This is a genomic window from Lacrimispora sp. YZC11, from assembly GCF_057543815.1.
Genome location: NZ_BAAJYQ010000006.1, coordinates 1,095,758 through 1,211,100, shown reverse-complemented (window position 1 = coordinate 1,211,100; position 115,343 = coordinate 1,095,758). Strand labels below are relative to the sequence as shown.

At 45.7% G+C, this 115,343-nt stretch carries 102 protein-coding genes and 1 riboswitch (2 of these 103 running past the window's edge); of the genes, 85 read left to right on the top strand and 17 right to left on the bottom strand.

Going from position 1 to position 115,343, the window contains the following annotated elements; all coding sequences use genetic code 11:
• A protein-coding gene (gene cooS / locus AC27IJ_RS11850; RefSeq protein WP_487148981.1) for an anaerobic carbon-monoxide dehydrogenase catalytic subunit crosses the window boundary here: on the top strand, positions 1 to 1,158 show its 3' portion. 756 nt of this gene lie to the left of the window's left edge; only the last 1,158 of its 1,914 coding nucleotides appear in the window; the start codon falls outside the window, past its left edge; it ends in the stop codon at positions 1,156 to 1,158.
• Between the two features lie 138 nt (positions 1,159 to 1,296).
• On the opposite strand, the gene AC27IJ_RS11845 is transcribed toward cooS, so the two are convergent.
• Genes AC27IJ_RS11845 through AC27IJ_RS11835 form a run of 3 tightly spaced genes read right to left on the bottom strand, consistent with a single transcriptional unit; the run spans position 1,297 to position 3,609 of the window.
• Positions 1,297 to 2,166, bottom strand: coding sequence for a hypothetical protein (locus AC27IJ_RS11845; protein WP_487148979.1), 870 nt, complete (start codon positions 2,164 to 2,166; stop codon positions 1,297 to 1,299).
• Positions 2,154 to 2,909: an ATP-binding cassette domain-containing protein gene (locus AC27IJ_RS11840; protein WP_312442506.1), complete on the bottom strand. Its 756-nt coding sequence runs from the start codon at positions 2,907 to 2,909 to the stop codon at positions 2,154 to 2,156. The genes AC27IJ_RS11845 and AC27IJ_RS11840 overlap by 13 nt, the downstream gene beginning before the upstream one ends.
• Positions 2,899 to 3,609 (bottom strand): GTP-binding protein, encoded by a 711-nt coding sequence (locus tag AC27IJ_RS11835; RefSeq protein WP_312500583.1) that lies wholly within the window; start codon positions 3,607 to 3,609, stop codon positions 2,899 to 2,901. The genes AC27IJ_RS11840 and AC27IJ_RS11835 overlap by 11 nt, the downstream gene beginning before the upstream one ends.
• Before the next feature lie 74 nt (positions 3,610 to 3,683).
• Here AC27IJ_RS11835 and AC27IJ_RS11830 point away from each other — a divergent pair, with 74 nt between their 5' ends.
• The 23 genes from AC27IJ_RS11830 (at position 3,684) to fsa (ending at position 30,496) form a co-directional block, all read left to right on the top strand.
• Positions 3,684 to 4,370: a Crp/Fnr family transcriptional regulator gene (locus AC27IJ_RS11830; protein ID WP_312442509.1), complete on the top strand. Its 687-nt coding sequence runs from the start codon at positions 3,684 to 3,686 to the stop codon at positions 4,368 to 4,370.
• Positions 4,371 to 4,421: 51 nt separating this feature from the next.
• Complete coding sequence (locus AC27IJ_RS11825; RefSeq protein ID WP_312442511.1) at positions 4,422 to 5,183, top strand: nitrogenase iron protein NifH; 762 nt, start codon at positions 4,422 to 4,424, stop codon at positions 5,181 to 5,183.
• Entirely contained in the window at positions 5,173 to 6,432 is a 1,260-nt protein-coding gene (locus tag AC27IJ_RS11820) for a nitrogenase component 1 (protein WP_487148976.1), read from the top strand. Before AC27IJ_RS11825 ends, AC27IJ_RS11820 begins: the two co-directional genes overlap by 11 nt.
• Entirely contained in the window at positions 6,432 to 7,583 is a 1,152-nt protein-coding gene (locus AC27IJ_RS11815) for a nitrogenase component 1 (RefSeq protein WP_487148974.1), read from the top strand. Before AC27IJ_RS11820 ends, AC27IJ_RS11815 begins: the two co-directional genes overlap by 1 nt.
• Before the next feature lie 59 nt (positions 7,584 to 7,642).
• A complete protein-coding gene (locus tag AC27IJ_RS11810) occupies positions 7,643 to 8,836 on the top strand; it encodes an ABC transporter substrate-binding protein (RefSeq protein ID WP_487148972.1) in 1,194 nt (397 codons plus the stop codon).
• 2 nt (positions 8,837 to 8,838) lie between these two features.
• Positions 8,839 to 9,855, top strand: a complete 1,017-nt coding sequence (locus tag AC27IJ_RS11805; protein WP_312500592.1) for a FecCD family ABC transporter permease — start codon at positions 8,839 to 8,841, stop codon at positions 9,853 to 9,855.
• A complete protein-coding gene (locus AC27IJ_RS11800; RefSeq protein ID WP_487148970.1) occupies positions 9,846 to 10,640 on the top strand; it encodes an ABC transporter ATP-binding protein in 795 nt (264 codons plus the stop codon). Before AC27IJ_RS11805 ends, AC27IJ_RS11800 begins: the two co-directional genes overlap by 10 nt.
• Positions 10,641 to 10,813: 173 nt before the next feature.
• The gene (locus AC27IJ_RS11795; RefSeq protein WP_487148968.1) at positions 10,814 to 12,640 is read left to right on the top strand and encodes a sensor histidine kinase; all 1,827 of its coding nucleotides are present in this window, start codon (positions 10,814 to 10,816) and stop codon (positions 12,638 to 12,640) included.
• A complete protein-coding gene (locus AC27IJ_RS11790) occupies positions 12,630 to 14,174 on the top strand; it encodes a response regulator transcription factor (RefSeq protein ID WP_487148966.1) in 1,545 nt (514 codons plus the stop codon). Before AC27IJ_RS11795 ends, AC27IJ_RS11790 begins: the two co-directional genes overlap by 11 nt.
• 3 nt (positions 14,175 to 14,177) lie before the next feature.
• Entirely contained in the window at positions 14,178 to 15,434 is a 1,257-nt protein-coding gene (locus AC27IJ_RS11785; protein WP_312442523.1) for an ABC transporter substrate-binding protein, read from the top strand.
• 247 nt (positions 15,435 to 15,681) lie between these two features.
• Positions 15,682 to 17,103 carry an extracellular solute-binding protein gene (locus AC27IJ_RS11780; RefSeq protein ID WP_312442525.1) on the top strand — a complete coding sequence of 474 codons (1,422 nt, stop codon included), beginning with the start codon at positions 15,682 to 15,684 and terminating at the stop codon, positions 17,101 to 17,103.
• Positions 17,104 to 17,226: 123 nt separating this feature from the next.
• Positions 17,227 to 18,105 (top strand): carbohydrate ABC transporter permease, encoded by an 879-nt coding sequence (locus AC27IJ_RS11775; protein ID WP_312442527.1) that lies wholly within the window; start codon positions 17,227 to 17,229, stop codon positions 18,103 to 18,105.
• A gap of 12 nt (positions 18,106 to 18,117) precedes the next feature.
• On the top strand, positions 18,118 to 18,939 hold the full coding sequence (locus tag AC27IJ_RS11770) for a carbohydrate ABC transporter permease (protein WP_312442529.1): 822 nt from the start codon (positions 18,118 to 18,120) through the stop codon (positions 18,937 to 18,939).
• Positions 18,940 to 18,959: 20 nt separating this feature from the next.
• Positions 18,960 to 22,100, top strand: coding sequence for an alpha-mannosidase (locus AC27IJ_RS11765; protein WP_487148962.1), 3,141 nt, complete (start codon positions 18,960 to 18,962; stop codon positions 22,098 to 22,100).
• A 212-nt stretch (positions 22,101 to 22,312) separates the two neighbouring features.
• On the top strand, positions 22,313 to 23,008 hold the full coding sequence (locus AC27IJ_RS11760) for a FadR/GntR family transcriptional regulator (RefSeq protein ID WP_312442532.1): 696 nt from the start codon (positions 22,313 to 22,315) through the stop codon (positions 23,006 to 23,008).
• Positions 23,009 to 23,449: 441 nt separating this feature from the next.
• Complete coding sequence (locus AC27IJ_RS11755; protein ID WP_487148960.1) at positions 23,450 to 24,439, top strand: substrate-binding domain-containing protein; 990 nt, start codon at positions 23,450 to 23,452, stop codon at positions 24,437 to 24,439.
• A gap of 52 nt (positions 24,440 to 24,491) precedes the next feature.
• On the top strand, positions 24,492 to 26,000 hold the full coding sequence (locus AC27IJ_RS11750; RefSeq protein ID WP_312442537.1) for a sugar ABC transporter ATP-binding protein: 1,509 nt from the start codon (positions 24,492 to 24,494) through the stop codon (positions 25,998 to 26,000).
• Positions 25,994 to 27,001: an ABC transporter permease gene (locus AC27IJ_RS11745; RefSeq protein WP_312442539.1), complete on the top strand. Its 1,008-nt coding sequence runs from the start codon at positions 25,994 to 25,996 to the stop codon at positions 26,999 to 27,001. Before AC27IJ_RS11750 ends, AC27IJ_RS11745 begins: the two co-directional genes overlap by 7 nt.
• Positions 27,002 to 27,035: 34 nt before the next feature.
• Positions 27,036 to 27,848 carry a transketolase gene (locus AC27IJ_RS11740; RefSeq protein WP_334308355.1) on the top strand — a complete coding sequence of 271 codons (813 nt, stop codon included), beginning with the start codon at positions 27,036 to 27,038 and terminating at the stop codon, positions 27,846 to 27,848.
• Between the two features lie 4 nt (positions 27,849 to 27,852).
• Positions 27,853 to 28,788: a transketolase family protein gene (locus AC27IJ_RS11735; protein ID WP_312442541.1), complete on the top strand. Its 936-nt coding sequence runs from the start codon at positions 27,853 to 27,855 to the stop codon at positions 28,786 to 28,788.
• Positions 28,785 to 29,423, top strand: a complete 639-nt coding sequence (locus AC27IJ_RS11730; protein ID WP_312442542.1) for an RpiB/LacA/LacB family sugar-phosphate isomerase — start codon at positions 28,785 to 28,787, stop codon at positions 29,421 to 29,423. The genes AC27IJ_RS11735 and AC27IJ_RS11730 overlap by 4 nt, the downstream gene beginning before the upstream one ends.
• Before the next feature lie 10 nt (positions 29,424 to 29,433).
• On the top strand, positions 29,434 to 29,808 hold the full coding sequence (locus tag AC27IJ_RS11725; RefSeq protein WP_487148956.1) for a VOC family protein: 375 nt from the start codon (positions 29,434 to 29,436) through the stop codon (positions 29,806 to 29,808).
• 34 nt (positions 29,809 to 29,842) lie between these two features.
• A complete protein-coding gene (gene fsa, locus AC27IJ_RS11720) occupies positions 29,843 to 30,496 on the top strand; it encodes a fructose-6-phosphate aldolase (RefSeq protein WP_312442546.1) in 654 nt (217 codons plus the stop codon).
• 105 nt (positions 30,497 to 30,601) lie between these two features.
• On the opposite strand, the gene AC27IJ_RS11715 is transcribed toward fsa, so the two are convergent.
• On the bottom strand, positions 30,602 to 31,069 hold the full coding sequence (locus tag AC27IJ_RS11715) for an AraC family transcriptional regulator (RefSeq protein WP_487148953.1): 468 nt from the start codon (positions 31,067 to 31,069) through the stop codon (positions 30,602 to 30,604).
• 346 nt (positions 31,070 to 31,415) lie between these two features.
• Between AC27IJ_RS11715 and AC27IJ_RS11710 the strand changes: the two genes are divergently transcribed.
• The 17 genes from AC27IJ_RS11710 to AC27IJ_RS11630 all read left to right on the top strand — a co-directional run bounded on the left by AC27IJ_RS11710 (position 31,416) and on the right by AC27IJ_RS11630 (position 51,666).
• The gene (locus tag AC27IJ_RS11710) at positions 31,416 to 32,003 is read left to right on the top strand and encodes a MarR family winged helix-turn-helix transcriptional regulator (RefSeq protein ID WP_487148951.1); all 588 of its coding nucleotides are present in this window, start codon (positions 31,416 to 31,418) and stop codon (positions 32,001 to 32,003) included.
• Between the two features lie 135 nt (positions 32,004 to 32,138).
• A complete protein-coding gene (locus tag AC27IJ_RS11705) occupies positions 32,139 to 32,567 on the top strand; it encodes a hypothetical protein (RefSeq protein WP_312500606.1) in 429 nt (142 codons plus the stop codon).
• Positions 32,568 to 32,605: 38 nt separating this feature from the next.
• Positions 32,606 to 34,774, top strand: coding sequence for a protein translocase subunit SecD (gene secD, locus AC27IJ_RS11700; RefSeq protein ID WP_487148949.1), 2,169 nt, complete (start codon positions 32,606 to 32,608; stop codon positions 34,772 to 34,774).
• A 242-nt stretch (positions 34,775 to 35,016) separates the two neighbouring features.
• Positions 35,017 to 36,645, top strand: a complete 1,629-nt coding sequence (locus AC27IJ_RS11695; protein WP_312442556.1) for an ABC transporter substrate-binding protein — start codon at positions 35,017 to 35,019, stop codon at positions 36,643 to 36,645.
• A gap of 69 nt (positions 36,646 to 36,714) precedes the next feature.
• Complete coding sequence (locus tag AC27IJ_RS11690; protein ID WP_487148946.1) at positions 36,715 to 37,647, top strand: ABC transporter permease; 933 nt, start codon at positions 36,715 to 36,717, stop codon at positions 37,645 to 37,647.
• Positions 37,647 to 38,558 (top strand): ABC transporter permease, encoded by a 912-nt coding sequence (locus tag AC27IJ_RS11685; RefSeq protein WP_313257798.1) that lies wholly within the window; start codon positions 37,647 to 37,649, stop codon positions 38,556 to 38,558. The genes AC27IJ_RS11690 and AC27IJ_RS11685 overlap by 1 nt, the downstream gene beginning before the upstream one ends.
• Before the next feature lie 13 nt (positions 38,559 to 38,571).
• On the top strand, positions 38,572 to 39,561 hold the full coding sequence (locus AC27IJ_RS11680; protein ID WP_487148943.1) for an ABC transporter ATP-binding protein: 990 nt from the start codon (positions 38,572 to 38,574) through the stop codon (positions 39,559 to 39,561).
• Entirely contained in the window at positions 39,561 to 40,556 is a 996-nt protein-coding gene (locus AC27IJ_RS11675; RefSeq protein ID WP_487148941.1) for an ABC transporter ATP-binding protein, read from the top strand. Before AC27IJ_RS11680 ends, AC27IJ_RS11675 begins: the two co-directional genes overlap by 1 nt.
• Before the next feature lie 26 nt (positions 40,557 to 40,582).
• Positions 40,583 to 41,653, top strand: a complete 1,071-nt coding sequence (locus tag AC27IJ_RS11670; RefSeq protein ID WP_487148939.1) for a dipeptide epimerase — start codon at positions 40,583 to 40,585, stop codon at positions 41,651 to 41,653.
• Between the two features lie 64 nt (positions 41,654 to 41,717).
• The gene (locus AC27IJ_RS11665; protein ID WP_312442566.1) at positions 41,718 to 43,103 is read left to right on the top strand and encodes a transglutaminase-like domain-containing protein; all 1,386 of its coding nucleotides are present in this window, start codon (positions 41,718 to 41,720) and stop codon (positions 43,101 to 43,103) included.
• Positions 43,096 to 44,499, top strand: a complete 1,404-nt coding sequence (locus tag AC27IJ_RS11660; protein WP_487148937.1) for a serine hydrolase domain-containing protein — start codon at positions 43,096 to 43,098, stop codon at positions 44,497 to 44,499. The genes AC27IJ_RS11665 and AC27IJ_RS11660 overlap by 8 nt, the downstream gene beginning before the upstream one ends.
• A 280-nt stretch (positions 44,500 to 44,779) precedes the next feature.
• Positions 44,780 to 45,292 (top strand): ferritin, encoded by a 513-nt coding sequence (locus tag AC27IJ_RS11655; RefSeq protein ID WP_312442570.1) that lies wholly within the window; start codon positions 44,780 to 44,782, stop codon positions 45,290 to 45,292.
• A gap of 150 nt (positions 45,293 to 45,442) precedes the next feature.
• A complete protein-coding gene (locus AC27IJ_RS11650) occupies positions 45,443 to 46,372 on the top strand; it encodes a helix-turn-helix domain-containing protein (protein ID WP_312442571.1) in 930 nt (309 codons plus the stop codon).
• A gap of 147 nt (positions 46,373 to 46,519) precedes the next feature.
• On the top strand, positions 46,520 to 47,827 hold the full coding sequence (locus tag AC27IJ_RS11645; RefSeq protein WP_312442573.1) for an ABC transporter substrate-binding protein: 1,308 nt from the start codon (positions 46,520 to 46,522) through the stop codon (positions 47,825 to 47,827).
• A gap of 26 nt (positions 47,828 to 47,853) precedes the next feature.
• Positions 47,854 to 48,747: a carbohydrate ABC transporter permease gene (locus AC27IJ_RS11640; protein ID WP_312442575.1), complete on the top strand. Its 894-nt coding sequence runs from the start codon at positions 47,854 to 47,856 to the stop codon at positions 48,745 to 48,747.
• Entirely contained in the window at positions 48,740 to 49,546 is an 807-nt protein-coding gene (locus AC27IJ_RS11635) for a carbohydrate ABC transporter permease (protein WP_312442577.1), read from the top strand. Before AC27IJ_RS11640 ends, AC27IJ_RS11635 begins: the two co-directional genes overlap by 8 nt.
• Before the next feature lie 83 nt (positions 49,547 to 49,629).
• The gene (locus tag AC27IJ_RS11630; protein ID WP_487148932.1) at positions 49,630 to 51,666 is read left to right on the top strand and encodes a beta-galactosidase; all 2,037 of its coding nucleotides are present in this window, start codon (positions 49,630 to 49,632) and stop codon (positions 51,664 to 51,666) included.
• 128 nt (positions 51,667 to 51,794) lie between these two features.
• Here the strand turns inward: AC27IJ_RS11630 and AC27IJ_RS11625 are convergent, their stop codons facing one another.
• From AC27IJ_RS11625 to xdh, 3 genes are all read right to left on the bottom strand, one after another.
• Positions 51,795 to 53,000 carry an FprA family A-type flavoprotein gene (locus tag AC27IJ_RS11625; RefSeq protein WP_312442582.1) on the bottom strand — a complete coding sequence of 402 codons (1,206 nt, stop codon included), beginning with the start codon at positions 52,998 to 53,000 and terminating at the stop codon, positions 51,795 to 51,797.
• 101 nt (positions 53,001 to 53,101) lie between these two features.
• On the bottom strand, positions 53,102 to 54,133 hold the full coding sequence (locus AC27IJ_RS11620; protein ID WP_312442584.1) for an XdhC family protein: 1,032 nt from the start codon (positions 54,131 to 54,133) through the stop codon (positions 53,102 to 53,104).
• 87 nt (positions 54,134 to 54,220) lie between these two features.
• On the bottom strand, positions 54,221 to 56,839 hold the full coding sequence (xdh, locus tag AC27IJ_RS11615; RefSeq protein WP_312442586.1) for a selenium-dependent xanthine dehydrogenase: 2,619 nt from the start codon (positions 56,837 to 56,839) through the stop codon (positions 54,221 to 54,223).
• A 466-nt stretch (positions 56,840 to 57,305) separates the two neighbouring features.
• Here xdh and AC27IJ_RS11610 point away from each other — a divergent pair, with 466 nt between their 5' ends.
• The 4 genes from AC27IJ_RS11610 to AC27IJ_RS11595 all read left to right on the top strand — a co-directional run bounded on the left by AC27IJ_RS11610 (position 57,306) and on the right by AC27IJ_RS11595 (position 60,760).
• Positions 57,306 to 57,773, top strand: coding sequence for a 2-thiouracil desulfurase family protein (locus tag AC27IJ_RS11610; protein ID WP_312442588.1), 468 nt, complete (start codon positions 57,306 to 57,308; stop codon positions 57,771 to 57,773).
• 48 nt (positions 57,774 to 57,821) lie between these two features.
• Entirely contained in the window at positions 57,822 to 58,403 is a 582-nt protein-coding gene (locus tag AC27IJ_RS11605) for a hydrolase (RefSeq protein ID WP_312442589.1), read from the top strand.
• Between the two features lie 121 nt (positions 58,404 to 58,524).
• Entirely contained in the window at positions 58,525 to 59,844 is a 1,320-nt protein-coding gene (locus tag AC27IJ_RS11600) for an aspartate kinase (protein ID WP_312442591.1), read from the top strand.
• A 178-nt stretch (positions 59,845 to 60,022) separates the two neighbouring features.
• Positions 60,023 to 60,760 (top strand): MurR/RpiR family transcriptional regulator, encoded by a 738-nt coding sequence (locus AC27IJ_RS11595; protein WP_312442593.1) that lies wholly within the window; start codon positions 60,023 to 60,025, stop codon positions 60,758 to 60,760.
• A gap of 59 nt (positions 60,761 to 60,819) precedes the next feature.
• On the opposite strand, the gene AC27IJ_RS11590 is transcribed toward AC27IJ_RS11595, so the two are convergent.
• From AC27IJ_RS11590 to AC27IJ_RS11565, 6 genes are all read right to left on the bottom strand, one after another.
• Positions 60,820 to 62,439, bottom strand: coding sequence for a glycoside hydrolase family 13 protein (locus AC27IJ_RS11590; protein WP_487148927.1), 1,620 nt, complete (start codon positions 62,437 to 62,439; stop codon positions 60,820 to 60,822).
• Positions 62,440 to 62,455: 16 nt separating this feature from the next.
• Positions 62,456 to 63,286 (bottom strand): carbohydrate ABC transporter permease, encoded by an 831-nt coding sequence (locus AC27IJ_RS11585; protein WP_312500615.1) that lies wholly within the window; start codon positions 63,284 to 63,286, stop codon positions 62,456 to 62,458.
• Positions 63,286 to 64,164, bottom strand: a complete 879-nt coding sequence (locus tag AC27IJ_RS11580; RefSeq protein ID WP_331655657.1) for a carbohydrate ABC transporter permease — start codon at positions 64,162 to 64,164, stop codon at positions 63,286 to 63,288. Before AC27IJ_RS11580 ends, AC27IJ_RS11585 begins: the two co-directional genes overlap by 1 nt.
• A gap of 24 nt (positions 64,165 to 64,188) precedes the next feature.
• Positions 64,189 to 65,466, bottom strand: coding sequence for an ABC transporter substrate-binding protein (locus tag AC27IJ_RS11575; RefSeq protein WP_312442599.1), 1,278 nt, complete (start codon positions 65,464 to 65,466; stop codon positions 64,189 to 64,191).
• A gap of 107 nt (positions 65,467 to 65,573) precedes the next feature.
• On the bottom strand, positions 65,574 to 67,109 hold the full coding sequence (locus tag AC27IJ_RS11570) for a response regulator (protein WP_312500617.1): 1,536 nt from the start codon (positions 67,107 to 67,109) through the stop codon (positions 65,574 to 65,576).
• A gap of 1 nt (position 67,110) precedes the next feature.
• Entirely contained in the window at positions 67,111 to 68,928 is a 1,818-nt protein-coding gene (locus AC27IJ_RS11565) for a sensor histidine kinase (protein WP_312500618.1), read from the bottom strand.
• Between the two features lie 210 nt (positions 68,929 to 69,138).
• Here AC27IJ_RS11565 and AC27IJ_RS11560 point away from each other — a divergent pair, with 210 nt between their 5' ends.
• The 4 genes from AC27IJ_RS11560 (at position 69,139) to AC27IJ_RS11545 (ending at position 75,005) form a co-directional block, all read left to right on the top strand.
• Positions 69,139 to 70,053, top strand: coding sequence for a helix-turn-helix transcriptional regulator (locus AC27IJ_RS11560; protein ID WP_312500619.1), 915 nt, complete (start codon positions 69,139 to 69,141; stop codon positions 70,051 to 70,053).
• A gap of 86 nt (positions 70,054 to 70,139) precedes the next feature.
• Positions 70,140 to 71,804: a glycoside hydrolase family 13 protein gene (locus tag AC27IJ_RS11555; RefSeq protein ID WP_487148920.1), complete on the top strand. Its 1,665-nt coding sequence runs from the start codon at positions 70,140 to 70,142 to the stop codon at positions 71,802 to 71,804.
• Positions 71,805 to 72,053: 249 nt separating this feature from the next.
• The gene (locus tag AC27IJ_RS11550; protein WP_312442610.1) at positions 72,054 to 73,661 is read left to right on the top strand and encodes a PTS transporter subunit EIIC; all 1,608 of its coding nucleotides are present in this window, start codon (positions 72,054 to 72,056) and stop codon (positions 73,659 to 73,661) included.
• Positions 73,662 to 73,673: 12 nt separating this feature from the next.
• Positions 73,674 to 75,005, top strand: a complete 1,332-nt coding sequence (locus tag AC27IJ_RS11545; protein ID WP_312442612.1) for a 6-phospho-alpha-glucosidase — start codon at positions 73,674 to 73,676, stop codon at positions 75,003 to 75,005.
• Between the two features lie 121 nt (positions 75,006 to 75,126).
• Here the strand turns inward: AC27IJ_RS11545 and AC27IJ_RS11540 are convergent, their stop codons facing one another.
• Positions 75,127 to 75,714 (bottom strand): LysE family transporter, encoded by a 588-nt coding sequence (locus AC27IJ_RS11540; protein ID WP_312442613.1) that lies wholly within the window; start codon positions 75,712 to 75,714, stop codon positions 75,127 to 75,129.
• A gap of 119 nt (positions 75,715 to 75,833) precedes the next feature.
• Between AC27IJ_RS11540 and AC27IJ_RS11535 the strand changes: the two genes are divergently transcribed.
• From AC27IJ_RS11535 to AC27IJ_RS11410, 26 genes are all read left to right on the top strand, one after another.
• The gene (locus tag AC27IJ_RS11535; protein WP_487148917.1) at positions 75,834 to 76,388 is read left to right on the top strand and encodes a helix-turn-helix domain-containing protein; all 555 of its coding nucleotides are present in this window, start codon (positions 75,834 to 75,836) and stop codon (positions 76,386 to 76,388) included.
• Between the two features lie 95 nt (positions 76,389 to 76,483).
• The gene (locus AC27IJ_RS11530) at positions 76,484 to 77,599 is read left to right on the top strand and encodes an aldo/keto reductase (protein WP_487148915.1); all 1,116 of its coding nucleotides are present in this window, start codon (positions 76,484 to 76,486) and stop codon (positions 77,597 to 77,599) included.
• 32 nt (positions 77,600 to 77,631) lie between these two features.
• Positions 77,632 to 79,146, top strand: a complete 1,515-nt coding sequence (pap, locus tag AC27IJ_RS11525) for a polyphosphate:AMP phosphotransferase (protein WP_487148913.1) — start codon at positions 77,632 to 77,634, stop codon at positions 79,144 to 79,146.
• 252 nt (positions 79,147 to 79,398) lie between these two features.
• Entirely contained in the window at positions 79,399 to 80,655 is a 1,257-nt protein-coding gene (locus AC27IJ_RS11520) for a BaiN/RdsA family NAD(P)/FAD-dependent oxidoreductase (RefSeq protein ID WP_313154699.1), read from the top strand.
• Complete coding sequence (gene cmk, locus AC27IJ_RS11515) at positions 80,652 to 81,347, top strand: (d)CMP kinase (protein ID WP_312442621.1); 696 nt, start codon at positions 80,652 to 80,654, stop codon at positions 81,345 to 81,347. Before AC27IJ_RS11520 ends, cmk begins: the two co-directional genes overlap by 4 nt.
• On the top strand, positions 81,338 to 82,189 hold the full coding sequence (gene ispH / locus AC27IJ_RS11510) for a 4-hydroxy-3-methylbut-2-enyl diphosphate reductase (RefSeq protein WP_312442622.1): 852 nt from the start codon (positions 81,338 to 81,340) through the stop codon (positions 82,187 to 82,189). Before cmk ends, ispH begins: the two co-directional genes overlap by 10 nt.
• Entirely contained in the window at positions 82,170 to 83,270 is a 1,101-nt protein-coding gene (rpsA, locus tag AC27IJ_RS11505; RefSeq protein WP_312442624.1) for a 30S ribosomal protein S1, read from the top strand. Before ispH ends, rpsA begins: the two co-directional genes overlap by 20 nt.
• 92 nt (positions 83,271 to 83,362) lie before the next feature.
• A complete protein-coding gene (locus tag AC27IJ_RS11500) occupies positions 83,363 to 85,423 on the top strand; it encodes a M13 family metallopeptidase (RefSeq protein WP_487148909.1) in 2,061 nt (686 codons plus the stop codon).
• 251 nt (positions 85,424 to 85,674) lie between these two features.
• Positions 85,675 to 85,890, top strand: coding sequence for a FeoA family protein (locus AC27IJ_RS11495; RefSeq protein WP_024291471.1), 216 nt, complete (start codon positions 85,675 to 85,677; stop codon positions 85,888 to 85,890).
• Positions 85,891 to 85,905: 15 nt separating this feature from the next.
• Complete coding sequence (locus AC27IJ_RS11490) at positions 85,906 to 86,124, top strand: FeoA family protein (RefSeq protein ID WP_100305769.1); 219 nt, start codon at positions 85,906 to 85,908, stop codon at positions 86,122 to 86,124.
• 74 nt (positions 86,125 to 86,198) lie between these two features.
• Complete coding sequence (gene feoB, locus AC27IJ_RS11485; protein ID WP_312500630.1) at positions 86,199 to 88,382, top strand: ferrous iron transport protein B; 2,184 nt, start codon at positions 86,199 to 86,201, stop codon at positions 88,380 to 88,382.
• A 62-nt stretch (positions 88,383 to 88,444) separates the two neighbouring features.
• Complete coding sequence (locus AC27IJ_RS11480; RefSeq protein ID WP_054740533.1) at positions 88,445 to 88,582, top strand: FeoB-associated Cys-rich membrane protein; 138 nt, start codon at positions 88,445 to 88,447, stop codon at positions 88,580 to 88,582.
• A 99-nt stretch (positions 88,583 to 88,681) separates the two neighbouring features.
• Positions 88,682 to 89,137 (top strand): transcriptional repressor, encoded by a 456-nt coding sequence (locus tag AC27IJ_RS11475; RefSeq protein WP_312442910.1) that lies wholly within the window; start codon positions 88,682 to 88,684, stop codon positions 89,135 to 89,137.
• 35 nt (positions 89,138 to 89,172) lie between these two features.
• Positions 89,173 to 89,796 carry an HD-GYP domain-containing protein gene (locus tag AC27IJ_RS11470; RefSeq protein ID WP_331655661.1) on the top strand — a complete coding sequence of 208 codons (624 nt, stop codon included), beginning with the start codon at positions 89,173 to 89,175 and terminating at the stop codon, positions 89,794 to 89,796.
• On the top strand, positions 89,793 to 89,921 hold the full coding sequence (locus AC27IJ_RS11465; RefSeq protein ID WP_312501066.1) for a hypothetical protein: 129 nt from the start codon (positions 89,793 to 89,795) through the stop codon (positions 89,919 to 89,921). The genes AC27IJ_RS11470 and AC27IJ_RS11465 overlap by 4 nt, the downstream gene beginning before the upstream one ends.
• A 44-nt stretch (positions 89,922 to 89,965) precedes the next feature.
• Positions 89,966 to 90,077, top strand: a riboswitch (TPP riboswitch).
• Between the two features lie 64 nt (positions 90,078 to 90,141).
• Positions 90,142 to 90,438, top strand: a complete 297-nt coding sequence (locus tag AC27IJ_RS11460; RefSeq protein WP_025231669.1) for a thiamine-binding protein — start codon at positions 90,142 to 90,144, stop codon at positions 90,436 to 90,438.
• Positions 90,407 to 91,168 carry an ABC transporter permease gene (locus AC27IJ_RS11455; RefSeq protein WP_487148904.1) on the top strand — a complete coding sequence of 254 codons (762 nt, stop codon included), beginning with the start codon at positions 90,407 to 90,409 and terminating at the stop codon, positions 91,166 to 91,168. The genes AC27IJ_RS11460 and AC27IJ_RS11455 overlap by 32 nt, the downstream gene beginning before the upstream one ends.
• Before the next feature lie 22 nt (positions 91,169 to 91,190).
• Positions 91,191 to 92,216, top strand: coding sequence for an ABC transporter substrate-binding protein (locus AC27IJ_RS11450; protein WP_312500632.1), 1,026 nt, complete (start codon positions 91,191 to 91,193; stop codon positions 92,214 to 92,216).
• Between the two features lie 42 nt (positions 92,217 to 92,258).
• On the top strand, positions 92,259 to 93,005 hold the full coding sequence (locus AC27IJ_RS11445) for an ABC transporter ATP-binding protein (protein WP_487148901.1): 747 nt from the start codon (positions 92,259 to 92,261) through the stop codon (positions 93,003 to 93,005).
• Between the two features lie 270 nt (positions 93,006 to 93,275).
• Complete coding sequence (locus tag AC27IJ_RS11440) at positions 93,276 to 94,130, top strand: MerR family transcriptional regulator (protein WP_312442640.1); 855 nt, start codon at positions 93,276 to 93,278, stop codon at positions 94,128 to 94,130.
• A gap of 107 nt (positions 94,131 to 94,237) precedes the next feature.
• A complete protein-coding gene (locus AC27IJ_RS11435) occupies positions 94,238 to 95,278 on the top strand; it encodes an NAD(P)H-dependent amine dehydrogenase family protein (protein ID WP_312442641.1) in 1,041 nt (346 codons plus the stop codon).
• A gap of 200 nt (positions 95,279 to 95,478) precedes the next feature.
• Entirely contained in the window at positions 95,479 to 95,676 is a 198-nt protein-coding gene (locus AC27IJ_RS11430) for a DUF4177 domain-containing protein (protein WP_312500633.1), read from the top strand.
• Positions 95,677 to 95,941: 265 nt separating this feature from the next.
• The gene (locus AC27IJ_RS11425) at positions 95,942 to 96,826 is read left to right on the top strand and encodes a DMT family transporter (RefSeq protein WP_312442643.1); all 885 of its coding nucleotides are present in this window, start codon (positions 95,942 to 95,944) and stop codon (positions 96,824 to 96,826) included.
• Between the two features lie 84 nt (positions 96,827 to 96,910).
• Positions 96,911 to 98,320: a L,D-transpeptidase family protein gene (locus tag AC27IJ_RS11420; RefSeq protein WP_312500636.1), complete on the top strand. Its 1,410-nt coding sequence runs from the start codon at positions 96,911 to 96,913 to the stop codon at positions 98,318 to 98,320.
• Between the two features lie 406 nt (positions 98,321 to 98,726).
• Positions 98,727 to 100,052, top strand: a complete 1,326-nt coding sequence (locus AC27IJ_RS11415; protein WP_312500637.1) for a 6-phospho-alpha-glucosidase — start codon at positions 98,727 to 98,729, stop codon at positions 100,050 to 100,052.
• A 114-nt stretch (positions 100,053 to 100,166) separates the two neighbouring features.
• Positions 100,167 to 101,690, top strand: coding sequence for a PTS transporter subunit EIIC (locus AC27IJ_RS11410; protein ID WP_330695070.1), 1,524 nt, complete (start codon positions 100,167 to 100,169; stop codon positions 101,688 to 101,690).
• 63 nt (positions 101,691 to 101,753) lie between these two features.
• On the opposite strand, the gene AC27IJ_RS11405 is transcribed toward AC27IJ_RS11410, so the two are convergent.
• Together AC27IJ_RS11405 and AC27IJ_RS11400 are read right to left on the bottom strand one after the other, a co-directional pair.
• On the bottom strand, positions 101,754 to 102,539 hold the full coding sequence (locus AC27IJ_RS11405; RefSeq protein WP_312442648.1) for a MurR/RpiR family transcriptional regulator: 786 nt from the start codon (positions 102,537 to 102,539) through the stop codon (positions 101,754 to 101,756).
• On the bottom strand, positions 102,523 to 103,347 hold the full coding sequence (locus tag AC27IJ_RS11400) for a MurR/RpiR family transcriptional regulator (protein WP_487148896.1): 825 nt from the start codon (positions 103,345 to 103,347) through the stop codon (positions 102,523 to 102,525). The genes AC27IJ_RS11405 and AC27IJ_RS11400 overlap by 17 nt, the downstream gene beginning before the upstream one ends.
• Positions 103,348 to 103,541: 194 nt before the next feature.
• Between AC27IJ_RS11400 and AC27IJ_RS11395 the strand changes: the two genes are divergently transcribed.
• The 4 genes from AC27IJ_RS11395 to AC27IJ_RS11380 are packed head-to-tail and all read left to right on the top strand — an operon-like array spanning position 103,542 to position 107,389.
• Positions 103,542 to 104,282, top strand: a complete 741-nt coding sequence (locus tag AC27IJ_RS11395; RefSeq protein ID WP_312442652.1) for a nucleoside phosphorylase — start codon at positions 103,542 to 103,544, stop codon at positions 104,280 to 104,282.
• 28 nt (positions 104,283 to 104,310) lie between these two features.
• The gene (locus AC27IJ_RS11390; RefSeq protein WP_312442654.1) at positions 104,311 to 104,913 is read left to right on the top strand and encodes an ECF transporter S component; all 603 of its coding nucleotides are present in this window, start codon (positions 104,311 to 104,313) and stop codon (positions 104,911 to 104,913) included.
• Positions 104,914 to 104,933: 20 nt separating this feature from the next.
• Positions 104,934 to 105,707, top strand: coding sequence for an energy-coupling factor transporter transmembrane component T family protein (locus tag AC27IJ_RS11385; protein WP_487148892.1), 774 nt, complete (start codon positions 104,934 to 104,936; stop codon positions 105,705 to 105,707).
• Positions 105,698 to 107,389, top strand: a complete 1,692-nt coding sequence (locus AC27IJ_RS11380; RefSeq protein WP_312442658.1) for an ABC transporter ATP-binding protein — start codon at positions 105,698 to 105,700, stop codon at positions 107,387 to 107,389. The genes AC27IJ_RS11385 and AC27IJ_RS11380 overlap by 10 nt, the downstream gene beginning before the upstream one ends.
• A 100-nt stretch (positions 107,390 to 107,489) precedes the next feature.
• Here the strand turns inward: AC27IJ_RS11380 and AC27IJ_RS11375 are convergent, their stop codons facing one another.
• On the bottom strand, positions 107,490 to 107,999 hold the full coding sequence (locus tag AC27IJ_RS11375; protein ID WP_312500639.1) for a hypothetical protein: 510 nt from the start codon (positions 107,997 to 107,999) through the stop codon (positions 107,490 to 107,492).
• Between the two features lie 273 nt (positions 108,000 to 108,272).
• Here AC27IJ_RS11375 and AC27IJ_RS11370 point away from each other — a divergent pair, with 273 nt between their 5' ends.
• The 6 genes from AC27IJ_RS11370 to AC27IJ_RS11345 all read left to right on the top strand — a co-directional run.
• Complete coding sequence (locus AC27IJ_RS11370) at positions 108,273 to 109,967, top strand: L,D-transpeptidase family protein (protein ID WP_312442662.1); 1,695 nt, start codon at positions 108,273 to 108,275, stop codon at positions 109,965 to 109,967.
• 152 nt (positions 109,968 to 110,119) lie between these two features.
• Positions 110,120 to 110,395 (top strand): GNAT family acetyltransferase, encoded by a 276-nt coding sequence (locus AC27IJ_RS11365; RefSeq protein WP_312500640.1) that lies wholly within the window; start codon positions 110,120 to 110,122, stop codon positions 110,393 to 110,395.
• Positions 110,396 to 110,513: 118 nt separating this feature from the next.
• On the top strand, positions 110,514 to 112,187 hold the full coding sequence (locus tag AC27IJ_RS11360; protein WP_312442664.1) for a glutamine--tRNA ligase/YqeY domain fusion protein: 1,674 nt from the start codon (positions 110,514 to 110,516) through the stop codon (positions 112,185 to 112,187).
• 112 nt (positions 112,188 to 112,299) lie between these two features.
• On the top strand, positions 112,300 to 113,748 hold the full coding sequence (pdxR, locus tag AC27IJ_RS11355; RefSeq protein WP_312442667.1) for a MocR-like pyridoxine biosynthesis transcription factor PdxR: 1,449 nt from the start codon (positions 112,300 to 112,302) through the stop codon (positions 113,746 to 113,748).
• Positions 113,741 to 114,610 (top strand): MORN repeat-containing protein, encoded by an 870-nt coding sequence (locus AC27IJ_RS11350; protein ID WP_312442669.1) that lies wholly within the window; start codon positions 113,741 to 113,743, stop codon positions 114,608 to 114,610. The genes pdxR and AC27IJ_RS11350 overlap by 8 nt, the downstream gene beginning before the upstream one ends.
• Before the next feature lie 18 nt (positions 114,611 to 114,628).
• On the top strand, positions 114,629 to 115,343 hold the 5' portion of the coding sequence (locus AC27IJ_RS11345) for an AraC family transcriptional regulator (RefSeq protein ID WP_312442672.1). It continues 239 nt past the right edge of the window; the window shows 715 of its 954 coding nt (coding positions 1–715); its start codon is at positions 114,629 to 114,631; its stop codon lies off the right edge, out of view.

Here is a 115,343-nt window from a genome sequence, read left to right as displayed (position 1 = left end):
GGAATTATGGATCCCGACTACGTAAATATTGCATTTAATGGACATCAGCCCTGGATTGGCGTCGCTGCTTTACAGAAGGCAAGGATGCAGAAGTATCAGGATATGGCCAGGCAGGCCGGTGCAAAGGGAATCCACATCGTAGGCTCCATTGAGACCGGACAGGAATTACTGCAAAGATTTGAAATGGATGATGTGTTCGTTGGACTTATGGGAAACTGGTTATCCATTGAACCGTTTTTAGCAACAGGAACGGTGGATGCATTTGTAATGGAAGAAAACTGCTCTCCGCCGGCCATTGATCAATATGCAGAAAAATATCAGGTTGCGCTTGTAAGCGTCAGCACGATTATCGGTGTTCCCGGCACAGAACATAAGATGCCATATTATCCGGGCAAGGCAGAGGAGATGGCGGAAACGTGCATAAACGTTGCCATTGAGAACTTTAAGAAAAGGCATGGCCAGATCAAGCCAATGGTACCAAAATACAAGCAAAAAGCCATTGCCGGATTTTCCACTGAAGCAGTGTTAAAAGCAATCGGAAATGATTTAGATAATCTGGTGGATGTAATCGCAAAAGGCCAGTTAAAAGGAATTGTTGCCCTGGCTAACTGTTCCACATTGAGAAATGGACCTCAGGATTGGAATACGGTGAATTTGACAAAAGAACTGATTAAAAAAGATATCCTTGTTGTGGCAGGGGGCTGCGGAAATCATGGATTAGAGGTTGCGGGAATGTGCAATTTGGACGCCGTCGATCAGGCTGGGGAAGGACTGCAGGGAGTGTGCAGGGCTTTGGGAATCCCCCCTGTGTTAAGCTTTGGAACCTGTACGGATACAGGAAGGATTTCCATGCTTGTAACGGCCCTGGCAGACCATCTGGATGCGGACATCTCTGACTTACCTATCGCAGTGACAGCACCAGAGTGGATGGAACAGAAGGCCACCATTGATGGCTTGTTTGCCATTGCATATGGAGCCTATACCCATCTTTCTCCCACTCCCTTCATCACCGGCGCACCAAAACTTGTAAAGCTGCTCACAGAAGATGTAGAGGGACTGACCGGAGGCAAAGTGGCTTTAGGAGATGATCCGGTACAGGTAGCCAATGATATTGAGGAACATATCATGAAAAAAAGGCGGAAAATGGGCTTAAATTAGATTCCAGGCGGGAAATGAAATGCCCCCGGAAGATGAAATGACAAGTTTCAAAGACTTTGCAGATAAAGGGCTTCGGGGATTTTACCGAAGCCTTTTTTTATATAAATATCGGACAGACGGAAAGTTAACGCAAACCTTTCAGGTGATTTTAGAGAAGTCAGGATAAACAAAGCGAAATTGATATTCAGCCACCATGTTAACATCTTTTGTCTGCTGAAAACAGGGCTGTATTTCCCCATATTCAGCAAAGTAATTACAAAAGTCTGCCGTAAACAGTTTTGATAAAATCCATCCGGCAAGATCCGGTGGCAGAGTGTTCTTTACAGCGATGAAAGAAGGAACAGTTAAGGCTCCCTCTTTTGGATACCGGAGTGAAAGAAGTGTTTCATCTGCCCGGAAAGCAAAGATGGAGGGAGTAATTGCCGCAGGGAGGATCCCTTTTTGGACGCTTTGGAGAGATTGAACCGGCATATCCAGGATCGTGGCATTTTCCATGAAAAGATCGGTAAATTCTTTGCCGTACAGCCAGGTAAGCTGTTTAAAGACACCCCGCCCGGCTGAATTAGCCTTTCCTCCAAAAACCTTGGGATACACTGCCAGTTCTCTAAGGGTTTCAGGCAAAGGCTGACCGGCTAATAACTGTCTGTTAAATACCATGATAAGCGGGATTACTAAAAAAGGAAGAAGACGCTTGTCCTGACAGAGATTGCTGTTACGGATCTCTTTTTTTAATGGAAGTAAGTCCTGTATTTCCAGAAGGTCTTCCTTAAACAAACCATAAATTTCCGGATCTTCAAACACCTCTAAATCGGTGGAGACTATGATATCCGGTGTGATCCCGGTGTTTTTCACCTCTTCTGACAGTTTTTTCGGATATCCCAGACCAAAATATTCTGTTTTCAGCAGGATATCCTGTTCTTTCAGAAGCGATGTTACTTTTTCTATATGTTTCTTTTCATACCGGTGCAGGACACAGATATTATTCCAGTACATACTTATTTCACGCATAATTCGCCGACCCTCATCTTTCTTTGCATTTCTACAATATATTGCTGGTATGCATGCAGACGTTCCCAGGTTTCCTGTTCCTTTTCATTGCTTTCGATTACCGATTGTATTCCGCCGTTTTTCATACAGATCCGGCAGTCACTCATTAATGCTGTGTGTGGGTCGTGTGTGGCGATCAGTACCAGTTTCTGCTTTTTCAGCAGCAGATGTAAAGACTTTTCTTTATGGATACCGGCATTTTCCACTTCGTCAATCAAAACAATTGGACTTTCACACAGAATGGCTACATCTGCGATCATCAGGGCGCGGCTTTGGCCGCCGCTTAAAAGATTTAAGCTGTCACTTCCATGCAGATGTTCCGGAGTAATGGTATTGGCCTGGTCAATGACTTCCGGAAGAACCGTTTGCCAGTCCCGCTGCCGGCAGGTACAGTGCATGCGGATAAATTCCTCTACTGTCACATCCAATACGAAACGCATATTCTGGCTGAGATGGGCAATCAGCTGCCTGGAGGTGTGAAAGCGGGCTTGTCTTTCCGGTATGTTTCCGTCGATCCATATATGCCGCCCGGAGACCGTGTCGCCGCAGGCCAGTTGTTCTAAATCCTGAATCAGCCGGCTTTTCCCTGAACCGGTATGGCCTACAACTGCGAACAGTTGTCCGGGCTTCATGGTAAGGGGAGCAGGAGATTCTGGCTGTCCGTTTTTATTGCGGCCTGGGATAATTGTCAATTCATGAAACATAGGGCACCTCCTTAAAGTCCATCTTTTCCACAATTCCCTGCTGATACATGGAGCCGATCCGCTTTTCTCCCACACAGTAAGAGCAGACACCGGCAGGCATGGTGTGACGCAGGGTGTCATTGCTGTTCCATACTGTTTCGGGAAGGCTTTCTAAGTACTGGAAGAGAAGTCCGCTGCCGTAACCGGATAATCCGTCTACAGGAAAGATATGAGCGGTTGGATTTAAGGAACTTATATTATAGTGGATAATTTCTTTTTCTGCCTGTGAAACCATATCGATTTTGGTCATGAGAATGATATCAGCGGTTGTCAGCATCGGCCCCAGTTTTTTGGGGGAACGAAGACTGCTGGTACAATCTGTCACACAGATGCTGACCGTGTGGGCGGTGGCAGGTGAACAGCGGTTACAGAGTCCGGCAGTTTCGATAATCAAATATTCGGTTTTCTGCTGTTCATTCCATGCGATCATTTCCTCCAGGTTTGAAATCAGAAAATGATCCGGGCATATGTCACCGGATAAGCCCAGTATAAAAGGAACGTTCAAAGCCTGATAGGCAGCAGGATCATCGGAATGCAGACAGTCAATCTTGCAGACAGAGGAGCACTTGCCGGCAGACTGAATATGCCGGATCAGATTTGTGGCAGCAAGGGTCTTGCCGGTGGCTGCTCCCCCGCTAATGAGAATTATTTTACTTTTCATTTTTCCTGTCTCCTTGTATAATAATGGTGTTTCCACCGTATTATAGCAGACATAGGAAGAGGGAGGTGTCTCATGTGACACAACGGGAAAAAGACCTGGAATTTTTAAAAACCACAGAATTATTCCGGGGAATGAATGTAGGGGGTATGGAGTATGGAATGTGCAGCTTAAAAAAAGGCAGCTTGGTCGGCAACCGTTACCTGGGAGAGAAATCCATCGGTATTGTAGTAACCGGCGAGATTACCGTCTCTTCGGTCACTCAGGATGGAAAAGAATTAACCATGAAACGGATTTATCCGAAAGACTGTTTTGGGATCTGCACGATTTTTACTCATGCTGAGATGCCCAACACACTCCAGTGCATGTGCCCCACAACCGTACTGTACATAAAGAAAAGTGAACTTTTGAAGGTGTTTAAAAGGGATCCGGAGCTGATGCTTCATATCATGACGATTTTCAATAAAAAGATTCTGTTTCTGCAGAAGAAAATCGAAATGCTCAATACCACCTCTGCCAAAGCACGTCTGGCAGATTATTTAGTGAGTCATGCCAACAGCAATGGGGTGATTTTCCTGCGTACAGGTAAGACCGGCTTATGCTCAAGCCTGGGAATCAGCCGTGCGACATTGTATCGGGAACTGGACAACTTCCGGCTTTCTCAGGCAATCGAGTATACGGAACAGAAGATCGTGATCAGGGATGTATCTCATTTGAGACAGTTTTCCCGGTGTCATCTTGACTCCCAGGCAGCTTCATGTTAGTATGCAGGGGTTAGTCGACACTAACTAAAAGCGAGCTAAGGAGAGTCATATATGTTAAAGATTGCAGTATACGGGAAGGGAGGAATTGGCAAGAGCACAACTACCTCAAACCTGGCAGCAGCATTGTCTGACATGGGATATCGGGTGATGCAGATCGGTTGTGACCCAAAAGCAGATTCCACACAGAATCTGACATTGGGAAAACCGGTAAAGACAGTTTTGGATGCAATTAAGGAAAAGTCTGATCATGTGGAGCTTTCAGATATCGTATTTCCCGGTTACAACGGGGTGTTATGCGTGGAAGCCGGAGGCCCGACTCCTGGAATTGGCTGCGCGGGGCGCGGCATTATTACCGCTTTTGAGCGGTTGGAAGCATTAAATGCTTATGAGATATACAAGCCGGATATCATACTTTATGATGTTCTTGGTGATGTGGTATGCGGAGGCTTTGCCATGCCCATTCGGGGCGGCTATGCGGAACATGTATTTGTTGTTACTTCGGGTGAGAAGATGTCCCTTTATGCGGCAGCTAATATTGTCAGTGCTGTGGGACAGTTTTCCAAGCGGGGATATGCCCGGTATTCAGGAATCATTTTAAACTCAAGAAATATAGAAAAAGAACAGGAACTGGTATCTGAATTTGCAGAGGAAAGCGGCGGGAAGATCGTGCGGATTCTGCCCCGGGATGGAGTTGTACAGGAGGCAGAGCATCAGAAGAAAACAGTTGTGGAAGCATTTCCTGACAGTGCTATGGCAGGAGAATACCGTACATTAGCCAAATCGATTCTGGAGGTGTGTGGTCATGAAAACTGATTGCAGTACTCTTCATTATACATCGCCTGCCCACGGCGGGTGGGGGGTGGTCCGGCTGGCCATGCTGGTTCCGGAAAGTTACCAGCTGTTTGTTTGTCCCTTTGCCTGCGGAAGGCATGGGGCGCTTGGAGCCATCGGGCATGGCTTAAAAGACCGTCTCTCCTATTTATACATTGATGAAAGTGATATTGTATCGGGAGGATATGAGGATTTAATTCCGGAAGCGGTGGCAGAGCTCCTGGAAGCTCTGGAGAAAAGGCCTAAGGTTCTGATGATCTTTGTCAGCTGCCTGGATGACCTACTGGGAACAGACCATGAGTCCATACTGGCTGTTTTACAGGAACAGCATGAAGATGTACGGTTTACTTTCTGCCATATGAACCCGATCACCCTGGATACGGATAATCCTCCTCCGGTCAATATCCGCCGGAAGATGTACGGTCTCTTAGAACCGTCGGAAGGTAAGATGCGGCAGGTCAATCTCATAGGGAATCCGGTGCAGATCCGGCCGGAATCCGAATTGTTTGCGTTTTTGCAGGCGCTGGGAATCCAGCAGGTCAACCACATTGCACAGTTTGAAACCTTTGAAGCATACCAGCAGATGGCGGCTGCCCAATGGAACCTGGTGATAGCTCCGCCGGCAGTGAAACCGGCCATAGACATGAAAGACCGGCTGAATATTGACTTTGAGTTAGCCTATACTAACTATCGGGAAGAAGATATTCTGAATACCTATGAACGGCTGATGAAAAAGCTGGCGGACAAAGAGGAGGTCCGGTTTGATCTGGAGCCGTACCAAAGGAAAGCGAGGCAGGCTGTCAGGGAGGCCAGAGAGGCAGTCCGGGATAAACCGGTTTTTATCGATTACACGGCTGTGGTTTTTCCTTTTGCGGCAGCCAGGGCATTATGTGAGGCAGGATTCCATGTGGCAGGAATTTTTGCCCGGACAGTTGGGGAAGCAGAAAAGGAACATGCGGACTGGATCTATGAACATATGCCGGAAATTCAGATTTTGAATCCAATCGCCTATGATATTCCCACAACGATCGGAGCATTTCCGGAGGACAGCATTGCTATCGGCTTTGAAGCCGCATATGTTACCCGTGCCCGCCATGTGTATGGTCTGGTAAACAATGAAGGAAACTATGGATTTGACGGTTTAGTACGGCTGATGCAGGGAATCGTCCATGCGGTTCAAGTGGAAGAAGATTTAGAAACGCTTATAAAAAAATATGGGTTGGTGATATAATGCATAAACTTTCGATACAACTGCCTCCCTTTGCTCCTGATTATTCCGGTGTATGTTCTGCGCTGTTTGCGCTGGGCGGCCTGCTGGTGATACATGATGCTTCCGGCTGTACGGGAAATTATACTGGTTATGATGAACCAAGATGGTATGATTCCCGCAGTCTGGTGTACTGTTCAGGACTCAGGGAAATGGATGCGATTCTTGGCAATGATGAAAAATTTATACAAAAGATAGAAAACGCCGCAAATGATTTAAAGCCGAATTTTCTTTGCTTTCTGGGAAGTCCGGTTCCCATGGTCATTGGTACAGATTTAGAAGGGATCGCGGCAGAGCTGGAAGAACGTACCGGAATTCCTTCCATCGGACTGGCCACAACCGGTTTGCATTACTATGATAAAGGGATTTCGGATGCTTACATAGCTTTTGCGAAAAAGTTCTTTCCGTCACCGCAGGAGGTCAGTCCGTCTGGGGACAGCGTCAATATTCTGGGACTGACACCTCTTGATTTCTCCAACAACAGCAATGCAGTTGACTTGATCGGCGAGCTTGAGAAACGGGGCTTTACCATTCAGGCGGATTTTTCTATGGTATCTGATTTCCATAAGGTTTGTCAGGCACCGTCTGCCGGTGTAAACCTGGTAGTGTCAAAGAGCGGCCTGGGCCTGGCAGAATATATGAAAAAAAGGTATCAAATTCCTTACGTGGTGGGAGTGCCGGCCGGGGAGTCGGCGGCTGACCGTTTGGCGGTAATGCTGAAAGAAACAATGGAAGATAAACAGGAGAGGGTATTGGAAACGGCTGCAGAAGAAACGAGTCAGGTTTTGATGATCGGTGAAGAGGTTTTGATCCGGTCGCTGGCGTTTCATTTTCAAGAAGAGAGGGGAATAAGGGAAATCCAGCCGGCGGTTTTATTTGGCAGAACACAAGGGGTGTACCGGCAGGACAGCCTTGCGCTGAACAGTGAGAGTGATATCAGAAAACTGGTGAACAGTGGAAGATACCATACCATTATAGCTGATCCGCTGATCCGGCAGCTGATCCGGGAAAAAGAAAGTGTTCGATTCATCGAGCTGCCCCATGTGGCGGTTTCCAGCAAGGTATGCTGGGATCATGCGCCGCAGCTGATGGGAAAACGATGTGCTGTAATATAACTTATCAGATGCTGCAAAGCAACTTCTGATAAAAAGAGTAAGAAGGGAGAACTGAAAAGATGAAAAAGACAGTAACGCGTGTATTAAGCATGGCCCTGTGTCTGGCCGTATTATCAGGCTGTACGACCAAGACGGCTTCTACAGAGGCTCCGGCCGCAGCAGCCGGTACAGAAGCGGCATCAGCGGAAGACAAACCGGAGGCTGGGAAAGAGGAAGAAACCACTTCGGCAGCCGGCGAAACCAAGACGATCATTGACCAAGGCGGCAATGAGGTGGTGATTCCGGTTAATATTGAGCGTGTGGCGATTGCGTCCTTATGGCCGCTGCCATCGGTTTATGTATTGTATCAGGGTTCAGGCGCCAAACTGGTGGGCATGCATCCTGCTTCTAAAAGTGCGGCAGAATATTCTCTGTTGATGAAGGTGGCTCCGGAATTAAAGGATGTGGATACTTCCTTTATTCAGGGCGGCGAGGTCAATGTGGAAGAACTTATTAAGCTGAAGCCGGATGTGATCTTTTGCAACGCCAACAATGCAAAAGAAAGGGAAGTACTGTTAAAGACCGGTATACCGGTGGTTGGCTTCAGTACTTCCATTGCCGGGTTTAATACGGTGGAAACAGTAAACAAATGGGTCGAGCTGTTGGGGGAAGTATTTAATGAGCCGGATAAAGTCGCCGGTATTACTGATTACGGACGTGAAGTGGCCGCTGATATTGAAAAACGTTTAAAAGATGTAAAAGAGGAAGATAAACCGAAAGTGATGATTATCTATCATTATAAAGACGGGGTATTCCAGACCTCCGGCAACCAGTTCTTCGGCCAGTACTGGTGTGATGCCACCGGAGCTGTCAGCGTATCAAAAGATATTCCGGGGTCAGGCGTGGATCTGACCATGGAGCAGATCTATGAGTGGGATCCGGATATTATCTATGTAACAAACTTCAGTCCTTACCTGCCTCAGGATTTCTATGACAACAGCATTGAAGGATTTGACTGGAGTCCGGTTAAGGCCGTACGGGATCATAAAGTTTATAAATTCCCCCTGGGAATGTACCGCTGGTTCCCGCCGTCCTCTGACTCTTCCCTGTGCCTTTACTGGATGGCCCAGAAAAATCATCCGGAAGTTTTTACAGATTTTGATTTGAACCAGACAATTAAGGACTTCTATCTGAAATTTTATAATATGGAGCTTACAGATGAAGAGGTGGAGGGCATGTTCAATCCTCCCCGTGAAGCAGCAGATGGAGTATAAATATGTTGATGAAACGATATGGAGCCGGAACCAGGATCTTACTGATCCTGGCTCCGGTATTAACGGCCCTGATCTGTCTGGGCATCGGGCGCTATTCTTTTAACCTTGCTGACATCTGTAAACTGTTATATACCTATGCGGTTTCCGGAAAAGATGCCATTGAGCCCCAGGCATACAGTGTCGTATTCAATATCCGGCTGCCAAGAATCATTCTGGCAGTTCTTTGCGGAGCGGGGCTGGCTGTCTCGGGAGCGGCCTTTCAGCCCTTATTTTCCAATGCGCTGGCGACTCCCGATACCTTGGGGGTGGCACAGGGAGCATGTTTCGGTGCGGCAATGGCCCTTTTGTTTTCGGACAGCCTTTTATGGGTTCAGCTGGTGGCCCTGGTATTTGGCCTGATCGCCATTATGCTTACCTATTCCATCAGCAAGGTCAAAGGGCAGTCTTCCACATTTATGATCATTTTGGCAGGAATTGCGGTTTCCTCTCTTTTTACTTCGCTGGTATCGCTGGTTAAATATGTAGCTGACCCGGAGTCTCAGCTGCCGGCCATCACCTACTGGCTGTTAGGAAGTATGGCCGGAATCACCTACAAGAGTCTGGCTATCGGGGGTCCCTTGATCTGCGGAGGGATTCTGATGATCTATCTGCTGCGTTGGCGGCTGAATATCCTGTCAATGTCTGAGGATGAAGCAAGGTCCATGGGAATTGACTTAAAAAAGCTTCGTATTTTCATTATTCTGGCAGCAGCATTGATTACGGCCTCTTGTGCCTCCATGTGCGGACGGATTGAGTGGGTGGGGCTGTTAATTCCTCATGGGGTCCGGATGCTGTTTGGAAGCAATAACGAACGGGTCATTCCGGCCAGCATCAGCCTGGGTGCAGTATTTATGCTGGTTATGGATACGACTGCCAGAGCGGCAACGACTGCTGAAATCCCCTTATCAATCCTGACTGCAGTCATCGGAGCACCGGTATTTATTCTATTGCTGAGAAAGACAGGAGGAGGATGGCTGTGATTTTTGAAGTAAAGGAAGGATGTTTTGGATATAAGGCAGGGGAAGAAATTTTAAAAGAAATCACATTCCGGCTTCAAGATGGAGAGGTACTGGCAATCCTGGGGCCTAACGGTGTAGGAAAAACCACACTGCTTCGCAATATGATGGGATTGCTGAAATGGAAATCAGGCGGAAGCTATCTGGATGGAACATGTTTGGCAGAAATGTCTGTAAAAGATGTCTGGCAGACCATTGCCTATGTCCCCCAGGCAAAAGCATCCCTTTTTTCCTATACGGTGGAAGAGATGGTTTTACTGGGACGCAGTGCCCATATCGGAAATTTCAGCCGTCCGAAAAAGGCAGATGTAGAAATTGCCGATGAAGCGATCGGGAGCGTTGGAATTGATTATTTAAGAGGGAAGCTGGTGAGCCGGATCAGCGGCGGAGAGCTGCAGATGGTTTTAATTGCCCGGGCCTTGACTGCGAAACCCCGGATGCTGGTGCTGGATGAGCCGGAGAGCAATTTAGACTTTAGAAACCAGCTGATTATTCTGGATACGATCCGCCGTCTGGCGGATGAAAAGAACATATCCTGTATTTTTAATACCCACTATCCGGCACATGCATTGAAGATATCCGATAAGGCATTGATTTTAAACCGCAGCGGAAAAAGCATATTTGGTAAAGTGGATGAAGTGGTAACAAAAGAACATATGGAAGAGGCATTTGGAGTAAAGGTGCTTATCAATGAAATAGAAGAAGAAGGGCATCGCTTTAAATCCGTAACAGCTCTTGCGTTAACCTGACGCACGGAGGCGGGTAAGAAATGATCCTGAATGATAGGAAGAAGGCTTTGGCAATTATGCTGAGGCCTTCTTTTTGCGCCGGGCCGATTGAAAATATTATCCTTATTTATAAATTATGTTATAATACAAAACAAGAAGAAAATTGGAAGATTTTAACAAGGAGGGAACATGGCTTGATCAAATATTTGGTAAACAGATACAGAGGATGGGGAATTGCCAAAAAGACATTGATCATCCTGCTTTTTGTCTCAATCGTCCCTGTCATGGTAATTGAAATCATAACCTGCGTCATTGCGGCCAACACCATAAAAAAGCAGATGGATATTCTGGTGGAAAGCAACATGAAATTATCCCAGAAAGGGCTGGAAGATTTCTTTTCCGAATATGACAGCATCATCATGTCCATTTATACGGAAAATGAATATGCCTTAAAGCTGGAAAAGCTGAATGTATGGGATTCCAGGAATTATTATCTGTTAAAGAAGCAGCTGGAAGATGATCTGGAAAATATCTCATATCTTCATCCGGAGATATTAGGGATCGCGGTGGTGACACAGAAAAAGGAATGCATCCTGTATGATTCCATCACCAACAGCACCATGGACAGCTACTGCTTTCCGGAAAAGGATAAAAGCTGGCTGGAGGTGACCGATGAGACCTTTCATAACACCCAGACCGTTTATTCCCGTGTCATAAACCGGGAGGCGGCAAACGGTACAAAAAGAAATATCATCTATCTGGGACACCGGATCGCGGATATTAATAATTACAGGCAAGGTACGGTTGGAAGCATTCTGATCTGCCTTGACGAAACCAATATACGGCAAACCTATTCCCAGGAAAATGAAAATGAAATCAATGTATCCTTTCTTTGCGATTCCAATGGCAGCATCGTTTCCAGTACCAGGACGGATTTAATTGGGACAGGCATCTTTGAAGAATGGGATGACAGCAGAGAGGAACTGTTTACCCAGCCGGAATTGAAGATCCGGCAGGCGGTGGAAGCCCATCAGATCATGAATAGCGGATTTTACAGCATTTACACAAAGCCTGTGTTAAAAAACCTGTTTGTACTGGTCAGCCTCCGGGATAACAGAGAGCCTCTAAAGGATTTTAAATACATCTTTGAGGTGATCATTCTGCTTACGATATTGATCATCATTACCAGCATTCTTATTATGATCCAGTTTGCAGGTTCCTTACAGGTCTGTGTGGAAAAGATCACCTCTGCCATGGACAAAGCCTATAAGGGGGATTATACGGTGCAGATCGAGCATTCCTGGCAGGATGAGTTTGGAAAGATTGCAAAGCACTTCAATCACATGGTACAGAAAATCGACCAGTCCGGTAAGATAGAAAAGGAAGCCCTGCTCCGTGAGAAAAATGCGGAATTAAAGGCTTTGGAAGCACAGATCAACCCTCATTTTCTTTATAATACCCTGGATGCCATCAATTGGATCGCCATCGAAAACGAACAGTTCTTAATCAGCAGGATGCTTAAAAATCTTGGGTCGATCCTGCGTTACAGCGTACATAAAAGCAATGGTGTGGTAAGTGTGAGAAGTGAGATGGAATATTTAAAGCAGTATATTTTTCTCCAGCAGCAAAGGTTTTCCTTTTCCTTCCACTGTATTATGGATGTGGATGAGGAGGTCCTGGATTTAAAAATGCACAAGCTTCTCTTCCAGCCTCTCATTGAGAACGCCATCATCCACGGGTTTCCAGGCGATACCGGACAGGATATGCTTACGGTTTCCATCAGAAAAAAGGGGGATAAGCATCTGGTGGTTCAAGTGGAGGACAATGGAAAAGGCATGGATGAGGATCTGGTCAGGGAGCTGAATCACTATGATTATTCAAGCGGCGCCATTGAGGGGAGCATCGGGGTACGGAATGTGATTATGAGGATCAAATACTATTATGGAGAAGAAGGGCATTTCTTTATTGAATCAAATGACAGGGGAACCAAAATAACGGCGGAGATCTTATTTGAAGAATAGACAGGGGGAACGATACTTGGGCATGAGAGTGGTAATTGTGGAAGATGAACCAAACACCAGGAACGGGATCATTAAAATCATTGAAAAGTATACGTCACATGAAGTGGTAGCAGGAGAATGCGATGGAGAGGCAGGGTTTGAAAAAGTGTTATCTTTGCATCCGGATGTTGTTATAACGGATATCAACATGCCAAAGATGGATGGACTGGCCATGATCCACAAGATCAGGGAAGCAGGGATTATGACGGCGGCAGTTCTTCTGACTGGGTATTCGGAGTTTGAATATGCCCAGCGCGCCATACAGTTATCCGTAGCCGAATATTTGCTGAAACCTCTGGATGTGGAGGACATCATAGAGGTCCTTGGGACCGTGGAGAAAAAGTTATCAAAGAACAAGGTGGAGAAAGTTTCTGCGGAGCAGCTGCTGTTTTCCATCCTGACGGGAGACGGAAGCGATGAGGAAGTGGTTCAAAAACAATTTGCGGAAAAGATACGAAATCAAAAGGACAAAGTCATTTCCATGTTTCTGATCCAGTCAGAAAGTATTCTGGAGGATACGACGAACCAGATGACGGAAGTCCTTAAAGACAGCCTTGATGCAATCTGTCTGACAGGCTTTTTCATCTTTAAGCTTCCCTATGAAAAGCAGATCCTTGTCATGATTTCAGACGGCCAGAACGCCAGGTACTTAAAGACTATATTTAAAACCCAGATACTGAAGGAACTGAAGGAGAAGGGAGAATTTCTCATCAGCTACGGGGAGCTGGCAAATCTTTCCGGTCTTAAAGATACCTTAAAACAGATGCAGGAATATCTAACCTATACCTTTGTATTTCAGGACCAGTGCATCATTGACAGGGAGCTGGTTGGGAATCTGTCCTTTGAAAGGGTGGAATATCCGGAATACTTGGAGCGCGGAGTGAAAAGGGACATAAGAAATGGAAACAAGGAAGGAATCAGAAAAAACGCCAGGAAATTTGAGGAGACGGTCATTCAAAGCAGGGGAGAGCCTAAGGTGATTAAAAACCACACCGTCCGTTTTGTTATGGCTGCTTTAAATACCGCTAGGGATCTGATGAAAAACAAAGACATTGAAGCCCTCTACCAATACCTGTTAAACGATATGATGAAAACCGGAATCAGGGAGATATTTCTGAACAATTACTGGAAGGTGATTGATATGGTAGCAGATGACAGGGAAAAGGATGCCTTAACCGGCAATGGTATGATCTTAAATGTGATAGAATTCATAAGGCAGAATTATGATAAGGAAGTTTCACTTTCCGATGCAGCTGATTTGGTGGGGATCACACCGGAATATTTAAGCAAACTGTTTACCAGAGAAATGGGGATCAACTTTTGCACCTTTTTAGGGGAATTCCGTGTCAGCGTTGCAAAAAAACTTCTGGCAACGGGCAATTATAAGATCCATGAAGTAGCAGAAATGGTGGGGTATAAGGATACGAAGTATTTTAACAAGGTATTTCGTTCCATTATGGGAGTGTCGCCCTCAGACTATAGAAAGGTATTCTAAGATATGAACAGGACCGTACAAAAACTTCTGATCTGTTTATGGCTGCTGGTTTCCTTTTTATTAATTAGTGTGATCTTTAAATATTACAGGGAGACCAATGAGGTGGCAGCTGAGGAGGAGAAAAGGGACCAGCTTATGGTCATGGCTGTCTGCGAGGAGGATGAAAGCGGCGATTACTTAAAGAGGCTTGTGAATGAATATTCTAAACTGCCGGGGAACCCGGAGGTCAGGATCCAGTATGTCTCTCAGTCCGGCTTTCAAAAGCAGCTGTGCATAGATAAGGATCAGAATAACCTCCCTGATCTGATCATCTGTGAGAACGTCATGACGCCTGCCCTTGAGTCCATGGGAATTCTTAGGGATTTGACCGATTACATGACAGCAGAGAAAGCCTCCCTGTATTTAAAGAATGCATACAGCAGCACGGTGGTAAACGGCATCTGCTATTCAGTTCCCTTTACCAGCAACCCCTATGTGGTATTTTATAATGAGGATCATTTGAAGAAGCATGATGCCGCCATACCGGATACGATGGAAGAGCTTCTTAAGCTGTGCAGGGAAACCAGTACCCTTGGCACCTATAATTTCGGCTTTGCCATGAAGAATAAAGAGGATATCACCTCCAGTTTTCTGCAGATGATCTATTCTGCCGGAGGAACCCTGCGGAGCCTGGATACGGAAAACTGCATGAAGCTGTATGAAATGCTTGGCAATATGAGGGATGAGGGGATCATAGACCAGGATGTGATCAACTGGAATCAAAAGGAGCTGATGAAGGCGTTTTCCAAGGGATATGTAAAAATTGCCATTGCAGAGCTAAGCTCCATGTCCATATTGGAGAATTCGGACAGGAAGTGTAAGTATAAAATCGCAGAAATCCCATATATCCAGAAGCAGACTTATCTGCTGCAGGGAGACAACATTGGGATCACGGTAACGGCGGACATGGAAGAATCTATAAAACTGCTGGATTACCTTACATCCAGGGAGGTTATAAAAAGCTATTACGAAAATACTTACTGCCTTTCCGTAAGAACGGATGTAAAGGTAAATCCCGGACTGGTAAGAGGTCTTCCGGATGAATTCGTGGAACGGGAGAGAAACCAGAGTATCTTAAAAAATGCTTACACCACATGGTTTATCATATCAGACGGGATTGCAGGGAATCTAACGGATTTTTTCGGAGACAAGACCATGACACCGGAGGAGGTTTCAAAAAGGCTTCAGGGGGACATCAGGAACGCCATTTTGGAAAGGTAGACGGAAAGGTTAAAATTATACCCCTTTTCTAAAATTTTGGAATACTCTGTAAAACCGACTTATGCTATCATTTCCTTAACCACTATAAGAAACACATTTCACGAGTCTCTTATAGTTATCGCGGCAGTCACTGAATAAACATGCAAGCATATTTATCCGGCTCGTTGCTCGCGTAGATAAAAATACCTTACAGGTATACTTTTATTCCCGGTGAGACTGGGAAGTGAATAGGAGATGGGAGGGTTTTATGAAGAAAATGAAGAAAGTTGCAGCAGCGGTACTTGCATCATCCATGGTTCTTTCCCTGGCAGCATGCCAGGGCTCCGGGGCAAAAACGGAAACAACAGCTGGGGGGAAGACAGAAGCAGGTTCCGGGGAAACCGGAAAAACAGCGGAAACCCCGGGTACAGGCGGAAAGGCAAAAATTTCCATCACGTTCCGGGATGGAGGAAGCGATGCCTTAAAGAACTGGTTTGAGCATGCATATGAGACCTACGATAAAAAAGATTCCATTGAACTTGACATTGCCCCCATTACTGCTTCAGAAGGAGACTATTTTGCAAAGGTGGCGCTGGCACTTCAGTCAGCGGATACGGCTCCGGATATTGTCTGCGAAGATACGTTCCAGCTTCCCTCTGACGTGGCAGCCGGTTATCTTACAGATCTTTCTTCCTACTTAAAGGATTATAAGGAATGGAATGACGGGACCTTCTACGGGCCGCTGGTGGAGGGTGTTACATACAGTGACGGTAGCGTGTACGGGATCCCTTACTGTACCGATACCCGCGGGTTGTGGTATAACAAAGACATATTTAAGGCAGCCGGTCTGGATACTGAATGGCAGCCAAAAACATGGCAGGAGGTCCTGGATACCTGCAAGGTCATCAAGGAGAAATGCCCGGATGTGGTGCCATTCTGGTGTAATTCGGGAGTAGCAAGCGGAGAAGCTACCTCCATGCAGACCTATGAGATGCTTCTTTACGGGACAGGTGAGCAGCTTTTGGATGAAAATGACAAATGGATCGCATCCAGCGGTAATATTTTAAAATCCTTAAATTTTATCAACACCATATATAAGGAAGGATACGGGCCCTCCCTGTCCAAGGTATTAAACGGAGAAGCAGGAAACATTGCTTCCAGAGAATACTTACCGGGAGGCAAGCTTGCCATTTCCTTAGACGGGTACTGGATGACCGGAAATTACAAGGAAACAGGATCGGCTCCATGGCCGGAGTACAAGGATAAGCTTGGCATCGCAGCCATGCCAACCTCTGAGGGGCAGGAACCGGGCAGCATCACCATGTCAGGCGGCTGGGCTTTATCCATACCGCAGCTTTCCGACCAGAAGGATGCGGCAATGGACTTTATCAAGCACTGCATGAGCTATGATATTTACTTAGATACCATCATTGCCCAGGGAAATATTGCAACCAGAACTGATATTGCCTCAGATCCTACATACTCCTCACAGCCCTTTATGGAAAAATGCACCAGCTTCTTATCCGGAGCCTTTTACCGGCCAAGAAACAGCCAGTATTCAACGGTTACCACCCACATTCAGACCATGGTGGAATCGGTTGTGTCAGGAACAAGCCCGGAGGATGCAATGGCACAATACAAATCAGACGTAACTAACAGCGTTGGCGCAGAAAATACCGTGACAAAATAAACGTTCAGGATTTGAAGGGGAGGGCAAACGTGCAATAGCAAGGCACCTGGCCCTCCCTGTTTTTATCCGAATGTAGGAAACGAACCGATATGCCCTGAAAAGCAGGGCAGAAAAGAGGAAACTATGAATAAAAAAAGCAGCCGGCTGTTCGCGGAAGCAAGAAAATCAGTATTAATTCTGCCCTCTATGGTCCTTTTGCTTGTATTTTTTGTGATGCCGATTTTATTGACTGTTTATTATTCCTTTACAAATCTGGCTTTATCAGGAGAGAATGCAAGACAGCTTAAATTTATCGGTTTTTCCAATTATGTCAGCATGTTTAAGGACCGCACCGTGCGTATCAGCATTGTCAACACCCTTGTATTTCTCCTTGGAAGCCTTACGGGTCAGCAGGTACTTGGTTTTCTCATTGCCCTTAACATGAGGAACAGAAACAGGATCTTCCGGGGGATCGTAGGTCCTATTTTCCTGGCAGGCTGGATCATGCCGGAGGTGGTTGTAGCCCTGTGCTGCAGCACCTTTTTCGGAGACGAGGGTACCTTAAACCAGATCTTTTCCTTTCTCCATCTTCCCACCGTGGAATTCCTGTTTGCCATTCCCATGGCAACGGTTATATTGGCAAATATATGGCATGGGACCGCATTTTCCATGATGAACTTCCAGTCAGCCTTAGATGGGGTACCGGCGGATATTGAGGAAGCGGCAAAGGTGGATGGGGCAGGTCCTCTGCAGACCATGCTGAGGATCATCCTTCCCTGTATCAAGAACACCATTGCCACAAATACCATGCTCAATACCTTATCCACCCTTGGCGTATTCGGGCTGATCTATATGATGACAGGCGGGGGACCCGGAACCAAAACCCTGACCTTGCCCATCTTTATGTACCGGCAGGCATTTATTTCCCAGCAGCTGGGATACGGCACGGCCATTTCCATGATTCTTCTTGTGATCGGGATTGTGCTCAGTGTTTTCTATACAAGAGTCATGAAAAAGGACTAGAGGAGGTGCTTCATGTATTGGAAATTAAGAAAAACGGTGCCCTATGGGGTGCTGACCTTATTAGCGGTTATATTTGTACTTCCCCTGCTTTGGATCCTGCTGGCCTCCTTTGACGGCAACGCCTCTCAGGCTGTGAAGATACCAGCCCAGTGGACCCTTGATAATTACAAGGTGATCTTATCCAGCCAGACCAATCAGCGCGCATTTGCCAACGGACTGCTCATTTCCTTTGGACAGTCGTTCCTGGTGGTGCTTTTTGCGGGCCTGGCAGCCTATCCCCTGTCAAGATATGAACTTCGTTATAAAAGTCTGTTTTTATATACGATTTTATTTATGACCTCTCTTCCCATTACGGCGGTCATGGTCCCCGTGTATAAGATGTTCCTGACCATTGGGCTCTATGACAAGACTTTGGGACTTATCTTATTTTTAACGGCAACTTCCATGCCTTATGGGATCTGGCTCATGAAAAATTTTATGGACAATGTCCCCATAGAACTGGAGGAAGCGGCCTGGGTGGACGGTGCCTCCACATTGGACAGCATCCGGAAAATCATCGCTCCCTTAATGTTTCCGGGGATTTGCGTGGTATTCATCTTTACCTTTTCAGGGAGCTGGGGCAACTTTTTTATCCCCTATATCCTGTTGCAGACCTTAAATAAATTACCGGCATCTGTTACCCTATATCAATTTTTTGGACAGCATGGTATGATAATATACGGACAGTTGGCCGCTTACTCTGCTGTCTATGCCATTCCTTCCATATTACTTTATATTTTGTCGCAAAACTATATGTCAAAGGGCTTTAATATGGCCGGCGCTGCCAAAGGCTGACGAAAAAGGAGGAGATTACAATGATACTGATCAAAGAACGGATTGGAAAATTGGTGGAGGACTTAAACCGTCTGATTTATGCGAAGGAAATGCCCATCACCAGTTACCGGATGTTAAAATCCGGGGAGCACTTTTTAAATGTCCAGGACCTTCATACCGATGACTGGGAGGAACTTACAAGTGCAGAACTGTGGGGCGGCCACAGGGAATATTTCTGGTTTGAAACAGTCATTACCATTCCTGATGAGTTTAAGGATCAATGTGTGGTGTATGAATTAAAAACAGGAAGGGAAGGGCTGTGGGATGCCACCAATCCCCAGTTCACCATTTACGTCAATGGTGTCAGAAGACAGGGGCTTGACGTAAATCACAGAGAGGTTTTACTGACGGAAAAGGCAGCAGCAGGAGAGACATTCCGGATCGTTTTATCCGCATTTACCGGCGACCAGAATTTGGGGCTTGTCATGGATTCCAGGATAAAGGTGCTGGACCGGGAAACAGAGCAGTATTATTATGATATATCCGTTCCCTATCAGGTCGCAAGACTCCTTCCTGACAGTGACAGTGCCTATCTCACCATCCTTCATGCAGTCAATGAATCCTTAAATCTTCTGGATTTAAGAAAGGAATATTCCGGAGAATATTATGAAAGCCTAAAAAAAGCCAGGGAGTACATGAAGAAAGAATTTTATGACAAGTACTGCAAGGAGGCAGGGGAAACCATTTACTGTGTGGGCCATACCCACATTGACGTAGCCTGGCTATGGACTCTTGCAGTTACAGAGGATAAGGCGGTAAGAAGCTTTTCCACGGTCCTGGAGCTGATGAAGCAGTATCCCGAATACATCTTCATGTCAAGCCAGCCCCAGCTTTACAAATATGTAAAGAAAAATGCTCCTGAGGTCTATGAAGAAATACAGAAACGTGTTGCAGAAGGAAGATGGGAGACAGAGGGCGGTATGTTTGTGGAAGCGGACTGCAATCTCTCCTCCGGGGAATCTCTTGTGCGGCAGTTCCTTCACGGCAAGGAATTTTTCAGGGAAGAATTCGGGAAGGACAATGAGATTTTGTGGCTCCCCGATGTGTTTGGATATTCCGCCGCTCTTCCTCAGATCATGAAAAAATGCGGCATCAAATATTTTATGACAACAAAAATCAGTTGGAATGAATTCAATAAAATGCCTTATGATACCTTTGAATGGGAAGGAATTGACGGAACCAGGATTTTAACCCATTTCAGCCCGAGCCGCGACTATCATAAAGCGGCAGAGGAAGGCGGTACAGAAACCGAGCATTTCACCACCTATAACGCATACATAAACCCCTCCCAGGTAAAAGGGGCCTGGGCCAGATACAGCCAGAAATATTTAAATGATGAGGTTTTAATGTCCTTTGGCTATGGAGACGGAGGGGGCGGTCCAACCAAAGACATGCTGGAGAACCAGCGGAGGCTTGAAAAAGGCATTCCAGGCTGTCCAAGGACCGTGATGAGCACGTCAAAAGCATTTTTTGAAAAGCTGGATAAAGAAGTGCGAGGGAGAAAATATCTGCCCGCCTGGGTCGGAGAATTATACTTAGAATACCACAGGGGCACTTACACTTCTATGGCTAGAAATAAGAAGTACAACCGGAAATCAGAATTTTTATTTGAAAATGCAGAGTGTTACTCCATGCTTGATGGAGTATTAAACCAGAATCCCTATCCAAGGGAAGTGATTGAGGATGCATGGGAAGTGATTTTACGAAACCAGTTCCATGATATTCTTCCGGGGTCTTCTATTAAAGAGGTCTATGAGGATTCCAGGAAGGAATATGAAACAATAGGTAAGACCGGAAGGGAACTGGTGGACAATGCCCTTATCCATGTAACAGAACAAGTGGATGCCCATAAGGGGACCCTTGTGGTATTCAATCCCAATAGCTTAGAAGGGGAGGGAGCCGTATCCTTTAAGGTTCCGGAGCATATGGAAAACCTGGCGGTAATGGATGGAGAGGTTATGTTTCCTGCCCAAAAGGCAGGGGATGGCTCCTGGCTGTTTTGTGCTTCCCAGGTTCCTTCAAAAGGCTACAAGACCTTTGAACTGAGGGAAGGAATCTGTGACACCGGTTTAAGAGCGGATGAAAGGCATTTAGAGAATGAGTTTATCCGTGTGACCTTCCATGAGAATGGTCAGATTTCTTCAATTTATGATAAGCAGAATGAACGGGAAGTGCTGAAGGAAAACAGGAACGCCAACGTGCTTATGACCTATGAAGACAGACCACACAACTATGACGCATGGGATGTAAATAATTATTATGTTGAAAAGTCCTGGGAGATCACCGACGTAAGCAGCATGGAGCTTGTGGAAAACGGCCCGGTCCGCGCTACAATTTGTGTAAAGAGAAGATATTTAGATTCCGACATTGAGCAGTACATTTCCCTGTTATACAACAGCCCGGAGATCACCATTCGCAATGAGATTGACTGGAAGGAAAACCATATCTTCTTAAAGTCTATTCTCCCGGTTGATATCCATACAGACGAAGCCACCTTTGAGATCCAGTATGGAAATGTAAAGAGGAAAACCCATTACAATACCATGTGGGATTATGCAAAATTTGAGGTATGCATGCATAAGTGGATCGATGTTTCAGAGGATGATTATGGAGTCAGCATGATCAATGACTGTAAGTATGGCTGTCATGTCCATGACGGTGAAATCGGAATCTCCATGTTAAAGTCTGCAACCTATCCAAATCCGGATGCGGATAAGGAGCACCACAGCTTTGTATTTTCCATCTATCCCCACAAGGGTGACTGGAAAAAGGCAAATACAATCCAAAAGGCTTATTCCATGAATAATCCAATGACAGCTCTTGTAAAAGAGAAAGAGGGAGGGCAGCTGCCCAGAGAATATTCTCTGGTAAAGGCGGATGCCGGTAACGTTGTCATTGAAGTCGTGAAGCAGTCACAAAAAGGGAATGAACTGATCCTTCGCTTTTATGAGACAAACAACAGACGGACCAGCGGGAACATGTCCTTTGGCATGAACATTCAGAAGATTATGGAATGCAACATGCTGGAAGAGGATGAGGCAGAAGTGAACTATCAGGATCGTACGGCTGCGTTTGTGATTCAACCTTATGAGATCAAAACTTGGAAGGTTACGTTCCGGTAATCCTATTTTTCAGGCTGAAGCAGCAGGCTTTTTTAAGTCTCTGCTTTGGCCTTTTTTAATAGATTCACTCCGCTGGATTGTCTGATGGGTATGAAAAAAATAGAAAAAATCATGTTTATGTTTGCAGTTTTCTTCAAATGTGATACAATGATTGTATGACATCATGAAATATTTAAACGAAAGATGAATTTGAAGAAGAGGGAGTGAGAAATATGGAAGAGGTTTCTAGAATACCGATCGTGCAGCAGGTAGTTAACAGTATGAAGGAATTTGTTGCAGCAGACGGAATAGTGGTCGGACAAAAATTACCCACGGAAAAAGAATGGTGTGAGAAGCTTACGGTGGGGCGTGGAACAGTCAGAGAAGCTTTCCGTATTCTGGAGGCCCGGGGTCTGGTGGAGATCAAACCTGGACGCGGAGCATTTCTGGTCAGTAAAAAAGAACTGGGGCAGGAAGAACTGGCAGAATGGTTCCTTAAAAATGAAGTGGAATTAAAAGATTATATCGAGGTCCGGAGTGCCGTGGAGCCGTTGTGTGCACGGATCGTAGCAAAGCGGGCCACTGATGCGGAGCTTGAACAGATTGAACGGATCCATTTCCGGTTTATACGCGCGGTAGAGGAAGAGGATATTGCCGGAATGGCCAAATATGATGAGAAGCTGCACCGGCAGATCGTGGAAGCCAGCAAAAATAAGATGCTGATTTTTATGAGTAAAAAGATCGACGAGTGCATCCGGGACTTCCGGTTAAAGACATTCCAGGTACCGCAGAACGCCCAGAATGCCATAAGAGCCCATCGTAATATAGTAGAAGCCTTAAAAGCGCGGGACGAAGAGGTGTCGGAGCTTTATGCAAAGAGACATATCTCCCTGATCAACACAGATCTGAATGTTATCATTAAGCGGTAAGCAAAAGAAGGAGCAGCAGCAGAACGGATGAAAGGAAATCGTTCTGTTGCCGCTCCTTTTTTACATTTTCTATGATAAAGCCACGGGGATAAAATACTTTATCTCCTTAAAATTTAGGGGAGGAAAATGCAGTATGGAAGACGATTATTCATGGAAATGCCAGAAAATGGTAAAGCTGTAATACAATCTCAATGGCAGAGTGTATGACAAACCTTTGTTAGTTTTGCATAATTTTAAAAATCCTATTGACAAATTTCGATAAAAAATGTATTATTTAGTTGCGATATTGTATGACAGCAGACAAAAATGCAAACCCGGGAACGCAATTAAGAATGATATCATACAATGATTTAATATTTGTAACAAAAACTAGGGTATAAAAACAGAAACAAATCAAAGTATACTACAAAAGAATGAAAAAATGTTGAGAGGTGGATTATTATGAAAAAAGTTACTGCAATTGTATTATCAGCTATGATGGCCTTGTCCTTAAGCGCTTGCGGTTCCACTGCAAAGGAAACCAAAGTAAATGAAACCACAGTAGCCGGCTCCGGGTCAGAAACAACCGCAGCAAAAACAGAGGATACCAAAAAGCCGATTAAGATCGGAGTTTCTGCACCGGATTTGACCAATGTATTCTTTATCCAGATCAAGGATGCGATGCAGGCAGCTTTGAGCGGGTCAGAAGATGAACTGATCATTCAGGATGCAGGCGGTGATCAGAATAAGCAGATGAATGATGTGGCTGATATGATCAACCAGGGCGTTGATGTAATTTGTATCTCTGCGATCAACTCAGAAGGAGTACGTGCCACTCTGGAAGCGTGCAAGGAAGCTGACATACCAGTCATTGCATTTAATACATCGGTTAAGAATCCGGAACTGGTTCAATGTACCGTTGTTTCTGATAATAAGGAAGCCGGAAAGCTTTGTGCCCAGGCTCTGGCTGAATCTTTAGGCGGTAAAGGAAAAGTAGTTGAAATTACTTATAGTACCACAGAAGTTTGCTATGACCGTCAGCTCGGTTTTGAAGAAGAATTAAAGAAATATCCTGACATTGAGATTATCCAGACCAAAGATGTTGAGAAGCCAAAGTCCGATTATTCCCAGCCGATCATGGTAGACTTTATCAACGCAAACCCGGTAATCGACGGAGTATTCACAATCAATGACCCGACAGCCCGCGGAGCTATCGCTGCCCTGAAGGAAGCTGGCCGCTTAGATGCTACTAAGGTTGTTTCCGTAGACGGTTCTGATGAAGGAAAAGGCTTTATCCGCGCCGGCGAAATGATAGCTTCTGCAGCGCAGGATCCGGCAGGAATCGGTACAACCTGTATCGAAACCGCTTATCGTCTTCTTTCCGGACAGACCATTGAAGAGAAGGTAGTTGTACCGATGTCCATCATTTCAAAGGAGAACGTAGATCAGTAATCCGTAAAGTGTTGACCCGTAGCGAAGAATGCAGAACAGGAGTGTTAAAAACATGTCAAGTGAATATGTTTTTGAAATGAAAGATATTACCAAAGCGTTTGGTCGCAATGTTGTACTTGACGGAGTCAGTATTTCCATAAAGCCCGGAGAAGTCCGGGCTCTTATGGGGGAGAATGGTGCGGGAAAATCCACCTTGATGAAAATCCTGGGCGGTATTTTCAGTTCTGATTCGGGTACTATCTACATGGATGGAAAGGAAGCTTCCATTAAGACGGTAGACGATGCCCGCAAGTATGGTGTCAGTTTTATTCATCAGGAAATCACCAACATTCCTGAGATGACGATTGCAGAAAATATTTTTCTTGGCCGGGAACCAAAAAACCATTTAAAGATGGTAGATTACCGGAAAATGAAGCATGAGGCGCAGAAAGCTCTTGATGCGCTGGGACTGGATCTGGATGCTGGAATGCTGATTCGGGGGTTATCCGTAGCACAGCAGCAGATGATAGAAATTGCAAGAGCAGTGAATGAGGGGGCAAAAATCCTGATTCTGGACGAACCCACAGCATCTTTGTCAAAAAGCGAGACAGACAATCTGTTTACACAGATCGAACGTTTAAAAAAAGCCGGGGTTGCGATGATCTACATATCACATCGTATGGAAGAAACCTTTAAGGTCTGTGATTCGGTAACGGTACTCCGTGACGGTAAGTTTATAGGAACCAGAGATACAAAAGAAACAACAGAAAATGAATTAATCAGCATGATGGTAGGCCGTGAATTTAACAACATGTATGGAAACAAACGTGTCATCGGCGGGGACGTCATCATGGAAGTGAAACATTTAACAACCGATAAGGTATCCGATATCAGTTTTACATTGAGAAAAGGGGAAATACTTGGATTCTCAGGATTGGTAGGGGCGGGGCGTACCGAGCTGGCGTTGGCAATGTTCGGCATCGACAGCATTCGGTCTGGAGAGATCTGGCTGGAAGGGAAAAAGCTTTCCATCAACTGTCCAAAGGATGCAATAAGTGCAGGCATTGCACTGGTGCCGGAAGAGCGTAAGGAGCAGGGGCTTTTCCTTGGCCACACCATTGCAACCAATCTGACATTCCAGGTGCTTTCTGAATTTATACATCAGTTACGAGTGGACAGGAAAAAGGAATCAAAGATTGTGGACGAGTTCAAACAGAAGCTTTCTATTAAAATGGCCTCCATTGAACAGTCGGCAGGAGAGCTTTCCGGCGGAAACCAGCAGAAGATCGTAATATCCAAATGGCTGGCAGCAAAGCCGAAGGTACTCATTCTGGATGAGCCGACCCGAGGGATCGACGTAGGCGCAAAGGCTGAGATATATAAGCTGATGCATAGCCTTGCCAGTGAAGGAGTTTCCATTATCATGATTTCTTCGGAGCTTCCTGAAATCATCAACAACTCCAGCAGGATTGCCATCATGCGGGAAGGACATCTGGCCGGAATTCTGGACCAACAGGAAACAGAAGCTTCACAGGAAAAGATCATGTCATTTGCAGTGGGAGGAGAACATACAACATGTTAAGCAAGAAGAATCAATCAGAGACATCCGAGATACAAGCACCAAGCCTCTGGAACACCAATCCCTTTATGATCTGGCTGAAACGCAATATGGCGGCCATGATTGCTCTGGTATTCCTGTGTATCGTTTTATCGATTACAACCGATACATTTCTTGTTAAAAATAACCTGCTCAGCGTGCTGCGCCAGGTATGCGTAAATGGTTTCATTGCATTCGGTATCACATGCGTGTTGATCTGCGGCGGCATTGACTTATCCGTAGGTTCCGTCGTAGCGGCTGCCGGTGTTATTGCCGTACGCTGCGGTAATGCGGGACTGCCGGTTACCCTTTGCTTTCTGATCCCCCTGTTATTTGGTGCGGTCATTGGCCTTTTCAATGGATATGTCATATCACACACAACTCTGCCGCCATTTATCGTAACTTTATCCATGCAGATCATCGTTCGCGGTGTCAGTTACATATTAACAGGCGGTCAGCCGGCACAGTCCAATAACGAAACATTCAACAACATGGGAGTAGGAAGCTTCTTAGGAATTCCCATTCCGGTTGTATTTGTAATCGTTGCATTTGTAATTCTTTATTTCATTATGAACCGTACCTCCTTTGGACGTCATGTCTATGCCACCGGCGGAAACAAGGAAGCAGCCAAATACGCAGGTGTTGATACCAAATGGATCCAGGTAAGGGTTTTCATCATCAGTGGTGTGATGGCAGCCTTAGCCGGTGTGGTTCTGGCAGCAAGACTGTATTCCGGTCAGCCATCCGTAGGAGAAGGCTTTGAGCGTGATGCAATCGCAGCTTCCGTACTGGGAGGTACAAGCTTTAACGGCGGTATCGGTACAATGGGCGGAACCGTGATCGGTGTACTGATCATCGGTGTTCTTAACAATGGTATGAACCTGCTTAAGATAAACAGCTACTGGCAGTTTGTAGTAAAGGGATGCGTAATCCTTGGAGCGGTATACGTGGATTACTTAAAAAAGAGAGGCTCACTCAAGAAGTAATATTTCATAATTTAGACGGAGGCATAAGAACATGATGGACATTGTGGAATTAAAAGGGAAATGCAATGATATCCGTAAGGATATCATTAATATGACAGCTGATGCAGCCAGCGGCCATCCAGGCGGTTCTTTATCAGCCGTAGAGCTGATGGCAGGGCTGTTTTACACACAGATGCGGGTAGATCCAAAGGATCCTGACAATGAGGACCGGGACCGCTTTGTACTGAGCAAGGGACATGCAGCTCCCTGCTATTATGCGGTTTTAGGTGAGATGGGATTTTTTGACAAAGCAGAATTCAAGAACTTCCGTCAGCTCCACAGCATTCTTCAGGGACATCCGGATGCAAAAAAAGTACCCGGAATCGATGCTTCTACCGGTTCTCTGGGACAGGGAATCTCCATTGCGGTAGGAATGGCACTTGGAGCAAAGGCCCAGAACAAGGATACAAAAGTATATACCATGCTTGGGGATGGAGAACTTCAGGAAGGACAGGTTTGGGAGGCATGCATGGCAGCAGCCAACTATCATCTGGACAACTTAACCATCATCATTGATAACAACGGTCTCCAGATTGACGGAAGCAATGAACAGGTTATGTCCCTCGGTGATTTATCTTCCAAATTCAAAGCATTTGGATTCAATGTACTGGAACTTCCCGACGGCAACAACTTAGAAGAAGTGCTGGCAGCATACTCTATCAGCACCATGGAAGGAAAGCCAAAATGCATCCTGGCACACACCGTAAAAGGAAAAGGCGTTTCCTTTATGGAAAACCAGGTAGGCTGGCACGGAAAGGCACCAAGTGAAGCGGAAAGACAGCAGGCATTAAAGGAACTGGAGGGTTAATGACATGAGTGAAATGAAAGCAATTAGAGTGGCATATGGTGAGGCACTTGCTGAACTTGGAGAGGCGAATGAGAAGGTTGTTGTAATGGATGCGGATCTGGCACATGCCACGATGACTGCCACCTTTGCAGAAAAGTTCCCGAAACGGTTTTTTAATGCAGGAATTGCAGAAGCAAATATGGTTGATATGAGTGCAGGCCTTTCTACTATGGGATACATACCTTTCTGCAGCACCTTTGCCATATTCGGCGCCGGACGGGCTTATGAGCAGGTAAGAAATGGCGTAGCTTACCCTAATTTCAATGTAAAGCTGGGCATGACCCATTCAGGAATTACACTTGGAGAAGACGGCGGAAGCCACCAGGCCATTGAAGATATGGCTCTTATGCGGGTAATACCCGGCATGACCGTGGTGGTTCCCTGTGATGCCAGTGAAACCCACCGCGCCGTAAAGGCAGTTGCAGAAATGCAGGGACCCGCTTATCTTCGCCTTGCAAGACTCCCAAGTCCTGTGTTTGAAGAGGATATGCCCTTTGTGATCGGAAAAGCAAACGTATTAAAAGAAGGAACAGATGCAGTGGTATTTGCCTGCGGCATCATGGTATCAACCGTACTGGAATGTGCAAAGAAGCTTGAGGCAGAAGGGAAATCCATTACAGTTGTCAATATGCATACCATTAAGCCTATTGACAGGGAATGTATTTTGAAATATGCTTTAAAGTGCAGCAATGTCATAACCGTGGAAGAACACAGCACCATCGGCGGTCTTGGAGATGCTGTTGGCGACGTTCTTCTGGAAAACAAGTGTAACGTAACATTTAAGAAGATCGGTGTACAGGACCGTTTCGGCCAGTCCGGAAAGCCGGAAGAGCTTTTGGAAGAATACGGACTGAGTGAGAAACAGGTATATAATCAGATAAAAGGAGTGTTGGAAGCATGAGAATCGCATTGATTAATGAGAACAGCCAGGCGGCTAAAAACGAAATGATTTACAACAGCTTAAAGAAGGTTGCAGATACAAAGGGCTATACCGTGGATAACTATGGCATGTATTCCGCAGAGGACAGCAATTCCCTGACCTATGTACAGAACGGAATCCTGGCAGCCATTCTTTTAAACTCCGGTGCAGCGGATTATGTGATTACCGGATGCGGAACAGGCGAAGGTGCCATGCTGGCCTTGAACAGCTTCCCTGGCGTAATCTGCGGCCATGTGTGCGATCCAAGCGATGGCTACATGTTTGCACAGATCAATGACGGCAATGCGATCGCCATGCCGTTTGCAAAAGGCTTTGGCTGGGGTGCAGAACTGAATCTGGAATATACATTTGAAAAATTATTCTCTGAAGCAAGCGGACAGGGCTACCCAAGAGAGAGAGCCATTCCGGAGCAGAGAAATAAGAAAATCTTAGATGTGGTAAGAGAAAATAACTTAAAGGATATCTTAACCTGCTTAAAGGGACTTGACCAGGAACTGGTAAAGGGAGCCGTTGGCGGCGAGAAATTTGGAGAGCTGTTCTTCGCAAACTGCAAGGATGAATCCATTGCTGAATATGTAAAGAGCCTGCTGGCATAGGAGGTTTCTTATGCTGAAAAACAAACCATCGGGAGTTGCCCATGTGGCAATTCCCACGGATGAACCGGAAGCAACCGTAGCTTTCTACGAAGATCTGGGCTTTACCAGACTGGTGGATGGAGGTATCCGGGGAATGCTGCAATGCGGGAGCTGTGTCATTGAATACTATCCCAGACGCCAAGATGCGAAGCCCATCGGAAACATCGACCACATTGCCCTGACCTGCGAAAATCTGGATGAAGCATATGAGGAAATCGTGGCCAAGGGACATAAGCTCATATCCAACGGAATAGAATCCAACCAGATGTTTGCGCCTCTCACCAATCGTTTCTTTCTTTTTAAAGGCCCTAATGGCGAGAAGATCGAATTTTGCAAAGTTGGCTAGTTATGAATAAATATAACATTTAAGGAGAATTGCCATGAGATTTTTTATCGATACAGCAAATACGGAAGATGTGAAGAAAGCAAACGACATGGGCATCATCTGCGGTGTTACCACGAATCCTTCCCTGATCGCCAAAGAAGGCCGGGATTTTGTTGAAGTCATCAAAGAAATCACTTCCATCGTGGACGGACCCATCAGCGGAGAAGTGAAAGCGACAACTGAGGATGCGAAAGGCATGATTGCAGAAGGCCGTGAAATCGCAGCGATCCATCCCAATATGGTTGTAAAGATCCCTATGACCGTGGAAGGACTGAAAGCAGTTAAGGTATTGACTGCAGAAGGAATCAAAACCAATGTGACACTGGTGTTTTCTGCCGCTCAGGCACTTTTGGCCGCCCGCGCAGGCGCGACCTACGTTTCACCGTTTTTAGGCCGTCTGGATGACATCTCCATGCCGGGGATTGATTTGATTTGTGATATCATGGATATTTTTAAGGAACACGGAATTGAGACAGAAATCATTGCGGCCAGCGTCCGCAACCCGATCCATGTCATTGACTGTGCAAAGGCAGGAGCCGACATAGCTACCGTACCTTACAGTGTACTGGTTCAGATGGTAAAGCACCCGCTGACCGATCAGGGAATTGAGAAATTCAAGGCGGATTATAAGTCAGTATTTGGTGAATAACAAATAGTTCAGGCGAAGCCATTTTCAGGCTTCGCCTTTTATTTCTTTCTATCTACTGATTCAGGCTTCCACCATCCCCTTGGCAGCCACCCCGGCATTCAGGATTTATTGGATCGGGACACAGATTTCACAAAGGTGCCGCTCTACCAGCTCAGCCTTGTAGCGTTCTAAAATTGGACGTGAAGAATCAGGAACATAGTTTTCTGCAAAAAGCTGCTGTAAAACTTCTTCCCAGGCCTGTTGGATTGCCCCGGCTGTGTGGTCTATGGTAAAGACTCCATAATTTCCTCCGGTAATGCTGCCATAGTGTACATTCTGGTCTGGGGCAGAGCTTTCGAAGGAATAATCTCCAGGCAATAGGAGGCAGGCATCATACCGGCATTTTTCCTGCGGTGTAATACGAGGATCATCCTGGGCAATTCCCAGAATGACGGAATGACCGTTCATTAAATTCCTGGACTTTGCCCAGTGTTTTAAGCGTTCCATGGTCTTTATGTTATCCGGACCATAAGGGCCGGTTTGCCTTATATAAGCCATGGTGCAGGGAGCAATATGTTCTGTTTTCATTATCATAGTATTTCCTTCTTTCTTTATATTAGGACCGGTCCTTTTTCACAGTACAATGATTTAAAATGAAATGCAACAGAATTTTTTAAAGTTGTACATATTCACCAGAAGGATCCTCTGGGCAGAAGCTTAAGGGATCTTGCACTTGCATTCTGTCAGGCTGGAACTGCAGGCTTTTATAAGTCTCGGGTTCCGGCCCTTTTACTGCAAATTCATGTAGAATTAGGAGATTATAAAAAAAATAGCTTGATATAAATGGTATAGAAAAATATAATAACAGTATCAACGGATGACCGTAAGCATTGCAATACGAAAATCGGAAATATAAGAATGAACACAAGGAGGAGCAGGAATGAAAAATGAGATACTTGCAGAAGAACACTGCCCATACTGCAAAAGACATTGTTCTTTAAAAGATCCCCATTGCGGAAAAGGAAAGGCATTGGCAGAAAAGAGGAAAAAGGAAAGTAAGAAGGAAAAGGAAGAAAAAAAGGAAGACAAAAAGGAACCAGTCACAGTTCCTGATACAGATGAATGGAGAAGTATCCAGTCTGAAATCAGACTGCTGCGCCTTTGCCAGAATGGCTGCCGTCTGCTGCCTGACCGGAAAGCGGGGAAGCAGGGCGGGAAAGCGGTTAAGCTTTATATAATGGCAGCATTGGCAGAAAAAGGCAGCCTGACACAAAAAGAGCTTAAGGAAAATTCCGGGCTGCATTTCAGGGAGATGGAAGAGGCCTTGCAAAGGCTGGAGAAAAAGGGCTGGATCAGCCGGAAGCAGGATGAAGGAGAAGAAATAAAGGTTTCTCTGACCGGTAAGGGATTGGAATCGGCCGAAGAACATATGAGAGACTGGAAGAGAGAAAATGACTCAATTTTCTCCCCGCTTACTGAGGAAGAAAAAGGTTCTTTGGAATATATCCTGAACAAAATTTTAAGGTGAACAAAATCTCCTGTGAATATGGCTTCTTTTCCAGAAGACCAGGGTTGTGTTTCGTAAATAATTGTAGTACAATGCAACAGGATATCATCCGATTATTATGTTTTTTATGATGCGGCTGCCGCAGGAGGAATACCATTGAAATACCAGGTAAATAGAACCAGGTCTGTCAAACGAATACTGGCATTATTATGCTGCATTGCCTTACTTTTTGGAGAACTGAATGCACTGGGCATGGACTTTACTCCCGGACAGGCCCGTTTGATTTTAACCCAGGCCCTGCCAAAGGGATATGACCATTCGAAAAAGAATGATGCGGTCGCCGAATTTCCGGGGGCCTTAGAGGAAGAGACTGCGGGTGAAAATTTGATTGACATCTGGAGCAGGTCTTTGATCGGAATCTTGCCATTAAAGTACCTGGCGGCCAGGGAATTTTTCGTGTTTGTCCCGCTTGTTTTATGGTCGGATCGAACCATGCTGATGAAGGAAGTGAATGCTGGCAAGAATTATTTGATCAGGTACATCCATGATTCAGATGGTGAGAAAGGAATAAGGGCAGGAATTTAAAAATTAGTTAAAATATTAACAAGAAAAGAGGATAACCTATGAAGCCAGGAAAGAAAATGATTGCTGCAATTTTAGTGGTAGTTGCAGCTCTCATTTATGTTGCGGCATTTGGGGCCGGAAGTAGTATTAAGGGCGTACGTGAAATGCGCTACGGTATCGACATCCGCGGAGGTGTTGAGGCAGTATTTGAACCCCAGGGACTTGACCGTAACCCATCAGAAAAAGAGCTTGACACAGCCAGACAGGTCATAGAGACACGTATGGATAACCAGAATATCGTTGACCGCGAGGTGACCGTGGATAAAAATGGAGGATACATCATCGTCCGGTTCCCATGGAAATCCGGGGAGACTAATTTTAACCCGGAAGAGGCCATTGCGGAATTAGGAGAAATGGCTGAACTTACGTTCCGGGATCCGGATGGTAATGTGTTGATTCAGGGAAAGGATGTACAGAATGCAACACCTGAGACCGCAAATAACAACGGCATCAAGAGCTATCAGGTAGCTCTTAGCTTTAACGCGGAAGGCGCCAGGCTGTTTGAAGAAGCGACAGGAAAGCTGATCGGAAAACGGATGAGCATATACATGGATCAGGATCTGATCTCCAGCCCGACGGTACAGACTAAGATATCAGGCGGGCAGGCTGTTATTACGGGAATGCAGGATTATGATGATGCAAAGAATCTGGCTGAAAAGATCAATGCAGGTTCTCTTCCATTTTCCCTTAAGACCACCAATTTCTCCACCATAAGCCCTTCTCTTGGAAACAATGCTTTGGCAATTATGGTGTATGCGGGAATGGCTGCATTTTTAGTAATCTGTCTGTTTATGCTGGTATTTTACAAGCTGCCAGGTGCTGTTGCCTGTGTTACCCTGGTCCTGCAGACGGTTCTCCAGATGCTTGCCGTCTCTATTCCCCAGTATACTCTGACTCTTCCGGGTATCGCTGGTATTATCCTGACCATAGGTATGGCGGTGGATACGAATATTATTATTTCAGAACGTATTTCGGATGAGCTAAAAAAGGGCATTTCCGTGAAAGGCGCAATATTAACCGGATATAAGAATGCTTTTTCGTCTGTTTTAGACGGAAATGTAACAACAGCCATCGTTGCTGTGATCCTGATGTTCTTAGGTTCTGGAACCATGCTGAGTTTTGGTTATACCTTACTAATCGGTATGATCGTCAACCTTTTGGTAGGCGTTACTGTTTCAAAGCAGCTTTTGTTATCTCTTACTCAGCATGATTTATGGCGCGATGAAAAATGGTTCCGGATCAGAAAAGATAAAAAAATCATACCATTCTATCAGAAGAAATATATTTATGGAATCATCTCCGGACTGATTTTCCTTTTCGGAATTGTTGGCTGCTTTATTTTTGGAGTAAAGCTGGATACCCAGTTTACCGGAGGTGCGGTGTTAAGTTATTCCGTATCAGACGAGGCGGATACAGGTAAGATCCAGTCGGCCATTGAGAAGCAGACAAACCGTCCGGTTACGGTTCAGATCAAGGAAGATAATATGACCGGGCTTAAAAGGCTTTCTGTTACCCTTGCGGGAAATTCGGGTATGTCTCCGGAAGACCAGAAAGATGTAACGGATGCCATCAACAGCACCTCTGAAAAAGTAGATGCAAAGCTGTCAGAGACCTATGTGGTTGAGCCTTATATCGGAGCAAAGGCGCTAAAGAACGCAGTGGTTGCCATTTTACTGTCTCTGCTTTTCATTGTAATCTATGTCTGGATCCGGTTTTCAGCGATATCCGGCCTTCCGGCAGGAGTTACTGCAATGATCGCACTGGTTCATGATGTGGTTGTGGTGTTCTTTGCATTCGTGCTGTTCCGGATTCCGTTAAACGATGCCTTTGTGGCGGTAGTTCTTACGATTATCGGTTATTCCATCAATGATACCATTGTTATCTATGACCGGATTCGTGAGAACAGAAAGAAGGATTCCAAAATGCCGGTCGATGAGCTGGTAAATATCAGTACCTCCCAGACTCTTGGAAGATCCATCAATACGTCCTGTACTACGGGGATCTGCGTGCTTATCATTCTGGCAGCTTCTGTCTACTTCCAGATCGGGTCTATTTTGGAATTTTCTCTTCCAATGTTCTTTGGTATCCTGACCGGATGCTACTCCTCCATTTGCGTGGCAGGTACGCTTTGGGCTATGTGGGAGAAGAAAAAAGAAATTAAAAAGTAATTTTCAGCCTGTAAAGGCCGCTGCTTTGTCACTGGGAAACCAGAGACAAAGCAGCGGCCTTTTTCTTATGTGTATGTGGAGATGGAAGCCTGGTGTTTTGCATAGGTATAACGTAGGGTAATTATAATTATGCATTATTTGCATACCGTGAAATATTGACAAATGCGCATAGTATCAGTAAACTGAGGAAAGTACTTAATACAGAACAATGCATAATTAAACACTTTATGAGGAGAGAAATTATGAAAAAAACCATCAAAAAGCTCGTTTCGCTGGGTTTGGCTGTTTCCATGGCGGCTGCATTATCCGCCTGCGGCGGTTCTTCAAACCCTTCCCCCACAACATCTGAAACAACGGCTGCGGCAGGCTCCGACGCAGCGGCTGAAAGCACAGGAGCAAAGATCTTCCGTGTAGCGGCAGTGGATCCTCAGGTTGCATATGATATGCAGCAATATACATACAGCCTTATCATGAAGGTTACGGATAATGTGGTGGAATCCCTTCTTACGACCCTGGATGGAGGAAAGGTGGTTCCAACGCTTTTAGCCAAGGAGCCGGAGCTGTCCGATGATATGCTTACCTATTCCTTTGAACTGATTGACGGAGTGAAATTCCATAACGGGGAGATTCTGAAAAGCTCTGATGTCAAGTACTCTCTGGAAAGGGTTGTAAAAAAGCAGAGCATGGGTAGCCTTTTAGAAAAGGTGGAAGGCTATGAAGCTCTGGCAGACGGTTCTGCCAATGAGCTGACCGGAATCAAAGTCATTGATGATACTCATTTCACCATTACGTTGTCAGAGGTCTATACGCCGTTTGTTTCTGTTTTATCCACTCCCTACTGCGGGATTTATCCTGCGGATGCCTGCGAGGCGGCAGGGGATAACTGGGGAAAGTCAGAACTGATCGGTACAGGCCCCTTTAAGTTTGACAGCTATACCCCGGGCGTGGGCGTGGAGATTTCCAGATTTGACGGCTACCATGGCAATGCCGCTAAGTTTGACGGTGTAAGCTATAAGTTCATTGAGGATGCCAATACTCAGGTTCTGGAATACCAGAAGGGAAATATAGATTACGTGGATGTGGAGACAAACATGTATCCGGTTTATCAGGCGGATCCAAAATTAAAAGATCAGATGCATATGTTCCAGCCTATCGGCGGATATTACATGACCTTTAATGTTAAGTCTATTTCCGATCCCAAAATAAGACAGGCCATTTCCATGTCTGTCAATAGACAGGCGATTTGCGAGAGTATTTTCCACGGCACTGCAAAGCCTGCAAGCTCCTTTATTCCAGCCGGTATCATCGGACATGATGATTCCCAGAAGGAATTTGCTTACGATCCGGAGGGCGCAAAGGCTCTACTTGCAGAGGCAGGATATGCAAATGGATATGACCTCCGACTTACGGTAAACACAAAATATGCAACCTCTATCCCCATTGCCACCGCATTCCAGGAGCAGGCAAAGGCAGCAGGCATTAACGTTACGATTGAACAGGTTGATTCAGCGGCATGGTCTGATATGAAAAAATCAGGCAGCGTGGATGCCGGAGTAGGCAACTGGTATGTGGATTACAACGATCCGGACAGCATGCTGTATCCGGTAAGTGATTCCCGTACAGACCGCTCTTCAAGCTTCTGGCATAACGAGGAATTTAAGAAGCTTATGGAGGCTGGTGTTCAGACTTCGGATGAAGCAGAACGCCAGGAAATATATGTAAAGGCCGAACACATTCTCACAAGAGAGGATTTTGCTATCGCTCCTATTTACAATGAGTCCAAATGTTATCTTTTAAATCCAAAGATTACAGGCCTTGTCATGGATTCAACATTCCGAAGCTTCTACGCTAACGCAGATTTCCAACAATAATGCAATTGGAGTACGTGACCTAAGGGAGTGGTTTTCCACTCCCTTTTAAATAAGAAAAAGGGGAACCATATGTTTCAATATATTTCAAAAAGACTGCTCCAGACACTGTTCGTATTGTTTGGGATCAGTCTTATTACTTTTATTCTTCTCCAGGTCGTACCGGGAGACCCTGTGGAGTTAATGCTTGAAAAGCGGGCGGATGCGCAGACCATTGCCAGGGTACGTCATGAGCTGGGGCTTGACGTGTCCCTGCCACAGCAATATTTGAATTTTATAAAGGGCGCCATCCATCTGGATTTCGGCAAATCTTATTTTACGAAAGAGGTAGTGACAACGGCCCTGGTGCGCTGCTTTTTGGTGACCGTAAAGCTGGCCTCCATGTCCTTTTTATTTGCCGTGGTACTGGGTGTGTCCTGTGGTATGGCCGCTGCCATTAACCGGGGAAAATGGATCGATTCAGTGCTTATGACCACTTCCATTATCGGAGTGTCGGCACCGTCTTTCTGGATCGCCATCATTCTTCAGATCGTTTTCGGGTTGAAGCTGGACTTACTTCCAATCTCCGGTTTTGAGGGACCAATATTTTTTATCCTTCCAAGCATTGCCCTGGGCACGCGCTATGCCGGAAGCATCGCACGTATCACCCGCACCAGCATGCTTGACGTGGTCAAGCAGGATTATATCAGAACCGCAAGGGCAAAGGGAGTAAAGGAAAGCATGGTTATTATGAAGCATGCCTTAAAAAATGCCATGATTCCCATTATTACGCTGGTGGGTACAGAGCTTGGAAACATGCTGACAGGTTCCATGTTAATCGAGAGGGTTTTTTCCATACCCGGAATTGGAAAGCTGGCGGTAGATTCCATGTCAAACCGTGACCTGCCGCTTTTGGAAGGGACCGTGATGTATATTGCATTCGTATTTGTAATCGTAAATCTGCTGGTGGATATTTCTTATGCATTTATTGATCCTAGAATCCGCTATGGGAAAGGAGCAAACTGATGAAGATTTTAAGTATTTTTACAAAACAGAGGAAATTTGAAGAACAGCTCCTGAAAGGTGAGATGGAATATTCCAGCTATTATAAGGACAGCTTTAAGAGACTTAAAAAGAATAAGGCGGCTTTATTCTGTCTGGGAGTGATCTTTTTCCTGATTCTGCTGGCTCTGTTTGCGCCTGTTGTAAGCCCGTATGATCCTACTTACCAGGACTATGCCTCGGTTCTGGCACCACCCTCCTCCAAGCATCTTCTAGGTGCAGATGAATATGGAAGAGATATTTTATCCCGTCTGATCCATGGAACCAGGGTATCTTTAAGCATTGGAATCCTGGCTCAGATCCTTGCATCGGTTATCGGAATCACTCTTGGAGCCATTGCAGGCTATTTCGGAGGGGCGGTGGATACCCTGATATCCCGGATCATGGAGATTTTTGCAGCGTTCCCGGATCTTCTCTTTGCTATGGCGATTATGACTTTTATGGGCCAGGGCCTCCAGAACCTGTTTATTGCCCTTGGTCTTCTGACCTGGGTGAGAACTGCCAGGCTGATCCGCGGTTCTGTCATGCAGCTAAAAGAAAAAGAGTATGTGGAGGCCAGCAAGGCCAGCGGCGGAACCTCCTTCCGGATCATTACAAAGCATCTGATTCCCAACTGCTTATCAACGGTGATCGTGCTTGTGACCCTGGGAATTCCAAATGCCATCATGTATGAGGCCTCCTTAAGCTTTCTTGGCCTTGGCATCCAGCCGCCTACTCCAAGCTGGGGCAACATGATCAGCTCTGCCCAGTCTTTTATCAGCTTCCTTCCGGTGTACAGCATCGTGCCAGGAATTGCCATTATGGTGACGGTTGTAGCATTTAATATCTTTGGGGATGGACTGAGAGATGCCCTGGATCCCAAGCTTAGAGCCTGATCAGGAGGAAAAGATGGATAATAAATTAATTGAAGTTAAAAATCTGAAAACATATTTCTATACAGATGCAGGCGTGGTAAAGGCAGTGAATGATGTGTCCTTTTCCATAGAACAGGGAAAAACCCTGGGAGTTGTAGGGGAATCAGGATGTGGAAAGAGCATTACCTCCTTATCCATTATGCAGCTTATAGAGACCCCTCCGGGAAGGATTGAAGGCGGGGAAATTATCTACCGGGGAGAAAATCTTTTAGAGAAATCCCCAGATGAAATGAGAAAGATCCGGGGAAAGAAGATTGCCATGATCTTTCAGGAGCCTATGACCTCCCTAAATCCTGTGTTCACCGTAGGACAGCAGATCATGGAAGCCCTGATCATTCACGAGGCGGGAATATCCAGGCAGCAGGCCCGTGAAAAGGCCATAGAGATGCTTCGCATGGTAAAGATCCCTTTGCCGGAAAAGCGGATCGATGAGTACCCTCACCAGCTTTCCGGGGGCATGCGCCAGCGGGTCATGATCGCCATGGCTCTTTGCTGCAATCCGGAGCTTTTAATCTGTGATGAGCCGACGACAGCTCTTGATGTCACTATTCAGGCACAGATTTTGGAGCTGATTAATGAATTAAAGCAAAAGACAGGCGCTTCCATCATGATGATCACTCATGACCTGGGTGTAATAGCCGAAGTGGCAGATGATGTCATGGTCATGTATGCAGGAAAGGTTGTGGAACAGGGAACTACGGACGAAATCTTTGATCATCCCATGCATCCCTACACGGAAGGCCTTATGAACTGTATCCCCAGGCTGGATGGTGAGGTGGAGGAGCTTCCTGTCATTAAGGGCATGGTTCCAAGCTACGATTCAATGCCAAAGGGCTGCGCCTTTTGCCCCAGGTGTGAATATGCAAAACCCAAATGCGGGGAAAAGATGCCGGAACTTACGGAAAAGGACGGCAGGAAGATCCGATGTTTTAAATATGAGTCACAATGGAAGGAGGAGGCATAATGGACAGCCAGGAGACGAGAAAGCCTTTGCTGGAGGTAAAGCATTTAAAAAAGTGGTTTTCGGCAAAATCTTCCCCTTTCTCAGGGAAAAAGGTATATATTAAAGCTGTGGATGATGTGAGTTTTCAATTGTATCCGGGAGAAACCCTAGGCGTGGTAGGGGAGTCAGGTTGTGGAAAGTCCACCATGGGACGTTCTGTGCTTCGGCTGATCGAACCTACGGAAGGTGAGATCGTTTTTGAGGACCAGGATTTTATGAAGCTGAGAAGCGGGGAACTGAGAAAGAGCAGAAGTAAAATGCAGATTATTTTCCAGGACCCCTATGCTTCCTTAAACCCCCGAATGACCATCGGTGATATCATAGCAGAGCCTTTGGACATCCAGTGGAAAACAGGCAGGGAAGAGAAAAGGAAAAGGGTTTTGGAGACCATGGAGATCGTGGGCCTTAATACAAAATATTATAACAGGTATCCCCATGAATTTTCAGGGGGACAGAGACAGAGAATCGGAATTGCAAGAGCTATCGTACTGCGGCCGGAGCTTATGGTGTGCGATGAGCCGGTATCTGCTCTTGACGTATCCATTCAGGCACAGGTAATTAATCTTTTGCGCAGGCTTCAAAAGCAGATGGGAATGGCTTATATTTTTATTTCCCATGATTTAAGCGTAATCAAACACATTTCTGACAGGGTTGCTGTCATGTACCTGGGACATATGGTAGAGATTTCCGATAAAGTTGATTTGTACCAGAACACGCTCCATCCCTATACAAAGGCGCTGCTTTCGGCTATTCCGGTACCGGACCGCCATACTAGGAATGAGAAGATCATCCTGGAAGGTGATCTGCCAAGCCCTGCAAATCCGCCTTCCGGCTGCGTATTTCATACCAGGTGCTTTATGGCCAGGGAAATTTGCGGGAAGGAAGCACCGGAGATGAAGGATTATGGAAACGGACACTGCTGCGCATGTCATTTTGCAGGAGAATGGAACAAATAACAGAATATGTACGGAGGTTAAAGACAATGAAAATTACAGGTATTAATGTAAAGACAGTGAAGGTACCCTTAAAAGAACCGTTCCATATATCCCTGGGAACCATTACCCATGCCATAAGCGCGGTGGTAAAGGTGGAAACGGATGAAGGGCTATGCGGTTATGGAGAAGGCGCTCCAGGTGTGTTGATAACTGGGGAGAATCTGGGGGGAACTGTGGAAAGCATTAAGCATTTTGAACAGTCCCTTCTTGGAACCGATCCTACGGATATTGAAAAGGTTTATTGGAATCTTGACCGGGCTGCGGCCCATGCGCCCTGCGGAAAGACTGCCATTGATATTGCCTGCTATGATATCCTGGGAAAAAAGGCCGGTCTTCCTGTGTACCGGCTGTTGGGCGGCTATTCTAATAAAATAGAAACCGACATTACCGTAGGGATCAATGGGCCCGAAATCATGGCGGAAAAGGCAGCAGCTCATGTGAGAAACGGTTTTGATACCATTAAGACTAAGGTGGGCACAGGGTTTAAAGAGGATGTAGCCAGAATCAGGGCCATCAGGGAAGCGGTCGGGCCGGATGTGAAGATCCGCATTGATGCCAATCAGGCTTGGTCGGCCAAGAAAGCGCTTCAGATTATTGAACGCTTAAACGAATTTGATATTGAACTTGTGGAACAGCCGGTGAAGGCTGCGGATATCGAAGGCCTTGAATATGTTACGAAAAATAGTAAAGTCCTCATCATGTCCGATGAAAGCTGCTTTAACGCAAAGGATGCCCTACGGCTTGTAGAACGGAGAGCAATTGATGTGCTGAATATCAAGCTGATGAAATGCGGCGGCATCCGGGAAGCATTAAAGATCAATGCTATTTGCGAGACGGCAGGAATTGAATGCATGCTGGGCTGCATGGCGGAGGAAACAAACATTGGCATTACTGCCGCTGCCAGCCTTGGCGCTGCGGTGAGGAACATAACCAGAGCGGATCTGGATGCCACCTTTTCTCTGAGCGAACTTCCCTTTGAGGGCGGTATTGGGACGGAATGTACAAAGACCCTGGTGCTCCCGGAGGAACCTGGCTTCGGGTTTATAGGTTTAAAATAACATGACTGGTGGTATTGGGGCAAAAAGGCCGCGGTACCACCATCTTACAATGGAGGTATAGCTTATGATCAATGATATTTCATGGGCAAAGATCCCTTTGCCCGACGATATTTTACGTCTTAAAAATGCAGGGTATTTAGTAGAGGCAAAATCAGCCATCGGCCATATGCTATCCGGATTTTTACCGGAATGCATGAGAAAGCGGCTGGAACTGGAAAAGGAAATCATAGGTATCCTGGATGAGAATGAGTATCCCTATAAAAGGCAGGAGGCAGCAGAGCTGTTAAACCGGACGTTTACAGACGTCATGGAAGGAGAACTTGATGAGCTGGTAAGATCCTCTGCGGCTGACTGGATCTATATCAATGGGGAGATCCATTTCCATAAATTATTTTTGGATAATATCATAAAAACCAGGTCTGATTACCGGATGAGGCTGAAAGTAAGGGAAGATGATGATGCCGGCATCCTGCGGCAAAAGATGCTGAATGACAACGTATCTTATATGAAAGACCATGGAAGAAAAAAGGCCAGAGTGATCATAAGGGCTTCCATCCGGATTAACAAGGAGTCGGAACGGGTAGGGGAAAAGGTAAGAGTCCATATTCCCATCCCTCGCAAATGCAGGCAGGTAAAGGACATCAAAATTCTTGAGGCTTCTCCGGAGATCACTGTAATCGCACCGGAAGATGCAGAACAAAGAACCATGTGCTTTGAAACGGAATTAAAGCCGGATCAGGAATTTTATGTCAGATACAGCTATTTAAACTCCGTAGATTATGTGGAGGTGGACCCGGAGAAGGCGGTGGATGCCCATCCGGAGTTTTATAAAGGGGAACAGGCGCCCCATATTCTATTCACTCCCTTTCTAAAGGAACTTTTGGAAGAAATACGGGAAGGAGAGGAGAACCCTGCCCTTGTTGCCAGGAAAATCTATGATTTCATTACTACCAGGGTAAAGTATTCGTTTGTGCGGGAGTATGCAGGGATCGATAATATTTCCGAATATGCGGGAAAGAATCTAAAGGGGGACTGCGGCGTCCAGGCCATACTTTTCATTACCCTGTGCCGTATGGCCGGGATTCCTGCCAGATGGCAGTCGGGCCTTCACGCATCCCCTTTGTATACCGGCTGCCATGACTGGGCGGAATTTTACATAGAACCTTATGGCTGGCTGTATGCGGACCCCTCCTTTGGCGGCAGTGCATATCGTATGGGCCAGATGGAGCGCTGGAATTACTACTTTGGAAACCTGGATATTTACCGCATGGCAGCCAATGGAAGTCTCCAGTCAGAATTCATTCCTCCCAGAAAATATTTCCGGGCAGACCCCATAGACAATCAAAGGGGGGAAGTGGAATATGAAGACAGAGGACTTAGCTTTTTGGAGTTTCAGTCGGAACAGGTGACTGAGCTTATAGAAGACTGGCAGGTAAAAAGAGATGAATAGAATAACAGAGGAAAACAAACAGAGATTTGAAGCATTGGTGGAGGATATCATGACCACCCAGGGAGCAGCAGGGCTGGCAGTAGCCATCGTGGACAAGGAAGGCCAGGTGCAGTATGAAAAATACTTCGGATACCGTGATGAGGAGCAGAAGCTGCCCATAGACGACCAGACTATTTTTGGACTCGCATCCATAACAAAATCCTTTACAAGCCTTGCCATCATTCAGCTGGCAGAAAAGAGAGTGATCAGCCTCTCTGATCCTGTCAGCAAATATGTTCCAGCGTTCACAAACAAAAACCAGAAAGCGCCGGTGAAAATCTGGCATCTGCTCTGTCACAGCGGTGGCTTTTTTCCTCTGCCCCGGATCCTGGTGGAAGAGGTAGCAAAGGATATGGGCCTTCAGGAGTCTGAAGCCGGAGACTTAGCTTATGTGAACGCCCTTGCCGAAGAGGGCGTAAAAAGAGTGGCCTCCCGCTTAGATGACCAGACGGATCTAATCGGGAGGCCTGGAGAGCTGATGAGCTATTGCAACGACGGCTTTGGGATCTTATCCGATATCATAAAGAATTTTGGGGACCAGCCCACCTTTGCTGATTATTTATTGAAGCACATCATCAGCCCATTGGGAATGGAAAGGAGCTTCTGTGACTTTGTAAAACCAGCCAGGGATGATAATGCTTCCATACTTTATACAACGGAAAACGGAGTGTACAGAGCGACCAGGGATTATCATGACAATGCCTTTGTTTTAAACGGCGGCGGAGCCATGAAATCCACTGTTTCCGATATGCTTAAATACATTTGCATGTACTTAAATGAAGGAAAGGGATTAAACGAAACCAGAGTTGCTTCCCAATATTCCATAAGGGAAATGTGTAAGCCACGCCAGTTTTACAGACCGGGAGGCTGGTATTGCTATGGATTGTGCAGGAAATCCATGGAGGGGCTGGAGGTCCTTGAACACGGAGGAAGTCTTCCCGGAGTGTCCTCCAACATGTCCTGGTCCTATGATAATGAGGCAGGAGTCATCGTCCTTTGCAATACCATGGATGTCTCTGCCGGAGTGATTGCAGACGGTGCTATGCGCATGTATCAGGGGAAAGACCCTGTTATACCTAAAGCGGAATACCAGGAATATGCATGGAGCGAATCATTTATAAGGTCAGTATCAGGAGACTATGTTATGGGAGAAGGGGAGAGTTTTACCCTGAGCCTGTCAGAGGAAGGGAAGCTGGCCATGGCAATGAATGGAAAAAAGAAAGAAGTATGTACGGTAAGCCCGCATATTGCCATGATAAAGGGCAGATATTCTGATGGGTTTGTACAGATTCTTTATGATGAGAAGCGTGGGATATGGGGAGCCAGGTGCGGCAGCAGGATCTACCCCAAAATCTGAAATGGATTGCAGCAGGCCACTGATATGCATAAGTAAATCATATCAGAAGAGAGTATTATCAGACGTTATCTGAAATAAAATATTCTTATTACACCATTGAATAATTTGGTAAAAGATGTTAGAATATAATATATCATTTTACGGAGGTGTTAAATGCAAAAATACGGATGTCCCGGACGATTGGACATGCCTGATCTGCGGTTTAGAGAAAAATGCATTCAATGTAATCTGATAGGAAGTAATCAATAGAAAAAACAGATAAAAAAGGAGGGCGAAGATTTTGTTAAATAAAGAAATTGTTGCGAAAATAAACAAACAGATCAATTTCGAACTGTATTCGGCATACATCTATCTGGACATATCCAACTATTATGCGGATAGTAATTTAAACGGCTTTGCAAACTGGTTTAAGATTCAGACTCAGGAAGAGCGGGATCATGCCATGCTATTTATGAATTATTTACTTAACAATGGCGAAAAGGTTGTACTGGAAGATATTAAGGCTCCTGATTTAGTTTACACGGATTTCCGCCAGCCGGCACTGACCGCCTTTGATCATGAGGTAAAGGTAACGGCCTCCATTCATGATATTTACGGAACCGCTTATGATTTAAAAGACTTCCGTACCATGCAGTTCCTCGACTGGTTTGTAAAAGAACAGAATGAAGAGGAAAAAAACACGGATGAGATTATAAAGAGATATGACCTATTTGGAAATGATGCAAAGGGATTGTATTTACTGGATTCGGAGTTAGCGGCAAGGGTTTATACGCCGCCCTCACTTGTAATTTAATCTCCAGGGTATCATAACCATAATTCTAAAGAAGAGCAGTCTCTGCCATGATGATAGCAGTCTTTCATGGCAGGGAATGCTTTTTTCATTTTTGCCGTTAAATAATATGGCCGCTTTAGGAAATATCTGGACAAAGGGGGAAAGATGTTTGTGGCAAAGCAAAGGGAGAAGGTGGAATTCCGCTTCTATGCGATTCCGGAGTCAGAATTGGTACTGGCTCTATTGGGAGAGGATTGGATCCGGGAATATGGGAAGGATATTAAATACCTTCATTTTCACGATCTGATGGAAATCGGATATTGCCACTGGGGGACCGGGCAGGTGGCATTAGGACAGGAGCGTCTTCCTTTTTCCGGACATTCGGTGATGATAGTACCTCCAAGGCTTCCTCATACCACTAACAGTGCAGAGGGAACAAAGGCCTATTGGGAGTGGATGTACATTGACTTAGAAAAAATCGTATCTGAAGTATACGGCTATGATCCGGTGCTCCAAAGAAGCATAATAAAGAGGCTCCACAGGACCGGATACCTTCTGTCAGGCGAGGAACATCCGGCCCTGTCCCGATTGGTTTTGGGAATCATGGCAGAAGCCCGCCATAAAAAGCCTTATTACAAAGACAGCTTACGGGGTTATCTTTATGCCCTTGTGGTGGAGCTTTTACGGCTTTCTGATGATGAGGCACGGATTGCAGGGGGAAGGTGCAGTGACGCCGTTCTGGCAGGCGCCCTGGATTATGTTTCCAGATATTATCATCAGGAGATCAAGGTAAGCAGCTTAGCAGACGCATGCAACATGAGCGAAAGCCATTTCCGACGAGTTTTTGAAGAGGGAATGAATATGAAGCCTTTGGATTATATCAACCTGATCCGGGTTCAAAACGCTTGTGAGCTGCTAAAAAAATCGGATAAATCCATGGAAGAGGTTGGAGAGGAATCGGGATTTGCTTCTATTTCTGCATTTAACCGGAATTTTAGAAAAATTTTGAATATCTCCCCCTATCAATGGAAGAAATCGGAAGAAAATTATGAGGGAAAGTTACTGCACTGTAAGATCAGCGCTCAAAAAGGCTGGGAATAAGGGAAAATTGATCGAATATGCGCGTTTTTTAATTGAATCTAAAGACTTTAAATCAAAAACATTGGTATAATGAAATTATTGGAAATCTTTCGAAAGAAAAATAGAATCATACGAGCCAATTTTTTATGAAAGAGGAGGAGTTTTGCTATGAAGAGAAGAATCGCATCCATATTACTGGCCGGTGCCATGGTGGCTTCCTTAACAGCCTGCGGAAGTTCCGGCGGCACAGGGCAGAAGACGGGAGATGGGGCAAAAGCCGCGAACGAACTGACTGTCTGGTGCTGGGATCCCGCATTTAACATTTATGCCATGGAGGAAGCGGCAAAGGTGTACCAGAAGGACCACCCGGATTTTAAGCTGAATGTAGTGGAGACACCCTGGGCTGACGTCCAGACCAAGATGACAACAGCGGCCACATCCAAAAACCTGGATACTCTTCCGGATATTCTGTTGATGCAGGATAATGCATTTCAGAAGAATGTAATCAGCTATCCAGATGCATTTAAGGATCTGACTGGAAGCGGAGTTGATTATTCCCGGTTCCCAAAGGCTAAAACGGCCTACTCCGTTGTGGAAGGGAAAAATTACGGTGTTCCCTTTGACAATGGAGCTGCGATTGCTGCCTATCGTACCGATGTGTTAAAAGAAGCCGGATATACGGAAGCAGATTTTACGGATATTACCTGGAGCAAGTATCAATCCATGGGCGAGGAGATTTTAGCCAAGACAGGAAAGCCTCTGTTATCCTGTACAGCCGGTGAGTCTGATCTGATCATGATCATGCTCCAGTCTGCAGGCGGAAGTCTCTTTGATAAGGACGGGAACCCCAGCATGGTTGGGAATGACAAGCTGAAAAAGGTTATGGAGACCTATGTTTCCCTTGTTAAGAGCGGCGTGCTTGTGGAAGTCAATGACTGGGATCAGTATGTGGGAACTATGACAAACAGCACTGTGGCAGGAACCATTAACGGCTGCTGGATCATGGCGAGCATTCAGACCGCAGAAGACCAGTCCGGCAATTGGGCGATTACCAATATACCGAAGCTTGAAGGAGTAGATGATGCAACCAATTACTCCAACAACGGAGGATCCAGCTGGGCAGTAACTGCTGGCAGCAAGAATCCGGAGCTGGCTGCGGATTTCCTGGCAAAGACCTTTGCCGGAAGCGTTCCATTCTATGAGACAATTCTTCCAAAGTCCGGAGCATTGGCAACCTATCTTCCTGCAGCGGACAGCAAGGTTTATGGGGAGCCTCAGGAGTTTTTCGGAGGAAAACCGGTATATGCCCAGATCACGGAATTCGCATCAAAGGTTCCTTCCAATAATACAGGTGTTTATTATTATGAGGCCCGTGATGCGGTAGCAACTGCTATTACCCATCTGGTATCAGGAGCAGACATTGATGCTGAGATTAAGACCGCAGAAGATACGGTTAAGTTTGCCATGGGCAAATAATAAATAAGAGGGAGGAGGCATTTTTAGTGGGAAATTCAAAGAAAAAGCTGTCCTTAGGCCAGAAGCAGAGCCTTGCGGGCTGGATGTTCTTAACGCCTGCGGTCATCCTGATTGCGGTTATGAGTTTTCTGCCCATGATCCAGGCACTGTTCCTATCTTTTCAGACGGGAATCGGTGCGGCTATGAAGTGGACGGGCGGGACCAATTATGTAAGAATGTTCAAGGACCCTGTTTTCATGCAGGCTTTAAAAAACAATTTTATCTACTTGATCATACAGGTTCCCATCATGCTGATATCGGCTTTGGTCCTGGCTTCCATGCTTAACAATAAGGATCTTCGGTTCAAGGGGCTTTTCCGTACCGCGATTTTTCTGCCCTGTGCCACCTCCCTGGTATCCTATGCGGTGATTTTCCGTTCCCTGTTTGCGGTGGATGGCCTGGTCAACATCGTCCTCATAAAGCTTGGGATATTGTCTACAGGATACAACTTCCTGGGTCACCCAAACTCTGCCAGGATTGTGATCATCCTGGCCCTGATCTGGAGGTGGACGGGCTATAACATGGTATTTTATCTTTCCGGCTTGCAGAACATCGAGTATTCCGTATATGAGGCGGCAAAAATTGACGGAGCCTCTCCGTTTCAGTCCTTCTTCCGGATCACGATCCCGCTTTTAAAGCCGACCATCCTGCTGACGGCCATCATGTCCACCAACGGTACGCTGCAATTGTTTGACGAGTCTGTGAACTTGACCAACGGCGGACCTGCCAATTCCACCATTACCATGTCCCACTATATTTACAATGTATCATTCAAGTACGTGCCAAACTTCGGGTATGCGGCTTCCATGTCCTACTTAATCCTGATTTTGGTGGCAGTTCTTGCATTTATACAGCTGAAGGTAGGTGATAAACGTGACTAAGGGAAAAAAGCTTTTTGTATATGTATTTTTGACCATTGTTTCTGTTATCTCAGTGTTTCCTCTGTATTGGATGATGGTTGCGGCTACCAATAAAAGTGTGGATGTGACCAGAGGGACCCTGATATTCGGAACAGCGCTTTTTGACAATATTAAGAAGCTGTTTGCTTCCCAAAACGTTGCCACTGCCCTTGGAAATTCCTTTAAGTATTCCATTATCATGACGCTTATCTCCCTGCTGGTCTGTTCCATCGCAGGTTATGGGTTTGAGGTCTTTCATGACAAGGCAAAGGACCGGGTCATGAGTGTGATCCTTCTGGCTATGATGGTTCCTTTTGCTGCGACCATGATTCCCCTTTACCGGATGTTTTCAAGTGCAAGACTGTTAAACAGTACCCTGGGATTTATTCTTCCCACCATATCAACCCCGTTTCTGATCATGATGTTCCGTCAGAGCGCAAGATCTTTTCCATCGGATATCATGGAGGCAGCAAGGCTTGACGGGCTAAGTGAGTTCCAGATTTTCTACCGGATGTTTCTGCCCACCATGCGCTCCACTTATGCGGCGGCCATGACCATTACCTTTATGAGTGCCTGGAACAGTTACCTTTGGCCCAAGGTGATCATGTCCGATGCGGGAAGCATCACCATGCCAATGCTTGTGGCTAACTTAACGGAAGGATATGTGACCGATTATGGAATCCTCATGCTGGCCGTATTGGTCTGCACCATACCCACGGTTATCGTTTTCTTCCTGCTGCAGAGAAGTTTTGCAGAGGGTATCACAGGAGCAGTAAAATAAAACAAATCACATCAGATGCTGCGGCCGGTTTCCGGATATGGAATCGGCTGCGGTATTTTTTTGAAGGAAAGGAGTAAGAAAATATGAAAAATCCTGTTATATGGCATGGAGGGGATTACAACCCGGAACAATGGCTTTATGAGCCTGAGATCCTTAAAAAGGATCTGGAATATATGAAAAAGGCCGGGATCAATATGGTTACCATGGGGATGTTTGCATGGTCCTTTTTGGAGCCGGAGGAAGGGGAATTTGATTTTTCCTGGCTAAAGGAACGGATGGACCGGCTGTATGAAAACGGAATCTTTACCATTCTTGGGACTCCATCCGGAGCCCGTCCCAAATGGATGGCAGACAAATATCCGGAGGTGCTGCGGGTAGATGACACAGGGCGGCGCCAGCGTTTCGGTGGACGTCATAACCATTGTTACACCTCCCCTGTATACAGGGAAAAGGTGAGGCTGATCAATGGAAGGCTGGCAAAGGAGTTTGGATCCCATCCAGGGGTTCTGCTTTGGCATCTTTCCAATGAATACGGCGGTGAATGCCACTGTCCGTTGTGCCAGGACGCGTTCCGGAAATGGCTGGAAAAGAGGTATGGCTCCATCAGCCGCTTAAACAGGAGCTGGTGCACGGCATTCTGGAGTCATGGCTACCAATCTTTTGACCAGGTGGAAAGCCCCTCAGCCATAGGAGAGAGCATCGTACATGGATTAAACCTGGACTGGAAGCGGTTTGTGACGGATCAGACTATGGATTTTGCCCGGTGGGAGGCCGCCTCTTTACGGGAAGGGGGAGCGGAACAGCCTGTTACCACCAATTTTATGTATGACTATAAGGGACTTAATTACCGGAAGCTTTCTCAGGCAGTGGACGTGGTTTCCTGGGACACCTATCCCCTGTGGCACAAAGAAAAGGAAATTCTTACGGCCAGGGACAACGGCATGCAGCATGATTTCATGAGAAGCTTAAAGAAGAAACCTTTTCTGCTCATGGAATCCTGTCCCAGCAGCACAAATTGGCAGGGAGTCAGTAAGCTTAAAAAGCCGGGCTTATTAAGGCTGGCCTCCTGGCAGGCCATTGCCCACGGATCGGACAGTGTCCTGTATTTCCAGATCCGCCAAAGCCCGGGAAGCTCTGAAAAATTCCACGGGGCTGTCATTGATCATTATGGAAAGACAGATACAAGAGTATTTGAGGAGGTCAGCCGCATAGGAGAAGAGCTTGCCCTTCTGGGGGAATTGGCCGGGACAGGAATACGTCCAAAAGCAGCCCTGATTTATGATGTGGAAAACCGTTGGGCAATGGAAGACGCCCAAGGTCCCAGAAATAAAGGGCTTTATTATCATGAGACCTGTGTAAAGGTCTACAGTGCTATAAAAAAGCTGGGATTTAATGTGGATGTGATCACCATGGAGGACAGCCTGGAGGATTACCGGCTTGTGGCGGCTCCCATGCTTTACTTATACCGCAGCAAAATTGAGGAGAAAATAGAACAGTTTGTCCGTAATGGGGGACAACTGGTAACTACCTATTGGACCGGAATTGTGGATGAATCAGACAGGTGCTTTCCAGGAGGCGTTCCCCATGGACTCCGGGAGGTGGCAGGGCTTCGCAGCGCGGAAATCGACGGTCTTTATGACTGGGAGAGTAATTATATGGTTCCTGCATCCGGGGAAAAAGGAGATCGGTATGAGTGCCGCCATCTCTGTGATCTGGTGAGGCTGGAAGGGGCAGAGGCTCTTATGGTATATGAAAATGATTTTTATAAGGGATTACCGGCCCTTACAAAAAATCACTATGGGAATGGAACTGCCTTTTATGTATGCGCTGATGCCGGGCAGGATTTTTATGATGATTTATTCTGGAAGGTGACTTGTGAAGCCGGAATCAAACCTCTTGTGGAAGGGATGATACCGGAAGCGCTTGAGGTGACTTCCAGGGAATCGGAACAGTATGAGTATTTGTTTTTGCAGAATTTCAGTCAAACACCCCTTGTGCTGGTACAGAAGCTTTTAGACTGCCTTTCACAGGGAACGGTTCTGCTTGGGGAGATTTCAGGGAAGGGCGAAATAGAATCATATGGGACGGTGATTATAAGAAGAGATCTGCACCGGAACTGAAGGTAAGTATTTTAACGGGGCAAAAATCCTGAAAACAGGCGCAGAAAATCATTATATAACTTCAAGGCAATAGAAAAAAGAGCAAGGTACCGGGCGGTTCTCTGCCATCTCCCTTGCTCTTACTTGTTTTATTTTATAATAGTTTCTGCAATGGCATTAGCCAAAGCACCGATTTCAGCCAGCTGGTCCTCTTTTACAGAGGATTTGATGGTAATGGTCTGATCCAGTATGTTCATATTTTTCATCTCTGAAATGATCTCAGTCATTTTTTTGCCTGCCATGACACCCCAGGAACCGTTTTCCATAAGGGCTACGGTGCGGTTTTGTACGTTATGGGCTTTCATGTCCAGAAGCAGGTGTTCCATGCTGCTGAAAATTCCTCCGTTATAGGTGGCCGAAGCGAATACCAGATGGCTGCAGCGGAATGCCTCTGATATGATCACAGACGGATGGGTGTTGGATACGTCATACATGACGATATTGCGGATGCCGCGTTCTGCCAGGCGGCATGCAAGAATGTTGGCGGCATTCTCCGTATTTCCGTAGATGGAACCATAGGCGATCATCACGGCATTTTCTTCCGGAGTATAGCTGCTCCACTTAATATACTTGTCCATATACCAGCAAATGTCGGAACGCCATACAGGTCCGTGAAGAGGACAAAGGATCTGGATGTCGAGACCGGCAATTTTCTTTAAAAGGGTCTGGGTAGACGGCCCGTATTTTCCTACAATATTGGAATAGTATCTTCTGGCTTCATCAAGCCATTCCCGTTCAAAATTCACTTCATCGGCAAATAAGTTACCGTTCATAGCGCCAAAGGTACCAAAGGCATCGGCTGAAAAAAGAACCTTGTCCGTCGTATCGTAGGTGACCATTACTTCCGGCCAGTGGACCATGGGAGCCATATAAAATGTAAAGGTATGTTTGCCGGAGCAGAAGGTATCCCCCTCTTTTACGATGACAGCTCTGGAATCAACGCCGAATTCGTAAAACTGGTTGATGATGGGGATTGTCTTGGCATTGCAGATTACCTTTACTTCCGGATATCTTATGACCATTTCCCCCAAGGTGGCACAGTGGTCCGGTTCCATATGGTTTACAATGATATAATCCAGATTCCGTCCGCCGAGAACTGCTTCCACATTTTCCAAAAACTGTCCGGTGATGGCCCTGTCAACGGTATCAAAAAGAACGGTTTTTTCATCTAGCAGGACATAGGAGTTATAGGAAATCCCTTTCGGAATGGGGTAGGCGTTTTCGAACAGGGCGAGACGGCGGTCACTTCCTCCAACCCAGAACAAGTCATCTTTAATAGTTTTTACACAATACATGGTGCAGCCTTCCTTTCTTTCGTTCGTTCTATTCCATCCTTTGAAGTATACTATATTTTCGGGAAAATGTCATTGTGTTTTTTAAAGGCCAATTTGTCCGGTCAGTTTATAACCGGCTCAATATATACTTCTACGATGCCTCCGCATACCATGCCTTCGTCCTCTGCGTTGCCCGGAGTCATGTCAACTTTCATTAAAACCGGCTTTTTATCCCTGGCAACCTCTCTTGCAGCGGAGCACACCTCTGACTCCACACAACCGCCTCCGATGGTACCGATGGTGCTCCCGTCAAGCATGACTACCATTTTTGATCCAACATCACGGGGAGCGGAGCCTTTTCTGGAAACAATGGTTACAAGGGATTTTGGCATATCAGACAACTCTGCTAAAGTTAGCCCGTCAAGGATTTCCTTTGGATAGCCAAAGCTTTTTTTGCTTTCGTTTTTTACCTGAATGATCTCAGCCATAATTGCCACGGCGATTTCCTCCGGGGTCTGGGCATTGATCTTTAGTCCGATGGGAGTGTAAACCTGGTCAAGCAGCTGTTTGCTGATTCCCTCTTCTTCTAGATAATCCTTTACAAGCTTTACCCTGACCCTGCTTCCAATCATGCCGATGTAGGCATTTTTTTTGCCTATGATCTGGGATAAACAGTCCTGGTCATACCGGTGCCCTCTGGTGACAATGATAAAGTAATGGCCTGTGCTTCCCTCTATTTCCTCTAAGGCTTCCCCAAAGGGCTTGCAAATAACGGTGTCAGCTCCCTCTTTTCTAGCGGTATTGGCAAAAGATAACCGGTCATCAATAACCGTAACGTGAAATCCCAGCATTTTTCCGATTCTGATGATGGGGATGGAAATATGACCGGCTCCGCACACCACCATGTACTTTTCCCCTGTTACAAATTCGCAGAACAAAGTGCTTTCCTGGGATTTAATGGTCTGGGTTTTGTCAATGTTCTTTAAATCCTCTGAAAAAGCATCGAAAGCTTTTTCATCTCCCTGCCTGCAGATAAATTCTCCATTCGACCAGAGGGCTTTGGCTCCGAGCCCCTTTCCTTCGATGATTGTAAGGTTAAATAAGCTGGTGTTTTTATCGGCATTTTTTAATTCTTCATAAAATCCTGTTATCATATGATTACTCCCTCTTGCTGACTCGTGCTTTTATAATAAAAAAGGGCGGTAATCATTCCGCCCTTTTTTGGGTATTCTGGTATCTTTTTATTTTGCAGGCTTTGGTTTACGGTAGAACGTATCGTCCAAAGGAAGTTTATATCGGAATACGCCATCCTTCTTGAAATAAGCATTCTGCAAAGCAGGTGCTCCCATAACGCATACGATCTCGCCCACACCTTTAGCTCCAAATGCTACATCAGATGGATTCTTTTCAATGAACCGTACGTCGACAGGAGGCATCTGAGGTGCTTTAAAGAGGCCTAAAGTACCTAACTTAGCCTGAGGAATGCCGTTCTTTAATGGGAAGTCCTCTGTCAGTCCATAACCAAGACCCATTGCAACACCGCCTTCCACCTGTCCTTCTGCGGCAAGAGGATTGATGGCTTTGCCTATGTCATGAGCTGCAATTACATTTACAACCTTACCTTCGTTGTCAAGAACAAAAAGCTGTGTTGCATATCCATAAGCAATATGGCTAACTGGATTTGGTTTGTCGCTGCCGATAGGATCTGTTTTAAAATCAAATTCGCCATAGTATTCTTTGCCTTCCAAATCATTTAAGGAAAGTCCTGCATCCAAATCCTCTTTTAATTTCATGGCGGCAATGTGGATTGCTTCTCCTGTAAATACGGTCTGGCGGGATGCGGTGGTGGTTCCGGAATCCGGTGTGTATTTTGTATCCGGATGTCCTACCTCTACTTTTTCCGGTGCTAGACCTGTGGTCTGACAGACCATCTGTAAGGTTATGGTCTGAAGTCCCTGGCCGATGGCAGCAGCGGAAGAGCCTGTAACAACCTTTCCGTCGCGTATTCTTAAGATGCAGCGGCCTACGTCTGCAAGGCCCACACCGATTCCTGCGTTCTTCATAGCAGATGCAATACCTACAAAATAATTGGGATCAGCTTCGTATTTTTCAAAATCTTCTTTTACTGCTTCCAGGGTCTCCACCATACCGGTTCCTTCATCGGCGATCTGCCCGTTAGGCAGGGACTGGCCAGGTCTGATGGCATTGCGGTAACGGATCTCCCAACCGGAAATTCCCACCTGCTCCGCTAACTGGTTGATCAAAGCTTCCGTTGACATACAGGACTGTGTTACGCCGAATCCGCGGAATGCGCCTGCAGGTGGATTGTTGGTATAATAAGCATCACCTTCGATGTCCACGTTCTGGTAATTATACGGTCCGCCCGCATGGGTACAGGCTCTTTGAAGTACCGGACCCCCCAAAGAAGCGTAGGCTCCCGTATCAGAGAGAAGTCTTGCCTTCATTCCCTGTATAATACCGTTTTCATCACAGCCGATCTTGCAGTAGATTTCCATGGCGTGACGCTTCGGATGATAATTAATGCTTTCCTGACGGGAGAAGGATACTTTAACAGGTCTCTTGGATAAGTAAGCACAAAGAGCAGCCTGATGCTGAACGCTCATATCTTCCTTTCCGCCGAAGCCGCCGCCGACATAAGCACTCTGAATTCTTACTTTCTCCATAGGAATGCCAAGATATGCACTTAATTCGTGATGTTCATCATAAATACCCTGTGCTCCGGTAATTACCTTAACTCCGTCACCGTCAGGGATACCAACAGCAGTTTCCGGTTCCATGAAAGCGTGCTCTGTTGGCGGAACGTAGAAGGTGCCTTCTGCGATATACTTGGAATTTGCAAGGGCTGTCTCCGCGTCACCACGTTTTACCTCTTCATGGTCAAGTAAGTTATTTACCGGAGTTCTGAATTTGCCAAAATGCATAAAGCCTTCGCCATGAACCTGGTGAGCGCCTGGAACCATGGCTTCCCTTGGGGAGCGGATTGGCTCTAATTCTTCACAATCTATTTCTACGGCTTTCACTGCCGCATTTGCTTGTTCTAACGTTTCAGCCACGACTATGGCAAGGGTGTCGCCGACGCATTTTGTGTCTTCGCCTACATCGATCATACCGGGCCAGTCATGTGCCAGATGGCCGATGTACCTATCCCCCGGTATGTCCTTTGCCGTATAGACAGCGACTACGCCGGGCATTGCAAGAGCCTTGCTGGTATCGATTCCGTTAATTTTAGCGTGTGCATATTTGGTGAACACGTTCTTTCCGTAAAGCATGCCTTCCAGATAATAGTCATCCGCATATTTGGCAGTACCCAGTGTTTTTGCCTCTGCATCCACGCGGCAGGTTCTTTCCCCAATTGCAGCGGTCTGCTTAAGTTCAGGAACCTCTAAATTTTCATTGAACATTTTTGCTGCAAGTAAAATACCGTCTTCTATTTTTGTGTAGCCTGTACAACGGCAGATATTTGTGCGGATCGCCTGCTTTACATCATCTCTGGTTGGATTGGGATTCTGGTCAATTAAGCATTTGCCGCTGATTACCATGCCCGGAATGCAAAAGCCGCACTGTACAGCTCCTGCCGCCGCAAAAGCATAGACAAAGACATCCCGTTCCCTCTGCGTAAACCCTTCTATGGTCTGAATCTTTTTGCCTTCCAGTTTGGACAATTTCTGTATGCAGGCGCGGATTGTTTTCCCATCCACAATTACCGTACATGTCCCGCAGGCACCTTCCTTACATCCGTTTTTAACGGAGGTGATACCAAGCCTGTTTCTAAGAAAATCCATTAATGTTAAATCTTCTTCTGACTGGTAATCGTTACCGTTGACATTTACTACATACATGACAATACCTCTCTCTCTAATAAACTTAGTTGGTAATATATAATCCCGCACATTTTTTTTCCAATACTATTTTATATAATTTTGTTAAAAAATGGCGTTTGTATTTCTGCTTCCACATACATTTTAACATATAAATGTTATAAAAACAATTCATATTCCATGAAAATATAAAAAATTTTTAGTTATATACAAAAAAAGTTAGAACACCCGCTATTTCGCATAAACAGGAGGTTTTACCCTCTTTACTTATAGAAAATATCTATAAATGAAGTAAAGAAACAAAGGTGATTTTTAGTGTTTTCTAACTATTTTTTTATATCCTGGTAAAATATTAAAAACTTTAAAATTATTGCAAATTTTGTCTCATATGTTATAATAAATAAAGACTAAAAAAGATGTCCTCTGGGCTTGCCTGGAGGATGTTTTTTTACACATATATGTGAACAATATATGGTGGAGGCGGAAAATGAGCGGGGAAAAAGAAAACATATTGGTGAGTGCCTGCCTGCTTGGAGTAAACTGCCGCTATGACGGCGGAAACGGCATGCAGGAGAGCCTCATCAAGCTTATGGAGAAATATAACTTCATACCTGTCTGTCCGGAGCAGCTTGGAGGTTTGGGAACACCCAGAGAGCCTGCGGAGCAGCTTGTTCGGGAAGAAACCGGGAATCATAAAGGGATCCGTGTGGCAGACCGGTCAGGAAAAGACGTGACGGACAGCTTTTTAAAGGGAGCAGAAGAAACCTTGAGGCTTGCCAGGCTTTACGGCTGTAAGCGGGCGATTTTAAAGGAGCGGAGTCCGTCATGCGGCCATGGGACCATTTACGATGGGACGTTTACAGGGACAAAAGCTCCGGGAGACGGCGTAACCGCAAGGCTTTTGGAAGAAAACGGAATCCTTGTATCAGGAGAAAGCAGCATAGGGTCCTTTTGAAGGAACCGATAGGCTTAAAATTTTATGGAATAGGAGAAAAGAGGAGCTATGAAAACAGCAATCACAAGACAACAGGCACTGGAGTTACTAAAGAAATATAATAAGGAACCGTTTCATCTGCTTCACGGTCTGACCGTGGAAGGGGTAATGCGCTGGTACGCAGGAGAAATGGGATTTGGGTCAGAGGAAGAATTCTGGGGAATCGCAGGACTTCTTCATGATGTGGATTTTGAACAATTCCCGGAGGAACACTGTACAAAGGCTCCGGAGCTTCTTTCAGAAATCGGTGCGGAGGAGGAGCTCATCCATGCCATATGCAGCCATGGGTACGGCATCTGTTCCCAGGTAAAGCCGGAGCATATGATGGAAAAGATCATGTTTGCGGCCGATGAACTGACCGGGCTTATCGGAGCGGCGGCCAGGATGCGCCCTTCTAAAAGCGTTATGGACTTAGAAGTCTCCAGCCTGAAGAAAAAATACAAGGACAAGCGGTTTGCGGCAGGCTGTTCCAGGGAAGTGATCGCATCAGGTGCAGAAAATCTGGGCTGGACTCTTGATGAACTGTTTGAAAAAACCATTCTGGCAATGCGCTCCTGCGAGGATAAGATCAACCGGGAGATGGAAGAGTAAGTTTATGCAAAAAAATGGAAAATTATGCATTAATTAAGAAAAATACTTGACAGCTGATAGCAATTAGGATATTATTTCCGTTAAATATGTAATAATAACCTGTATCAGAGGAGAAAAGCCCATGAAAAAAGTTGTGAAATTCGGAGGAAGCTCTTTAGCCAGCGCAAAGCAGTTTAAAAAGGTTGGCGACATCATCCGCGGGGACAAGAGCAGACGGTTTGTGGTGCCATCCGCACCAGGCAAACGAAATGATAAGGATGAAAAGGTGACTGATTTGTTATACCAGTGCTATGATGGGGCAGCAGATGGGAAAAGCTATAAGAAGATTCTGGAAAAAATCAAGGAACGTTATATGGAGATCATTGACGGACTTGATCTGAATCTGAATCTGGATCATGAGTTTGAAACCATTGAAGAAAATTTCCTTAAAAAGGCAGGGCGTGATTATGCGGCTTCCAGAGGAGAGTACTTAAATGGAATGGTGATGGCGGAATACTTAGGCTACGAATTCATTGACGCGGCTGAAGTGATTTTCTTTGATGCAGACGGTAGTTTTAATGCGGAGCTTACCAATACGGAGCTTGGAGAGCGCCTGGAACATGTGGAGAGGGCTGTGATCCCGGGCTTTTACGGATCAAAGCAGGACGGAACTATAAAGACCTTTTCCAGAGGCGGTTCCGATATAACAGGCTCCATTGTTGCAAAGGCCATTCATGCGGATATGTATGAAAACTGGACGGATGTTTCCGGTTTCCTGGTGGCAGATCCCAGGATCATCAAGAATCCTGAGGTCATCGAGACCATTACATACCGGGAGTTAAGAGAGCTTGCCTATATGGGAGCCAGTGTCCTTCATGAGGATGCTATTTTCCCGGTGAGAAAAGAAGGAATCCCCATCAACATCCGGAACACCAATAAGCCTGATGACATAGGAACTATGATCGTGGAGAGCACCTGCAGGAAGCCTCATTATACCATTACGGGAATTGCGGGTAAGAGGGGCTTTTGCTCCATTAACATTGAAAAGGCCATGATGAATGCTGAAGTCGGTTTTGGGAGAAAGGTGCTGGAGGTATTTGAAAAGTACGGCATTTCCTTTGAGCATATGCCGTCGGGAATCGATACCATGACTGTTTTTGTCCATCAGTCAGAATTTGAAGATTATGAGCAGTCTGTCATTGCAGGGATCCACAGGGCGGTAGAACCAGATTTTCTTGAGATGGAATCAGACCTTGCGCTGGTCGCTGTGGTAGGCCGGGGCATGAAGGCAACCAGAGGGACTGCCGGAAGAATCTTTTCGGCCCTTGCCCATTCCAGGGTAAACGTAAAAATGATTGACCAGGGGTCCAGTGAACTCAACATTATCATAGGCGTAAAGAACGCGGATTTTGAGGAAGCGATCAAGGCAATTTATGATATATTTATCACGACAGAGGTCTAAGACAGAAAGACAGGCTGAAAGGAAGTACCTGACAGCCTGTCTTTTTTCTTGTTCGCCTGAAGTGTATAGCTTGTGGCAGAGGTGTTGTCTGTGGTCACCGATTGATGGACCAGTGGAATGAATGATATTGACAGCAGGGGATATCATAAAACGGAAGGGAATAAGGTGAGCGGACGATATGAAATTTGATGTTTATAAACTGGCGGATAAATACAAGCTGACAGATACGGAAACCCAGATATTGAATTATATTCTGGAAAACAATCAACAGGTACTTCATATGGCAGTACGTGAAGTTGCAAACCAAAATTTTGTATCTGCTGCAACGATCATTAAATTATCAAAAAAGATGGGATATACCGGATATACCGATATGATATACCGTCTTAATTTCATGATTACAAGTCACAGGAAAAATAAAGAAAGGCTGTCGGATATTACCAGCTTTATCAACGATATACCAGATGAATTGCTAAATGATTTTATGAGCCAGTTAAAAAAACACAGAAATGATATTATTTTGGTATCTGCAACCGGATTTTCCTCCCCATTGGCGGAATATATGGAGCGTAAGCTTTTGGTAACCGGTTTCCGGGTTATTAAGACCAATGCCTATGCAGTATATGATAAGAACCGTCTTGGTGCATCTTTGGTTATCGTGGTTTCCAAGAGCGGAGAAACAGATACCATTGCAAAGCTTGTTGACTATGCAAATGAAAATCAGGTGGATATCGTTTCATTTACAGGAGAACAGAGCAATTATATTGGACGTACGTCTACAGTCAATATTCCGATTCTGGATGACAAGACGCTGGATGACCGGAATCTGCAGTCCAATTATTTTTATGCAAGGGTGATTGTGGTATTTGAATATTTAATGAGCCAGGTATTAGAAGAACTAAATGAGTGCCAGTAAAAGATACCCATGGCTGATAAAAAAATGAAGAGAGCTGTTTCCGGCTCTCTTCATTTCAATTACCTGATCAGATACATTCTGGCTTCATACGGCCTAAGCACATCTGTAAGGCCTTCATCCGTATAAGAGCTGATTAACTGCTTTTTTTCATGGTCAAGCTCTTTAGGCAGCTGCAAATTAACTGTTTTATCGTAAAAGTTACATATTACAAGCAAAGTAGTTTCTTCCAGCGTACGGGTATAGGCAAATAGATCGGGATCCTCCGGCATCAGAAGCCGGTATTTCCCATCTACGAATACGTCGTAGGTTTTTCTTAACCCAATCAGCTTCTGGTAGTGGCAAAAAATAGAGTTTTCATCTGCCATTGCGGCCTCTGCATTAATTTCCGGATAGTTTGGATTCACCTTAATCCAGGGGATTCCTTCCGTAAATCCAGCTTCCCTGCTTTTATTCCACTGCATCGGTGTTCTCGCATTATCCCGGCCTTTTGCATAGATAGACTCCATGACGTCCGCTTCTTTATATCCGGCTCCGGTTCTTTCCCTGTATATATTTAAAGTTTCGATATCCCGGTAGTCTTTTATATCATATCTTACATTGGTCATCCCAAGTTCTTCGCCTTGGTAGATATAGGGGGTGCCTTGCATTCCATGAAGGAGAATTGCCAGCATTTTGGCAGATTCTATTCGATATTCGTTATCATTTCCCCAGCGGGATACAATTCTCGGCAGATCATGGTTGTTCCAGAACAGGCTGTTCCAGCCTTTGCAGCAAAGAGATTCCTGCCAGGTGGATAAGGCACGCTTTAATTCCAGGAATGGGAGAGGGGCTAAGTCCCATTTTTCTCCACCCTTTTTATGGTCAAGGCAGATATGCTCAAACTGGAATACCATGGAAAGCTCACTGCCATCCGGATTGCTGTAAAGCATGGCATTTTCTGGATTTGCACTCCATGCTTCCCCTACAGTGACTAAATCTCCCTTCTGAAAGGTCTCCCTGCTTAATTCCTGTATTAATTTATGGAGCTTTGGCCCATCTGCCGTGATCATCCGGTCAGGATCCTTGGCAACTAAATCGATGACATCCAGCCGGAATCCGCCGACTCCTTTCTCCATCCACCAAAGGATCATATCCCGGATCTCCAGGCGTACCTTTGGGTTATCCCAGTTTAAATCCGGCTGTTTCACTGAAAACTGATGGAAATAGTATTGCCCAAGTTCGGGAACCCACTCCCAGGCCGAGCCTCCAAAAGCGGCTCTTAATCCATTTGGAGCAGTTCCTTCCACACCATCCCTCCACACATAATAATCATGATAGGGGTTATCCTTACTTTTTTTCGCCTCTGTAAACCATGGATGCTCATCGGAAGAATGGTTTAAAACAAGGTCCATGATAATCCGGATCCCACGGCTTCCTGCTTTTTCAATCAGTTCTTCCATGTCTTCTAAATTCCCGAACATTGGATCAATATCCTGATAATTGGATATATCATAACCATTGTCATCCTGTGGGGAACAATAGACTGGGGAGAGCCAGAGAGCATCTGCCCCAAGTTCTTTCAAATAATCAAGTCTGGAGATAATCCCTTGTAGGTCTCCGATCCCATCCCCGTTGCTGTCTTGAAAGCTTCTGGGGTAAATCTGATATATAACCGCTTGTTTCCACCATTTTCTGTCCATTTTCTTCTTCCTTCCGTTAAGCTTTTACAGAACCGCTTGTAACTCCTGCGATGATCCATTTCTGACAAAAAACATATACAGCTAAAACTGGCAGCAGTACCATTAAATACGAGGCAAAGGCAAGATTATACTGTGTAGAGAACTGGCCTTTAAACACATACTGGGCCAACTGCAAAGTTTGCTGGCTTGCATCGCTTAACAAGACCAGGGGCATCAGGAAGTCATTCCAGGTCCACATAAAGGACAGGATTGCCACCGTTGCGCTCATGGGCTTAAGAAGCGGAAATATAATGCGCCAAAAGGTCTGGAACGTATCCGCCCCATCGATCCTCGCCGCCTCCTCTAATGCCACAGGCAGGGATTTGATATGTCCCGAATAAAGAAATGTATTCATGGGAAGTCCGAATATAATATAAATTAATGTGATCCCATAGATGTTATCCAAATGAAAAGAGGAGGCCTGTTTTACCAGGGGAAGCATAATCACATTAAAAGGGATAAACATGGCGCTGACAAAATAATAATACATGAGATTGAAAAATCTGCTTTTATCCTTATTCCGTATAATGGCATAAGCCGCCATGGAATTGGTCAGGATGGTAAACACCAGATTGATGCTTGTGATAAAAAATGTATTAAGGAACTTCCTGGGATAGCCGGTAAGCTCCCATGCCATGGAAAAATTCTCTAAGTGCAGGGAAGTCGGAAGTGCCAGTATATGTTCCATATCTGACGGTGACTTTAAGGCAATTACCACAGTAATATAAAGGGGGCCCAGGATAACGAAAACAGCGATTACTGACAGAAGGATTGTCAGGAGCCAATTGGTCTTTTCTTTCTCTTTCATCAGTTTATTTTCGCCTCCCTTTTTTCTAAGATCTTCAGCTGGAATACGGAAATTGATGCCACGACCAAAAATAAAATAACGGCATTGGCTGACTGGTAAGCAAACTGTCCGCCGTCAAATCCTCTCTTATAAATCAACATGGAGATCGTAGTGGTCGCGGTTCCGGGTCCTCCTCCTGTCATTGCCATAATCTGGTCAAATGCCATAAGAAAACTCTTAACACTTAATACCATATTGATGGTGAAAAAAGGAGCAATCAGTGGGAAGGTGATCTTGATAAACCGCTGGAGGCCAACGGCACCGTCAACGGATGCCGCGTCATAGATATCCTTATCCACCGTCTGAAGGCCGGAGAGATATATCATGGTGTTAAAGGCCATGGATTGCCAGACAGTAACGAACAAAACCCCCAGCCATGCTTTGCTGGTACCAAGGATATTTACGCTCAGCCCATCGATGCCCGCCGATTTTCCAAATCCCGGAATAATATTGCCAAAGATAAAATTAAATACAAAACCGATAATCAGCGTTCCCAGCATATATGGCAGGAAATACAGCGCCTTTAAGAAATTCTTTCCCAGAATTTTTCCATTGAGCCCGCATGCCAGCGCCAGACTTAAAACGTTGACAAGGACAGTGGCGGAAAGCGCAAACTGAAAGGTAAAGCCATAGGCCTGCTTTATGGAAGGATCCTTAAAAAACTGCAGGAAATTTTTAAACCCGATAAATTCCCAGTTCCCATAGCCTTTCCAGTTCGTAAAGCTGTAAAAGATACCCTTTAGAAAGGGAACCGTATGGAGTAAAAAGAATAGTGCTGCCATGGGAACCACCATAAGGTAGAACGCTGGACTGATGTGGTTATTTCTATGTTTTTTCAATGCGTTATCCTCCTTTTACCAGGCTTAACGGGTATTGAGGATATCATATTGTTCATCACATTTTTTCAGTATTGCAGCTATGTTCTCGTTTTCATCCATACCATTTGTCTTGTTTAAGAAAAATTCGGATAAAATAGAGGACAGATTATAACCGTTGGGATAATAATGGTCTACAAAATCCGTAACCTTTCCATCTGCGATATCCTTTGCCAGGCCGGCCACCGAAGCATCCTTCTGTACAACGCCTTCCACCGGAGAAAATGCAAACTGCTCGTTTATGTAAAGCTGACTGTTTTCCGGTTCCAGCATAAATGCCACAAAACGTTTGGCAGCTTCCGGGTTTTTGCATTGGTTTGTCACCATAAGCATGACATCGATACCGGATACAACCTTGTTTTTACTCTTATCGTTGGTTGCCGGATAAGCAAACATATCAAGATTGATGGATTCATTGGTTTTTTTGATTTCAGGTACGGTCCACACGCCGTTAATCAACATTGCGGCTTCGCCACTTGCAAAGCTGCGGTTGCCGTCATCATAGGAAGTTCCCATAAAATCTGTCTGGGCATAATTCACCAGCTTGCTGTACTTTTCCAAAACTTCTTCATGGGTGCCGAGGAAGGTGGCTGTTCCTTCTTTCTTTGCCTCTAAAAACCCTTCTGGCTGTGTTGCCGGTGCCAGGGAGTTCCATGATGGAAGGATGGTCCAGTTATCCTTAAAGCTTAACTCAAAGGGTTGGATGCCTGCTGCGGTCAGCTTTTCGCATACCTCAATTAACTCATCCCAAGTCTCAGGAATCGTTACACCTGCTTTCTGAAACAGATCAACATTATAGATAATACCGGAAGCATTGGAAGCAAATGGGATGCCGTATGCCTTTTCCGCCTTATCCCCATTGATATCATAGACCATCTGCATATAAGAATCGTTTATGGTCTTTAAAACCTCCTGGTCACTTAAATCCAATAAGATCCCTGCTTCCGTAAGTTCCGTATAGATGTTATCACCGCCATAGGCTATGATATCCGGCAAATCATCCTTGGTCATCCTGGTTTTTAATACAGTTCCCGCATCTGCCGGGGAATTTAAGGTAACCTGTACATCGGTATTCTGTTTGTTGAATTTGTCCACGAGTTTTTGCATGGTGGATACATTTTCCATTTTTGAAGAGAAAAACTCCAGGTGTGCAACTCCGGAATCGGAACTCTTGCCTGAGGTTTTGCCTGCTTCACTGCATCCTGCAGCCAACATCGCTGCTAAGGAGCAGGTCAAACCTACTGCCAACATTTTTTTCATTTTCATATACTTCATCCTCGCCCTTTCTGTTTCCTGTTATTTGGTAATTCCATTATACAAAACAAAACGTGGCCGCCTATATAAGGTATCTGAGATGTTTCGTAAAACATTTTTTACCTTTTTTCTTCCTGGGCGCGATATTGCTCGGGGGTCATTTGATAAAGGCGTCTGAAGGTGTGGATAAAATAGGAGGTATCATTATAGCCTACATAATCGGCGATTTCGCTTATCTTAAAAACCGTATTTTTTAAAAGCTCTTTTGCCCGTTCCATGCGGTAGGTGATTAAGTATTTGGAAAAATTCATCCCTGTTTCTGATTTAAACAGTCGGCTTAAATAACTGGAATTCATAAAATACTTATGGGCAGCCAGTTCATTTAAGGAAATCTCGTAACGGAAGTTTAAGGATACGTAATTCTTGATCTCCTCGATGATGCTTCCTTTTTCCACCTGGGAGCCGCAGGTGTTTTCCAGAATTTTAAACATATACCGCTCAAGCTCCTGCATGGTCCGGAACTGATATAGATCTGATTTGAAGGAAAACAAAAGATACCGGTTTACCTCTTCTGATTCAGAAGAAGCCTCCCTGCTGCAATAGGCTCTGCTGATTACAGAAAAAATCTGCATGATACCGCTGTATAAGGAATATACATTCCAACCTCCCACCGTACATTTTTCAAAAAACTGACGGAGAGCAGCCTCTGCCTGCTGGTAGCTTCCCTTCATCACACTTTCGTAAATCGACAGTTCTTCCTGCTGTGTTAAGATCTGTTCCATGGAAAGCTCCGGTTCATATTCAAACACTCTGGTCTTTTCATCAAGCAGTCTTCCGTTGATGGCATAAACGCAGTCCCGGTAAGCGTCTCCAAGCAGTTCTTCCCCTTTGTAGATCCTGCTTATCCCGCAGGTAATTTCTAATTCCCTATGGGGCAGTTCCTGCTTTATCCGGCGGAAAAGCTTTTGGTCCCACAGCACCTCCTGACCGTCAAACTTCATGGCAATCACCTCGTCCGGCTGCTGGAAATAAAAGACCTGGATATTGCCGTGATCTGATGCGGATTCTAAGAACTCTGCCAGCCTCTTTGCCTCCTCACGGCTCATACGCTGTTTCCCTTGTAATAAGAGCATCTGGTAGAAGCGTTCCTTTAGCTGTCCGCCGCACAGATCACGGAAGGTATCCATCAATGCCCGGTTTGCCAGAATGCCGGAGATATTCACATATTGGAGGGATTCCTGCAAAAGCCTCCGGTCCACCTGCTTCTCAAGCTGCATTCTCTTTTCTTCTCTGGTTTTTGTAATATCCCATATGGCCTTTTCCAGTTCTTCGGGTTTTACCGGTTTGGTAAGGTAATACCGGACCCCATACTTCATCGCTTCCTTGGCGTAGTTAAAATCCGAATAGCCGCTTACGATAACTACATCCGTTGCCGGGCAGTTTGCTTCCACATATTTTGCAAGGGACAGCCCGTCCATTTCCGGCATGCGGATATCGGTTATCACAAGATCTGCGTCCTTGCCGGCAAGATAATCAGCCGCCTGTTTCCCGGTTTCGGCTTCCAGACATACGGTGATATCCATATCAATATTAGTTAAAAGCTTAACGAGCATTTTTTTTGCGTAATATTCATCTTCCGCAATGATGACCTTCATTCTACCCCTCCTTATTTCGCTTTATCCGCATGTGAATGCAGGTAAAGCTTCCGTACCGGCTTTCCACCACAATTCCGCAATCTTCTCCATAAAAGTTTTTAAGCCTAGCATTTACATTGGCTAATCCGATGCCTGCTCCATCCTCTCCCAACAGGGTGTTGGTTTTTGTATTACATAATGCATGGTTTAATTCATCCACCTTCTCTTTTGGCATACCGCACCCGTCATCGTACACGGAGATCAAAAGGTAATCTTCCGAATCCGGTGATACGGAAATCTTTAAATAGTCCTGGTCCCGTTTTACCTTAAACGCATGCTGTATGGAGTTTTCCACAATGGGCTGCAGGATGAATTTAATAACCCCATTATTTTCGTATTCCCCGGGGATATCATACTTCACGGCAAAGCGCCCGGGGAACCGGATGGACTGGATGCGGATATAGTTCTTTAGCTGAACCACTTCATCCTTAACTGTTACAAAATCAGTCCCTTTTATGTTATAGCGGAACATATCCGACAGACTTTCTGTAATTGCAGGGATTTCTTCAATTTCTTCCAGCCTGGCAATGGCTGTAACCGTGTTCAGCGCGTTATAAAGAAAATGGGGATTGATCTGGAACTGAAGCATCTTAAGCTCTGTCTGCTTTTGATTGATCTGCATAATATACAGTTTGGTAATGCTGTCATTGATCCTCTTTCCCATTTCATTATAGATTTCAATTAAGTTGCCGATTTCATCTTCCCTGGGCTCTAATCCTGTTAAAAGCTTTACTTCTCCCTGCCTTGCCTGGTTCATGGTTTCTGCCAGAGCTTTAATCGGCCGGCTGACCTGTTTGGATAATATGAAGCTTAAGATCCCGGCTGCAGTCAGGATAAGCATCACCCATGCCATGACATTTAACATACTTTCCATACTGGTGTTAATCAGCAGATGCTTTGGGATATACTGCACCAGATACCAGCCGGTGGATTCATTTTTTAAAACAGCGGCAATGCAGAGAGTACCATTTAGATAAAGCTCCCCTGCTCCCTTTCCGGAGGCCTCAATCTGCTCCAGATGAGGAAAGTCTTCCTGCTTTTCCTTTTCTGAAAGGTCGGTCTCCAGATTGATGCAGGCGTTTCTGGAATTATAGATGACCTGGTTTTCGTATACAATAGCAAAGGAAGATGCTAGACCGTCGGCTGCATCTGTGGAATTAAAATCTTTTGCAATGGATCCAAAATCCAAGTCTGCCAGAAGGTATCCATAGGTTTTATACTCACCGATATCCGATAGCTGGTGGTATACCGTTAACAGGGAATAACCGGTATTCCCTATTTTTTGGGGATAAGGGATTGTATAATACTTCTGGCTCTTTGTTTTCCAATCGACACTTTCGATGGTATTCCATGCGTTTTCTATATAATCTTCTGATATATTGTTTATGCTGCAATAAGTGTCTCCGGCAGATGTCAGGATGGTTATTCTTTGGACATGGGGATTGATGACCGTGAGCATTTTAAGAACGGTCTGCATATAATAGTCTCTTTCATAACGGTCTTTGGGGGACATATTACTGGATTTTTCATGGAGTATGACATTGATCTTGGGATCGATTAAATGCAGAAGATTTAAGGAGCTGTTATTTCCCATGGCAATATCTAAGTTCATGTTTTTCTGCTGGTTAGACTGTTTCATGTATTCAATGTTGTAGGTAAGGGCAGAAGAGACCCCTTGAATATAGCAGATGGCAAAAATAACCACGGTAAACAGCAGTAAGAGCAAATAGGTAAGCAGTATTTTGGATTGAAAAGATAATCTGCGGAATCGTCTGATCATAGTATTCCTCCTGGTATTAGGCTTGGGTTATGTTACTAAGTGTACTATAAACATAACCTCTTGACCAGTACGCTTTTGCTTGAATCCCTTTCCCTCCCTGTGTTATGATACACGTAAAATACCGTATGTTTAACCGAACAGGCAGCGAAGCGGATCGCGAATATCCGCCTGACTAAAAGGCATAAAAGCGGCCGGGAAATGAGGATAATCATGAATCCAGAGACAAAATCCAAATTAAAAGAGGGACGTCCCCATGGTACCAGTTCTTTTCCCTGTGGAATCTACCGGACACAATCAGCGCAAAAGGGCATTTTAGTAAAGCATCACTGGCATGAGGAAATTGAAATGATCCACTTCCTTAAGGGGCATTTTCGCTTATTAGTCAACATGGAGTCCTATGAAATTAAGGATGAATGTATTTTTTTTATCAATCCTGGGGAGCTTCATGGAATCATCAGTGAATCCAAAAGCTTAAAAGAGGAGCATGCCATCGTGTTCCAGCCGGGGCTTTTAAGCTTTGACGCTTATGACTCCGCTCAGATGTACTTAATCAATCCACTGAAAAACAATGAGCTTTCCTTTCCCAGATGCCTTCATCCAGATCATCCGTCTTATGCTTCTATCCTGGATTGTTTTACGAATGTGACTGATTCCTTTGGAGGAGAGGAGGGCTTAGAGCAGCAGGAAGACGTTTTTGAAGCTGTTATCTCCCAGCTCCAGATCAAAGCTTCGCTTCTTAAAATGCTTGCCACTTTGTTCCAATTCCACCTATATTCCGATTCTCACCGCAACACGGATACGCGGGTAGAACTGATCAAAGCCTCCATTACCTTTATCAGGAACCATTACAGGGAAAAGATTTATATCCGTGATCTTGCTTCCCTTGCCAATATGAATGAACAGTACTTCTGCCGTTTTTTTAAAAAGGCCCTTGGCAGGACTCCCACTGAATACATCAATGATTACCGGATCCGGAAGGCAATCACTTTGCTGGAAACCACTGACCTCCCGGTCATGAACATATGCCTGGATTCCGGTTTTTTTAACCTTGGAAATTTTTTGAAAATATTCCGAAGGTATACCGGCACGACTCCCTTACAATATCGGAAAGAAAAGTCAAAATAGTGAATTTTTTAATCATAGAAGTGTAAGACAAATCTTGTTATGAGAGGTAGAATAAGGCTACTACTGAAAAGAGAGGTTGACATACGATGACTAAGAAATGGTGGCATGATAAAACAGCTTATCAGATTTATCCAAAGAGTTTTCTGGATTCCAATGGGGACGGCATTGGAGACTTAAAGGGGATCATCCGTAAATTGGATTATTTGAAAGACTTAGGTGTGGATATCCTATGGCTTTCCCCGATTTACGTTTCCCCTTTTGCCGATCAGGGATATGACATTGCCGATTATTACAACATAGACCCCAGGTTCGGGACCATGGAGGATATGGAGGAACTCATTGAAAAAGCGAAAGAACGAGAGATGTATATCGTCATGGATCTGGTAGTCAACCATTGCTCCGACGAGCATGAATGGTTTAAAAAGGCGTGCGCCGATCCGGATGGCGAATATGGAAACTACTTTTATATCCGTGAGAAAAAAGACGGTAAATCACCTACCAACTGGCGTTCTTACTTTGGGAATTCTGTATGGAGCGATATTCCCGGTACCAATAAGCAGTATCTCCACTCGTTCCATAAAAAACAGCCGGATTTAAACTGGGAAAATGAAGCAGTCCGGGAGGAAGTCTATAAAAATATCAATTGGTGGCTGGATAAAGGATTGGGCGGTTTCCGAATCGATGCAATCATTAATATAAAAAAGGCCCTTCCCTTACAGGATTATGAACCGGACCGGGCAGATGGTTTATGCAGTATCCAGGAAATGCTGTCCAATGCCAATGGAGTAGGTGAGTTTTTAGGCGAAATGCGGGACCGCTGCTTTACACCTCATGATGCCTTTACCGTTGGAGAGGTCTTTGATGAAAAGCCGGAAGAATTAGAATTCTTCATCGGTGAAAATGGTTACTTTTCCAGTAAATTTGATTTTAATGAAACCATATTCGGTGGAAGTGAAAAGGGCTGGTATGATGCCAAAGCGATTACTCCGGAAGATTATAAGCATTGCTGCTTTGCCGCCCAAAGGCATGTGGGTACTACCGGATTTTTATCCAACATCATTGAAAACCATGATGAGCCAAGAGGGGTCAGCCATTACCTTCCGGAAGGAGAATGCAGCCTGGAAGCCAAAAAGATGCTTGGCGGCATAAACTTTATGCTCCGGGGAATCCCCTTTATTTATCAGGGACAGGAAATCGGGATGGAGAATACTGTCTTTTCCGGCATTGATGAAGTGGATGATATTGCCACCCTTGACCAGTACCAGACCGCCCTGGAGGCGGGACACTCACCGGAAGAGGCACTGGCCATTGTAAGCCGCTACAGCAGGGATAATGCAAGAACTCCCATGCAGTGGGATGCATCGGCCAATTCAGGCTTTACAAAAGGCACTCCCTGGCTGAAGGTGAACCCTAATTATAGGGATATCAATGTGGCTGACCAGATGACTCATGATCATTCGGTTTTCATGTTCTATAAAAAGCTGATCCAGTTAAGGAAACACCCCAGATGGAAAGAAACCATAATCTATGGAACCTTAGAACCTGTTCTTGAGGATAAAAAGAATATTATGGCTTACTGCCGAAAAGGGCCAAAAACACTCCTTATCATTGGAAATTTTCAAAAAGACGCACAGGAAGTTCCTCTTCCCCTGATGCCAAAGACAGTTTTGATCAATAACTATCAGGAAGTATCTTATGACGAGACCATGATTCATTTAAAAGGCTGGCAGTTCCTTGTAATGGAAGTTTAACAGGAATAAGTGATGTAAAATAGGATAGCGTTGACACTCATTTCGTAATAAGAATCGAGTATCAACGCTTTTTCATGTCTCTTTCATGATCTGGCATTAAAATATACAAGGAACAGAAGTAAATATGTTCACTATATGGTCAACATGTTGTGAATAATACAGAATATATTTTGATTTGTATTCAAGTATGATAAAATCCCACCACAAGGTAATTACCAGTGTAAACAACTATATATGGAGGAATATGAGATGAGGGATAAAGTAGTAAAATCCATGCAAAGCTTTTCCAAAGCGATGATTGGACCAGTGTTATTTTTGCCTGTCGTAGGTATGATGATTGCTTTAACAGCGATCATGACCAATACTGCATTTGTTTCAGAAGGTGGACTGATGTGGACGGTTGGCAAATTTTTTAACAGTATGCTGAATTCCATAATGGGGAATTTAAGTATTTTGTTTTGTGTGGGAATTGCAAATGGTATGGCAAAAAAGAAAAAAGCAGATGCATCATTCGTAGCCCTGATGTCATACATCATGTTCTTAGGCGCCAACAGCAAGTGGCTGGAGCTGTCAGGAAAGATAGTGGAAGGGGCAACTGCCGGTGCCTTATATGGTACAGGTCAAACGATTCAGTTAGGCTTTCATGTAACAGATATGGGCGTGTTTCTTGGTATGATCATCGGTGTTTTAGTGGCCCTGGTTCACAACAAACACTGTGATACCGAGTTTAAGGGCGGATTCGCTCCTTATGGCAACAGCAAGCTTGTTTACATGATCATGATTCCGGTCATTGCAGTATTAAGCATTGGCGTGACTTATGTGTGGCCGGGAGTTGCAAACGGAATATCCGCATTGACCGGCTTTATGAGTACTGCCGGTGCATTAGGTGTATTTGTATACGGATTCTTAAACCGGTTCCTGATCCCTACCGGATTGCATCACTTAATCTGGTCGCCGTTCCTTTATTCGGCGGTTGGCGGACAGGCGGTGATCGGCGGAGAAAATGTTGTTGGTGCAAAGCCGATCTTCCTGGCGTTATTAAGCGATCCGGCAGCCGGAATGATGCCGGATACCAGCCGCTTCCTGACTTATGGCCTTATGAAGACATTTGGTATCATTGGAGTGGCATTGGCTTTCTATGTAACCGCCAAAAAAGTGAAAAAGGCGAACTTAAAGGCCCAGATGATCCCGGCCACTTTAACTGCGGTGATCGCCGGTATTACAGAACCACTTGAATTTACCTTTATTTTTGCAGCTCCTCTATTATGGCTGGTATATTCTATTCTGGATGGATTTTTTCAGATGGTCGTTTATCTGATCGGCGTCCGCGTCTGCGCCACCAATGGCATCCTGGATTTCCTTGTATTAAATCTTCCGGCAGGAATCGGCAGAACCTTATGGCCCTTGTATGTGCTGGTTGGCCTTGTGGAGATCCTTGTGATTTTCGTGGTCTTTAAGTTCATGATTGAAAAATTGAACTTAAAAACTCCGGGACGTGAAGACGATGAAACGGATGCGGCTTTGGATTTAAATGCCAATACAGCAGCAGTTAAAAAAGAATTAAAAGCAAAGCAGTCCGGCAGTGGGGAGACGGAGGAAGACCGGTTGAACCAGGGCAGGATCATCGTGGAAGCATTAGGCGGAAAAGAAAATATTGTAAGTCTGGAGAACTGCTTTTCCAGGTTAAGAGTAGAAGTTGCAGACAATTCAAGGATTGATGAAGAGGCATTAAAAGGTACCGGAGCAGCCGGTATTATGAAAAAGGGAAATGATGTCCAGGTCGTATATGGCCTCAGCGTTTCCAAAATGAGAACCTTGGTGGATGATGCATTGGAACAGATGGAATCACATAAATAAGGAGGAAAAGCTATGAACAAAACATTTAAATTAGTCATTGTAGGTGGCGGAAGTACTTATACACCGGGTATTGTAAAGAGCCTGCTGGATCAGAAGGATCAATTCAAACTTTCTGAATTAAGGCTTTATGATAATTTCAAAGAACGCCAGGACAAAGTAGGAGTTCTGGTAAAAAAGGTTATTGAACTGTTTGATCCGGAAGTAAAACTGGTTCTTACAACAGATCCGGAGGAAGCATTTACGGATGCAGATTTTATCTTTGCCCAGATGCGGGTAGGGTTATATCATATGCGGGAGCTTGATGAGAAGATCCCTTTAAAATATGATGTGGTAGGACAGGAAACATGCGGGCCTGGCGGTCTTGCATATGGTTTGAGAACCATCTATCCAATGGTAGAAGTAATCGATTATTGTGAAAAATATGCAAGCAAGGAATACTGGATCGTAAACTATTCGAACCCGGCTGCCATAGTTGCAAAAGCGATGTATAAGCTCCGGCCAAATGCCAGAATCTTAAATATTTGCGATATGCCGGTAGCGATCATGAGAAACATGGCTAACATTTTGAATTGTGACAGAAAAGATATTGTACCGGATTACTTCGGACTAAATCATTTTGGCTGGTTTACAAAAATCCGTGTCGGGGAAGAGGATCGTACCGAAGAATTAAAGGATTATGTAAGAGAACATGGCTATATGCCGCCGGATGAAAGAAGTGAAGTGCGCCACAATGATGCATCCTGGAAACATACCTTTGACAATGCAAAGAATTTAATGAAAATGTTCCCGGATTATCTTCCTAATACCTATATGCAATACTATCTGTTAGGTGATGAGATTGTAAAGCATGCAGATAAAAGTTATACAAGAGCCAATGAGGTTATGGATGGAAGAGAAAAACGGATCTTCCAGGCGGTAGAACAGTACGAAACGTCTGGAGAAATTGATATGACCCCATTTTTTACCGGAGTTCATGGGGAATTTATCGTGGAAGTAGCTATGAGCCTGGCATATAATTTAAAGAAACGTCATCTGGTTATGGTCATGAACAATGGTGCTGTTAAAAATTTACCAGACGATGCCATGGTAGAAATCCCCTGCTATATTACCAACGAAGGACCGGAAGCGACTAGAGTTGGGGAAATTCCGACCTTTTATAAAGGAATGATTGAGCAGCAGGAGGCGAGTGAAAAGCTGATCGTAGAGGCGGCAATCGAAGGAAGCTATGATAAAGCATTGGCAGCATTTACGTTAAATAAGACCATACCCTCAGCGATGGCAGCAAAAAAGATTCTGGATGAAATGATTGAAGCGAATAAGGATTACTGGCCAGAGTTAAAATAAGATAAATACTTAAACAATCTGGCTCTGGTATTTAAGACGAGGGGAGTCTTTAATGCGCCGCGGTGTACTGAAATTCAGTATGCCGCGGCGCTTTTGTTTTGTATATGATTCTCAGACCGCCTTAGATTCCCTTTGCAGCAAGGGATATGGCGCAGTATGCCAGCAAAAGGGCCATGGATAGGTTCAGTATTTTCCTGTGGCTGGAAAAGAAACGGTTAAATGCCGCTCCGGACAAGGCCCAGCAGCTGGTTCCCAGAAAACCCATAAGGGACAGGAGGAAAATAAAAAGAGCAAGGGCGGGAAAGCTTTTATAGTTTGGCAGGATAAAGGTGGTCATGGCGGTAAGTCCGTAGAGGATCACCTTTGCATTGACAAATTGAAGGATCATGCCGTTTAAAAAGCTGTTTGTTTCTAGATTGTGCTTTCCGGAACGGGGATTGTCTCTCCAGATGGACCAGGCCAGCCAAAGGATATAGCCGGCACCCGCATATACCATGAACGGTTCCAGCAGAGGAATGAACCGGTATAAAAGGCTGGTGAAGGCACAGCAGCCTGTCATAACGGCCAGAAAGCCGAAAAATACACCCAGGTTAAAGCGGATGCTCTCCCGGAATCCATATTTCCCTGCAAGAGACATGGCCATGATGTTGTTTGGACCGGGGGTAAATGCGGTCAGAAATATGTAAGAAAAAAATGCTGCGAAGTTCATGAAATACTTTTCCTCCTTTTTGGGATATGATATAATGTACATATCAAGCAATATATTGTTTGTATTATATAATATACGATTTGTGCATTATAATGTCAATGACTGGGAGGGGATTATTTTTGGATTTTATCAATTCAATTGTTGCAGAGAATTTAAAGAGGCTGCGTGAACAGAGAAAGATGAGCCTTGATGCTGCGGCAAAGGCGTCCGGGGTCAGCAAAAGCATGCTTGGGCAGATCGAGCGTGGAGAGGTGAACCCTACCATCTCCACGGTCTGGAAGATAGCAAATGGTTTTAAGGTTCCCTTTACGGAGCTGGTAAGCTGCCCTGAAGCAGAGTATGAGGTGGTTGATACGGCTCTGATGCAGCCTTTCCTTGAGGATGACGGCCATTTCCGCAATTATCCGGTTTTTCCGTTTGACAGCGCAAGGCGCTTTGAGATGATCTATATTGAGCTTGATCCCGGCAGCAGTTTAAAGGCGGATCCTCATCCGGAAAATACCCAGGAGTTTCTTACGGTTTTTTCAGGGAATCTGGAGATCCAGGCCGCCGGTGAGAGGTTTTGTGCCGGAATGGGAGGGGCCATCCGGTTTCAGGCGGACTGCCCTCATGAATACCATAACAGCAGCCTTGAAATTTGCCGGCTGAGCATGGTGATTTATTATCCGGATTAAAAAAAGTCTTTTTGTGCGGGATTAAAATATGATACAATAAAGATAAGAACGGCAGGTAAAAAAGAGCCGTAATACATATTATTCGGAGGAAGATTATGCAGTATCGTGATTTTGGTAAAACAGGAATTAAGGTATCGGCTCTGGGGTTTGGAGCTATGAGGCTTCCGATCCTTCAGGAAGAGCAGGTGGATGAAAAACGGGCGGTATCCATGATCCGCCATGCCATTGATGAAGGGGTTAACTACATTGATACGGCATATCCTTACCACCAGGGAGAGAGCGAAAGGATCGTGGGAAACGCATTAAGGGATGGCTACCGGGAGAAAACATATCTGGCCACCAAATGTCCGGTATGGAAGCTTGAAAAACCTGAGGATTTTGATGAGGTGTTAGATGAGCAGCTTAAAAAGCTTCAGACAGACCACATTGATTTTTATCTGCTTCATGCCTTAAGCAGGGATCGTTTTGAAGATAAGGTCAAAAAATTCGATCTTGTAAAACGCATGGAAAAAGCCAGGGAGGAAGGTAAAATAAAATATCTTGGATTTTCCTTCCATGATTCGTATGATGTGTTTCAGGATATCCTAGATTATTATGACGGATGGGATTTTTGCCAGATTCAGTATAACTACGTGGATTTAGAGCATCAGGCCGGAGAAAAGGGGCTGAAAGCTGCAGCGGACAAGGGGCTTGCCGTGGTGGTTATGGAACCGCTTCTCGGAGGAAAGCTGGCTGATCCTGCAGATCACGTAAAAAAAGTATTCCCTGAGGGAAAATCTACTGTAGAATATGCTCTCGATTTTTTATGGGACCAGCCGGATGTGAGCCTTCTCCTAAGCGGGATGAGCGACGAAAAGCAGCTTGAGGAAAACTTAGAATTTGCAACCCGCAGCCATACCGGAATGGTCACAGAGGACGAAAAGCAGGTTTATAAAAAGGCAAAGGAAGTATTTGATTCCATGGCCCTGGTGGGCTGCACCGGATGCCGTTATTGTATTCCTTGCCCCTTTGGCCTGGAGATCCCGGAGATTTTCTCTTATTATAACATGACGGCTGCACATAAAGAGAGTGAGGCAAAGGCAGGATACGAGGCTATGCTGGTAAAGGCGGAAGGCTGTAAGGCATGTCATCACTGCGAAAAGGAATGTCCGCAGATGATCAAGATCAGTGAGGTCATGGCAGAGGTGGCTAACGTGTTTGCAAAGCTTTAGGCTTAACTGTTTAAACAAAGGAGGGACGGTTTATGCTTGAGAAACTTGATTTATCGAAAAAAATAGACAAAGAAACCTATAAAAGCACAGTGAAAGAGCAGAGCGAAAGGCTGGGCATTTTGCAGCGGGAGTGCAAGGAGTCTGGAATTCCTGTCATGATCGTGTTCGAGGGCATGGGAGCATCGGGAAAGGGCACCCAGATCAACCGCCTGATTCAGGCGCTGGATCCCAGGGGTTTTGATGTATATGCCAATGATAAATCAACGGAAGAGGAGCGGATGCGCCCGTTTTTATGGCGCTTCTGGACCAAGCTTCCGGCCCAGGGAAGAATCGCCCTCTTTGACAGAAGCTGGTACCGGCAGGTGACCATCCAGCGGTTTGAGTTAAAGATGCCGGAAACAGACATGCCGGAGGCTTTCCATGACATCCAGTCCTTTGAGCGGCAGCTGACCGATGACGGTATGGTCATCATAAAGCTGTTCCTCTATATTTCTAAGGAGGAACAAAAAAAGCGGTTTAACCGGCTGGAAAGCTCCAAGGAAACCAGCTGGCGGGTGACAAAAGAGGACTGGCGCAGGAATAAGGAATACGGCCGTTATCTGGAAATCTCCGAGGAGATGCTTGAAAGGACGGATATGGACTACGCTCCGTGGACCATCATCGAAGCCACTGACAGGGATTTCGCCTCCGCCAAGATCATGACTCATGTGGCGGACTGCCTGGAAGATGCCTTAAAGCAGAGGGAGCTAAGAGGAGAGAGAAGAGAAAAAGAATCGCCGGTCCGTTCGGAGAAATTCCAGAACGGAGTCCTATCCGGTGTGGACTTATCAAAGACCATGACTAAGGAAGCGTATAAGAAGGAGATAAACCGGCTGGAGGAAAAGCTGGAATCCCTTCACAGCCAGATATACCGTTTAAGGATCCCCGTCGTCCTGGGCTTTGAAGGCTGGGATGCGGCAGGAAAAGGCGGGGCCATCAAGCGCCTTACCAGCCATCTGGATCCCAGGGGCTATAAGGTTTACCCAACGTCTGCTCCCAATGACTTAGAACGGGTCCATCATTACCTGTGGCGTTTCTGGAACCATGTGCCCAAAGCAGGCCATATCGCCATCTTTGACCGGACCTGGTATGGCCGGGTTCTGGTGGAGCGGATCGAGGGCTTTTGCAGCGAGGCTGAGTGGAAGCAGGCCTATCAGGAAATCAACGAGATGGAGAACCACTTGGCAAATGCCGGAGCCGTTGTCATTAAATTCTGGCTCCACATCGATAAGGATGAGCAGGAAAAACGCTTTAAGGAGCGTGAGGAAAATCCGTCTAAGCAGTGGAAGATCACGGAAGAGGACTGGAGAAACCGGGAGAAATGGGATCAGTATGAATCTGCGGTCAATGAGATGCTGGTGCGGACTTCCACGACCTATGCCCCCTGGGTGGTAGTGGAGGGGAACTGTAAATACTATGCCAGGATCAAGGTGCTAAAAACCGTTGTAGAGGCTTTGGAGGCAAAGATAAAAGAAAGAACGCTCAGCGGGCATACCTATATGCCTTAGAGTGCAAAAAAAGAAAGAAAAATTCATGACCGCTTGTTTTTTCGCTCTTTTTCGTGTAAAGTAGAAAAATAGTGAACGAAAGAGAGAGGTAACACCCTGCGGGTATACCTTTATGCCCAAATAGCGTGGGCGGAAAAGAGGAAACCCCTTCCAGGGATACCTTTATGCCCAAATAACATGGGCGGAAAAGAGGAAACCCCTTCCAGGGATACCTTTATGCCCAAATAACATGGGCGGAAAAGAGGAAATTGCATGAATACGGTTTTAATCGTGGGCGGTGGCGCTGCAGGGATGCTGGCTGGAATAGCAGCAGCCATGAAGGGCAGTACCGTCCACATTTTTGAGAAAAATGAAAAACTTGGTAAAAAGGTATATATCACCGGCAAGGGACGCTGCAATGTGACCAATGCCTGTGATACGGAGGAGCTGTTCGGAAACGTAGTGACTAATGCCAAATTCCTTTACAGCAGCTTTTATGGCTTTACCAATTTTGATATGATGGACCTGTTGGAAGAGCTTGGCTGTCCTTTAAAGACAGAGCGGGGCAACCGGGTATTTCCGGCCACCGACAAGTCTTCGGACGTAATAAAGGCTCTTACAAAACGGCTTTTGGAGCTTGGAGTTTCCATCCATACCCGCACCCAGGTGGAGAAGCTTTTGATAGAGGATGGCAGCCTTTTGGGGCTGGTTTTAAAAGACGGGGGAAAAAGGGAAAAGGTACACGGAGATGCCGTAATCGTGGCTTGCGGCGGATTTTCCTATCAGGCCACCGGCTCCACAGGAGACGGCTATGAGTTGGCAAAGGAAGCCGGCCATAAGGTCACATCCCTTTCTCCTGCCCTGGTTCCTTTTGTGGTAGAGGAACCGGTGGTAAAGGAGCTGCAGGGCCTGTCCCTCCGCAATGTGGAGGCTTCCGTATTAAACGGTAAAAAGGTGGTTTATAAGGAATTCGGGGAAATGCTGTTCACCCATTACGGGGTCAGCGGACCGGTTCTATTAAGCGCCAGCAGCTATGCGGTAAAGGAACTGAAGAAAGGGCCGCTGACCCTTTCCATTGACTTAAAACCGGCTCTTTCCGAAGAACAGCTGGATGCCAGGATCTTACGGGATTTTGAAGAGGCTGCAAACAAGCAGTTCAAGAATTCCCTGGAGCATTTGTATCCTTCAAAGCTCGTGCCGGTCATGGTGGATGTGAGCAAAATTCCGCCGGAAAAGAAGGTCAATGAAATCACCAGGGAAGAACGGCAGCGTCTTGTCCGTGCAACCAAAGGCTTTGTCCTGACGCTTTCAGGACTTCGGGGCTACAATGAGGCCATCATCACCCAGGGCGGTGTTTCTGTTAAGGAGGTAAGCCCCTCCACCTTAGAATCCAAGCTTCTCCCAGGCCTTTACTTTGCAGGGGAAGTACTGGATTTAGACGCAGTGACCGGAGGCTTTAATTTACAAATCGCCTGGTCTACCGGTTGGGCGGCCGGAAGTGCTGCCGGAGAGGAGAAATTCAAAGGATGAAGAAAGTTTATAATATAGCCATCGACGGACCGGCCGGGGCAGGAAAAAGCACCATTGCTAAGTCTGTTGCGGAAAACCTTAACTTCGTTTATGTGGACACGGGAGCCATGTACCGTGCCATGGCACTGCATTTTTTAAGAAATGGGATACCGGCAGGCGATGAGGAAGCCATTTGCCGGTCAGCCGGGGAGGTGAATGTCACCATTTCCTACGAAAATGGGATGCAGCAGGTGCTTTTAAACGGGGAAAATGTTTCGGGACTGATCCGCAGGTCGGAGGTCAGCGCCATGGCTTCTGCAGTTTCTGTCTATATGCCGGTGCGAAGTAAGCTGGTGGAGCTGCAAAAGAATCTGGCTTTAAAAGAAAATGTCATCATGGATGGCCGGGATATCGGAACCTGCGTGCTTCCGGAGGCTGACCTTAAGATATATTTAACGGCAAGCAGCCTGGTCCGTGCAAAAAGGCGGTATGAGGAGCTTCGGGCAAAGGGAGAAGAATGCAGTCTGGAGGACATTGAAAAGGATATCATTGAACGGGATTACCGGGATATGAACCGGGAAAATTCTCCCCTTAAGCAGGCCGGGGATGCGGTTCTTGTGGATACTTCATCCATGACCATTCCTGAAGTGGTGGAGCAGATTCTCCGGCTTTTTCATGAAAGAAAAATGGAAGGAGGCAGCCTGTGGAAGTGATTGTTGCCAAAACCGCCGGGTTCTGCTTTGGAGTCAAGCGGGCGGTGGAACAAGTTTATGAACAGCTGAAAAGAGATGACAAACCCATCTATACCTATGGCCCCATCATCCATAATGAGGAAGTGGTACGTGATTTAGAGGAAAAGGGAGTCAGGGTCATTCATTCGGAAGAGGAGCTTGAGAAGATTAAGGATGGAGTCGTTGTCATAAGATCTCATGGAGTCGGGAAGCGGGTTTACGAGATCATGGAACGAAACGGGATCGAGATTGTAGATGCTACCTGTCCTTATGTAAAGAAGATCCATAGAATCGCCGAGGAGCAGAATGAGGCGGGAAGACGGCTTATTATCATCGGCAATGAAACCCATCCGGAGGTAGAAGGTATTAAAGGCTGGGGAAATGACAATACTTTAGTGGTGGAAACACCCGAGCAAGTGGAAAGATTACCTCTATCGGAAAGGGAAAAGCTGTGTATCGTATCACAGACGACATTTAATTACAATAAATTTCAAGATTTAGTTGAAAAAATTTCGGAAACGCGGTATGATATACTTGTTTTAAATACGATTTGCAATGCAACACAGGAAAGACAGGTGGAAGCAAAGCGGATAGCTTCAGAAGTGGATGCCATGATTGTCATAGGCGGAAAAAGTAGTTCCAATACCCAGAAGCTGTACGATATATGCCGAAGGGAATGTAAGAACACTTACTATATCCAGACACTAGGTGATTTAGATCCTGATTGTGGAAATTCTGTGCGCAGCGTAGGTATTACAGCCGGGGCTTCAACCCCGAATTATATTATCGAGGAGGTTCATACTAATGTCAGAGTTAAGTTTTGAACAAATGTTAGAAGAATCATTGAAAACTATACGTACAGGAGAGATCGTCACTGGTAAAGTCATCGACGTAAAGGAAGATGAAATCGTCTTGAATATAGGTTACAAGTCCGACGGCATCATTCCGCGTAGTGAATACACGGATGACCAGAATTTAGATCTTACAACCGCTGTACAGGTTGGAGAAGAAATGGAAGCCAAAGTCATTAAGGTAAACGATGGCGAAGGTCAGGTAGCACTGTCTTACAAGAGACTGGCAGCAGACAGAGGCAATAAGAGATTGGAAGAAGCATTTGAAAACCACGAGGTACTTATCGCAAAAGTTGCACAGGTACTTGACGGTGGTTTAAGTGTGGTTGTAGAGGGAGCAAGAGTCTTCATTCCTGCAAGTCTGGTTTCTGATACTTATGAGAAGGACTTATCCAGATATGCAGATAAGGAGATTGAATTTGTTATTACCGAATTCAACCCTAAGAGAAGAAGAATCATCGGCGACAGAAAGCAGATCATGGTTGCAAGAAGAGCCGAGCTGCAGAAGGAATTATTTGAAAGAATCCATACGGGTGATGTGGTAGAAGGTACCATCAAGAATGTAACCGATTTCGGCGCATTCATTGACCTTGGCGGTGCTGACGGACTGCTTCATATTTCCGAGATGAGCTGGGGCAGAGTAGAGAGCCCGAAGAAAGCTTTCAAGGCTGGAGAGAAAATCAAAGTCCTGGTTAAGGATATTAACGGTGATAAGATCGCCCTCAGCTTAAAGTTCCCGGAGACAAATCCGTGGAAGGATGCTTCTTCAAAATATGCAGTAGGCAACGTGGTAAGCGGAAAAGTTGCACGTATGACAGATTTCGGCGCATTTGTTGAGCTGGAACCAGGCGTAGATGCACTGCTTCACGTATCCCAGATCTCCAAAGAGCATGTGGATAAACCTTCTGATGTTCTGGCTATCGGCCAGGAAATCGAGGCCAGAGTGGTTGATTTCAACGAAGGCGACAAGAAGATCAGTTTAAGCATCAAAGCGCTTCAGTCACAGGATGAGTCTTCAGCAGAAGATGGGGCAGTATATTCTGACGAAGTTTAAGCATAATAATAGATAGAACTAACTGATAAGGAAGTGGAGAGATCCACTTCCTTTTTAGTTTGAAAAAACCTGTAAAAGAAGAGAGGTACAATATGAAAAACAGGATCAAATTCTGTCTGGCAGCTATTGTAATGCTGTCTTTTCTCCTATCCGGGTGCGGGAAGAAAATGGAGACACAGCCGGAGCAGACAGCAGCCCAGCCGGTTAACGTTCAAGGGGAAGCAGGAAGCGACCCGGCGGAAAATGCAGACGGGGTGAGGCTGGAGGATGATTATTATGAATATGCGAACCAGGATATTCTGAACCAGGTGGAGATACCAAAGGATTCCAGCGGCTGGAGTTATTTTTATCAGCTGGAGAAAGACTCCTTTGAAGTTCTTGAGGGGGTACTTGAAGAGGCCGTAAAGAACCGGAAAGAGGTTAAACCAGGATCCCTGGAGCAGAAAATTGCAGACCTGTATTTATCCGCCTTAGATGTGAATGGGCGGGAAAAAGCAGAATTTGGACAGCTTAAGCCATATATGGATCAGGTAAGAAGTGCCTCAAACATTGATGAGTATTTAAAGGCAGTGGGAAACATATATGGGGATCTGGGAGTCAGCAGCATTATCACGGTGCAGTGGATGGAAGATATGAAGGATTCCAGCCGGTATGCTTTATATGTGGATGGGGCAGATCTGGGGCCGGGAAAGGAAACACTGGAGGATAAGACCCAGTCGGAGCTGATGGACCAGTACAAAGACTATATCGGACGGACTTTGGAATATACGGGCATGAGTAGTGATGAGGCGAAAAGAGCTGCCGCTGAAATCCTGGCATTCCAAAAGGATCTGGCTGAAAGCGCCCTTCCCTTAAGCCAGCAGGGTGACCCTGATATCATATATAATCCGTATTCCATGAAGGAAATAAAGAGTTTGCTTCCGGAAGGTGCTGTCGACTCCTATCTTACGTCAGCAGGACTTGCAGATGCTGATTCCTTAATAGTGACCCAGAAGGCGCAGATGGTAAAAATAGGCCGGTACCTGACAGAGGATCATCTCCCTGTTCTAAAGAACTATTCCATATTCAGCCTGGTAAGTGATTTTGCGCCTTACCTCGCTCCTGAGATCAGGGATAATGATATAGACTGGAATAACACACAAAATGGTATTAAGGAGAGAAAGACAGACAAGAAGCTGGCAAGTGAAAGAACCCAGAACATGCTTGGGTTTGAATTCGGCAGGCTTTATGTGGAAAAGCGTTTTTCAAAAGAAGATAAAACAGCCATTGAAAAAATGGTCCGCCATATCCTTGAGGTTTACAAAAAGCAGATCATGGATCTTGACTGGATGGGAGAAGAGACAAAAGCAGCCGCCATTAAAAAGCTGGAAAACATGACTCTTAAGATCGGATATCCGGACAAGTGGCCGAATGATTATGCAAAAGCAACCATCACACCGATTGAAAAAGGGGGAAACTTAATTGATAACGTTCTTTCCCTCATGAAGGCTCAAAATGATGTGAGCAAGGAAAAAGTCCGCAAACCGGTGGATAAAACGGAATGGGGCATGACACCTCAGACGGTGAATGCCTATTATAACCCCACCGGAAATGAAATCGTATTTCCGGCCGCCATTTTGCAGGCTCCTTTCTATGATCCAGACGAAGATTATGCGTCAAATCTGGGAGGAATCGGATCGGTCATTGCCCATGAAGTCAGCCATGCCTTTGATTCCTCAGGTTCCCTTTATGACGAAAAGGGAAACTACCATGTATGGTGGACCAATGAGGACAGGGCCAAATTCAAACAGCTGGCGGATCGGGTGGTGGCTTACTATGACGGGCAGGAAGGCTATAAGGGCCGTCATGTAAACGGAGCCCAGACCTTAAATGAGAATATCGCGGATCTCGGTTCCCTGGCCGCCATCACTTCCATTGTGGGAGATGATGCGGAGAGCTTAAAGCTGCTCTTTAAGCAATATGCAACCATATGGACGTCGAAATATACGCCGGAGAGCATGATCAGAAGGCTGAACACGGATGTTCATTCCCCGGCCAAGGTGAGGGTCAATGCAGTTCTTAGCACTACCGACGCCTTTTATAAGGCTTATCAGGAGATAAAGGAGGGAGATGCCATGTACGTGGCTCCCCAAAAGCGTGTGAAAATCTGGTAAAAAATAGGAGAGGGGCTGCGGCAAAATATTTTAGTTATTTTGCCGCAGCTCTTCTTTAAATTATCGACAAAAAGATTTCATAAAAATCTTGACAAATGTCCTAGGTTAGTGTATACTAACTAGTGCGTAATGGGAATGATTCTCATTAATATTATTAATAAACATTTCATAGGTGTACCTTTACGTCCCGTAATACGGGGCTGGCCCTGTCCCAAATGCAAGGGCAATATTAAAAAGAAAGAAGATGATGGATGATGCCTCTGACAATGGTGAAAACAGGTGAACCTAATGTGATCCGCAAGGTGGGCGGCAAGGAAGAAACAAGACGTTTTTTAGAAAATCTGGGTTTTGTATCCGGAGGAGTTGTGACGGTTGTTTCCGAAATGGGCGGAAATATGATTGTAAATGTAAAAGACTCCAGAGTGGCGATTGGAAAAGATATGGCCAATAAGATTCTGGTGGAATAGAGAGGGAGGCAGACAATGACATTAAAGGAAATTCCATGCGGAAAAACAGTTAAGGTAACAAAACTCACCGGGGAAGGACCGGTCAAGAGACGGATCATGGACATGGGTATCACAAAAGGAGTGGACATTTATGTGCGAAAGGTTGCGCCCCTTGGGGACCCGGTTGAGGTGACTGTAAGAGGATATGAATTATCTTTACGGAAAGCGGATGCGGAAATGATCCTTGTGGAGTAATTGCTTTTTACGTATGAGTTAGGTATGACTAATACCTGACAAATTAGGTGCTGACAGGCAGAAAGAGGTAGAGTATGTCAATTAAGATTGCATTAGCAGGTAATCCAAACTGCGGAAAGACAACGCTGTTTAATGCGCTTACGGGATCCAATCAGTTTGTGGGGAACTGGCCGGGCGTAACGGTAGAGAAGAAAGAAGGAAAGTTAAAAGGCCATAAGGATGTAATCATCATGGACCTTCCTGGCATTTATTCACTTTCTCCTTATACCCTGGAAGAAGTGGTGGCCAGAAACTATCTGATCACAGACCGTCCGGATGCGATTTTGAATATTGTAGATGGAACCAACATTGAGCGTAACTTATACTTGTCCACTCAGCTTATGGAACTGGGTATCCCGGTGCTCATGGCAGTCAACATGATGGATATTGTTGAGAAAAACGGAGACAAGATACATATCCAAAAGCTGAGCCAGAAGCTGGGCTGTGACGTAGTAGAGATTTCCGCATTAAAGGGAACCGGAATCCAGGAGGCGGCAAAAAAGGCCGTAGCCCTGGCAAATCAGAAAAACAATGCGGTACCGGTCCATAAATTTGCACCGGAAGTGGAATCTGTCCTGGATTCCATTGAAGATAAGCTGGGAAATGAAATCCCGGAAGAGCAGAAGCGCTTCTTTGCCATCAAGCTTCTGGAAAAGGATAATAAGATCCAGACCCAGATGAAGCATGTACCAGATGTATCGGAAGAAATCAACCGGATCGAAAAGGAAATGGATGACGATACGGAAAGCATTATCACCAATGAGCGTTACGTATATATTTCATCCATCATCCATGAGTGCTTTACGCGCAACAAGGTGGAAAAAATGACCGTTTCTGATAAGATTGACAGGATCGTAACAAATCGCTTCCTGGCTCTGCCTATCTTTGCACTGGTTATGTTTCTTGTATATTATGTTTCTGTAACAACCGTTGGAACCTGGGCTACTGACTGGGCCAATGACGGCGTATTCGGAGAGGGCTTCAGCCTCTTTGGCCTGGAAATTCCCGGTGTGCCGGTTGTTATTGAAGGCGTTTTAACTGCTGTAGGCTGTGCAGATTGGCTGCAGGGACTGATTCTTGACGGAATCGTAGCAGGTGTCGGCGCTGTCCTTGGTTTCGTGCCTCAGATGCTGGTACTTTTCATCTTCCTGGCATTTTTAGAGGCTTGCGGCTACATGGCAAGAGTTGCCTTTATCATGGACCGTATTTTCCGCCGGTTTGGTCTTTCTGGCAAGTCCTTTATCCCAATGTTAATCGGAAGCGGCTGCGGTGTGCCTGGAATTATGGCTTCCCGTACCATTGAAAATGACCGTGACCGTAAGATGACTATTATGACAACTACCTTCATTCCCTGCGGAGCAAAGCTTCCCATCATCGCTTTGATTGCAGGTGCATTGTTCGGCGGAGCAGCCTGGGTGGCTCCAAGTGCTTACTTTGTAGGAATAGCAGCCATCGTTTGCTCAGGAATTATTTTAAAGAAGACAAAAATGTTTGCAGGAGATCCGGCGCCTTTCGTTATGGAACTTCCGGCTTACCATATGCCTACAGTTGTAAATATTTTAAGAAGTATGTGGGAACGTGGCTGGTCCTTTATTAAAAAAGCAGGTACCATCATTCTTCTGGCAACCATCTTTGTTTGGTTTACTTCCTTCTTCGGCTGGGTAGACGGCCAGTTCCGGATGTTAGACGCTTTGGAACTTGATCACAGCATCCTTGCGGCAGTTGGAGGCACAATCAGCTGGATCTTCGCACCTCTTGGCTGGGGTGACTGGAAATCTGCGGTTGCAGCCATCACCGGACTGATTGCAAAAGAAAACGTAGTAGGTACATTCGGTATCCTGTTTGGTTTTGCGGAAGTTGCAGAAGATGGATCTGAAATCTGGGGAACGCTTGCGACCAGCATGACTCCTTTGGCAGCGTATTCCTTCCTGATATTCAATCTTCTCTGCGCCCCATGCTTTGCTGCTATGGGAGCCATTAAAAGAGAGATGAACAATATCAAATGGTTCTGGTTTGCTGTCGGATATCAGACCCTTCTGGCTTATGTCGTATCTCTCTGCGTTTTCCAGATTGGATCCCTGGTGATCACAGGAACTTTTGGAATCTTTACTATCGTTGCCTTTGCCCTGATCGCAGGATTCATTTACCTGATGGTGAGGCCGTCAAAGGAAGAAAAAAAATCGAACGTTCATTTAAGCAGCGTGGCAGGAGCTAAATAAGCTCCGGCCACGGCTGGAAGCCTGCACCTTACCTGCAGGCTCATAATATAAGGAGGTACTTTATGGGAACACTGGTTGTTTTAGTCGTTGTTGCCGGAGCGGTGGCGTTGGCAGTAAAAAGCATGATTCGTGATAAAAAGAACGGGAAATCCATTCAGTGCGGCGGAGAATGCAAAAATTGCGGAGGACATTGCCATTAATTTAGGCGGCAGAAGGAAAAAGCTGTTTATGCCTTAAAAATACCTGTAAACGGAGGCGCGCAAGTGGAGAGACAAACGAACATCAATGAGAAAAGAAAAATGCCTGACTCCAGAAGCTATCACAGGACAAAAATGCAGAAAGAACTGATCATTGAGAAGCTGAAGGCAAAAGGCTGCAGGATCACAAAGCAGCGCTGTACTCTTTTGGATGTCATACTGGAGCATGAATGTTCCAGCTGCAAGGAGATTTATTATAAGGCATCAGGCGTGGATGAGACCATCGGCGCTGCGACCGTCTACCGGATGGTCAATATCCTGGAAGAAATCGGGGCCATCAGCCGGAAGAACATGTATAAAGTCGTCTATTCGGAAACCTGTCCCATGGAAGAGGCATGTACGGTGGTTTTGGACGATGAAACTACTTATCAGCTCTCTGCCAAGAACTGGAATCAGGTGGTCCAGGCAGGACTTAGCGCCTGCGGATATTTAGATGGCCAGAAAATATCTTCTATTATAGTGAAGCCCTGTGAATGCGAGAATGCTGATTGCATTTGATATGTAGTTAGCATTAACTAACCCAAGAAACGAGTATGGAAACTATGGATAGCGGACCAGAATTAGAATTATTTTCAGGCAGCGTGGACTATCATGAAATCATCGAATGCATTGTGAGTGCATTGGATGCCAAAGACCCCTATACTGCGGGGCATTCCCAAAGGGTGAGCGATATGGCGCTGGCCCTTTTGGGGTTTTTAGAGCTTGATAAAAAGGAAATAGAGAAGATACATATAGCCGCTCACCTTCATGACATCGGGAAAATCGGGATCCCTGATTCTGTTTTAAATAAGCCGGAAAGGCTTTCCGGGGAAGAATGGGCGGCCATGAAAAAGCATCCCAGGATAGGGGCTGATATTTTAAGCAAATCCCGTCATTTAAAAGAGCTGAAGGATATTGTCCTGTATCACCATGAACGTTTTGACGGTAAAGGATATCCGGAAGGGCTGAGGGGAGAGAAGATCCCGCTGGGGGCCAGGATCATAGCCATCTGCGATTCTATTGATGCCATGACATCGGACCGGGGATACCGGAGCGCTTATTCTATGGAACATTGCTATGAAGAAATCGAAAAGAATCTGGGAGTGATGTACGATCCGGTGATCGGGGCGTTGGCATTAAAGCATTGGGACCAGGTGACAAAAACGGCCGGAAAATGATAATATTTACGGCCCTTATCCTTCTGGGAGCAGGAGGGATCATGACTCCCACAGTCTCGGCGCTGCTTCATAATACGTCCACTCTGGGAATCAGCTTAAGCAGCATGCAGAATCTGCTGTCCTAGAAGCCGGGATTGACATTCCCGCCTTCCTGATGTATACTTGCAATGAAAATTAAAAGGGGTGCTGGAGAAAGTCCGGCTGAGATAAGGCAGTATTGCTTTAAACCCTGTAACCTGATCTGGATAATGCCAGCGTAGGAAGCTTACAGGCTAAGCCTGTTCACCCGCCCGGACATCCGGGCGGTTTTTTGTTTTCTATAAATGATAAAAGGAGAGAAAAGACATGAATGCAAGCGTAGCGATCCAGACATTGCCGGAGGCAAAAAATGATGAGGAACTGATCCGTATTGTTGACCAGGTGATCGATTATATCAAAAGCACAGGACTGAACTATTATGTAGGGCCATTTGAAACCGCTATTGAAGGGGATTATGATGAACTGATGGACATTGTTAAGGAATGCCAGCACATTGCCATAAGGGCAGGTGCTCCCTCTGTTGCCGCTTATATCAAAGTCACCTACCGGCCGGAAGGGGAGGTACTTACTATTGAAAAGAAAGTCACAAAGCATCACAAGTAAGCTTTGGTCCTGCTCTGCGGTTTTTGGGCTTTTGGTCTTGTGGCAGGGGATCAGTGCTTTCGGTCTTGTGGACCGCTTTCTGCTCCCCTCGCCCATCAGTGTCGGAAGGGCATTAGTCACGGAATTCCCGGTACTGACAGTCAATGCGGGAATCACCCTTGCCGAGGCGTTTACCGGTCTTTTTCTAGGGGTGGCAACAGGTTTTGTGATCGCTGTGATCATGGATCATTTTGAAGGCCTTTACCGGGCTTTTTATCCGCTTATCGTTCTGACACAGACCGTTCCCACGGTAGCCATTGCCCCTCTTTTGGTATTGTGGTTTGGTTACGGAATGGCTCCTAAGGTGATCCTCATAGTATTGACTACCTTCTTTCCCATTACCGTGGGCATGCTTACCGGTTTTAAGTCAGTGAATCCGGATGCGGTGAACTTATTAAAATCCATGGGAGCCGGAAGAGTAAAAATATTTCGCTATATCAAGCTTCCCGGAGCTATGAGGCAGTTTTTTGCAAGCCTTCGGATCTCGGTTTCCTATGCCGTGGTCGGAGCGGTCATCTCCGAATGGCTGGGAGGCTTTGGCGGACTGGGCGTATACATGACCCGGGTGAAGAAATCCTTTGCCTTTGATAAGATGTTTGCGGTCATTTTTCTCATATCGGCCATCAGTCTTCTTCTTATGAAGGGTGTGGACGTGCTTTCTAAGAAATGCATGCCATGGGATAATCAGTGATATGACAGAATTGGAGGAAATAATGAAAAAAACAGGTTTGGCAATTTTAATGGCAGCCGCGGCAGCCGCATTTCTCACTGCCTGCGGGGGAACCGGGAAACAGGCAGCAAATACGAATTCATCGGATTTAAAAAAAGTGACATTTGTTCTGGACTGGACTCCCAATACCAATCATACCGGACTTTATGTGGCAGAGGAAAAGGGGTATTTTAAGGATGAAGGGCTTGAGGTAGAAATCGTTCAGCCCCCCGAGGATGGGGCGGCAGTTCTGGTGGCCTCCGGAAAAGCCCAGTTCGGAATGTCCTTCCAGGACTCCATGGCACCGGCACTGGCAGGGGAAAATGCCCTTCCGATTACGGCAGTAGCAGCGGTCATCCAGCATAATACCTCCGGTATTATTTCCAGAAAAGGCGAGGGGATGGCTTCTCCAAAGGGAATGGAAGGAAAGAAATATGCTACCTGGGATATTCCGGTAGAAAAGGCCATGGTCAAAGATGTGGTGGAATCCGATGGAGGTGACTTTTCCAAGGTGAAGCTGATTCCCAGCACGGTTACAGATGAGGTTTCCGCATTAAAATCAAAATCAGTGGATGCCATCTGGATCTTTTATGCATGGGCAGGTGTCAAAATGGAAGTAGAAGGCCTTGATACGGATTACTTTGCATTTGCAGATTTGAATCCGGCATTTGATTATTACACGCCGGTCATTATTGCGGGAAATGAATTCCTAAAGCAGGAGCCTGAGACGGCCAGAGCCTTTTTAAGGGCTGTGAGCAAAGGGTATGAGGATGCCGGGAAAGACCCGGAGGGGGCAGCCCGCATATTACTTAAAGCGGCGCCGGAGCTTGATGAGAAGCTGGTGATGGAAAGCCAGAAATATCTGGCGGATAAATATCAGGCTGATGAGAAAGAATGGGGATATATAGATCCAAAACGGTGGAACAGGTTTTATGACTGGCTCAATGAGAATGGCCTGTCCAGTCCTGAGATTCCGGAAAATGCCGGTTTTTCAAACGATTATCTGCCTCGGCTAAATTCTCCGCAGTAAGCAAGGGGAAGTTCATTGCTTTCAGAAATAAAGGAGGAAACTATGACACACTTAAAGGTGGAAGGCATTACAAAATTCTTTGATGAAAAGACGGTCTTAAAAGGCGTATCCTTAGAGCTTAAGGAAGGGGAGCTGGTATCTCTTCTTGGAGTCAGCGGAGGAGGAAAGACTACACTGTTTCATATCATCGCAGGCCTTTCTCTGCCGGATGAGGGACATGTGTATCTGAATGGAGAAGAAATCACCGGGAAACCGGGGTCTGTCAGCTATATGCTGCAAAAGGACCTTTTGCTGCCTTACCGTACCATCGTGGACAACGTGGCACTTCCCCTTCTTATTAAGGGCATGAAGAAAACAGAGGCCAGAAAAAAGGCGGGAGAATATTTTAAGCTGTTTGGCCTGGAAGGGACGGAGATGCAGTACCCTTCCCAGCTATCCGGCGGTATGAGGCAGAGGGCGGCTCTTTTAAGGACGTATCTGTTCTCCAATCGCATCGCTCTTCTTGATGAGCCCTTTTCCGCTCTTGACATGATGACTAAGCGGGGCGTGCATGAATGGTATTTAAAGGTGATGGATGACATTCATCTATCCACCCTTTTTATCACCCATGATATTGACGAAGCCATTCTTTTATCAGACCGCATCTGTATGCTGACCGGATCTCCCGGCAGGATTACAAAGGAAATCATCATAAAGGAACCAAAACCACGGGAAAAGGATTTTAACATCTCAAAGGAATTTATGGAGTATAAGAGGGAAATTTTAAAGCATTTAGAAGGAATAGGATAGTTTACGGGCTTTTTTAAAGCCCGCTCAGATCGTCAAAAAAGCCGGCAAGATGCCGGCTTTTTTGTATCATGGAATCAGATCATCTTTAAACCTCAATGCCGATGCTATGGCGGTCTGCAATCCGTTTCGCAATTGCCAGACCAAGACCGGCTCCCGCAGTTTTTATCTAAACTATGTGAAGAAAATATCAGAAACCTTATTGTAAGTATCAAGTTTATTTTGTATAATAAAGAGAGAAACCACCATGATTGACTGCGGAGATTGATGAATATGATAAAATTGACAAATTTTAACGTTAAAAAAATGACGATCGGAGAAATGGCTAAAATCAATCACATATCAGAGCAGACCCTGAGACTTTACGACAGGGAAGGGCTGTTTTCTCCCGTAAACCGGGATGAAAACACCGGATACCGCTACTATGACATTCGCCAAAGTGCTCAGCTTGACATGATCCGATACATGAAAGCCTTAGGTATGCCCTTAAAGGAGATCCGGGTTCACATGAAAAAGTGGGATATGGGGCGGGTAAAGCAGCTTCTTAAGGAAAACAGGGATGCCATTGACCAGAAGATTGTGGAACTTAATCTTCAAAAGCGCGCCATTGAACGGACTCTTGACAGCTATGACCGCTATGAGGCGGCTCCTCCCGATGGGGCCATTGTTATGGAGTACATACCAAAACGCCGGATGTATGTAAAAGAGACGAAAACTAATTTTTATGACTACGAAATCGATGAATACGAACGTCTTCTGCGCAGCTTAAAGGAGGATATGGGAGACCGTAAAATATCTCCGTTTTACTTTGCCAATGCAGGGACTATTTTAACGCGGGAGAATTTCATGAAGCGAAGCCTGTATTCCACCCAGGTGTTCGTGTTTGTAGACCAGGGATACGTTGAGGAAGAACTGATTACCATCGTACCGGCCAATTCCTACCTTTGTATCTATTGTGACCGCTTTTCCAAAGAAAAAGAATACATAGACCGCCTGCTGGCAACCATAGAAGAGAACCATTACACGGTGATCGGAGATTACATCTGCGAAGTCATCGTTGAGATGCCGCTTGATTATAAGGAAAGGGGTATGTTCCTGCGCCTTCAGGTGCCGGTCCGCATGTCCTGATATTTGGTTATTTTGCTCCATTGACCTGATACCATCTATAACCTTTATAATGAATGCATCAGGAGCGCTGCTCCAAAACAAGTTCTTATATGGAAAGGATGACGATGATGATGAATAACGAAAAGATCCGTGTGGTACAGTATGGCTGCGGAAAAATGGCAAAGTATATTTTAAGATATTTATATGAAAAGGGTGCGGAAATTGTAGGCGCCATTGACGTAAACCCTGATGTGGTAGGCATGGATGTGGGCGAATTTGCCGGCCTTGGTTTTAAAATCGGTGTTCTCATCCGCAGTGATGCAGATGCAGTTTTAGATGAGTGCGATGCAGACATTGCCATAGTGACTCTGTTCAGCTTCATGGATGACGTATATCCTCATTTCGAGAGATGTGTTTCCAGAGGGATCAATGTGGTGACAACCTGTGAGGAAGCCATATATCCATGGACCACTGCTTCCGCCATTACCAACCGCCTGGACCGTCTGGCAAAAGAAAACGGTTGTACCATCGTTGGCGCAGGAATGCAGGACATCTACTGGATCAATATGATCGGCTGTGTGGCAGGCGGTGTTCACCGGATCGACCGCATCGAAGGCGCAGTCAGCTATAATGTGGAAGATTACGGACTGGCCCTTGCAGAGGCTCATGGCGCAGGTCTTACTCCTGAGGAATTCGAGGAAAAGATTGCCCATCCCACCACTTTGGAACCGTCTTATGTATGGAATTCCAATGAGGCACTGTGCAATAAGATGGGCTGGACCATCAAATCCCAGACCCAGAAATGCGTTCCTTATTTCTATGATAAAGACTTATATTCCGAAACCCTGGGAACCACGATCCCTAAGGGCAACTGTATCGGCATGAGCGCAGTTGTTACCACAGAAACCTTCCAGGGACCGGTCATTGAGACTCAGTGCATCGGCAAGGTTTACGGTCCGGATGACGGCGATATGTGTGACTGGAAGATCATAGGAGAGCCGGACACTACCTTCTTCGTTCAGAAACCGGCTACGGTAGAACATACCTGTGCAAACATTGTAAACCGCATTCCTACTATACTGAATGCCCCTGCAGGGTTTGTAACAGTAGAAAAGCTTGACAATGTTCAGTACATGTCCTATCCAATGCATTTATACCTGGAAGACTAAGAGTAGAGAAAATTAAATAAAGAACCAAAAATCCGCAGAGAAATCAGACTCTGCGGATTTTTTGCGCATTAAAAGCAGCCGGCTACGGCAGAATGGAAAGCTGTCTTCCGGGGGAAAGTATGCCTTTTCTTGTTGGATGGAACATGGTATTATGGGATTGGACCTACAAATACAGATGGAACATGACAGGAGGTAAGAATATGGAGAGATTTGAATATAAAACACTGTTTACCGATGCAAAAGGAACCTTTGGAGGAAAAGTGGACCAGAGTGCATTCCAAAGAGAATTAAATGAGTTAGGCCAGCAGGGCTGGGAATTAGTAAACACGGTACCTGCCGCTCAAAGCTATGGGAGTACAAGATGGATCATCTCAATATTCAAGAGGAAGATAGAGTAAGTTCGAAGAATGATGAAAGATAAGAAAAAAGTAATAAATAAATGTAGAAACATAAGCGTTTATGTATGAGATAGAGAAAAACAGTACCGGAAACTGACAGAATGAAACAGTAAACTCTAATAAACGATGGAATAAACATGATGAAAATGATATGGATCAGCTAACATGGATTATCTTTATTTTCCTATAATGCTTTGACAATACCGGAAGTGATGCTATAATCAGGAGGCATATATTGAGACAAGGATAACAAAGGAGAAGAAAAATGAAAGTTCTTGAAAAGCATCCCATGGTCATGATCGTAATCGGTGTCATAGGAATTTCCCTTTCTGCAATTTTTGTCAAATATTCTGACGCGCCTTCCGTGGTGACAGCTGCGTACCGGCTCTTGTGGACGGTGGGGCTTATGACTCCGGTGGTATTTGGAAAAGCCCAGGTCCGGGAAGAGCTTATGCGGACGGATGGGAAGACCATGGTATTATGCGCAGTGAGCGGAATATTTCTGGCTCTTCATTTTACGGCATGGTTTGAATCTTTAAAGCAGACTTCTGTGGCAAGCTCAACAGCAATCGTCTGCACGGAGGTCATCTGGGTGGCTTTGGGGTTTGTCGTGTTCTTAAAAGGCAGGATTGGAAAAGCCGCCCTTGTAAGCATTGCCATTACCGTAATAGGAAGCCTTCTTATTGCCTTCTCAGATTATTCGGCAGGAGGGGACCATTTGTCCGGAGACGGGCTTGCCCTGGCAGCGGCAATCTTTTCAGCCGTCTATACCCTGATCGGCCGGGAAGTGAGAAAAGGCATGTCGACAACATCCTACACTTATATCGTCTATTTTTTCTGTGCATTGGTGCTTTGCATATTTACGGCAGCGGCAAGAATTCCTTTCCATGGTTATGGGATGAGTTCCGTGGTGGTGGGGCTTCTTCTGGCTGTATTCTCCACCCTCCTTGGACATAGCATTTTCAGCTGGTGCTTAAAATTCCTGTCCCCCTCTTTTGTATCGGCTTCCAAGCTTTGTGAGCCGGTGGTTGCGGCCATATTTGCCGTTTTCCTTTTTGCCGAGTTTCCGGCTCTTTTACAGATTGCAGGAGGCTTAATCACCATCGGCGGTGTGCTGCTGTATTCCAGAGTGGAGAAAATTGGGGAATGATTTTTCTTGTGATTCCGTAAAAATCGTGTTACCCTAGAAATTGTGGAACTATTTTCCAAATATCTAGAAAAGGATTTATGGTAAATGAGCAGAAAAAGAAGTCATGCAGGTACGTTGGGAAAAGGCATCCTTCTGGCAGTCATATTTATGCTGGCAGGGACGACGATTGCACTGGCAGATGACGCTTCAAAATTTGTCCCGGGGACCAGGATAAACGGCGTTCTTGTGGGAGGAATGACAGTTGAGGAAGCGAAGATACAGATAGAAGGCTTTTATGGCAGGGAATATCAGCTCTCCATTAAGGACAAGGGCGGCATAACTGAGGTTATAAGCGGTCCTGAAATCGCCTATCAGGTGGTCCTTACAGAAGGACTTCAGACGATCCTGGAGGAACAGAATGCCTCGGGACGGGTGGCAGGGCCTGCCGCCGACAATTCCCATAACCAAAAGGGAGTGGTCAGCTATGATGAAGGAAAGTTAAAAGAAAAGCTGAATTCCCTCACCTGCATAAACGGAAAGGATATTACGGTTACGAGGAATGCCCGGATTACTGACTGGCAGCAGGGAATTCCCTTTGCCATCCTTCCGGAAGTACAGGGAAACAGCGTGAACCTTGAAAAACTGGAAGCAACAGTCAAGGCTGCGTTAAATGAAGAACTTCCCCAAATAAACATTGAGGAATCAGGCTGTTATGATACCGTAACCATTACCTCAGAGGATGCCGGATTGATCGCCCAGCGGGATGCTCTCAACCGTGTAAGGGAAATGGAAATCACCTATGCCTTTGGAGACCAGTCAGAGGTCTTAAAAGGAGAGGAAATCTGTTCCTGGATATCGGGGATGACGGGAGAAGTGATAAACGTAAGAGGAGATAAGACTTCGGCTTATATAAAGGCTCTGGCAGACAAGTATGATACAGCAGGAAAGGAACGGGCATTTCGTGTCACAGATGGAAAGGCCCGTCTTCTTCCTGGTTCCTATGGCCAGAAGATAGATCAGGCGGGAGAAACCGCTGCCCTGGCTGCTCTCATTCAGTCCGGGCAAAGCCAGAAAAGGGAACCGAAGTATATTCAGACAGTGGCTGACCGGAGCAAAGCCTGGGGCGGGAATTATGTGGAGATAGATATGGCGGCCCAGCATGTTTACATGTATAAAGATGGTGTTCTGGTATGGGATTCTCCGTGTGTGACAGGAAATGTTTCTAAAAATCACACAACTCCTGAGGGCATTTTCACCCTTACATATAAGGAGACGGACCGGGTCCTCCGGGGAGAGAAACAAGCGAACGGCACCTACGAATATGAAAGCCATGTGAATTACTGGATGCCGTTTAACGGAGGGATCGGTCTTCATGACGCAAATTGGAGAAGCAGGTTCGGCGGAGATATCTATCAGACAAAGGGAAGCCATGGCTGTATCAACCTACCGCCTGATAAGGCAAAGGTTTTATATGGCCTTGTTTATTCCGGAATCCCCGTAATCTGTCACTATTAAGTCAGGTGCATGAAAAAGAGAAGCGATGTGCCTGGTAAGGACAATAAAAAAGAGGAAACCGGTTCGGGTATTATATCCGAACCGGTTTTTTTAATAAAACCTTTGACGGATTCTTCGGAGTCCGTTTTTTATCTGCAAAGGTGCAGGAAACATTTGCGGAACCGCCGCTTTTTCGTGAGTGCTTCTGAATTGTTTAAGCTCTGTATCTCCGCCATTTTATGCAGTCATTATTTCTGATAGAAATCATGTTTTTTATAGAATGAAAAATATTACTACAAGAGTAATAAATGTTGAAATACGGGATGGTATCCGTATGCACGTGAAACTATTTACACATTAAATGAAATGAAGTATCATAAGGCCATCAGATAAGGATAAGCAAAAAAAGCGGTAAAGGAGAAAAACAATGAGAACATTTAACGTATGCATCGTTGGAGGGGGAAGTACTTTTACACTAGGTTTCTTAAAGTCATTTGTCAGACTCAAAGAGGAGTTCCCCTTAAAGAAGCTGGTGCTGTTCGATATCGACAACGACCGCCAGGAACCGATTGGAAAGTATGGTGAGATTTTATTTAAGGAAAGATTTCCGGAACTGGATTTCTCTTACACAACCGATGTCAAGGAAGCTTATGAAGGGATGGATTTCATATTTATGCAGATGCGCTCCGGAGGACTACCGATGCGTGCAAAGGATGAGCACATTCCGCTGAGCATGGGAATCATCGGACAGGAAACCTGCGGGGCAGGAGGGATGGCCTATGGCCTTCGGTCCTGTGTGGATATGATCAAGGCCGTACACGATATCCGTACCTATGCGCCGGAGGCATGGATATTAAACTACTCCAATCCCGCTGCAATCGTTGCGGAAGCGCTCCGCAGAGAATTCCCGGATGACAAGAGAATCTTAAACATCTGCGATCAGCCGGAAAATGTGGTACGCTCCTGCAGCAGGCTTTTAAAATGCAGTTGGGAGGATTTAGACCCAGTTTACTTTGGACTGAACCATTATGGCTGGTTCACCCATATGTATGACGTTCATACTGGAGAAGACTTACTTCCAAAGATCAGGGAAATGGTTGCCCAGAACGGCTTCCTTCCCCAGGATGCGGAACAGAGAGATAAGTCCTGGTTGGATACCTACGGAATGGTAAAGACAATGATGGAAGATTTCCCGGAGTTTCTGCCCAACACCTATGACCAGTATTACTTATATCCGGAATATAAGGCAAGCCATCTGGACTCTGGTTTTACCCGTGCGGATGAGGTTATGGCTGGGAGAGAAAAGCGGGTCTTTTACGAGTGTGCCCAGGTGATCAAAGAAGGAAAGCTGGGAGATAAGTTTGATGAGATTTCCGATGCCCATGCCGAAATGATGATTAAGGTTGCGGTATCCATTGCTTTTAATAAAAATGACAGGCATATCCTGATCGTTGAGAACAACGGTGCGATAGCCAATATGCAGGACGATGCCATGGTAGAGGTTGTATGCGAACTTGGAGCAAATGGCCCCCGCCCCATGAGAGTAGGAAATATTCCTCAGTTCTATCTGGGACTTTTGGTTAACCAGGTATCCTGTGAAAAGCTGATTGTAGATGCTTATTTTGAGAATTCCTATCAGAAGGCTCTGGAGGCATTTACCCTTAACAGGCTGATAGGCGATGCAAAGAAAGCAAGAAAGGTACTGGATGCTTTGATTGAAGCTAATAAAGGAATGTGGCCGGAGTTAAAATAAGGGGAAGCAAAAACTTGGGGGGAGTGAAATGAAATGCGCTCCTATGGAGAATCATAAGAAAACAGGATGTAACGTTGCAGAGCAGGGATGCCTGTGACGGGAGAGGATATTATCATGAAAAAAAACAGGGCAATGGATTTTTTCTCGGCTCTCGGACGTAGTTTGCTGATGCCGATTGCTGCTTTGGCCGCATGCGGTATCGTTTTGGGGTTGACCTCGGCGCTTATGAAAGCGCAGGTACAGGCGGCTGTTCCATTTTTACAGCAGGGGCTTATCTATTTCATTATTTCTACTTTAAATAAAATATCAGGTGTTGTATTTACATTGATTCCGGTGCTGTTTTCCATTTCTATTTCTTTCGGAATGGCGAGAGAGGAAAAGGAAATAGCGGCATTTGCAGGATTCATTGGTTATTATACATTTCTGGTGGCATCGGCATGTATGATCAATTCCGGCTTTATGAATTTCGGTGCTTTGAAGATATCCACGATTCTGGGAGTAGAAACCCTGGATATGGGCGCGGTTGCAGGTATTGTTGCAGGTATCATGACCGCCTCACTCCATAACCGGTATCATAAAGTTACATTTCCGGTTGCGATCTCCTTTTATGGAGGAAAACGTTTTGTTGCCATTGTTGTTATCATGGCTATGGCAGTTGTTGGTCTTGCCGCACCGATCATATGGTCACCGGTTTCCATGGTCATTGACGGGCTGGGAGGTCTGATATCCGCTACAGGACTGGTCGGAGTATTCGGCTATGGATTCTTAGAACGGCTGCTGATTCCTACCGGTCTGCACCATGTTTTAAACGGTATTTTCCGTACCACCTCGATTGGAGGAACCTATGAAGGAGTAGAAGGATGCTTAAATATCTTCCTTCAATTTGTAGACAAGGTAAACATCTCAGAGCTGAGGCCGTTTACGGTATTTTTAGGACAGGGCAAAATGCCGATGATGATGTTTGGTCTTCCGGCAGCAGCACTGGCTATTTACAGAACCTCTCCTCCGGAGAAAAAGAATAAAGTAAAGGCCCTCATGATTGCAGGCGTTGCCGCCAGCATTGTGTCCGGCATTACCGAACCATTGGAATTCTCATTCATGTTTATTGCGCCCCCGCTGTTTTTGTTCCATGCGGTGATGGGCGGTTTATCCTTCATGCTGATGTCGGCATTTAAGGTTATTATCGGCAATACAGGCGGCGGTCTGATCGATTTCCTGATCTGGGGCGTATTTCAGCCAGGGTCCCGCTGGTACTGGGTGATCATTACCGGGCCTTTCTTCTCTGTCATTTATTATTATGTATTTAAAAGCTATTTAACGAGAAAACAGCTATCCGTCGATGTATCTGACGAAGAGCAGGAGGCGGATGTTTTAGAGAGCACTATGGAAGAAAAACAAAAAGCCCTCGCATCGAAAATCATAGAGGGACTTGGCGGATATAATAATATCTCGACAGTGAACAACTGCCTGACCAGACTTCGGGTGGATATAAAAGATATGGCAATGGTAAGTGATGAACTTTTAAAGAAAACAGGCTCCATGGGGATTGTCCGCACCAGCGATACACATATCCAGGTGATCTATGGGCCGAAAGTGGAAGGAATTGCATCAAATGTAAGGGAAGTATTAAAATATTAAAGAAACAAAGAGGAAGCTGCCCGGCCATGGGAAACATGGAACCGGGCAGCTTTCTTATTTTCGTTAAGACAGGGAACCAAAGGTGTCACCATCTGTCTGGGAATTCTGTTTGATCCTGGCGGCCAGTTCAATCAGAATCTGGACAATTGTGAAGATTCCCAGTCTGGGATTGATATCTACATGACGGTACTCCTCATTCCGGTCATTGGTGCAGAGTGCGATGGTGCTGTAGGGTATCAGAGGGCTGTCCTTCTCACAGGTGAGCAGAATCGTGATGGTGCCGCGGGCCTTAGCCTTCCGGAATACAGACAGATATCGCCTGGCATCTCCATGGGCCGTGATGATGAAAAGAACGGCATCGCTGTTTATCTCATGTACAAGACCATTTAACAGGCGCCGCCATTCAACCAGAATACAGGGATAGTCAAGTGAGTTTAAGACCGTCTGGAGATATTTGGCGGCAAGGGAACTTAAATTGGAGCCATAGATATAGATGGGCCGGTCGCTGGTCAGAAGCCCGGCGATCTCTTCCAGCTTCTCTTCATCGATCTGATCTAAATTATCCTTAAACAGGGCGAGAGAATGATGGACCAGATCATCGGTACGGAAGTTCTGGGGATGAAGCTGCTTTAATTCCTTACGTACCTGGTATTTGAATTCGTTATAGCCCTTCAGTCCCAGCTTTTGGCAGAAACGGACAATGGTAGCATTGGAGGTATACAGGCTGGCACTTAAGTCATTTAAATTGGTATACACGGACGAGGGAAGATTGGATTCAAAATACTTAAGGATTTCTTCCTCCGTATCCGTAAGGTGCAGTTGATGTGCTTTTTCAAATAAAGGAATCATGGTTTCCCCCCTGTTCCGTTTGTTCCCGGCCGGACAGCTTGTACTGAAGGTAACAGCGTATTATGGCGTTGATCATATAAAATACCGGAAGCCTGGAAGTGAACTCCGCTCCCCGGTTTTCACGCTGGCTGGTGAAGAAGCGGAAGTTGACAGTGGCTAAGTTGGCGACTTCATTGTTGGTATATGGGGTGATGGATAGAATCGGGACATTGTTCATCCGGGCGATTTTGCCAAGACGTACGGTCGGACCGAAATCCCCGGTGGTGCTGATTAAGATCAGCAGGGATTCCGAGCGGATATTTCTTAAAATATGTTCTCCCATTTTACTGGATTCGATCTTGTATACGTTCTGGCGTCCGATGGAGAAAAGAAGCTTCTCAAAATAGTCGCTTAGAATAGAAGTGATCCCTCCTGGGGCCCATAAGTAGATGGGGCAGTTACTGTCAAAATACCGGAACGTATGGCTGAGCTGATCTTCCGATATCAGATTGGAGGTTCCTTCGACGTTGGAACACAGGCTGTCAATCATGATCCGGGTATCAAAATCCTGGGCTTTTGCAGCCAAGGGTCCGGGATTTTCTTTTCTTCCCTCGGCGCGGAGGGCATATTTGAATTCCGCAAAGCCGGAATACCCAAGCTTCTTGCAGAAGCGCAGAATCGTGGCAGAGGAATAGGATGTCTGGGCGGCCAGTGTCTGTATGCTCATATCCAAAACCTCATCCGAGTGTTCATAGACAAATTTCAGGACATTCAGTTCATTGTTGCTCAGGCTTTTGATAACAGTGTCATCCAGATGAAGTGTGACCATAGGAAACCTCCTCGTAAATCTCTCAGTCCATTTTATCACGAATACATGATAAGTCAATGCAGCCGGTTGGAAATAGACGGACTGTTTCGTGAAAAAGGTATTATTATCAGGTTATAGTTTGCGTCAACAGATTGACAGGATGGCCTCTTTGTGCTACATTCAGGACATAAAAAGGGTGAAAGGAGATGATACCTGTGGCTGAGATCATGCCTCATATCAATTTGTCAAAAGAACAGGCCGTTCCCTATGTGCTGCTGCCGGGAGATCCAAAACGCTTGGACCGGATTGCAGCCTGTCTGACGGATACGGAGGAACTGGCCTATAACAGGGAATTCCGAAGTATTAAGGGAAAATACAGGGGAGTGCCCGTTATGGCGGTATCTACAGGAATTGGAGGTGCGTCTGCGGCGATCGCAGTGGAGGAACTGGCAAGAATCGGGGTTAAGGCCATGATCCGGATCGGAAGCTGCGGAGCGCTTCAAAAAGGGATCCGCCTTGGCGATTTAATTCTGGTAAATGGAGCTGTCCGGGATGATGGGGCCTCGTCTTCCTATGCGGACTCCATCTATCCGGCGATACCGGATACGGAGCTTTTGCTGGCCTGCATGAAAAGCGCCGGGGAATTGGGAGCGAGATCTCACGTGGGAATAGCCAGGAGCCATGACAGCTTTTACATTGATGAGGAAAAAGAGGTCTGCGCTTACTGGGCTGGAAAAGGCGTGATGGGTTCTGATATGGAAACCGCTGCATTATTTGTGGTGGGCGGACTGCGGGGAGTAAAAACCGCCTCCATATTAAACGTGGTGGTGGAGTCTGAGGAGTCCTTAGAAGACAACATCAACAGTTATACCAGCGGAGAGTCAGCCATGATGAGGGGAGAGCATTTGGAGATCCTTACGGCATTAGAGGCCTTTGTCCGTATGGATCAAGGTTAAAAGAAAAACATGATTGGAGGAAATTGAGATGAAAAATTTATTTAAAACCAAATTGAATGCGGCTTGTTTTGTTCTGATTCCGGCCTGTATTGGAATCAATTATTTAGGAAAGCTTTTTGCGTCTGTTTTAAAGCTTCCACTTTGGCTGGATTCTATCGGTACCTGCATCGGCGGTATTCTTGGGGGACCCGTGATCGGGGGAATCTGCGGTGCGGCTAACAACTTAATTTATGGCTTTACCACCGGTGATTCCATTACCCTGGTATATGCCTTAACCAGCTTAGGAATCGGTGTCGCGGTAGGAATCATGGCAAGGCTTGGCCGTATGGAGAAGCTTTCCGGAGCCATTCTCACCGCCTGTGTGGCAGGCCTTACGGCTGTTGTAATCTCCACTCCCTTAAATATCATTTTCTGGGGCGGAACCACAGGCAATATCTGGGGAGACGCTGTCTTTGCCTGGTCACAGGCCTCAGGGCTTCCTGTTGCCTTTGGCTCCTTCCTTGATGAGATCATCGTGGATGTGCCGGATAAATTAATCACCCTTTTGATCGTGTACGCCATCATCAAAGGTCTTCCAAAGAAACTGACTTCCCTTTACGAGATGGATGATGAAGTGGCAAGTCTGGACTAAAGCAGGAAAGGCAGAATCATATGAAAAGTATCAGTCTTTACGTGGATAAAGATACCTACTTAACCAGACTGCATCCATTTGCCAAGATGTTTTATATTCTGGCAGCCGTCAGCGCGCCCTTAATCGGGGGTGCGCTGTGGATCTACGGCCTGTTTCTGGCCTTCAGTCTATGCCTTTTGATCAGCGGGAAAATTATAAGGAAGGTTTTCCCCCTGATTGCCTTTTCTTTTACCATCATAATCACCATCTTTTTGATCCATGGCCTTTTTAACCAGGAAAACCAGAAGGTTCTGTTCCATTTAGGACCTCTTGCCTTTTACCAGGAAGGGCTACTCTATGCCGCCAGAATCGGACTTAATATCATAAACATGCTTTTGGCCTTTGCAACCTTTGTGTTGACCACCAAGCCTGCGGACCTGGTGGAGACCATGGAGCAGGCAGGCTTTTCTCCCAGATTCGGGTATATGATCAGCTCTGTTTTTCAGATCATTCCCCAGATGATGGGAACCATGAATACCATCATGGATGCCCAGAGAAGCCGGGGCATGGAAACAGAAGGAAGCCTGCTTGTCAGAGCCAGGGCATTTATCCCGCTGATCTCGCCTGTGGTCAGCAGTTCCTTAATCAACACCAGAGAAAGGGCCATTGCCTTAGAAGTGCGGGGATTTGATTCAAAAAACAAAAAGACATTTTTAAGGGAACACAGGCTGGCGGGCAGGGACAAGGCATTCATGGCGCTGATGGCTCTGATCATTGGGGTTTCCGTAGTATGGAGGGTGCTTACATGGCTTTGATCGAAGTTAATAATTTAAAATACCGGTATCCCCATAGGTCAAACCTGGCTCTTGACGGAATTGATTTTCAGGTGGAAAAAGGGCAGTTTATTGGAATCGCCGGTGAAAATAAAGCCGGAAAGAGCACTTTATGCCAGGCCTTTGCCGGTCTGGTCCCCACCATGTTCCGTGGGGCTTATGGCGGTAAGCTCCTCATTGACGGAGCGGAAGCGGCAAAGACACCCATTGCCGAACTGTGCCAGAAGGTTGGTCTGGTGTTCCAGAATCCTTTTAACCAGCTTTCCGGAGCAAAGGATACGGTCTTTGAGGAAATTGCCTTTGGGCTTCAGAATTTAGGGATCCCAAAGGAAGAGATTTTTAAGAGAGTAGAAGAAAATTTAAAGCTTCTGGATATTGAGGAATACAGGGACAGGAATCCTTTTGATTTATCCGGAGGACAGACGCAGCGGGTGGCCATTGCCAGCATCCTTGCCATGGAGCCTAAAGTCATTGTGCTTGATGAGCCTACCTCCCAATTAGATCCTCAGGGAAGTGAAGAGGTATTCCGGGTGGTTGACAAGCTGGCCAAAACAGGCATAACCATTATCATGGTGGAACAGAAGATAGAGAAACTGGCTTCCTACTGCGATAAGATCCTCCTTCTTCATAAAGGAAAGCAGATCGCCTATGATACTCCGGAACAGATTTTTTCCAGGGATGATTTAGAGGAACTGGGCGTTAAGCCGCCGGTTTACACTCAGGTGTGCAGAGCCCTTGGGGTGTGCAGGAAAGAGGGAGAGGACAGGCTTTATCCTGTCACATTAGAGCAGATGGAGCGTTTAAGGGAGCAGTTTCCTCCAAAGCTTACCGGCAGGACTTTTGTAAAGGGACAGGAAGTGAAAAGCGGTCAGGAAGTGTTCCGGATCCAGGATCTTACGTTTCATTACCAGCCTGATATACCGGTGATCGAACACCAGGAGCTCTGTCTTGATGCAAGGCCTACCGCCATCATCGGCCAGAACGGTGCGGGAAAGACTACTCTGGTCAAGCTGTTAAAGGGATTGTTAAAGCCAAATGCAGGGAGTATTTTCTTTGAAGGTGAGGATATTTCCAGGAGAACCGTGGCGCAGCTTGCCGGAAAGGTGGGATATGTGTTCCAGAATCCGGATGACCAGATATTTAAGAACCAGGTACTGGAAGAGGTCATGGTGGGCCCCTTAAACTTAGGGAAGAGCCGGGAAGAGGCGAAAAAGCTGGCAGAAGAGGCCCTTGAGATGGTAGGGCTTTTGGAGGCCGCGGAGGAAAATCCCTATGACCTGGATTTATCGGAACGGAAGATGGTAGCCATTGCTTCGGTGGTGGCCATGGATCCGAAGGTGCTTATTTTGGATGAGCCGACCATTGCCCAGGATACAAAAGGCCGGGCCGTGCTTGGAAGGATTGTCCGCACCTTAAGCGAAAAGGGAAAATTTGTGCTGGCGATTCTTCATGATATGGACTTTGTGGCAGAGCACTTTGAACGGGTCATTATTATGGCCCACGGTAAGGTGCTTTCAGACGGGCCTGGAGAACAGGTTTTCTATGAGAAAGAAAGTCTGGTAAAGGCCAGGCTGGAGCAGCCCCATACAGCCAGGCTGTGTGAATTTCTGGGCTATGAGGGTGCATTTATGACGGCAGAAGATATGAAAGCTGCAGGCAGGTAGCCTCCCGGCTTTTTCGCTTATATGTTCAGGCAGAAACGCCTGGCTCAGAGGAACTCCTTTGAAGCCAGGTGTTTTTATTGCGCCGGTAGCAGGGGCCTTCCTAGGTTTTCTTCTCTGGAGTGCAGAAGACCACAATCGTCTGGGGAGTGGTGATTGCCGGAATGCTGCGGGTGGTAAAGGCATAGAAAACAAGAAGAAAATGGCCGCCTGGATTGTAAAAGAAGGTCTGGCCGTTGGAAAGGAGGATCGTTGTCTCACTTTGGTCGGACAGGCTTAACTTCAGGGTTTGTGATGAATTTAACAGGTCCTCATCAAAATAATCAAAAACAGCCTCATACCCATCGCTGTTTTCCGCAAGGACGACTGCCGCGTACTGAGGCGGATAAATCAGGGGAACAGGCGCTTTTGTATCATAGAAGGCGACAATGGAGTCACCGGGGTTAAAGGTGTGCTGGTTAAAGACATAGGTTTGCGGAGTGACAATAAAGTTGGTCTGTCCTATGCTCTCGCTCATTATGGAAATGATCATAGAACAGCTTTTGTCGGTGGCGGAGTTCCGTAAAGGGTTGACGGAGGTTACTTCTCCGTAGACTGGGGTATAGCGTGCCATGAAGGATTCCTTTTTTCATCATTCTTAATTTATCTTATGAAGACTGCGGGAGTATTATGAAATATTTTGTCACCATGGGAAGCAGGAATTTTTTTAAGATCCCCAAAGAGGAAATTTCTTCCAGTGATCCCTGCATGTCATAAGAAGCTGGTCATGAAAGAGGAAATCGTAATAAAAATGTCAAGAAATATACCATAAATATTTAGACAAATTTCGCGGTTTTAAGGTATAATGAATTCTGAACGTAAAGGCTTGTAAAGAGGTAGGAAATTAATGGAAAATGTAAAACCGCGCAGCAGAAAGAAAAAGCCACTTGGAATAAAGGGCTGGGCAGCAATTGGAAGCGGGACTGTAGCTGCAGCGGCGCTGATTGCTGCTCTGGTCTATCTTCAGATGGGCAGGCAGTATGAGAAGGTGTTTTTTCCCAACACCACGATCAATGGAATGGATGCATCAAAGAAATCCATAGAAGAAGTAAAGAAATCAATTGCCTCCGGCATTGAGAACTATGTGTTGTCAATCGGGGAAAGAGGAGGAAGCACAGAAGAGATAAAGGGAATGGATATCGGCCTTGAGTCAGTTTTTGACGGAAGCCTAGAAAAGATTCTGGCAGACCAGAAGACTTATGAATGGCTGAAACATATGAAAACTCCCCAGGAATTTGATATAGGAACCATGATACAGTATGACCAGGACAAATTTGAAACGGCTGTTTCCGGCCTGGCCTGTTTAAAGGATGAGCTTGTGGAGAAACCGGAGAATGCACAGGTGTCCGATTATGTATCGGGACAGGGCTACACAATAGTGGCTGCCAAGGAAGGAAACCAGCTTGACTTAGAAAAGATGAAGTCTGGAGTTTCCGAGGCTATTATGAGTTTAAAACCGGAAATTTCCTTAGAAGAGCTTGATGCTTATGTAAAGCCTCAGATTCCGGCTGATGATCCCCAGCTGATCGCTTACGTGCAGACATTGAATAAATATGTCAATGCCACTATTACATACAGCTTTGGAAATGAAAAAAAGGTGTTAAACGGAGATACGATTTCCAAATGGATCGGGATCGGAGAGGATGGCAAGGTTTATTTAAACAGCTCCTCTGTTACCGCATATGTGAAAGAACTGGCTTCCAAGTATGATACGTCCACCAGAGCCAAAAGCTTAAAGACCTCCTATGGGCAGACCGTAAGGATCACGGGAGGCAGCTATGGCTGGAAGATCGATCAAAGCGCCGAGGCAGATGAGCTGGCAGAGCTGATCCGTTCAGGACAAAGCCAGGTAAGAGAACCTGTATACAAACAGAAGGCAGCCAGTCATGGGGACACCGATTACGGCAGCACTTATGTGGAAATCAACTTAACAGCCCAGCACCTTTATTTTTATAAAGACGGAAAGCTTTTGGTGGAATCGGATTTCGTATCCGGCAATGAGTCAAAAGGGTGGTCCACTCCTGCGGGCGTGTTTCCCCTTACCTATAAGCAAAGGGATGCCACGTTAAAGGGAGAAACTTACAGGACTCCCGTGTCCTACTGGATGCCATTTAACGGAAATATCGGCCTTCATGATGCCACATGGCGCAGTACCTTTGGCGGAACCATCTATAAGTCCGGCGGCTCCCACGGCTGTGTCAATCTGCCACCGGCTGTGGCAAAGACCATATTTGAGAATATTGCAGCAGGGGTCCCGGTTCTTTGTTATCATTTGCCTGGAACGGAATCTCAGACAGCCTCTAACGGAACTTCCAAACCAGGAGAGACAAAGCCTGCCACAGAGCCAACCACCGCAGCAAAGCCTACGGAAACGCCAACCACGGCTCCGCCCGCAACGGCGGCACCTACCACTGCGGCTCCTCCTGCAACCAAGGAACCGGAGACAGAGGCATCAACAAGCGCTCCTTCCAAAGATGGTGAGGTCGGGCCTGGAGTTTCCAGCCGCTCAGAGAAGAAAACAGGGCCTGGCGCACACAAGTAATGCAAAGCCCATGGGCTGCGATACCGGCGATTCACATGAGCCGGCGCCGCGGCCTTTTGTTTTTACACGTGAACAAAGGATTTTCTTGACAATGGCATAATACTGGTATAGGGTTTCAATAGATCAAGGTCATATGCAAGGAGGAGAATAAAGTGCTTAATAAAGATACCTTTGTACCCATACAGTTTTTTAAAAAAGAGGCTTACACCGGGAGCATGAAGGGGATGCGTTACCGGGTGAAAAAGGAGGAAGAGGAATTATCGGCCGTGGTATATCCGGAACCCTATTGTTATGAAGCGACTCCTGAGGAGCAGAAAATAAGAGCAGCCTTTCCTTTTACGGAAGAGGGAAGGGGAGAAGTCGTGGATTGGATCAATGGGCAGTATGAGGAAAAACGGCCGGTCTGGGAAAAGGCCGAAAGAAAGTGATTTTATGGCCGAACCGTAACAAAAAGCCCGGCTCTTTGCTGTATTTTCCCCCTTTTCTAAATGGATGAAGTATGGTATGATAGTGTAATATTGGGATTACTGACATGGAGGAAGAGAAATGGAAGAGAACAAAGAAGATGTAGTTTCTAAAAACTTTATCGAACAGGAGATAGATAAGGATCTTGCAGAGGGTGTTTATGATCACGTGCAGACCAGATTTCCGCCGGAGCCTAACGGTTATCTGCATATCGGACATGCAAAATCGATTTTACTTAACTATGGCCTGGCTCAGAAGTATGGTGGAAAGTTCAACCTCCGTTTTGACGATACAAACCCGACAAAAGAAAAGACAGAATTTGTAGAATCCATCATGGAAGATGTGAAGTGGCTGGGAGCTGATTTTGAGGACCGCCTTTTCTTTGCGTCCAATTATTTTCAGGAGATGTATGATTGTGCGATCCTTTTAATAAAGAAGGGAAAGGCATTTGTCTGTGATTTAACTGCGGAGGAGATCAGGGAATACCGGGGAGATTTTAAGACTCCAGGTAAAGAAAGCCCATACCGGAACCGCAGCGTGGAAGAGAATTTAAAACTGTTTGAAGAGATGAAGGAAGGCAAGTATCAAGATGGGGAAAGGGTTCTCCGCGCCAAGATTGATATGGCATCTCCCAACATCAACATGCGTGATCCGGTCATTTACCGCGTGGCCCGCATGACTCATCATAACACCGGCGACCAGTGGTGCATTTATCCCATGTATGATTTTGCCCACCCGATTGAGGACGCCATTGAGCACATCACCCACTCCATCTGTACTCTGGAATTTGAGGATCACAGGCCGCTTTATGACTGGGTGGTTAAGGAGTGTGAATTCGTGGATCCTCCCCGCCAGATTGAATTCGCAAAGCTGTATCTTACCAATGTGGTAACGGGAAAACGCTATATCAAGAAGCTGGTAGAAGATGCAGTAGTTGACGGCTGGGACGATCCCCGCCTGGTATCTATTGCCGCTTTAAGAAGAAGAGGCTATACGCCGGAATCCCTTCGCATGTTTGTGGATCTGGTAGGCGTATCAAAGGCCAACAGCTCCGTGGATTATGCCATGCTGGAATACTGCATCCGAGAGGACTTAAAGCTGAAGAAACCGAGAATGATGGCGATTCTGGATCCCATTAAGCTGGTCATCGATAACTACCCCGAGGATACCATAGAGTATCTGGATGTTGCAAATAACCTGGAAAATCCTGAATTAGGAGAGAGAAAGGTTCCCTTTGGGAAAGAGCTATACATTGAACGGGAAGATTTTATGGAGGAACCCATTAAGAAATATTTCCGCCTCTTCCCAGGCAATGAAGTCCGCCTGATGAATGCCTATTTTGTGACCTGCACCGGCTGCGAAAAGGATGAAGACGGCAATGTTACTGTGGTTCACTGTACCTATGACCCGGAAACAAAGAGCGGCTCAGGCTTTGAGGGCAGAAAGGTAAAGGGAACGATTCACTGGGTTGCTTCCTCCACCGCAGTACAGGCGGAATGCCGTCTGTATGAAAACATCGTGGATGAAGAAAAAGGAAAGCTTAATGAAGACGGCAGCTTAAACTTAAATCCAAATTCTTTGATAATCTTAAAGAACTGCTATGTGGAACCGGGTCTTTTAAGTGCAAAAGCTTATGACAGCTTCCAGTTTGTAAGAAACGGATTTTTCTGTGTTGACTGCAAGGACAGCGAGCCAGACCATCTGGTATTCAACCGGATCGTTTCATTAAAGAGTTCTTTTAAAATAACAAAATAATCTTTGACAGGCCGGATGACCGGTCAAACGAGGAGAATGCTGCATGGCCGGGAAAAAAAGGACGTGCGGCATTTCTTCATATCCGGTAAAGAGGAAGGGAGGAGTTTTCACCATGGAGTTAATGATACCATTAAAAAACCAGCCTGGTTCCCCTTATTACAGCCAGATTTACAGCTATATCAAAGAGGAAATAAAAAAAGGGAATATAAGGCCGGCCACCCGCCTTCCATCTACAAGGAGGCTGGCGGAGAACTTAAAGGTCAGCCGAAGCACCACCCAGATGGCTTATGAACAGCTTTTGTCGGAAGGATATATTGAGGCTGTCCCCTGTAAGGGGTATTATGTATGCAGGATCGAGGATCTGGTGCATACCGGGCAGGAACAGAGGGATAAGATCCCATCCCTTCTTAGCCCATCCGCCTTTGGCAGGGAAAATGTCCCGGACTGGAAGGTGGATTTTTCTCCCAGAGGCATTGATCTTTGTGCATTCCCCTTTAATACATGGAGGAAGATATCGAAAAATACCCTTGTGGATGATAACCGGGAGATGTTTATGCCGGGAGATCCCCAGGGAGAACCGGCCCTCAGGGAGGCCATACGTTCCTATCTCCATTCTGCCCGTGGGGTAAACTGTCAGGCTGAGCAGATCATCGTAGGCGCCGGAAGCGAATATCTTCTGATGCTGCTGTCCCAGATTCTGGGAACCGACCGGGTGATCGCCATGGAAAACCCTACATATAAGCAGGCATACCGGGTCTTTGACAGCTTAAAGTACCAGGTGGTTCCCGTTGCCATGGACCGGTCCGGCATGGATGTAGAGCTTTTGGAAAAGAGCGGGGCGGATATCGCCTATGTAATGCCTTCCCACCAGTATCCCACCGGCATCGTCATGCCGGTAAAGCGGCGGCAGGAGCTTCTTGTATGGGCTTATGAAAAGGAAGGGCGGTATCTCATTGAAGACGATTATGACAGTGAATTCCGATACAAGGGAAAGCCCATCCCTGCATTACAGGGAATGGACGGAAGAAACCGGGTGATTTATTACGGAACCTTTTCCAAATCCATTGCCCCGGCCATCCGTGTAAGCTATATGGTCCTGCCCGGCCCTCTGTTTGCTGTGTACCGGGACCGGATGAATTTCTATGCTTCCACGGTATCCCGTATTGACCAGAACATCCTTTATCAGTTTATGGCAGAGGGACACTATGAACGCCATTTAAACCGGATGAGGGCGGTCTATAAGGCAAAGCACGATACACTGGCGGCAGGGCTTAAACCCTTTGAGAGCCAGTTCCTGATCAGAGGAGAACATGCGGGTCTCCATCTGCTTTTAACGGACTGCAAGGGAAGGGCGGAAAACCTGCTCATAAGCATGGCGGCGAAATCCGGGGTGAAGGTTTACGGTATGTCGGGATACTTTATCCATGAACAGCCGGATACCTATCCTTCCACCATTGTCCTTGGGTTTGCAAGCCTTACAGAAGAAGAGATAAAGACAGGTCTTGCGCTTCTTTGCCAGGCGTGGTCCGTATATGACGGGAAGGAGGGATCTTGTGTTTGAGAGATGGACGGATCCAAGAAAAAGGGAAAATCTTCGCATCCTCCTTTGGATCGGGCTAATCACGGTGCTTTTGCTGCTGCTTAGCGTGGCAGGCTCCATTAGGAATGAAGAAAGATACGAAGAACCCGGCCAGGATTTTACAGAGGTGGAAAAGGCGGAACCAGAAGCATTGGCTGAGCCTTTGAGTGAGACTTTATCAGATGAAATAATCCTTTCTCCCGGGGATAAGGAATTTTTAACCCAGCTGACAGGGTTATTTGACCAGGGGGACTTAGAAGGAGCGGCCAGACTGTTAAACGGTTATGACATCCCCTGGAAAGAGTTTCCCTGCATGTATGATGGAGCGGCGATGAGGGGAAAAATATCCTCCGGCAAAGGTCTGGTGTTTGTAAAAGCCTCCACGGTTTTTTACGGGAATTTTGACTATGGGAAGCCGGAGGGGGATTGTACGGCCCTTCAGGTCCTTGAACTGGAGGAGGGGAAACGCTACGATTACTCTTATGGGACATGGGCGGATGGAAAGATGAACGGTAATGGAGAGTGCGGTTACAATTATTATAACGGAGTCACAGAGGACATCACGAAGCTCAATGCAAAAAGGGGTGCTTTTAAGGATGATCTGATGCAGGGAGAGATTACCTATACCAGCACTAATGCAGAAGGGGAAGCTGCTGTCTGGCAGTTTAAAGTTGAAAGCGGCGTGATCGTAAAGGATGAAAGATGGCTGCAGGATACGGACAGCTCCGGGGCTGTTATTTACAAGCTGATGGCAAAAGATGATAATGTTCATGCCTACGCCTTAGGAGAAAACGCTATGGGAGAGGACAGGTGGAAAAACCTTATCCTATTTCCTTATGTTTAAAAAAGGAGGCCTTGACTGGTGGATCAGGAAATCTTAGACCGTCTGGGAGTCATTACAGACGAGGAACGGGAAATCATAAACGGACGGACTGAAATTGACCGCAACCGGTATACCGAGGGGCAGGAGCTGGTCATTGACAGCAAAAAGATGCTGGAACACGGAAAAATGATCAGCATCAGGCCTCACACCAGGTTCGTCCATTTCCCCAAGCACAAGCATAATTATATTGAAGTGATTTATATGTGCAAGGGTGAAACCGTTCATTTTATTGATGGGGAGAAGGTGGTTTTAAAGACAGGGGAGCTGCTGTTTTTGAACCAGCATGCCACCCAGGAGATCCTTCCGGCAGGAGAGGAGGATATTGGAATAAACTTCATCATCCTGCCGGAATTTTTTGATACTGCCTTTGAAATGATGGGAGAAGAAGAAGACTTACTGCGTGATTTCCTGGTAGGTTGTCTCTGCTTTGATCCCCGATACGCCAGCTACCTCCATTTCCAGGTGGCAGATGTGCTTCCGGTACAGAATCTGGTGGAAAACATGGTGTGGACCCTTTTAAGCGACCAGCCCAATAAAAAGAGCATCAATCAGATCACCATGGGGCTTTTGTTCCTTCAGCTCATGCATTGTACGGATAAGATCAGCCATACCTCGGAGAGCTTTGAACAGAAGCTTATATTTCAGGTACTCACCTACATTGATGAAAATTATAAGGATGGGGAGCTGACTGAGC

Excerpts from the sequence above, each read along its gene's own strand:
- AC27IJ_RS11520 (WP_313154699.1), top strand. The coding sequence starts at position 79,399 with ATGAATACGGTTTTAATCGTGGGCGGTGGCGCTGCAGGGATGCTGGCT.
- AC27IJ_RS11770 (WP_312442529.1), top strand. The coding sequence starts at position 18,118 with ATGTATTGGAAATTAAGAAAAACGGTGCCCTATGGGGTGCTGACCTTA.
- AC27IJ_RS11380 (WP_312442658.1), top strand. The coding sequence starts at position 105,698 with ATGGCTTTGATCGAAGTTAATAATTTAAAATACCGGTATCCCCATAGG.
- AC27IJ_RS11445 (WP_487148901.1), top strand. The coding sequence starts at position 92,259 with ATGACACACTTAAAGGTGGAAGGCATTACAAAATTCTTTGATGAAAAG.
- AC27IJ_RS11440 (WP_312442640.1), top strand. The coding sequence starts at position 93,276 with ATGATAAAATTGACAAATTTTAACGTTAAAAAAATGACGATCGGAGAA.
- AC27IJ_RS11560 (WP_312500619.1), top strand. The coding sequence starts at position 69,139 with ATGAATCCAGAGACAAAATCCAAATTAAAAGAGGGACGTCCCCATGGT.
- feoB (WP_312500630.1), top strand. The coding sequence starts at position 86,199 with ATGTCAATTAAGATTGCATTAGCAGGTAATCCAAACTGCGGAAAGACA.
- AC27IJ_RS11530 (WP_487148915.1), top strand. The coding sequence starts at position 76,484 with ATGCAGTATCGTGATTTTGGTAAAACAGGAATTAAGGTATCGGCTCTG.
- rpsA (WP_312442624.1), top strand. The coding sequence starts at position 82,170 with ATGTCAGAGTTAAGTTTTGAACAAATGTTAGAAGAATCATTGAAAACT.
- AC27IJ_RS11420 (WP_312500636.1), top strand. The coding sequence starts at position 96,911 with ATGAGCAGAAAAAGAAGTCATGCAGGTACGTTGGGAAAAGGCATCCTT.
- AC27IJ_RS11360 (WP_312442664.1), top strand. The coding sequence starts at position 110,514 with ATGGAAGAGAACAAAGAAGATGTAGTTTCTAAAAACTTTATCGAACAG.
- AC27IJ_RS11390 (WP_312442654.1), top strand. The coding sequence starts at position 104,311 with ATGAAAAATTTATTTAAAACCAAATTGAATGCGGCTTGTTTTGTTCTG.
- AC27IJ_RS11550 (WP_312442610.1), top strand. The coding sequence starts at position 72,054 with ATGAGGGATAAAGTAGTAAAATCCATGCAAAGCTTTTCCAAAGCGATG.
- AC27IJ_RS11750 (WP_312442537.1), top strand. The coding sequence starts at position 24,492 with ATGTCAAGTGAATATGTTTTTGAAATGAAAGATATTACCAAAGCGTTT.
- AC27IJ_RS11545 (WP_312442612.1), top strand. The coding sequence starts at position 73,674 with ATGAACAAAACATTTAAATTAGTCATTGTAGGTGGCGGAAGTACTTAT.
- AC27IJ_RS11500 (WP_487148909.1), top strand. The coding sequence starts at position 83,363 with ATGAAAAACAGGATCAAATTCTGTCTGGCAGCTATTGTAATGCTGTCT.
- AC27IJ_RS11740 (WP_334308355.1), top strand. The coding sequence starts at position 27,036 with ATGGACATTGTGGAATTAAAAGGGAAATGCAATGATATCCGTAAGGAT.
- AC27IJ_RS11665 (WP_312442566.1), top strand. The coding sequence starts at position 41,718 with ATGATCAATGATATTTCATGGGCAAAGATCCCTTTGCCCGACGATATT.
- AC27IJ_RS11835 (WP_312500583.1), bottom strand. The coding sequence starts at position 3,609 with ATGAAAAGTAAAATAATTCTCATTAGCGGGGGAGCAGCCACCGGCAAG.
- AC27IJ_RS11645 (WP_312442573.1), top strand. The coding sequence starts at position 46,520 with ATGAAGAGAAGAATCGCATCCATATTACTGGCCGGTGCCATGGTGGCT.
- AC27IJ_RS11450 (WP_312500632.1), top strand. The coding sequence starts at position 91,191 with ATGAAAAAAACAGGTTTGGCAATTTTAATGGCAGCCGCGGCAGCCGCA.
- AC27IJ_RS11595 (WP_312442593.1), top strand. The coding sequence starts at position 60,023 with ATGAAATTTGATGTTTATAAACTGGCGGATAAATACAAGCTGACAGAT.
- AC27IJ_RS11430 (WP_312500633.1), top strand. The coding sequence starts at position 95,479 with ATGGAGAGATTTGAATATAAAACACTGTTTACCGATGCAAAAGGAACC.
- AC27IJ_RS11685 (WP_313257798.1), top strand. The coding sequence starts at position 37,647 with ATGAAGATTTTAAGTATTTTTACAAAACAGAGGAAATTTGAAGAACAG.
- AC27IJ_RS11710 (WP_487148951.1), top strand. The coding sequence starts at position 31,416 with ATGAAAAATGAGATACTTGCAGAAGAACACTGCCCATACTGCAAAAGA.
- AC27IJ_RS11385 (WP_487148892.1), top strand. The coding sequence starts at position 104,934 with ATGAAAAGTATCAGTCTTTACGTGGATAAAGATACCTACTTAACCAGA.
- AC27IJ_RS11805 (WP_312500592.1), top strand. The coding sequence starts at position 8,839 with ATGTTGATGAAACGATATGGAGCCGGAACCAGGATCTTACTGATCCTG.
- AC27IJ_RS11840 (WP_312442506.1), bottom strand. The coding sequence starts at position 2,909 with ATGTTTCATGAATTGACAATTATCCCAGGCCGCAATAAAAACGGACAG.
- AC27IJ_RS11585 (WP_312500615.1), bottom strand. The coding sequence starts at position 63,286 with ATGAAAGAGAAAGAAAAGACCAATTGGCTCCTGACAATCCTTCTGTCA.
- AC27IJ_RS11435 (WP_312442641.1), top strand. The coding sequence starts at position 94,238 with ATGATGAATAACGAAAAGATCCGTGTGGTACAGTATGGCTGCGGAAAA.
- fsa (WP_312442546.1), top strand. The coding sequence starts at position 29,843 with ATGAGATTTTTTATCGATACAGCAAATACGGAAGATGTGAAGAAAGCA.
- xdh (WP_312442586.1), bottom strand. The coding sequence starts at position 56,839 with ATGTATGTAGTAAATGTCAACGGTAACGATTACCAGTCAGAAGAAGAT.
- AC27IJ_RS11820 (WP_487148976.1), top strand. The coding sequence starts at position 5,173 with ATGAAAACTGATTGCAGTACTCTTCATTATACATCGCCTGCCCACGGC.
- AC27IJ_RS11845 (WP_487148979.1), bottom strand. The coding sequence starts at position 2,166 with ATGCGTGAAATAAGTATGTACTGGAATAATATCTGTGTCCTGCACCGG.
- cmk (WP_312442621.1), top strand. The coding sequence starts at position 80,652 with ATGAAGAAAGTTTATAATATAGCCATCGACGGACCGGCCGGGGCAGGA.
- AC27IJ_RS11465 (WP_312501066.1), top strand. The coding sequence starts at position 89,793 with ATGATAATATTTACGGCCCTTATCCTTCTGGGAGCAGGAGGGATCATG.
- AC27IJ_RS11475 (WP_312442910.1), top strand. The coding sequence starts at position 88,682 with ATGCCTGACTCCAGAAGCTATCACAGGACAAAAATGCAGAAAGAACTG.
- AC27IJ_RS11690 (WP_487148946.1), top strand. The coding sequence starts at position 36,715 with ATGTTTCAATATATTTCAAAAAGACTGCTCCAGACACTGTTCGTATTG.
- AC27IJ_RS11625 (WP_312442582.1), bottom strand. The coding sequence starts at position 53,000 with ATGTATTGTGTAAAAACTATTAAAGATGACTTGTTCTGGGTTGGAGGA.
- AC27IJ_RS11495 (WP_024291471.1), top strand. The coding sequence starts at position 85,675 with ATGATGCCTCTGACAATGGTGAAAACAGGTGAACCTAATGTGATCCGC.
- AC27IJ_RS11755 (WP_487148960.1), top strand. The coding sequence starts at position 23,450 with ATGAAAAAAGTTACTGCAATTGTATTATCAGCTATGATGGCCTTGTCC.
- AC27IJ_RS11555 (WP_487148920.1), top strand. The coding sequence starts at position 70,140 with ATGACTAAGAAATGGTGGCATGATAAAACAGCTTATCAGATTTATCCA.
- AC27IJ_RS11565 (WP_312500618.1), bottom strand. The coding sequence starts at position 68,928 with ATGATCAGACGATTCCGCAGATTATCTTTTCAATCCAAAATACTGCTT.
- AC27IJ_RS11735 (WP_312442541.1), top strand. The coding sequence starts at position 27,853 with ATGAGTGAAATGAAAGCAATTAGAGTGGCATATGGTGAGGCACTTGCT.
- AC27IJ_RS11540 (WP_312442613.1), bottom strand. The coding sequence starts at position 75,714 with ATGAACTTCGCAGCATTTTTTTCTTACATATTTCTGACCGCATTTACC.
- AC27IJ_RS11715 (WP_487148953.1), bottom strand. The coding sequence starts at position 31,069 with ATGATAATGAAAACAGAACATATTGCTCCCTGCACCATGGCTTATATA.
- AC27IJ_RS11480 (WP_054740533.1), top strand. The coding sequence starts at position 88,445 with ATGGGAACACTGGTTGTTTTAGTCGTTGTTGCCGGAGCGGTGGCGTTG.
- AC27IJ_RS11730 (WP_312442542.1), top strand. The coding sequence starts at position 28,785 with ATGAGAATCGCATTGATTAATGAGAACAGCCAGGCGGCTAAAAACGAA.
- AC27IJ_RS11370 (WP_312442662.1), top strand. The coding sequence starts at position 108,273 with ATGGAAAATGTAAAACCGCGCAGCAGAAAGAAAAAGCCACTTGGAATA.
- AC27IJ_RS11745 (WP_312442539.1), top strand. The coding sequence starts at position 25,994 with ATGTTAAGCAAGAAGAATCAATCAGAGACATCCGAGATACAAGCACCA.
- AC27IJ_RS11600 (WP_312442591.1), top strand. The coding sequence starts at position 58,525 with ATGAAAAAAGTTGTGAAATTCGGAGGAAGCTCTTTAGCCAGCGCAAAG.
- AC27IJ_RS11490 (WP_100305769.1), top strand. The coding sequence starts at position 85,906 with ATGACATTAAAGGAAATTCCATGCGGAAAAACAGTTAAGGTAACAAAA.
- AC27IJ_RS11660 (WP_487148937.1), top strand. The coding sequence starts at position 43,096 with ATGAATAGAATAACAGAGGAAAACAAACAGAGATTTGAAGCATTGGTG.
- AC27IJ_RS11775 (WP_312442527.1), top strand. The coding sequence starts at position 17,227 with ATGAATAAAAAAAGCAGCCGGCTGTTCGCGGAAGCAAGAAAATCAGTA.
- AC27IJ_RS11410 (WP_330695070.1), top strand. The coding sequence starts at position 100,167 with ATGAAAAAAAACAGGGCAATGGATTTTTTCTCGGCTCTCGGACGTAGT.
- AC27IJ_RS11825 (WP_312442511.1), top strand. The coding sequence starts at position 4,422 with ATGTTAAAGATTGCAGTATACGGGAAGGGAGGAATTGGCAAGAGCACA.
- AC27IJ_RS11405 (WP_312442648.1), bottom strand. The coding sequence starts at position 102,539 with ATGATTCCTTTATTTGAAAAAGCACATCAACTGCACCTTACGGATACG.
- AC27IJ_RS11400 (WP_487148896.1), bottom strand. The coding sequence starts at position 103,347 with ATGGTCACACTTCATCTGGATGACACTGTTATCAAAAGCCTGAGCAAC.
- AC27IJ_RS11680 (WP_487148943.1), top strand. The coding sequence starts at position 38,572 with ATGGATAATAAATTAATTGAAGTTAAAAATCTGAAAACATATTTCTAT.
- AC27IJ_RS11760 (WP_312442532.1), top strand. The coding sequence starts at position 22,313 with ATGGAAGAGGTTTCTAGAATACCGATCGTGCAGCAGGTAGTTAACAGT.
- AC27IJ_RS11785 (WP_312442523.1), top strand. The coding sequence starts at position 14,178 with ATGAACAGGACCGTACAAAAACTTCTGATCTGTTTATGGCTGCTGGTT.
- AC27IJ_RS11375 (WP_312500639.1), bottom strand. The coding sequence starts at position 107,999 with ATGGCACGCTATACCCCAGTCTACGGAGAAGTAACCTCCGTCAACCCT.
- AC27IJ_RS11780 (WP_312442525.1), top strand. The coding sequence starts at position 15,682 with ATGAAGAAAATGAAGAAAGTTGCAGCAGCGGTACTTGCATCATCCATG.
- AC27IJ_RS11425 (WP_312442643.1), top strand. The coding sequence starts at position 95,942 with ATGAAAGTTCTTGAAAAGCATCCCATGGTCATGATCGTAATCGGTGTC.
- secD (WP_487148949.1), top strand. The coding sequence starts at position 32,606 with ATGAAGCCAGGAAAGAAAATGATTGCTGCAATTTTAGTGGTAGTTGCA.
- AC27IJ_RS11460 (WP_025231669.1), top strand. The coding sequence starts at position 90,142 with ATGAATGCAAGCGTAGCGATCCAGACATTGCCGGAGGCAAAAAATGAT.
- AC27IJ_RS11675 (WP_487148941.1), top strand. The coding sequence starts at position 39,561 with ATGGACAGCCAGGAGACGAGAAAGCCTTTGCTGGAGGTAAAGCATTTA.
- AC27IJ_RS11590 (WP_487148927.1), bottom strand. The coding sequence starts at position 62,439 with ATGGACAGAAAATGGTGGAAACAAGCGGTTATATATCAGATTTACCCC.
- AC27IJ_RS11765 (WP_487148962.1), top strand. The coding sequence starts at position 18,960 with ATGATACTGATCAAAGAACGGATTGGAAAATTGGTGGAGGACTTAAAC.
- AC27IJ_RS11725 (WP_487148956.1), top strand. The coding sequence starts at position 29,434 with ATGCTGAAAAACAAACCATCGGGAGTTGCCCATGTGGCAATTCCCACG.
- pap (WP_487148913.1), top strand. The coding sequence starts at position 77,632 with ATGCTTGAGAAACTTGATTTATCGAAAAAAATAGACAAAGAAACCTAT.
- AC27IJ_RS11810 (WP_487148972.1), top strand. The coding sequence starts at position 7,643 with ATGAAAAAGACAGTAACGCGTGTATTAAGCATGGCCCTGTGTCTGGCC.
- AC27IJ_RS11670 (WP_487148939.1), top strand. The coding sequence starts at position 40,583 with ATGAAAATTACAGGTATTAATGTAAAGACAGTGAAGGTACCCTTAAAA.
- AC27IJ_RS11605 (WP_312442589.1), top strand. The coding sequence starts at position 57,822 with ATGAAAACAGCAATCACAAGACAACAGGCACTGGAGTTACTAAAGAAA.
- AC27IJ_RS11815 (WP_487148974.1), top strand. The coding sequence starts at position 6,432 with ATGCATAAACTTTCGATACAACTGCCTCCCTTTGCTCCTGATTATTCC.
- AC27IJ_RS11470 (WP_331655661.1), top strand. The coding sequence starts at position 89,173 with ATGGAAACTATGGATAGCGGACCAGAATTAGAATTATTTTCAGGCAGC.
- AC27IJ_RS11620 (WP_312442584.1), bottom strand. The coding sequence starts at position 54,133 with ATGATAACAGGATTTTATGAAGAATTAAAAAATGCCGATAAAAACACC.
- AC27IJ_RS11800 (WP_487148970.1), top strand. The coding sequence starts at position 9,846 with ATGGCTGTGATTTTTGAAGTAAAGGAAGGATGTTTTGGATATAAGGCA.
- pdxR (WP_312442667.1), top strand. The coding sequence starts at position 112,300 with ATGGAGTTAATGATACCATTAAAAAACCAGCCTGGTTCCCCTTATTAC.
- AC27IJ_RS11630 (WP_487148932.1), top strand. The coding sequence starts at position 49,630 with ATGAAAAATCCTGTTATATGGCATGGAGGGGATTACAACCCGGAACAA.
- AC27IJ_RS11415 (WP_312500637.1), top strand. The coding sequence starts at position 98,727 with ATGAGAACATTTAACGTATGCATCGTTGGAGGGGGAAGTACTTTTACA.
- AC27IJ_RS11570 (WP_312500617.1), bottom strand. The coding sequence starts at position 67,109 with ATGAAGGTCATCATTGCGGAAGATGAATATTACGCAAAAAAAATGCTC.
- AC27IJ_RS11575 (WP_312442599.1), bottom strand. The coding sequence starts at position 65,466 with ATGAAAATGAAAAAAATGTTGGCAGTAGGTTTGACCTGCTCCTTAGCA.
- AC27IJ_RS11610 (WP_312442588.1), top strand. The coding sequence starts at position 57,306 with ATGAGCGGGGAAAAAGAAAACATATTGGTGAGTGCCTGCCTGCTTGGA.
- AC27IJ_RS11695 (WP_312442556.1), top strand. The coding sequence starts at position 35,017 with ATGAAAAAAACCATCAAAAAGCTCGTTTCGCTGGGTTTGGCTGTTTCC.